This is a genomic window from Pseudarthrobacter sp. PH31-O2 (genome assembly GCF_030063265.1).
Lineage (GTDB): Bacteria > Actinomycetota > Actinomycetes > Actinomycetales > Micrococcaceae > Arthrobacter.
Genome location: NZ_JASIST010000004.1, coordinates 84,335 through 198,380, shown reverse-complemented (window position 1 = coordinate 198,380; position 114,046 = coordinate 84,335). Strand labels below are relative to the sequence as shown.

The following is a 114,046-nucleotide window of genomic DNA, read 5'->3' as shown; positions in this document are numbered from 1 at the left end:
CGGGGGCTGGGATCACTGGCGGCCTCCATCGCGGCTCATGAGGCACTCGCCTCAGGGCTGACGCTGCAATGGCGTGCCGAGGTCAGCAACAAGGGCGCACTGGCCATCGCCCGCAGCCTGGGCCTGGCCGCCGGCGGCATCCAGACCAGCGTGCTGCTGGGCTGATCCGGAAGCCGCCGGGGTTGGAGCGTTAGCGCTGCTTTGCCGGCGCCTGCTCATCTGACGAAGCCCCCGCCGGAGCGGTTGCGGGCCTGCCCCAGCCCTGAACCGGCTGGGGCTTCGCGAAGAACAGCGCCACCGCCGCGCCGAGCAGAATCACGGCAGCGGGAAGCATAATGGACTGGCCCATCGCCGTCGAGAATCCCTCGCGCAGGGCCTCAGGCAGGGTGCCGCCAAATGCCATCGGGCTGGCGCCGGCGGGAGCTGCCGGCAGCTCCGATGCCAGGCGGGACTGAATGAGCACTGCAATGGCAGCGCTGCCGAGGACGGCCCCAATCTGCCGGGTGGTGTTGTAGACCCCGGAACCGGCACCGGCCTGGCGGGGCTGCAGGTTTCGGGTGGCGGTCGAACTAAGGGGCGCCCAGATTCCGGCGTTAGCGAAGCCCAGCACAGCGCTCGGCAGCAGGAACAGCCAGATCGGCGTGTCCGGGTGCATCAGGGAGGAATTCCAGAACAGCGCCACGGACATCAGAACCAGGCTTGTGGCGGTGATGTACTTCGGATTGACCCTGTCGATAATCTTCCCGACGACGGGTGCCAGGCCACCAGCGATCACGGCCATCGGAACCATCATCAGGGCAGACTGGGTGGGCGTCAGCCCGCGGACAATCTGGTAGTAGAAGATCAGCGGCAGGGTGAAGGCCGTGACGGTAAAGCCGACGGTGGTGATGCTGATGTTCGCGAGCGAGAAGTTCCGGTCCTTGAAGAGGGACAGCGGCAGCAGCGGCTCGCCCTTGTTGATCTTTTGCCACCAAACGAAGACCACCAGGACGGCGATTCCCGAGATGATTAGGCCCCATACCGTAATCGGCCCGGTGATGGTCCCCCAGTCGTACGTCTCACCTTCCTGGATGCCGAATACCAGCAGGAACAATCCGACGGCGCTGAGCACTACACCGGGGATGTCGAACTTGTGCGGGTGGGTGCTCAGGGCCGGCACGTACCGCACGGCCAGGACAAACCCGACGATGCCAACCGGAACGTTAATAAAGAAGATCCATTCCCAGCCCAGGCCGTCGACGAGGACGCCGCCGAGGATCGGGCCGACGAGGGTCGCGATGCCTGCGGTGGCGCCCCAGACGCCCATCGCGGCACCCCGCCGGTCCGGTGCGAAGATCCGGGTGATCACCGCCATGGTCTGGGGTGTCATGAGTGCGGCGCCGAAGCCCTGGAACACCCGGGCCACGATCAGCATCTGGACGTCGCCGGAGAGACCGCACCAAAGGGAGGCCAGCGTGAAGACGACCAGGCCGGTCAGGTAGAGCTTCTTGGGGCCGAAGCGGTCGCCCAGCCGGCCGGTGATCAGCAGCGGCACCGCGTAGGCGAGCAGGTAGGCGCTGGTCACCCAGATTACCGAGTTGATGTCCGCGTTCAGGCCTTCCATAATGCGGGGGTTGGCCACCGAGACGATGGTGGTGTCGATCAGGATCATAAAGAACCCGATAACGAGGGACCAGAGTGCCGGCCACGGCCTGGCTACAGTTTCCATGTGGTTCCTTAGTGCTGGTGGTGATGCCTGGGGATGTCTGAAATTATTCGTCGAACGCGGAGCCGGGGGTGGCTACCAGGTCAGCTGGCCGGTTCCGAGCTCCTGCTGGAGGCTCCGGATCCAGCCGGTCTCTGCGCGCAGCATGACCTGCTGGTACTCCATGTCGATCCAGTACTTGCGGTCGACCTGCTGCGCCCGGACCCGTTCTTGCGCGGCGGAGAGGAAGTCGAGCTGCTCCCGGAGCCCGATAAGGCGCCGGTCGAGCAGTTCGATCACGACGCCGGCACGCAGGTTGTACGCCTCCGAGACGGCCATCGGGAAGGACGGATATTCATTGACGGGAGTAGCGAGCATGTCCTGCAGCCGCAGGGTCAAAGCCTCCCGGCCCGCCCCGGAAATCTCGTAGGTGGTGCGTTCCGGGCGGTTGCCTTCACGGTCGGTTCCGGTCGCGGCCACCAGCCCCTGCTCTTCAAGCCGCCCGACTGCGTGATAAAGCGTTCCCGGACGGACCTTGACCAAACGGTCCTCATGCCGGGCGACCAGGAGCTGGTACATCTCGTAGGGATGCATCGGTTCTTCTGCGAGCAGGGAGAGTGCGGCAACGCCCAATGGTGTCAGCGGCGTGGCTCGAGGCATGGTGCGGGGTCCTTTGGTAATGGCGGCCGGTGAGCCCGAAACACTATTCCAGCACGACTATTCCACATGGAGTATACGGGCGCAACAGTGTTGGGAATCCCGGGAACCGGATCAGCCCAGCAGCGCCAGGATGTCGTTGCGCTCGAACATTTGCGCGGCCGCCCGGGCCGATGGCGTCCCGGCGTCGGGGTCCGCCCCGGCGTCGACCAGCACCCGGGACACCTCCGTGTAGCCCTTGAACACGGCCCCTGCCAGCGGCGTCTGGCCTCGGTCGTTGGCGGTGTTCGCGTCTCCGCCGTGCGCCAGGATGAGCCGGACGGCGTCGGCGTGGCCGTGGTATGCCGCAAGCATCAGCAAGGAATCCCCCGCCGTGTTCGTTAAGCCCGCCGGGGCCCCGGCGGCGAGGTAGCTGCCAAGAGTGGCGGAGTCACCCTGCCGGGCAGCGTCAAAAAGTCTGTGTGCCAGCGCCAGGGTCTCTTCGTCAGGCACGGAGCTTCCCTCAGTCATCGAGTCCCCCGCAGGAAACCGGTCTGCCGTCCTACAACCTGTCCGGCGTCGGGAGCCACAATAAGTTCCTGCGCCGCGGTGTAGGGCTCTTCGCCGTCAAGTACTGTCAGCACGTCCTCCGGCGAGACCGAGCGTTTGACCACTGCCAGGGCCACCGGCCCCATTTCATAGTGCTGGGCTACGGAGGTGACGGTGCCCACCTTGCGCTCACCGGCGCGGACTTCGCTGCCGACGGCGGGCATGGTGTGCTGTGATCCGTCGAGCTGCAGGAACACCAGCCGGCGCGGCGGGTGGCCCAGGTTATGCACCCGGGCCACTGTTTCCTGGCCCTTGTAGCAGCCTTTGTTCAGGTGCACGGCGGTGCGGAGCAGGTCGAGTTCGTGCGGGATGGTCCGGTCGTCGGTTTCGGCGCCCCAGCGGGGCCGCCACGCCGCGATGCGCAGCGCTTCGGCCGCCCAGACCCCCGCGAGCGGGCGTGCCCCGACGGTGGCTTCAAGTTCCCCGGCCGGGACGAGGTACTCGAACCACGGCCGTTCGAGCCCCGGGTGGGAATCCTCCCCCACCACCGCGTACGAGTAGCCGCCGGCCCCGACATGGGGCCACGGGTCTTCCCAGACCAGCAGGCCGGAGAACTCAGGTACCCGGCGGGTGGTACCCAGCACGGCCCAGTCCGCGGATGCGTCGATGATCTCGACCCGGAGCATAAACTTCATTTTGTTCAGCCACTCGGCCAGCGGCGCGGCCTCGGCCGCCTCGACAACAAGCCAGGTCGTGGCACCGTCGTCCACGACCCGTGCGTCGAATTCGATCCGGCCCTGCACGCTGAGCAGCAGCAGTTCACTGGACTGCCCCGGCCCAAGGGTGGTCAGCTGCTGGGAGGAGAGCGTGTTAAGCCAGCTCAGCCGGTCCGGCCCGGCAACGGTGACGACGCCGCGGTGGGACAGATCCACAAGGGCGGTCCCGGCAGCCAGGGCCCGCTGTTCGCGCAGCGGTTCGCCGTAGTGGGAGGCGACGCCGGCATCAGCCCCGACGGCCTCGACGGCGCCGGGCCGCTCCAACAGGGGGTTTTTGGTAGTCATATGTAGTAGAAGTCCTCAACGCTTAGCGGTATTCCGGATTTTCGAAGTCAAACCTGGTGCCGGCCTTCCAGGCCTCGGGCAGGTTCCCGTAGGCAGGAATGCCGCCTGCATCCTTGAGGATCCGTGCCAGATGCAGCAGGTTCCAGGTCATGAAGGTGGTGTTGCGGTTGGTGAAGTCACTTTCCGGACCGCCGGAGCCTTCGTCAAGGTAGCTCGGACCCGGTCCCACGGCACCTATCCAGCCGGCGTCGGCCTGCGGCGGGATGGTGAAGCCGACGTGCTGGAGGCTGTAGAGGACGTTCATGGCGCAATGCTTGATCCCATCCTCGTTTCCGGTGATGAGGCAACCGCCGACCTTGGGGTAGAACGCCCACTGGCCCTGCTCGTTCAGCTCGCCCGAGTGCGCGTAGAGCCGCTCAATCAACTTCTTCGTCTGCGAGGAGTTGTCGCCGAGCCAGATGGGTCCGGCCAGCACCACAATGTCCGCGTCCCGGACGGCCGGATACAGTTCCGGCCACTCATCGGTCTGCCAGCCATGCTCGCGCATGTCCGGATAGACGCCGCTGGCGATGTCGTGGTCCACCGTCCGGATGACCCGGGTGCTGACGCCGTGTTTTTCCATGATGGCGCGGCTGACGTCAATCAGGCCCTGCGTGTTGGAGGTCTCGGGGGACCTCTTGAGGGTGCCGTTGAAATACACGGCCTTCAGGTCGCTGAAATCGGCAGTTGTTTTGGGTATGGCATTCACTGTGATGCTCCCTGCGGTCGTTCCGGACAACTGACTTTCAGTGAGAGATCAAAGCCGGGCTTTTCCGCCGGCAGGCACCGTGCGCCGCCGATCAGCTCGCTTTGTGCAGGATGGCGGATGCGTGCGCCGCCAGGCCGCTTCCCCCCGCAGATCCCTTGCCCGAGGCCACGTCCCAGCGCCACAGCAGGTTGCCTTCCACCAGGCCAAAGATCCGGGTCGCGGCGGTGTACTCCTTGGAGTGGCTGCCGCGCATCACCATGTCGGTGCTGAGCTGGATCTGCGGGCCCTTAATTTGGCCGTAATACAACTCGGAAATCCCGCCGGGATGGGAGATCGAGACCGAGATATCGAAGCCGCCGTCGTTGTTGCGCAGGGCCTCGACTTCGTCGGCGCTCTTGAGCACGGGAACGATGTCCGCCGGGATCAGCCCGGGGCCGCCATCCTCCTCGCGCTGTTTGCGTTCCAGGGCCCAAAACCCGGTTTCGACAGTGAGCGGACGCAAGGTGGTGCCGGCGTCGTCGGTCAGCCAGCTCTCGGCCCGGTACTGCAGGTACGGCAGGCCGTTGTGGGTGAAGGACACGTGTTGCCGGAAGTGCTCGGAATCCTCTTCCCCGGCGCCCAGCCTGCCCTCACCCTCCCACTCACCTATGAGCCAGGACAGCGGAACGATTTCGGGTGTCAGATCGGTCGGTATTTCAATCGGCACAGCAGCTACCCCTGGAAACGAAGACGGCTAGTGGTTCTGGTGTCTACTTCTGGCCCTTGAAGAGGCGGTACACAACAAAGCCGGCGAACCACGCCATGGCCACGCTGGCAACGCCGAGCAGTACAAGGAAGAAGATTTCAAATGCAAGTACGGACATGATGCCATCCTAGCGCGTTAGTAGATGAGTAGTTTGTCTATGAAGTAAGCCAGCGAACCGACGGCGGAGACCGGGCCCAGCCCCATTCCGAGGGCCGCCGCAAAGCTGAGAGATTCGCCGCGAAGGATCACCAGGCGGCGGAAACTCATCAGCACGGCGCCCACCACCACCCCAACGACCGCGGCCGGCAGCACCGCGATGTCGGAAAAGACGAGGCCCGCGAGCGGCCCGGCCAGCCCTGCACCGACGATGCCCAGCGGCGCCACAACCCTGTCCGGCCAGCGGATCAGGCCGGCCAGCAGGGCAATCGCAGCGCTGATTGCCGCGACCAGGAGCATTTCACGGACGCCGTTGAATCGGGAGCACGCGATCCAGCCTGCGCCCAGGCAGGAGAGCAAAACACCGGCGCTGGAACCGAGCGTGGACTCCAGGCGCTGCGCCTGGCCGGTCCCGCGGATCAGCTGCATCACAAAGACCGCCATCACCCCGGCCGCCATAAACGATGGCGTCCAGTCAAGGAAACCCGGGCCGGGAAGGTACGTCGCGGCAACGGCGGCGCCGGCGCCGGGCAACCCGATCAGGACGGCAAGGGTCTTTTTGGCCGGGATGCCCAGGAAATGCGGCCAGCCGACTCCGACGGCGGCGGCGGCGATCACTGCCACGGCCAGCAGCGCCGCCGCCGAGATGTACGATGCGCCGACTATCGCGGCGAGTCCGGCCAAGCCGATAACGCCGATGATCCAGGTTTTCACTGCTCACCCGACATCTTTATATCCGTCATCCGTCTTCCGATCGTCTTCCCGGTCGTGGTCGTACTTTCGCTCACCTGCGGACCCCCAATCGAGCTGATCAACGTCACCGGGCTGCGGGCCCGACGGATCAATCCTGCCTTATACGACCGTTTTGTGTCGCAAATGAACCGGACGAAGGTGACGAAAGCATGTCCGGAAAGGTGCGTTTGGGTATACTCGAACTCAGCTACAGACGCCCAACGATGCGCGGACACCCCTTGGAGGAAACATGTCGCACATCCTGCTACTGACGAACAGCACCGGCTCATCGGTGGACGTCCTGCCTGCGCTGGAATTACTGAACCACCGGGTCCACATTCTCCCCGCCGAGCCGACAGCCCTCCTGGAGACGGACCCTTGCGACATCGTCCTCCTCGACGCCCGCAAAGATCTCGTCGGCGCGCGCTCCCTGACCCAACTGCTCAAGGCCACCGGCCTGAGCGCCCCGCTGATGTTGATACTGACCGAGGGCGGCATGGCCGCCGTCTCCTCTGCCTGGGCCGTCGATGACATCGTTCTCGAGTCGGCCGGGCCCGCAGAAGTCGAAGCCCGCATCCGCCTCGGCATCGCCCGGGCCGTCCCTGACAAGGACGATGCCCCCGCCGAAATCCGGGCCGCCGGCGTCGTGATCGATGAGGCCAGCTACACGGCCCGCGTCAACGGCGCTCCGCTGAACCTGACATTCAAGGAATTTGAACTGCTCAAATACCTGGCCCAGCACCCCGGCCGGGTCTTCACCCGCCAGCAACTGCTGACCGAGGTCTGGGGCTACGACTACTACGGCGGTACCCGCACCGTGGACGTCCACGTCCGGCGGCTGCGGGCGAAGCTCGGCGCCGACCACGAGAACCTGATCAGCACGGTCCGCAACGTCGGCTACCGCCTGACCCTGGTCCGGCACCCGGAGGAAGAACTCACCGGGGCCTGACCCGGCAGCGCCGACAGCCAGCGCCTGCGGCAGCCCAAGGACGCACCAGCGCAGACGCAGAAAGCCCCGGACATCAGTCCGGGGCTTTCTGCTAACCAGTGGAGGACATACGGGTCGAACGTATCGAGGCCACCCCAGTGGTGGATCCCCCTCGCATCTGCGCTGACCGAACCGGGAATACTTCCCGACCAGGCACCGGATGACTTAACGACTATACGTAGAAGTTCCCGGATCGACAAAATCCGCCCTGCCCGGCGCCACCGTATAGCCTTGCACCATGAGTCCTGCGCATCCTGAAACCTGGCCCGTCCTCGCCGCCAAAGGAGCTGCGGATCCGCAGCTCCTGAAGGACGTCACGGCACTCGCGGCCGCCGCGGAGGAATCCGACGGCAATCCGCCGCTGTCCGAACAGACCCTCGTGACGCTGCGTGCCGCGGACACCGGTGGGAGCGTCGGCACCACAACGGCCCGGACACTCGCCCTGTACAGCCCCGATGACGGGTCCGACCCGGCGACGGCACAGGATCTCGCCGGGATCGCCGTCGTCATCGAGGAACCGGACGGCACCGGTGTGCTGGAAATCGCCGTCCACCCCAGCTACCGCAACCAAGGCGTGGCGGACCGGCTGGTCGGCGAACTCCGGAGCACCCGCGGCTTTGCTGGCCTGAAGGCCTGGTCCCATGGCAACCACGAAGCCGCTGCCGACCTCGCCGCACGCTACGGTTACGGACCGGTCCGGGAACTGTGGAAGATGCGCCTCACCAGCACGGCCGCGGAACTGCCCGCGATTCCCCTGCCGGACGGTGTAAGCCTTCGTGCCTTCGTCCCGGCGCGGGATGAGGACCGCTGGCTCGCCGCGAACCGGGCCGCTTTCGCGCACCATCCTGAGCAGGGAAACATGACGCGGGCAGATCTCGACGCGAGGATGGCAGAACAGTGGTTCGATCCGGCCGGTTTCCTGCTGGCCGTCGATTCCTCGGACCGGATTCTCGGCTTCCACTGGACCAAGGTGCACCCGCGGCACGGCGACCACCCCGCTATCGGCGAGGTCTACGTGGTGGGCGTGGCACCCGGTGCGCAGGGCACCGGGCTGGGCAAGGCACTGACAGTCGCCGGCATCGGATATCTGCAGCGTCAGGGCCTGCACGCAGTGATGCTCTACGTCGACGCGGACAACGTTCCTGCCGTCTCCTTGTACCGGCGCCTGGGCTTCACCCGCTGGGACGTCGACGTGATGTACGCGCCGCTTCAAGGGCGGTAATCCAATCGGCGGACATCACGCGTTCACCCCGTGGAAATCTGGGCTCCTCGAAAGCTGACCGCGCGGTGAATGCTTGTAAGGTTGAAGCAAATCGCGCCAGCAATAGGAGAGACCATGCAACGGGAATCTGCCCGGACGGCCACGTCCGAGGGCGCCACGTCGGAGAAAAAAGTGCGGCCGGCGCGTGCCCGGTTCGGTTCCTCCGAAGTGCCTGCCTCACGTGCCACCCAAGACCGGATCGACATTCCTGAATTTGCGCCAAATCTGGAGCCGGAGGGTGATTTCAGCCCCGACCGCTTCCTGGACCGCGAGCTGAGCTGGCTCTCTTTCAACGCCCGCGTCCTGGAACTCGCCGAAGACCCCAACCTCCACCTGCTGGAACGCGTCAGCTTCCTCTCCATCTTCGCGTCCAACCTGGATGAGTTCTTTATGGTCCGCGTCGCCGGGCTGAAGCGCAGGATCGCCACCGGGCTCGCCGTCCCGTCTCCCGCCGGCCTGAGCCCAATGCAGGTCCTCGAGCAGATCGGCGACGAGGCCCACAGGCTGCAGCAGCGCCACGCCAATGTCTATGCCGAGCAGATCCGCCCGGCCCTGGCCTACGAGCACATCCACCTGATGCACTGGGATGAGCTCGACTCCCAGGCCAAGGACCAGCTCAGCGCCATGTTCGCGGAGAAGGTCTTCCCGATCCTGACCCCGCTGGCCGTGGACCCGGCCCACCCCTTCCCCTACATTTCCGGACTTTCCCTGAACCTCGCCGTCGTGGTCCGCAACCCGGTCAGCGACAAGGAGCTCTTCGCCCGCCTCAAGGTCCCGGACCAGCTCCCCCGGCTGATCTCGATTGACGGACCGCGCGCCGGCTCGGTGCCGGGCCGGGTGGCACGCTTCATCGCTCTCGAGGAAGTCATCGCCGTCCATCTGGACCAGCTCTTTGCCGGCATGGAGGTGCTCGAACACCACACCTTCCGCGTCACCCGAAACGAAGACGTCGAGGTCGAAGAGGACGACGCCGAAAACCTGCTGCAGGCCCTCGAGAAAGAACTGCTGCGCCGCCGCTTCGGCCCGCCGGTCCGGCTCGAAGTCACCACCGACATCAACCCGAACATCCGTGCGTTGCTGATCCGCGAACTGGGCGTCGAGGAATCCGAGGTCTATTCGGTTCCGGCCCCCTTGGATCTCCGGGGCCTCTCGGTCATCGCCGGAATAGATCGGGCTGACCTGCACTATCCCAAGCATGTCCCGCACACCTCCCGGTACCTTAACGAATCGGAAACGTCCAAGGCGGCGAATGTCTTTGCGGCCATGCGGCGCCGTGACATCCTGCTGCACCACCCCTACGACTCGTTCTCCACCTCGGTGCAGGCGTTCCTGGAACAGGCGGCGTCGGACCCCAAGGTCCAGGCCATCAAACAGACCCTCTACCGCACCTCGGGCGACTCCCCGATCGTTGACGCCCTGATCGATGCCGCCGAGGCAGGCAAGCAGGTGCTGGCCCTGGTCGAGATCAAGGCCCGCTTCGACGAGCAGGCCAACATCTCGTGGGCCCGGAAGCTCGAGCAGGCCGGTGTCCACGTGGTTTACGGCATCGTGGGGCTCAAGACGCACTGCAAGCTGTCACTCGTGGTGCGCCAGGAAGTGGACGGACTCCGCCGGTATTGCCACATCGGCACCGGCAATTACCATCCCCGCACGGCCCGCTACTACGAGGACCTCGGTCTCCTCACCGCCAATGAGCAGGTAGGCGAGGACCTCTCCAAGCTCTTCAACCAGCTCTCCGGCTACGCTCCGAAATCGACGTTCAAGCGGCTTCTGGTGGCACCGCGCTCGGTCCGTTCAGGACTCATCGACCGGATCGAAACAGAGATCCGCAACGCCCGCGCGGGCCTCGCCGCCCGGGTCCAGATCAAGGTCAACTCGATCGTGGACGAAGCAATCATTGATTCCCTCTACCGGGCGTCCCAGGCCGGGGTCCCGGTGGACATCATCGTCCGCGGCATATGCTCGCTGCGGCCGGGGGTGCCCGGGCTGAGCGAGAACATCACTGTCCGGTCCGTGCTGGGCCGCTTCCTGGAGCACTCCCGCGTTTTCGCCTTCGCAAACGGCGGGGATCCGGTGGTCTACATCGGTTCAGCGGACATGATGCACCGGAACCTTGACCGCCGCGTCGAGGCCCTGGTTCAGCTAACCAGCGGGGACGACACAACATACGTGATGGATCTGCTGCGCCGCTACATGGATCCTGGCACCGCCAGCTGGCACCTCAACAACCAGGCGGAGTGGACCCGCCACCATCTCGCCGAAGACGGTCAGGACCTCGGCGACATTCAGTCCTGGCTGCTCAATTCCCGCTCGCGGCAGCGCACCTCCGGGCTGCGGTAGGGGCTCTGGCATTGAGTAGCGATGCACCGGTTGCCGACCAGAGCGACCATCCCGGCGAAGCAATTGCCGTGGTGGCGGCGGGCGCCCTGCCCTGGCGCGTCACCCCGGGTGACAAAGGCCAGCTTCAGGTCCTGCTGATCCACCGCCCGCGCTATGACGACTGGTCCTGGCCCAAAGGCAAGATCGACCCGGGCGAGACCGTACCCGAATGTGCAGCCCGGGAGGTCGAGGAGGAAATCGGGCTGACGGCGCCGCTGGGCATCCCCTTGCCCGCCATCCACTATCACGTCCCCGCCGGGCTGAAGGTGGTCCATTATTGGGCCGTCGACGTCGACGGCGCCCCGCTCCGGCCGGACGGCAAGGAAGTGGACAGCGTGATGTGGTGCTCGCCGGAGAAGGCAGCGACGCTGCTGAGCAACCCGAGCGACATCGCCCCGCTTGAGCACCTGGCGGGCGCCCATTCCCGGGGTGAGCTGAAGACCTGGCCGCTGCTGGTGGTGCGCCACGCCAAGGCCAAACCGCGCTCCTCATGGTCCAAAGCCGAAGGGGACAGGCCGCTGGCCGCCACCGGGATGCGGCAGGCGCAGGCGGTGGGCCGGCTCCTGCAGGCATGGAAACCACTGCGGATAGTTTCAAGTCCGTGGTTGAGGTGTGTGGCCACCATCGCCCCGTACGCCAAGGCTTCGGATGCGAAAGTAAAGCTTAATGAAGCCCTTACGGAACACCGTCACGGCCGCCATCCGCACAAGACTGCCGCCGCCGTCGAAGACCTCTTTGACAAACAGCGGGCCGTGGCGCTGTGCACCCACCGCCCGGCGCTGCCTACCGTGTTCGCCCAGCTCGGAAAGCACATGGGTTCCCGGTTGCGCGCCCAACTCCCGGAGGAGGAACCGTTCCTGGCCCCCGGCGAGATTGTGGTGTGCCATGTGGCGCACCACAGCGGGGACAAAGTGGTCGCCGTCGAGCGGTTCAGGCCCTTCGACGACTAAGCCGTGTGACCTGCCGCCGGTAATGCCGGCACGATGGATAAGGACCTGCGGCGACTTCTCAGTAGACTGGGAACGTGAGCATCCCAACACCCTATGAAGACTTGCTGCGCGATGTCATCGAACACGGCACGCACAAATCCGACCGGACCGGCACCGGCACCTTGAGTGTGTTCGGCCGCCAGATGCGCTTCGATCTGAGCAAAAGCTTCCCCCTGGTCACCACCAAACGAGTGCACTTCAAGTCCGTCGCGGTCGAGCTGCTGTGGTTCCTCCGCGGGGACACGAATGTGAAGTGGATGCAGGACCAGGGTGTCACCATCTGGAACGAATGGGCCGACGCCGACGGCGAACTCGGACCGGTCTACGGCGTCCAGTGGCGCTCCTGGCCGACTCCCGACGGCGGCCACATCGACCAGATCGCCGAACTAATCGCGAACCTCAAAACCGACCCGGACTCGCGCCGGCACATCGTCTCCGCCTGGAACGTCGCCGAGCTCAAAGACATGGCTCTCCCGCCGTGCCACGCGTTCTTCCAGTTCTATGTGGCCGACGGCAAACTCTCCTGCCAGCTCTACCAGCGTTCCGCGGACACCTTTTTGGGTGTGCCGTTTAACATCGCCTCGTATGCCCTGCTCACCTGCATGATCGCCCAGCAGACTGGCCTGGAACCGGGCGAATTTGTCTGGACCGGCGGCGACGTCCACGTTTACGACAACCACATGGACCAGGTTCTCAAGCAGCTCACCCGCACGCCCTATGACTACCCGCAGCTGGCGTTCGCCCGTAAGCCGGAGTCCATCTTCGACTACACCCTCGATGATTTCGAAGTGGTCGGATACCGGCACCACCCGACGATTAAGGCCCCGATAGCCGTATGAGCGACGACAATATACAGACCGCGCAGCCCGCGGATTTTTCCACCAGGCTGGCAGCCCTCACCGGGCTCGGCGTGGTGTGGGCCCAAACCAGTACCGGTGTCATCGGCCAGGACGGCGGAATGCCGTGGCGCCTGCCCGAGGACATGGCACACTTCACCCGGCTCACGACAGGCCACCCCGTCATCATGGGCCGGAAGACATGGGAATCCTTTCCGGACAAGTACCGCCCGCTGCCCGGGCGGACCAATATTGTTATCACCCGCCAGCGCGGCTGGGGCGAAACTCCGTCCGCGGCGGGCGCCACCGCCGCCGCCTCACTGGACGATGCACTCCTTGAGTCCCAGTTCGCACCGGGCAACAACATGGTCTGGATTGTCGGCGGCGGCAACATCTACGCCCAGTCCATGGACCTCGCCGATGTCGCCGTTATCACCACAATCGACGCCAGCACGGAGGGCGACACCTTCGCCCCCGAGCTTGGGTACGACTGGACCTTGGACGGAAGCCTGCCGGCCGACGGCTGGGAGACCGCCGGAAACGGCGCCCGCTACCGCATCAACGTGTGGCGCCGGACGGAGGCCTAAGCGATGCTGACGAAACCCGAACTCCTTTTTGTCCTCGGCTACATGCTGCTCCCGCTGCTCGCGCTGCTGTCCGCTGTCGTGGGGCTGACCATGATCCTGGGCGGGGACAAGATTGCCGGTGCGATCGTGCTCGTGGTGGTCACCCAGGCCTTTGCCTTCGGGGCATTTTTTGTCCTGCGCAGACGCAAGCAGAACCTGCTCACGGAGCGACAGGGCGACTAGCGGCCGGGCCCCCGACGCCGGCCGGGACCTGATGGGGAGAACACCCCATCGCCGCGCACGAGTGTTGCGGTTAGATTGGTGCCGGTTGAATACACACGCCGGAATACACCAGGTCCCGGTCGCAGCCGGTTAGGCTGATGCACGAAGAGGGGGAGCCGCTATGGCAGGAAACTTGTGGGGCGCCGACGTCGCCCAGTTGCGCACGCTTGCACAACAGTTCGGCAAGACGTCCGAAACGCTGCTCCGGCAGTCGAGCACGCTGACGTCGGCCATCAACGGCAACACGTCCTGGAAGGGAGCCGACGGCGCCCGCTTCACCTCCGAGTGGAACGGCAGCCACCGTGCCCTGATCCAAAGGACCGCCCAGGCCCTCAAGGAAGAGTCCAAGCGGCTGTTGACCCACGCCGACCAGCAGGAGAAAGCCAGTGTTACCGCCGCCGGGGCCGGCGGCGGGCCCGGTCCGCTCGGCGGCAGCCACGGCAGCAGCAACGGCGGTGGCATCGGGCCGCTGCTCGGCGGTGCAGTCGCCGGCGGCATTGGCGGCATCAGGGCCGGGATGCAGATCCAGAAATACCTCAAGGCACCGCTGACCCTCGCCAAGCATGCCGGCCAGTTCGGCTGGGTGCTGAAAAACCAGCGCGCGGATTTCGTCAAGTCCTTTGTGCAGGGCAAGCACCGGATCGGCGGTCCCGGCTTCGCCCCGCACCGCCTGATCAGCAACCCGGCCCTCGATAAGCTGCTGAAAAGTTCCGCAGCAACAAATCGGGGCCTCGCCGCCGTCGACAAAGCCTCAGACATCGTCTCGCTGCGGAACCTGGACAAGTATGTCGGGCCGCTGGGCAAATTCGAAAAGGTCTTCGCGGAGAAGCCGTGGCTTGGTGCCGGCACCAAGCTGGAGTGGCTGGGGAAGTCCGGCCTCGCGAGGGGCCTCGGCTGGGCCGGCGTCGGCTTCAGCGCCGTCGACTCGGTGCGGAGTTTCGCCGATGGCGACGTCAAGGGCGGGATGGCCAGCGCCGGCAAGGGACTCCTCGGGGTCGGCTGCTTTTTGCCGCCGCCCGCCGGGACCGTCTGCCAAGTTGCCAGCGTGGGAATAGCCATCTACGAAAACTGGGACACGATCAGCAGCGTCGGCAAGAACGTCGGCGAAGGAATTGTCAACGCGGTCCAGGATCCAGGCAAGTTCGTCAGCGATGCCGCGGATAACGTCAAAGACGCCGGAAAGTCCGTGGCCAAGTTCTTCGGCTTCGGGGATTAGGAGACTCACATGAGCGTTCAGGATCAGACACAGCAGGAGCCACGGCTCGGCATCGACGTCATCGGCTTCGGCGTGGGCGAGTTTGCCTATTTGCTCAACGTCTTCGAGGGGCCGGCGAGGGACCGTTCGGTAAGCGTTTTCCGCGCCCAGGACATGGTGGATGATCTCACCCTGTCCACGGCAGGCGCATCGTCCCTGATGGCGCGGGACATGGCCACCATTGATGATGACGGTGACCTCGGAGTCAACGGCGTCGCGTCCGCGGTGGCCACGGCCCTGGGGCAGGCAACCCGCTGGACCGAAGTTTCCCTGCTGACCGGGGACGCGATGGACAACGTGGTGCTGATCGAGGCCCCCGGAGTGGCCCTCATGCTGCAGCCGCGGCTGCTGGGCACCTGGTTCGTCTTCGCCCAGGACACCAGCATCAGCTCTGCCGAAGCGACCCTCCGCCTGGTGCGCCAGCACATCGAGCAGAATGCCGGAGGCTCTGCCTATCTCGTGTTCAAGACTCTCGATACCGAGCAGCACCTGCTGGTCCGGCGCGAGGAAGGTTCGTGGACGACCGGAGTCCCCGACTTCGCCCAGGACAAGGTCGCGGAAACCGAAGGCCTGGACGACGGCGGACTGCTCCGGGCCATTGAGGTGTCCCGTGGCCAGGCGTAGTTCGGACGTACCACCGGAACCTGGCTACACGGGAGCCCGGACCGGGGAAGACGGCCGGATCCACCGCCGGGGCGCGAACGGCGAACTGATCGCTTACACCCCGGACGAGTACGGAGTCCGCAAGGATGACGGCCATGGGCTGGTCAAACCCGTCAGCTCCTCCGGCGGCCTGCTCTTCCTCGCCGTCCTGGCCTCGCTCTTCGCCGGCGGTGTCGCCTACGGCCTGGCACGGATTGCGATTGACGGCACTTGGGAGATTCTCGGTGACATCTGGTGGACCATCCCGGTGGGAGTGCTGGTGCCGCTGGTCGCCTGGACGAGCTACGCCAAGGAGCGCCGGGCGGAGAAATTGCGCACGGTCCGCAACCTCCCCCGGCCCCTTGGGTGATCCCGGACCGGGACGCGATGACGTAACCGACTGCGCCCCGGCGCCGGCAAAGCCTAAACTGGGCTAATGACTACAGCAGCTACCCCGTCCGTTGGACTGGTCGGTTGGCGTGGCATGGTCGGCTCCGTCCTGATGCAGCGTATGCAGGACGAGGGCGACTTCGCCACCATCAACCCGGTCTTCTTCTCCACCTCGAACGCGGGAGGGGCGGCCCCATCCTTGGCCGGTCCCGCCGGGGGCGATGCCGGCACCCTCGAGGATGCGTTCGACGTCGAGACCCTGGCGAAGCTGCCCATCATCGTGACAGCCCAGGGCGGCGACTACACCAAACAGGTCCACGGTGCGCTGCGTGACCGCGGCTGGGACGGCCTGTGGATCGATGCCGCCTCCACCCTGCGGATGAACGACGACTCGATCATCGTGCTGGACCCGATCAACCGAGACGTGATCGACGCCGGCCTCTCCGGCGGCGTGAAGGACTACATCGGCGGCAACTGCACGGTCTCCTGCATGCTGATGGGCCTCGGCGGGCTGTTCAAAAACGGGCTCGTCGAGTGGGGCACCTCGATGACCTACCAGGCGGCGTCCGGCGGCGGCGCCCGGCACATGCGTGAGCTCCTGAGCCAGTTCGGCACACTCAACGCCGAGGTCAGCACGGAACTGGACGACCCGGCGTCGGCCATCCTGGAGATCGACCGCAAGGTCCTGGCGCACCAGCGCAGCAACATTGACGCGAGCCAGTTCGGGGTACCGCTGGCCGGCTCCCTGATCCCGTGGATCGACGCGGACCTCGGCAACGGCCAGTCCAAGGAAGAGTGGAAGGCCGGGGTGGAGACCAACAAGATCCTTGGTACTTCCGGCGATGAGCACATCATCATGGACGGGCTGTGCGTCCGGATCGGCGCAATGCGCTCGCACTCCCAGGCCTTGACGCTGAAGCTCCGCGAGGACCTCACCGTAGCGGAGATCGAGAATCTCCTCGCTGCTGACAACGAGTGGGCCACAGTGGTGCCCAACACCAAGGAGGCCTCGATGGCAGACCTCACCCCGGTGGCGGCATCCGGGACGCTGAACATTCCGGTGGGCCGGATCCGGAAGATGGAGATGGGCCCCCAGTACGTCAGCGCGTTCACCGTCGGTGACCAACTGCTGTGGGGCGCTGCCGAACCGCTGCGGCGTATGCTCAACATCGCCACCGGCAACCTCTAGGCGCACGCCGGTTCAGGTGCCGAGGAATCTGCGGTACTTCGCGGCCTGCAGCTCAAAGGACTTTTGCGCCGCAGGCCGCAGCCCATTTACATCGTCGAACGGCTCGGGTACGGCGGCCGGGGCCCTGCCACTGCCGGTCACACCCCAGGTGCCGACGATCCGTCCGCCGGCCACAATGGTCTTCTTGAACACGCCGTTGCCGCCCGGCACAATCTTGTTCGCGTGCTCCGGCGGCAGTACCAGCGACCGGTCGGTGTAACCGAGCAGGAACTCATCAAAGCCCGGCAGCGCGAGCACCGTGCGCGCACCGGGGACACCGTCGTCGAGCAGTGCCGCAGTCTCCGGGGAGAGCCAGTAGCTGGTCCCCTCGAAGTCCAGCTCCACCAGCTGGCCCTTGACGTCGGCCAGTGCTGCCCGGACCTCGGCGAGCGGGATGCCCGCCCACCAGGAGAAGTCACGCCCGGTGGCGGGCCCGTGGCTGCGCAGGTACCGCAGCAGCCACTCGGCGATGCCCTCGGCCCGGTCCAGGCTCCGCGACCCTGTGATCCAGTCGTCAAAAGCCACCAGCAGCTGCTGGTTGCCGGCCAGCGGTCCCTGCACCAGCACGGCCCGCTGGCAGAGGGCACCGAGCAGGTGAATGCCGCGCTGGCCGGCCGTGGACTGGCCAGCGAGTTCAAAGGCGTTAAAGAGTTCGCTCCGGCTCGCGGCTGCACCGCCGGAGACCAGCTGGAGAGCGGTTCCGGCTGCGGCGTCGACATCCGCAGCCGAGATGCGGAGCTCCCTGTGCCGCCCGGCCAGGCCGCGGATCAGCCGATCGGAGGTAATGGCCAACACCCACTTCAGGTCTTCGGGGGCCAGCACGTGCAAGGTGCCGCGCATCGGCCAGGAGCGGACGATCTCCCCCCGGTCCAGGGCGTTGCGGACATCGCCCACGAGGGAGCCCGGCACCCGCTGGCCAATCGCCCAGAGGACGGAGCGCATGTCCTGCGCCTGCATCGCCGGCATCGAGCGCACGGCCGCCGGAACGCTGCTGAATCCGGCCCCGGCCAGCCCCTGCGAGGCCAGTCGCAGCCGGCCCATGATCCCCCTGGTCAGCCGGTAACGCCGCGGTGCTCCCATACACCCCATGCTAGGACGACTGCCGGGACGTTCCCAGCCGCCTTCCAGCCGGATTCCCTACCCTTGATGGATGACCTTGAGTGAGATGTGGCCGCTGCTGCGGCCCCTGAGCCGGCGGCTGGCCCTGCTGGGCTGGGCTTCCAGCGCTGCCGGCATGACCGCCGGACTCACCGTTGCCATTGCCAGCGGGACCCGGCTCTCGCCGCTGATGAGCACCATGCAGCTGGTATCGGTGGTCGCCATGGCGGTAACCGTGGCCAGCTTCGTGACGGCAGCTTCTCTCCAGCCGCGTTATCCGGCGCATGGCGGCAGTGATTCCCGTGACGGCAGCGGCCCCGGTGAATTCCCCGATACCGTGCAGAGCTTCCTGCTCGGTTCGCTGGCCCTGCTGGCAGGGGCGGTCGTCTTCGCTTGCGCCGGTTTCCTGCTCCGCAGCGGTCCCAGCGACCAGTCCGTGGCGTTTTGCCAGGTCTTCTTCCAGGGTGCCGCCGCCTCAGGCTTCACGTTTATGTTGTTCAGCCGGGTCGTCGGGCGCCGCAGCCGGAACTGATCGGCGGCGCCGGACCCGATCCGCGCGGGAGCACTTGGGTCGAGGATTTTAGAGCTCCACGCCGATCAGCAGCGGTTCCGGATGCAGTTCAATCCCAAAGCGTTCGACGACGCCGCGGCGCACTTCGCGGGCGATCGCGAGCAGGTCCGCGGTGCTTGCCGTTCCCCTGTTGGTGATCGCCAGGGTGTGTTTGGTGGACAGCGAAGCCCGGCCGCCGGAAACGCTGTCCGGCTCCAGCCCGAAGCCCTTGCCGTAACCGGACCGGTCGATCAGCCAGGCTGCCGAGAGCTTGGTTAGCCCGTCGGCACCGGGGTAGCGCGGCGCGTCCCCCGGCAGCGCGGCGGCTACGGCTGCCGGCACGATCGGGTTTGTGAAGAAGGATCCGGTGGAGTACGTGTCCCGGTCCGCGGGGTCCCACACCATGCCCTTGGCCGCCCTGAGCCGGCGCACCTCACGGCGGACATCGTTGGAATAGGCCCGCTGGCCCACCTCAACGCCCAGTGCGCGGGCGAGCTCGGCGTAGCGGATAGGGGCGCTCATCCGGCCCAGCGGCAGTTGGAACTCGACCGTGAGCACCACATAGCGCGGGGAGCCGTTGACAGTGGTTTGTTTGAGGATCGAATCGCGGTAGCCGAACTTCAACTCCGAGTTGGTGAAGGTCTGCACGGCCTGACGTTGCCGGTCCCAGGTCCGGACGGCGGCGATGGTCTGGGAAACGTCCGCGCCGTAGGCACCGACGTTCTGGACCGGGGTGGCGCCCGTGGCGCCCGGTATCCCGGCGAGCGCTTCGATCCCGGACCAGGCGTGCAGCACGGCGTGTTCCACGAGGGCATCCCAGTTGTGGCCGGCCTGGACGACGACGGCGACGCCGCCGCAGGAGTCCTCCGCGTTGACCGTGAACCCTTCCGAGGCGATCTTCACTACGGTGCCGGGGAAGCCGTCGTCGGACACGAGCAGGTTGGAGCCGCCCCCGAGGATCAGCAATGGCTCACCGGCAGCATCCACTGAGCGGACGGCCTCGATGATTTCGGCCTCGGTGCGGGCCTCGATCAGGGTGCCGGCGGGGCCACCGACGGCGGCCGTGGTAAGGGCAGAGAGCAATGTCTGGGTCACCTGACCAGCCTAGCCGGGTATGGCCGGAGTCCCCTAAGCAGGTCGCTGGTCGATCTTCCGGGCCACCGGGGAGAGCAGGAAGCTGACCGCCAGCATCACCATCACGGCCAGCAGGGAGTGCAGGATGCCAACGTGTTCCGCGAGCAAACCCAGCAACGGGGGCCCGCAGAGGAATGCGCCGTAACCGATCGTGGAGACCACGGAAACCCGGGCGGCTGCCTTGAGGGGATCGTCGGCGGCGGCGGACATGCCCACCGGGAAGCCCAGTGAGGCGCCCAGTCCCCAGACCGCCAAGGCCACGTAGGCCACCCACGGCGCCGGCGCGAAGACGAACAAACCCAGGCCCAGCACCGCCAGGGCCGCGCACCAGCGCATCACCGGGACACGGCCAAAGCGGTCCAGGACCACTGTGCCGGCAAAGCGTCCCACCGTCATAAACGTAACGAAAAGCCCGTAGCCGGCGGCACCCGCGGCGTCGGACTGGCCGTGGCCATCGGCGAGCGCCAGGGCCACCCAGTCCCCGGCCGCGCCCTCCGCGAGAGCGAGCCCCAGCACAAGCACACCCAGCAGAAGGGTCCGCCGGTCCCGCCAGGCCTGGGCGATCTGGCGTTTGTTGTCCAGCGGAGCCTCCGGCCGGTCCGCCTCAAGCCTGATGAGGGGTATCGGCCCGGTGGAGGGGTCATCGAAGGTATCCGGTGTGGCCGGCGTGAAGCCCAGGCCGGGTTCGATCGGGGTACTGTCCGCGCGGAACCATAAAGCGGCGGTGGCCACGGAGCCGGCCACCAGCAGCCCCACACCGGCGAAGTGCCAGAACACGGGCACACCGGCCCCCGCCGCCCAGGCACCGGTGCCGGCGCCGGCGACGGTACCCAGACTGAAGGCACCATGCAGCCGGGGCATAATGTGCCTGCGGACGGCGCGTTCGACAGCAGCACCCTCGACGTTGGAGGCCGTGTTCCAGCTCGCTGTGCCGAGGCCGATGACGGCCAGCCCCGCGGCGACAACGAGCGGATTGACCAGGACGGAGGTTCCCAGGCCTGCGAGCACCAGACCGGATCCCACCGTGATGCTGCCAATCCGGATGGTCTGCTTCGACCCGAACCGCAGCACGATCAGCCCGGACGCGGAGACGGAGATAAAGGATCCCAGGGTCAGGCACAGCAGCAGGAGCCCCACATTTCCCGGGGTGAGGTCCAGTCCGTCGCGGATGGCCGGCAGCCGGGACACCCAGGTGGCGAACGCGATGCCGCTGACCGCATACGCAACAACAACGGCGTTGCGCCAGTGCGTGACCTCCGCAGTCTGGACTGTGCGCACGTTCACGGCGTCGTCATGCGCCTACGCCAGCCTGACGACGGCTTGGGCCTTCATCAGTACTTTCTGGCCGGCCGAAATAACGGTGAGGTCTACCCGGGCGGTGCCTGCGTCGGCGTCGATCGCCCCGATGGCACCGCTGATTTCGAGCACGGCGCCGGCCGCGGCCGTCCCTGTGGTGTCTGACACCGGGACCGGCTTGGTGAATCGGGTCTGAAAATCCACGACGGCGGCGGGGTCGCCGGCCCAGTCGGTGACGAGCTGGACGACAGAGCCCATGGTGAACATCCCGTGCGCAATGACACCAGGCAATCCCACGCCCGTAGCGAAGGCCTCGTTCCAGTGAATGGGGTTGAAGTCACCGGACGCGCCCGCGTACTTAACCAGGTCCGTGCGGGAGATCTCGATGTGGCGGCTGCCGATGTTGTGGCCGACCGCGAGCTCTGTGAGTATCGGTGTCATGTCTACTGTCCCTCTCCGCGGACCAGGATGGAGGAGGTGGCGGTGGCCACGGCTTCCCGCTCCGTTGCGGCGCCGGCCACCGGGGCAAGGGCGAAAATTTCCGACCGCGTAGTGATCATGGCTCCCCCGCCCATGGCACGAACGCCGTCGACGTGCAGTTCTGCCACGAGCCTGTCCCCGGCAAGGATTGGCCGGTGGTGGACGAACCGCTGGTCCGCGTGGACCACCCGGGAGAAGTCGATGCCGGAGTCCGGGTCTTCGACCAGCTGGGCGTCGGCCCGTTGGGCGACAATGATCGCGAAGGTAGGTGGCGCCACCAGGTCGCTGTGGCCCAGGGCTTTGGCCGCATCCACATCGAAGTGGGCGGGGTGGGTGGCCTTGACCGCGCGGGCGAACTCGCGGATTTTCTCGCGGCCGACGTCGTACACCTCTTGGGCAGGGTAGTTGCGTCCCTGCAGATCCGGATTGATAGTCATGGGTTCCAGCCTAGCGTCAGGCCACGGGTGGACTGCGTCGAAGACATGCAGATGCACAGAGACAGCAATTACGGTATGATGAAAACATCAAGTCATCAACTGATGTCCTCCGCCAAGTCCGCCCGCCGGATCCGCGCCGACAAGAAAGCACAGGCAGTAATGATTTCGCCGGCGCAAACCCCTCTCTACGAGATCAAGGCGAACCTGTTCAAGGCCCTCGCCCACCCGGCGCGGATCCGCGTGCTCGAACTGCTCTCGGCTGCACCGGATAACTCGGCTCCCGTCAGCTACCTGCTGGCCGAGACGGGGCTTGAGGCATCCCACCTGTCCCAGCACCTCGCTACGCTGCGCAGGCATGGGGTGGTGACTTCCACCCGAACCGCCAACGCCGTGACCTACCGGCTGGCCCATCCAACGATCGCCGAGCTCCTGGCCATTGCCCGGGCGTTCCTGCTCGACAGCCTGGCCGGTTCCAACGAACAGCTTAAACTCGCGCAGACACTTCCCAGCGAGCATCTGAAGAGTCCCACTTCATGAGCGCCGCACTGAATCAGCTCAGCAGGTTCCTGCCGTCCCGCCGGGACTATGCGGGGCTGCGTTCGTCCTGGAAGACGGATCTGTTGGCGGGAATCACCGTGGGCATCGTCGCCTTGCCGCTGGCCCTGGCCTTCGGAGTGAGCTCGGGCGTCGGCGCCGAGGCCGGACTCATCACCGCCGTTGTGGCCGGGCTGGTGGCCGCGGTCATGGGCGGCTCCCACGTCCAGGTCTCCGGCCCCACCGGCGCGATGGTTGTGGTGCTGGCCCCGGTTGTTGCCGCCAACGGCGCCGGCAGCATTGCCCTGGTCTCCCTGCTGGCCGGACTGCTGGTGGTGATCCTGGGCCTAAGCGGACTGGGCCGGGCCGTGGCCTTCATCCCGTGGCCGGTGGTCGAGGGGTTCACGCTCGGCATCGCTGCCATTATTTTCCTTCAGCAGGTGCCGCTCGCCACGGGCACGCAGGCAATACCAGGGCACAATACCGTGCTGGCTGCTTTCGAGAGCGCCTCACGGGCCACGGCGCCCACCGTCCTGCAGACGCTGGCCGTCGTCGCCGGCGTCGCCGCCGTGATGCTTCTTCTGCCGAAACTGAACAAGGCGCTGCCCGCAAGCCTGATCGCTGTACTCCTGGCCACCGTCGCCGCTGAAGTACTGCAACTGCAGATTCCGCGGATCGGCGCCCTGCCGCATTCCTTGCCCGCACCCTCGCTCCCGGCGCTGAACCCGGCCGCGCTGGGCTCGTTGCTGATGCCCGCAGTATCCATCGCGATGCTGGCCGCCATCGAATCCCTGCTCTCCGCCCGGGTAGCCGCCGGCATGGTGGGCCCCGACGGCCGGCCCTCCGGGGTATACAGCCCGGACCGAGAGCTGATGGGCCAGGGACTCGCCTCTATTGCGGCCGCGTTCTTCGGCGGCATGCCTGCCACGGGCGCCATCGCCCGGACCGCTGTCAACGTCCGCTCGGGAGCCAAAACGAGGCTCTCCGCGATCGTGCACGCCTTGGTGCTCCTGGCCATCATCTATGCGGCGGCAGCTTTGGTCGGGAAGATCCCGCTGGCGGTCCTGGCCGGGATCCTGATGGTGACGGCCAGCCGGATGGTGTCACGGCACACGGTCACCGCCATCCTGCGCTCCACCCGCGCCGACGCTTTTGTGTTCGTCCTGACAGCCGTTATTACAGTGGCCTTCGACCTCATTGTGGCCATCGAGATCGGCCTGGTCGCCGCCGCCCTCTTCACACTGCGGAAATTCGCCTCGCTCAGCGGGGTGAAGCGCGAGCAGATTCCGGCACCCCCAGAGGACGGGGACGAGCACATCGCCATCTTCAGGCTGGACGGGGCCATGTTCTTCGGCGCTGCGGAACGGGTCCTGCAGGAAATCAGCCAGGTCAAGGACATCCAGGTGGCCATCATCCGGCTGTCGCAGGTACGGATGCTCGACGCTACAGGGGCTCACACGCTGGTGGAGGTCATCTCCGCACTCGAACTTCGCGGCGTGACTGTCCTCTTGAAGGGCGTCCAGCCCCAACACCTGGAGCTCGTAACAAACGTCGGGGTCATTCGCTCGCTGCGCCACCACAAACACCTGTTCACGTCGCTGCCCGAGGCCGTGGCGCACGCCCGCAGCCACGTCCGACGGAATACCGCCGCTATCGTTTGAGGTTTTTCCGGATCGCCTGGCCGCGGACCACAATGCCGGCAAGATGCAGGATCAGGCCCAATCCGATCACGGCAAGGGAGGAGACCGCCAGCGGCTCGTTGCCGGTGCTGTTGCCGATCAGGTTCAGGACTATGCCCACGCCAAGCAGAGCCATGGCACTGAAAACCAGCACCTTGTACGTGGTTGGCGCGGACTCCCAGAATTCTTTCAGCACCGCGCCAGTCTACCGGGCCGGGCGCGGAACCGGGCTCCCGCGGTTGGTGTGCGGGCCGCCCCCGGTTCGGTTTCCCAAAAGACCCCGCGGACCACAGAACGGGGATTGGTCGCGGGGTCTGCTTGGTGCGATTGCCTAGACGGCCGGCTGCACCCCAAAGGCTACCGCGAGCTTCATGATCTTCTCGGCGCGGCCCAGGCGCGGGAGGTCCGAGCCGTCGCGGATGACGCGGCCGCTGGCCTCGAAGTCGGCCATGAAGTCGGTGGCCCAGGCGACATCCGACGGCGTTGGGCTGATGACCTCGTTGATGACGTTGGTCTGATCGACGGCGAGACAGAGCTTGCCAGTCATGCCCATCATCACCGTGATCCCGGTCTGTTCGCGCAGGATCGGGTGGTTGGTGCCGACAGTGGGGCCGTCGATGGGGCCAGGCAGGTTCCCGACCCGGCTTGCCACGACCAGCTTGGCCCGCGGGTAGGCCATCGCCTCAGGGGTGGCCGCCATACCCGTGTCGCGGCGGAAGTCGCCGGAGCCAAACGCGAGGCGGAACGCGCCCTGGGCCTTGGCGATGTTGTTGGCTTCCTCGATGCCCACGGCAGACTCGACGAGCGCGATGACCGGCGTCTTGCCGTCCATCCGGTGGAAGCTTTCGGTGACCTGGTCCGCGGACTCGGTCTTGGCCAGCATCACACCGAGTAGGCCCGGGGTACCCCGGAGACCGGCCAGATCGTCGGCCCAGAACGGGCTGGTAGCGTCGTTCACCCGGACCCAGGCACTGCCGCCGGCAGTCAGCCAGTCCACGACGTGGCCGCGGGCGGCATCCTTCTGGGACGGGTCCACCGCATCCTCGATGTCCAGGATGATGGCGTCCGCGCGGGAAACGGCCGACGGGTCGAAGAGTTCGGGTTTCATAGCGTTGACCAGCAGCCAGGAGCGGGCGATCTCAGCTGGAATGTTGCGTTGAGGCCGGACAGTCCCGGCGGTGGTGGTGGAAGTCATGGGTCTACGCTATCCGTTCGAGGCCGTCCCCAGCCAAGTATTCCGCCTTCGAGACGGACCAATACGAGCAAAGTCACAAGCTACGGGATGTTAATGTCGCCAGTTACGGGATGTTACTGCCGCGGGCCGTCACCCAAAGCCGGTACCACTCGGCCCGGGTCATGCCAGCGGCCACTGCTGCGGCATCAGCACAGGCCCGGATGCGTTCCGGCTTCGCAGTCCCGATCACCGGGGCAATCCCGGCCGGGTGCTTCATCAGCCAGCCCAGCACGATCGATTCCCCGGCGACGCCCTTCCGGGTGGCCAGCCCGGCCACCAGATGGCTGGTTGCTTCCTCCGCCGGCGACGGCGTTGTGGCCGGCGCTCCGGTGTAGAGCCCCCGGGCCAGGGAACCGTAGGCCTGCAGGGCGATGCCGTGCCGGCCGCAGTGTTCCACCGTGCCGTGCGGGAAGCTGTAGTCCGCTCCTTCGGCATGGTTGACCAGCACCGTACTCTCCAGCCAGGCGCGTTGGCGCAGGCTCATCTCCAACTGGTTGGCGATGACCGGGGTTTCGAGCCGGTCCTGCAGGACCTCGATCTGCGCCCCGGACATATTGGATACCGCCACGGCCCGGACCTTGCCTTCGGCCATCAACTGGCCGACGGCGGAGGCCACCTCGGCGGGGTCCATCAGCGGATCGGGGCGGTGCAGCATCAGCACGTCCACGTAGTCTGTCCGGAGCCGGGAGAGGCTTTCATTGACTCTCGTCAGGATCCCGTCCCGGCTCAGGTCGTAGTACGCCTCAAGACCCTGCTCGTTGAGCCGGATGCCGCACTTGGTCTGCAGCCGGATCCGGTTCCGCAGCTCCGGGGTCTGCGCCAGCACCTCGCCGAACACGGCTTCGGACTTGCCGCCACGGTAGATGTCGGCATGATCGAACAAGGTGATGCCAACCTCAAGGGCAGCGTCCACGGCCTGCGCCGCCTCGTCCACGTCGGCGGACGCGTACGGTTCCGGAGACCAACTGCCGCCCAGGCCCATGCAGCCGTAGATCAGCTCTTGGCCGCTACGATTTGCTGCCCCGCTTCCGTCCCGGGAGCTCACCGCAACCAGGCGGTAGTGCTGCCCGGCAGGAGATTCCCCTCGAGCGGCCCGCTGCTGAGCAGGACCGTCCCGGCCGGAAGTTCAACGGGCTCGTGGCCGAAGTTGGTGACGACCTGCCAGCCGCCGAGGCGGCGGAAGTGCAGGACACGGGCGTTGCCGGTTTCGAGCCATTCCAGTTCCTCCGAAGTCTGCAGTTCACGGCGCAGCTTCAAGGCCCGGCGGTAGAACTCAAGGGTGGAACCTTCCACACCGTCCTCGGCTGCGACGGCGTAACGGCTGAACCACGCCGGCTGCGGCAGGTGCGCGCCGCCGTCGCCGAAGCCGAAGGAGGTACCCTCGGCGGTCCAGGGCAGTGGCACGCGGCAGCCGTCGCGGCCGACCTCCACGCCCTTGTTCCGGAAGAAGGTGGGGTCCTGGCGTTCCGAATCGGGGATGTCCCCCACTTCCTGCAGTCCGAGCTCCTCGCCCTGGTACAGGTACGCGGAACCCGGCAGCGCCAGCATCAGCTGTGTGGCGGCGCGGGCGCGGCGCAGTCCCAGCTCGACGTCGAGTTCCCCGGCCGGGGCGCCGGCCAGCAGCCAGCCCTTGCCGTCCTGGCCCTTTGCGTGCTTACCGCCGCCCTGGGGCAGGCCGTAGCGGGTGGCGTGCCGGACGACGTCGTGGTTGGAGAACACCCACGTGGAGGAGGCACCGGATTCGGTGGCTTCGGCGAGGTTGCGGGTGATGATTTCATGGAACTCGTCAGCGTCGAAGTCGGCCTGGAGCAGGTCGAAATTGAACGCCTGGCCCAGGCCCTCGGGGCTGGCGTAGCGGCCGCGGCGGCTGGCATGGACCCAGGCTTCGGCCACGGCGGTGCGGGGAGGGTTGTATTCGTTGAAGACCTCGCGCCATTCGACGTAGATCTCGTGGACCTCGTCGCGGTCCCAGAACGGGTGCGATCCGTCGTCGAAGCCGTCAATTCCACTGTTGGCCTCGCTCAACTCGACCTTGGACAGCAACGGCTCGGTGAGGTCCTTGGTCAGGGCGTGGGCCACGTCGACGCGGAAGCCGTCCACACCGCGGTCGGACCAAAAACGCAGGGTCTTGAGGAAATCGTCGCGGATCTCGCGGTTGGCCCAGTTAAGGTCCGGCTGTTCCTTGGCGAAGATGTGCATGTACCACTGGCCGGGGGTGCCGTCCGGCTCGGTGATGCGTTCCCAGGCCGGCCCGCCGAAGACGGATTCCCAGTCCGACGGCGGGATCTCGCCGTTTTCGCCCGCACCGTCACGAAAGATGTAGCGCTCCCGGGCGTCGGAGCCGCGCGGAGCTGCCAGCGCCTCTTTGAACCATTCGTGCCGGTTGGAGGAATGGTTCGGGACAATGTCCGCGATCAACTTAATGCCGGCGGCGTGCAGCGCCGCAGACATTTCGTCGAAGTCCGCCAGCGTGCCGAGCTTGGGGTCGACGTCGCGGTAGTCGTCGACGTCGTAGCCGCCGTCGGCCAGTGCCGAGGGGTAGAACGGGGAGAGCCAGACGGCGTCGATCCCGAGTTCTTTCAGGTACGGAACCTTGGCCGTGATGCCCTTGATGTCACCCAGGCCGTCGCCGTTGGAGTCCGCAAAGCTGCGCGGGTAGATCTGGTACACGGATGCTTGGCGCCACCAGTTGGGGTCGGCGGCGAGTTCGGAACCGGACAGGGTTGCCAGCGTGGCGGTATTGGACAAGGTGGTTATCCTCCGGGGCTCGAGACGGGTTCTGGTAATTTAGATACAAGCTAAATATATTGCCTGAACAATTATGGGTCCGGATCCGGAAGAGGTCAACATTTGCAGCCGACTGCCGCCGCCACCCCCCAGCTGCTGCGCCGGGTTAACGCAAGGTCCGTGCTCGGCGTCATCCGCGCGACGGAGGTGGCCACGGGGACAGAGCTGATGGCCCGGACCGGGCTGACGCGGGCATCCGTCATTGCCGTCTGCGAAGACCTGATCCGGCGCGGCTGGATCAGCGAAGTGGACGCCCGCGGTGCGGAACAACCCGCAAACCCCCGCAAAGGACGCCCCGCCCGACGCTTCGAGCTCAATTCCCGGGCTGGTTTTGTCCTGGGCCTGGATATCGGCGCAGCCACCACCACCGCGGCCGTCGCGGACCTCCGCGGTACCGTGCTCGGACGTTCCAGCCAGAGTTTTCGGGCCGCCGACATCCCTGCTGAGGAACGGATCGGCATCGTCGACCATGCCTGCCGCCGCGCTCTGGCGGCCGCGGGGACGAGCCCGGAACGGGTACTGGCCGTAGGGGCTGGAATCGCCGCGCCGGTGGACCGCGACGGCAGGGTGCTGGCGAACCAGCAGTTCTGGAGCCTGTTCGACGTCGGTCTCCGCTCCGCGCTGCACGAGCTGCACGGCTGGACGGTTTTGCTGGAAAACGACGCGAACCTTGCCGCGCTCGGTGAACGCTGGCGGGGTTCAGGCGCCGGCGTCGATGACCTGGTGGTGCTGCTGGCCGGGGAACGGTTGGGAGCAGGGGTGCTGGAGTCCGGGCGGCTGCTCCATGGCCGCAGCGGAGCGGCCGGAGAAATGGGCTACCTGGACCTTGTGGAGGGCGTCGGCTCCAGCGACGGCATCGCCAGCCTGGCCCGGCAATGGTCCGCCGCCGAGGGCGGCTCCGGGTCCGGGGTCACGCCCGGGGTCACGGTGGGTGCGCGTCGTGTCTTTCAGGATGCCGCCGCCGGGGATGCTGCGGCGCTGGCCATCCTGGACCGGATTTGTGACCGGATGGCCCGGGTCATTGCCTCCGTGGCGAGCTTTATCAACCCCGAACAGGTGGTGATCGGGGGCGCGGTCGCTGAATCCGCCGGGGTGCTGCTGCCGCGGATCACCGAACTGCTCCCCCGGTTCACGGCCACTCCCCCGCGCGTTACCGTCTCACCCCTCGGCGGCTCGATTGTTAGTGTCGGCGCCGTCCGGCACGCCCTGGACTACGTCGAGGCGAACGCCCTGGAGCTTGAACTAGCGCAATAGCGACCCCGGGCCGAGGAGGGGATTCCCCAGTCCTGGCTCAGGATTAGGCAACGATTCGCTACTTTAGGCGAAATTTTGGTGCAAGTTGCCGTTTCCTGGTCCACGCCGTCCGTAGACTGACCTCGTCTCCCGGTCTCCCGGTCTCCCGGCCGTCTCGCTGAGCGTTCAGTGCGGCGGCAGTCTCATGAAAGTCTCCAATTGAATCTAATACGGAAGACGACTGCGCTGCTGGTGGCGCTAATCGTCACCCTTGCCACGCTGACCGCCGTGCCGCTCCCGACTGCCCTCGCAGAGCCCGCTCCCGTGGCGACGCCAACCGCGGCTGCTTCCCCGGGAGCGGCCACCACGGCCGAGCCGACTGCCGCCCCGAGTCCTGCGTCCAGCACCGCGCCCTCGACTGCGAGCTCCCCCTCGGCGACTGCCGCGCCGGCCCAGACGCCCCGTCCGGCCGCGACAACGACTTCCCCTCCGACGGTCGAGTCGCAGACCGTGACAACTCCGGAACCGTTGTTCACTGAAGTACTCGGCGGCAGCAACCCCACATCCAGCAAGCCGGTCGGGGTCGCTCCGACACCGGGCCTGAAGGGGGCAGCACCGGCAAAGGCAGCGACCGAGGCCTACTCCCTCGCCCGGAGCGGGGACATCAAGGTGAGGCTGGTTATGGTCCAGCTCGCGGACCGGAAAGCGGCGATCCCGGAGGCGGACGCCCGCGCCGCCATCGGCACCAGCAGCACCTACTGGCAGGCCATGTCGAACGGCAGGCTGTCCATGAGCGTCGCCTCGGTCGAAAACAGGTCGAGCCGGGCAACCTCCACGCAGAGCTATTCATCAATGATGAACACGATTGTCGGTGAAATCGGGTGGGCCCCCAGTGACTACACGGCGCTCGTCGTCTTCGTTTCCACCCCCACCCTCTCCGACGGAGCCTATGGCGCGGGCTGGAGCTACAGCGGGACGAGCGGACGCGTCATCATGCCGGTCCCCGCCGCCCTGACCAGAAGCGTGCTGACCCACGAATTCGGCCACGTACTGGGGCTGATGCATGCCAACCGGCTTCGGTGCGCGGACGGGGCAGTGGACACTGCCAGCAACGCCGATGGTTCGTTCGCCAACGGCACATGCAGCATTGAGGAGTACAAGGACAACCTTGACCTGATGGGTGTGTCCCAGACCAGCCAGCCGGTGGTGAGCTCCCCCATCTACGAATATGGCGGATTCGGCTCCGGCAACGAGGTCAGAAACCTCGGGAAGGTGGAGGGCAAAAATTCCTACACATTGAGGGCCTGGGGAAGTGCGGACGACCAGCGCTCCCTCAAGTTCACCGACCCCGTCAGCGGCGAGACCTACTTTCTGGAACTTCGTCTTCCGATTGGGAACGACTCGGCAACTGCAGTCAGCGGCAACCGCGGGGTCAAGGTTGTGCAGAGCTACGGTGCAGGCTCCATCGCCCTGCAACCCAATACCACGACGTTCAGCGGCTATTACAGCTATAACCAGGCCTGGCAGGCGGGCCAGACTTTCACCACCCATGCTGGGACTAAGGTAACTTTCGACTGGGTCTCCGACTCCGCCGCCGGAGTCACGATCGATGCGCTCCCGCCGGCAAAGGCTGTCCTTGTTACGCCGGGCGATTTCAACGGCGACGGGGTGGCGGACCTCATCCAGCGCAAGACCAACGGGGAGCTGTGGTTCTACCAAGGCGACGGCACAGGAAAATTCCCCGCCGGCCGGAGGATCGGTACGGGTTGGGACATCTACGACACCGTGCTTGGCACCGGAGACTTCAACGCTGACGGCAAGAATGACCTGGTGGCCAGGAAATACGACGGATCCCTGTGGTTCTACCCGGGGACCGGAGTGGTTTCCGGCAGCAGCGAGGGATATTCAGCCAGCGTCAAGATCGGCAACTTCGGCTGGGACGCCTTTGACGCGCTACTGGGCGTCCGGGACTTCGACGGGGACGGTAAAGCAGATATTCTGGCACGCCGGCCCGACGGAGTTCTGGTTCTCTATCCAGGCACTGGCACCGGTCGGCCCGGGGCGGCCCGGGAGATCGACTTTGGTTGGCAGATCTTTGATCGGCTCATCGCGATCCAGGATTTCAACGGCGACGGAACAAACGATCTGGCTGCACGCCGCCCGGACGGTACCCTGTGGCTGTACTCCAATACGGGGCAGGCAAAGCTCGTCAACGCCAAGAAGATCGGGACCGGGTGGGGCATATATGACAGCATCGCAGGTCCCGGCGATGCAAACATGGACGGCATGGCGGACATCGTGGCAAGCCAGGCAGACCGCAGCGTCTTCTTCTACGCAGGAACAGCAGGACGGGACCAGGGCTACTCCGGTGCCCGCAGGATAGGTGACTTCGGCTGGGACGCTTTCAACTACCTTGCCGCCACGAAGGACCTCAACGGCGATGGCATTGCAGACCTGCTGGCGCGCATGCCCGACGGCAGCCTTTGGTTTTATCCGGGGTCAGGCAGCGGTGACTACCGGGCGCCCACAAAAATCGGCAAGTTCGGCTGGGAAGTCTTTGATTCACTCGTGAGCGTCGGGGACTTCAACGGCGACGGAAAAAACGACCTCGTCGCCCGCATGCCGAACGGTACCCTGTGGCTGTATGCGGGCTCCGGGCGGGTAGACGGCACAAGCTCAGCGTTCTCCGGCGTCCAGAAAATTGGTGAGTTCGGCTGGGATTCCTTTACCTCATTGACCGGCACCGGCGACCTCACCGGCGACGGGAAAAGCGACATTCTGGCCCGCAAAGCCGACGGCTCACTGTGGCTCTACGCAGGCTCCGGCAGGGTGAATTCCACCAATAACGGCTACCTTAGCGGCCGGAAGATCGGCAACTTCGGCTGGGAGGTATTTGACCAATTGCTTGGCGTCGGTGACTTCAACGCCGACGGCAAGAACGACGTCGTTGCCCGGACTGCCGACGGAGGCTTGTGGCTCTACGCCGGGGATGGTACTGGCAGATTGCCGACGTCCCGGCGGATCGGAACCGGGTGGGATGTCTTCGACACAGTGCTCGGTGCGGGTAACCTGAACCGGGACAATTTCGCTGACCTCGTCGCCCGGCGCCCCGACGGTTCGCTGTGGGCCTACTCCGGAACGGGTATGCAGCCCAACGAGGGATATCTTGGCCGGGCATTTGCGGCAGCGTTCTAGGCCGCCAGGCTATTCGCTGCAGGCGGTGAAAAGCCAGTAGCTCAAGAAGGGCCCGACCCTTTGAACTGCTCCCCGAAAGTTGGACTGAAAATTCAGTCCTGACATACGGGGAGCAGTTTTATGTTTAAGGGCAGTTCGTTGCCTGAGGGACAGCGCGGGGCCCGCCGGCTCAGCTCAAAGTCGCCAGCGCGGACGCGATCGGTACGGCCCCGTCGCGGAACTCAATCGTGCGGTGGATGGTCGCCGGCAGAGCCAGCACCGCGGCAGCAACAAGGGCCACGTTGTCCCGCGCAGTGGAGTTGCCGTCGGAAGTGTCGGACGGGTTGACCTCGATCTTCCCGTCGGCCCCGCCGTCCGTGAGGGACCCCGGTCCCAGGATGGTCCAGTCCAAGCTGGTGCCGCGCAGGTACGAATCCGCGGCGGCCTTGGATTCGGCGTAGGCGTAGAAGCTATTGTCTTCGGGGACGCCGTGGTCTTCACCCGCCCCCATGTAGGAGACCATAACGTAGCGGCTGACACCTGCCTGGGCTGCCGCGTCCATCGACCGGATGGCGGCGTCCCTGTCGACGGCGTACGTGCGGGCCGCTGCGCCGCCACCGGCTCCGGCGGACCACACGACGGCGTCATGGCCGCGCAGTGCCTCCGCCATCAGATCGGTCGGGGCGCTCTCCACGTCCAGCACGGCCGGCGTGGCGCCGGTGCCGGCGACTTCCTCCTTCTGCCCTTCCTTCCGGATCACAGAAGTGACCTCATGCCCTTGCCCCGTCAGGATGCGGGACAGTTCCAGAGCCACTTTTCCGTGGCCGCCAATGATTGCGATTCGCGTCATAAGATCATTCTCTCCTACAGACCGTGGCCCTGGCCATGTTGTGGAATCACCCCTGGCTGGCTAGACCCACGATGATCATCCCTGGCGGGCTAGACCCACGATGGGAGCCGGCAGCGCAGGGGCGACGGGGTTTAAAACAAAAAGACCCTGCGGCCTTGGCCTGCAGGGTCATTCTGTAGCGGCGGGGAGGCTCGATCTCCCGACCTCACGATTATGAGTCGTGCGCTCTAACCAACTGAGCTACGCCGCCGGAAATGAGGAAAACCTGTGCTCAGCCGGCCAAAAACCGCCTTGACACAGGCCCTCATTCAGAGCCCCCCACCGGAATCGATCCGGTGACCTCGTTCTTACCAAGAACGCGCTCTACCACTGAGCTAGGGGGGCAACGAGTAAATACTCTACCGGAAGATTCCGTTCCCAACAAATCGGTACCAAAGCGCTCCGGGAAGCGTCAAAAACAGCGCAAATCAGGTGCTTTGGGGTCCCGTTTGCCGGGGTCAGCGGTATCGAACACACCAACGCCGGCCAAGACCCGCCAGCACACGGGCCGTGATTCAGGCCCCGTACTTGACCGATAACGACCACCACCAACTGCAAGGGGATTCTCAATGACAAAGTCAAGCGCCTTGAGTGACCGGTATCGTCCGGTGCTCGAAGCGTTTGCGGTCTCTGAGGAGCGCCCAGATGACGTTTATGCGGCGTCGGGCCAGGGCGAGGATGGCTTGCTTGTGGTTCTTCCCTTCAGCGCGTTTCCGGGTGTAGTAGGCCCGCGAGGTCGGACAGTGAACGGACGCGGTATGGGCGGAGAGGTGGCAGGCGCGCAGCAGTCGTCGGTCGTAGCGTCTGGGTCGGTGGTGGTTGCCGCTGACCCGGCCGGAGTCACGCGGGACCGGGGCTACCCCAGCGACGCCGGCGAGTCGGTTGGGGTTCTCGTATTGGTCCATGCTTCCGCCGGTCGCGGCGAGGAATTCGGCGGCGAGCTGCACACCAAACCCAGGGACGCTCAGCAGGATTTCGGCGTATTCATGCTCTCGCAACCGGACCTCTATCTGGGCCTCGACCTCCTCCATCTCTTCGCGCAGGCGCAGGATCTGAGCCGCGATCTTAGCCACCAGCATCGCGGCCGCTGTCTGCCCGGTCACGGCGGTGTGTTGGCGGCATGGAGGGCCCCGGCCGCGAGATCGAGCCCGTCACCGGTAACGACAGCAGCCGGCTCAAAGACCAGGGCCTGAAAGCAAAGAAGACATCGGCCCCTGACTACGGCACAGCGGAACGCCAAGAAGCCTTCGCGGCATCCCTGGCAAGCGCCATGGCCAACCAAACGCAAGTAGGAGGAGGCGCCGCAGAACGCAACGAGGGCACCCACCCCAGCGCGTCCCTCGCCATGGGCAAAGGCGCAGCCAAAGCCAAGAAAGTCCGCACAGACGGCGCAGTGGGATCCGAGCGAAACTAAAGCGGCCCAGCTCCGTAAAACAAAAGGGTGATTGTGTCAACCTTGTCGGACCCCACCAGGACGGTGTGGATTTTAACGATCGACAATCTCCATATGAAGCTACCGAGGTGAGCCGGACGGGTACCGGCCACCCAGCCATGGGCGGACAAGTCGATCGAAGGGCCTGCGCTCCGTAGCCTCCGGGCTGGAAGGGCACCGTTGACGCTCAGCCTCGAACTGCTCCGGGACAGAAACCCGGCGGGAAAATACCGCCCGCACTGCGCACAGAAGCAGGCCCGGTCCCGGCCTCAGCGAACACGCCCTGGCGCTGGCCGTATCTGAACCATTTCACCGGTGCCCACTTTGTGCGTGGGCTATTCGGCGATGTCCTCAGCCCATAGTTCAGGGTGCTCGTCCTGGAAGGTGCGCATCATCTCGACGCATCGGGAATCATTCAATAGCACCACGTCGACGCCACGTGAGCGCAGAAGTTCGAATTCGCCGGGGAAAGTCATGGCCTCGCCCACCACTACGCGCGGAATCTTGAACTGGATGATGGTCCCGGTACACATCGCACACGGTGCCAAAGTGGTGTAGAGGGTCGTGTCACGGTAGCTTTTCTGGCGTCCGGCAGCCCGCAGCGCCGACATCTCGCCGTGGGCGATTGGATCACCATGCTGGACGCGCTCGTTGTGGCCGGTGGCAATCACTTCGCCGCCGCGGGCCAAGGCAGCGCCGATCGGGATGCCGCCCTCTCGGAGACTCTTTTGGGCGGCCTCGTAGGCAGCTTCGAAGACCGGGCCAGTGACGGTTCGTTCATTTTCGGACATGAGTGCAGTCTAAATCGCCCACGACGAAAAATTGTTGGCGCCGCTGAAACGGTTTGGCCAGTCGTTCCGTAAGGCTCACATAGGAACGAGTGCCGCGACGAGCACCAGGGCCACACCAAGCGCACTTGCGACTCCTGCAAATACGAGTCTCCCCCGGCGACCGGTTAGGTCACCTCTTGGGCCATTTCGTAGTTCCAGCGTGAGCATGAGGGCTGAAGCAGGGACAAGCACCAGGCCTGTAACCATAAACGTTGCCTGGATCGTAGTCATTGGCTATCTGCCTTCAGCACCTAAGCGGATGTTAGCTGCGACTCTATATCTGGGACGGGTCGTTTGTGTTAACAAAGGACTTCAAGGATCCACCGCAGGAAGCTGACCACACAGCCGATTGACCGAATAGGACCTAGATCTCCGCTCCGGTTCGCCTATGGAAAGTTTTTCCTCTGGACGCAGTGTGGCCGGGGTATACCCAAGGCCGGTGTCGGGTAATTCGGGAACAGCCCTGCAGCGGCGTGGATGCAGCATCGTCGCTGCCTGGTCGAAACCTGGCCGGCTGTTTAACGCCCCCCTGACTCCCCGTCGGTGTACAGGTCATCCCGGCGGAATTTGGCGGCCAGCAGATCCTCGACGTGCCTGCCTCTATCCTGGCATTTTGGTCAACACCCTCGCTTAGCCGATGTGCGCAGAACCCTGACCCGAAGGCGCCGCGGGAAAGTCTCCCCGCGGCGCCTTCGTTGAACCGTGTTGGCCTGTGGAATCGCTGCCCACTAGGCCGGAACAACCGCAGGCGCGGGTTCATGGAGCAGTTCACTTCCCAGATCGACGGCCAGATCCCGGACAACCTGTCCGTACAGCAGGCCGCCCTTGGCTGCGCTGGAGCCAGCAGCGGAGGAGAGGCAGCCGGTGGCGGGTGTCCGTTCCGGAACCACCGGGAGCCTGTCGAAGCGCGGGAGGACCGCAGCGGGACCGTCGACCAGGCGGTCCATGGCTACCCGAGCCGGTTCGAGGTGGAGCATGAGCGAGGTTTCCAGGACCCCGCCGTGCTCGATGTCCCAGCCCGGGAAGCCATCGGGGTAGACCTGCCCGAGTGTGTCATCGCTGACGAAGTCCCAGTACGACAGAAGCAGCGCGCTTTGCTCTGCCCCGGGCTTGATCCTCAGCTCGTCCAAGGCGAGGTCGATGCCCTCGTACAGGAACTGATAATTCTCGAAGTGGCCGTTGATGAAGACCACGTGCCGGACGCCTTGGTTGAGGAAGGACTTGACCAGGTTGCGCGCCACGCCGATAAGGGTTGCGCCATCCAGGCTCGTTGTACCGGCGAGGTGGTTGCCGCCGCCGGACTTCTGCTGCGACTTGTACCCGTAAGCGATGGGCTGGGCAACCAGTCCACCCAGCCGCCTGGCTGCACCCTCCGCGAAGTGGGAGGCGAGGATGGTGTCCGTTCCCAGCGGAAGGTGGGGGCCGTGCTGTTCCAGGGACCCGACGGGAATGAGGACGATCGCGTCCCCGGATGCCAAAGCTTCGCGATAGGCAAAGGCATCCAGGTCTTCCAGTAATACTGACTTGTCCATGCTGGTGGTGCTCCTCGTTTGGTGCCGTGTGCGAGTGGCGGCTGACGCTCTCACCGGGTGTTCGGCGCTGATGATCTTGTGGGCCGCCGGTCCCAAGGGCAATCTTGTGACGTTTTCGGCGCCATCGGGGTGAGCTTTGGTCAGAGACCGGCGGAGGGAGCGGACACAGCGGGAAGGTTGGCCGTCCCGGTGGCGGATGCCTCTGGGGCGGATTTAGTGTTACTGCGGAGGTGCAGGTAGCGCCGGTGGAATCGCGGGCCCATTATGGCGTAGGTTGCGGCGCTGGTCAGGCCGCCGGCGAGCCAGGACAGGTCCCATCCACCGAGGGCGACGGCGATGGGTCCCTGCATGGCCGGCACCAGCCCGTACATGAACAGCCACGTGGCGAAGATGCCGACGATTAGGGCGGCAATGCCGGCCGGGTTCACAGCCGGGAGGCGCTTGGTGCCGACGGCGTCGAACAGCCGTGAGGGGTCGCCGGGCCAGCGCTTGTCAAGCCAGAAATAGTGGACAAGCATGACGCCGCCCCAGGCAGCCACCCAGGCCACGAGACCGATCAGCCAGGCGTCCAGGACAGAGGCGAAGTCCTCCTGGAAGATGAAGAAGACGACTGCGGCAAGGGAGAACACGCCGACGAACAGGTTCAGCTTGCGCCTACTGATGGAGATGTCGAGAGCCTGCGTGGCGACCGAGAAGGTATAGATGTTCAAGATGTTGGTCGCGATCGGGCCGTGCAGCACCATGAGCAGCACCGGCAGGGCCAGCGCGCCGAAGTTGAGCACGATTAGTTTGCCCGGATCTATTTCCCCTGTGTTTGTGGCCAAACTGGCCCCTAGGATTCCGAGCCAGACGACGGGTATAAACTGGCCCAGCACGGAGGCGAGGTAGACCTTGCGCTTAGGCACCGTGGAGCTGACGAAGCGGGAGTAGTCCGCGGCGTAGGTGAACCAAGTGATGCCCCAGCCAATGCCGATGGCCGTCATGACCGCGCTCATCGCGGCGATGCGTTCCGAGCCTTCCAGGATATGGCCGGCAGGTCCGGCGTAGGTCCAGTTGATCTTCATGCCGAACCAGGCGACTGCCGACATCACCGTCAGGATGATGATGGTTGGCGGGACGGTCCATTTCTCGAACGCGGCGATCGCCTTGTAACCGAACCAGGCGATAGCCACCTGTACGGCCATGATGAAGGTGGCGATGCCGATCTTCCAGAGGTAGTTCTTGGCCTCCGGATCCACCCAGCCGAGCGTTCCGAACAGCGCCATGACCAGATCCAGGATGATCCAGGTGTTGACGGCGCACCAGCCGATGACCAAGAGGGCCTGGATAGCCGCGGGCAGGTAGTTCCCCTGCCGGCCGAAGGCGGCCCGGGCCAACACCATACCGGTGGCGCCGGTCTTTTGGCCGAGGAGCACAAAGCATCCGAAGAGCAGCATGCCTATCAGGTTCCCCAGTACAAGGACTGTCACGGTGTCCGCGAAACCCAGCCCCAGCTGGATGCCGAGCGCACCCAGGACCCAGTTGATCGGGGCGAGGTTGGCGCCGGCCCAGATCCAGAACTGACCGGAGACTTTTCGGGTGCGCTGGGATTCGGGAATGGGCTGGAGCCAGGCCTCGTGGTCCACGTGGTCTTCGTTGACCACTGGACTGGCGGGTATCGCTTGGGATTTTTCAGGCATTGGAGCCTCCGTTTGAGTTTTGGGGTTCCTCCAAGAATATGTGGCATACACCACACCTGCCTATATATAATGTGTCAAGTCAATATCTAATTTTAGCGACGGAGTGTCATGCCCATTCGCCTGAGGGAAGTCCTGGACCATCCGATGCTTTCGATCGCTGATCCCATCGTCCGGGCAGCGGCTGGCCCGGCGGAGCGGACCCAGCTCCGTTGGATCCACTCCAGCGAGATCCTGGACATCGCTCCCCTACTTGACGGCGGGGAGCTGCTGCTGACAGGAGGTGAAGCCCTCGCCCAGGCCTCAGAGGATCGGCAAATCATGTACGTCCGCCAATTGGCCGAGCGGGGCGTGGCGGCGCTGGCCATCGAAACCGGCGTCGCCCTTCCCGCGCTGCCCTCCGCCATGGTTGCGGCCGCCGAGGCAGCCGGATTTCCGTTGATCGAGCTCCGCAAAGTGGTGCCGTTTGTCGCTGTCATGCAAGCGATCAACTCGATGCTGGTCAGTGAATCGGTTTCGCAGTTGCGGCGGGCCGACGAGGCCAGCCACGCGATGGCCGTTGAGCTGGCGCACGGCGGCAGTCTGGACCGGATCCTGGCCGTCCTCGCAGGCATCACCCACTCCGAGGTGACCCTGGCGTCCCTGACAGGGGCGCTCCTGGCCAGTGCAACGCCCGTGAACGCTGAGTCCGACGACGTTGCCACCGACTCTTTCCACGCAACGCAGGACCATGCACGGCTGATCCATATCGACGTTCCGGTACGGGGGATCCTAGCCGCGCAGCTGTTGCTCCGGGTGCCGGTAGACGAGGACGAAAATCTTGCGCGCACGGCCGGGAAGCGGTCGGTGGACATCCTCGCCTTGGCGATGCTGCAGCGGAGGTCCCCCGGACTGCGGGAGGTCGCAGGAGCTGCCTTGATCCGCGCAATTGATTCAGGCAGCCAGCCGTGGCGGCTTCAGCAGTTGGCATCGGCAGCAGGAATTCCGGTCTCCGCCCCGCTGGTGGCCCTGGTGGTCCGGTCAGATTCCTCCCAACAGCTGCGTACCTCTGTCGAGCAGCTGCTGGACCGGGCGGCGCACTCCCACGCCACCTACGTCGACAACGCCGAACTTCTCGCAGTGGCCGGCCTGGGCGGCGACGCGCCGGAGCAGAGCCGGCAACGGCTCATTGCCGGGCTCCTGGAGCTTCCGGCCGTAGCCAAGACGCTCGCGGCAGTGGGCCCCCTGGCGGCTGGCATTTCGGCGGCCCCCTGGTCGTTGTCCGAAGCCAAGCTCACGCTGGAACTTGCCGTCTCCCCGGAAAAATCAGGTTCCGAAATCGGTGGCGAGCACCAATCCGTGCTCGACGCGGAGGCATTCGCAGTGGAACGCCTCGCCGTTCAATCCCTGGACCCCTATCAACGACGGAACTTCGTCCGCCACCAGCTGGGTGCGCTCGTGGACTACGATGCGCAACGCAATTCGCGGCTGCTCGACACTCTGGCAACGTGGCTGGATTCCGGGTGCAACACCGCCCAAGCCGCCAGGGAGCTACATCTGGAACGGCAGTCGTTGCACCAGCGGCTGCGGCGGATCTTCGAGCTGTGCGGCGGTGACCCGCGGGCAACGCGTCGGTTGGCGGCATTGCATTTGGCCACCCGGCTGGCGCGGCTTGCCTGACTCCATTCCAACTGGCCCGACGTCCTAGCTTTGCCCGTGCTCCTGGGCCCGGGCCGGCCGTCCGCCGAGCCGGATGGTGACCTGCCGGGCGGCGGCCGCGCAAGCCTCGCCAAGACTTTGCAGCCGCTCGCGGGAAACCCGAAACCGGGGGGCAGGAATGAGGACGGCGGCCACGATGTCTCCACGATGATCATAGACAGGCGCGGCCACGCCGACTTCGTCGATGGAGGATTCCCCGTAGTTGATGGCCCAGCCGCGGGCCTTCACATCTTTAAGTTTGATCTGGTATCCATCGAGGCCGACGTCGTCGAGTCCCGGATACGTTATTGTCCCGCTGCGGAGCAGTGCAGGGACACGCTCGACCGGTTCGGCGGACAGGAAGACCTGCACGGAGGCGCTCATGGCGTCCTGGTACCTGGCGCCCAGCGGTGTGGTGTGCTTGATCTGCTGGTGGCTGGCGATCTGTTCCACACACATCGACTCCGTGCCGTTCCACAGCATCAGCGCACTGGTTTCGCCGGTCTGTTCGGTGAGTTCCTGCAGGACCGGGTAGGCCACGCGCCGTTCTTCCAGCTCGGCCAGAAGCGGCCCGGCGACGGCGATCAGTCCCAGGCCAAGTCGGAAGCGCCGGGTTTCCGGATCCCGTTCCACGAGGTGTTCCTGTTCGAAGGTGGACAGGATCCGGGAAACCGTGCTCTTGTGCAGGCCAACGCGGTTGGCGATCTCAGTGACGCCGAGCAGCGGTTCGTCGGCGGTGAACGTTCGCAGCACGGCGATGGCGTTGACGATGACCGAGGCGCCCTTGGCGTCGCCGTTTCCGTTGGTATCAGGAGATTCTTCTGGACTCATGGTGACTCTCATCATTCCTTACGGAAGCCAAAAGCGGCGCCACTTGGAAAGTGGCGCCGCCTCATTGCGGATCAGGGACGCTCAGGCGCCTACGATGTTGTATTCCGGCCCGAACGGGAACTTGGTGATGTTCTCGGCCCCGTCCTCGCCGACCACCAGGATGTCGTGCTCACGGTAGCCGCCGGCGCCGGGCTGGCCGTCAAGGACCGTGATCATTGGTTCCATGGAGACCACCATGCCCGGTTCCAGGACGGTGTCGATGTCCTCGCGGAGTTCGAGTCCGGCTTCCCGGCCGTAGTAGTGGCTCAGGACCCCGAAGGAGTGCCCATAGCCGAACGTGCGGTTGGCCAGCAGTCCGTGGCCTACGTAGATCTCGTTCAGTTCGGCGGCGATGTCCTTGCAGACGGCTCCTGGCTTGATCAGTTCCAGGCCGCGCTTGTGGACTTCCACGTTGATGGTCCACAGCTCCAGCGACCGGGCGTCTGGTTCACCATAAAACAAGGTGCGCTCCAGGGCGGTGTAGTAGCCGGAGGTCATGGGGAAGCAGTTCAGGGACAGGATGTCGTGTTCCTGGATCTTGCGGGTGGTGGCCCAGTTGTGGGCGCCGTCGGTGTTGATGCCGGACTGGAACCAGACCCAGGTGTCCCGGATTTCCGAGTCCGGGAAGGTCCGGGCGATTTCGTGGACCATGGCTTCGGTGCCGATCAGGGCGACCTCGTATTCGGTAATCCCGGCGGTGATGGCGTTGCGGATGGCTTCTCCGCCCAGGTCGCCGATGCGGGCTCCGTGCTTGATGACCTCGATCTCTTCGGCTGATTTGATCATCCGCTGGCGCATGGCGGCCTGGGCGACGTCCACGAGGGTGGCAGAGTCGAAGGCTGCCTGGATTTTGTTGCGGTTGTCCAGCGGGAGTGAATCATCTTCGACGCCGATCCGGCGCGGATTAATGCCGCGGGTGCGGAGCGCCTCCTGGATGGCGAAGATGTAGTTGTCGCGGCGCCAGTCCGTGTAGACCACGTTGTCGCCATAGCTGCGGCGCCACGGCATGCCGGCGTCGATGTTGGCCGTGACGGTCACGGTGTCGTCCTTGGTGACCACCATGGCATAGGAGCGGCCGAAGTAGGTGAACAGGAAGTCGGAGTAGTACTTGATGGAGTGGTAGCTCGTCAGGACGACGGCGTCCAGATTCTTCTCCTCCATGATGCGGCGCAGCCCGGACAGCCGGCGCTCAAACTCAGCGTTTGAAAAGGTCAGTTTTTCCTTCTGTCCGTTGTGCAGGACCTTCAGCCGTTCCAGTTCGGAAATCGACGAGGCGTTTGCGGAGATGGTGCTGGTCATGGTGGTGGTGCCTTTCTTCGGTGCTGTTCTTTGAAGCGGAAAATTGGGGCGTCAGCCTGGGCTATTTATGGCTCAGCGGTTCCTTGCTGGTTTCACGGGAGAGCACCACGGCGATCAGGGAGATGATCGCGGCGCCCACCAGGTACCAGGCCGGGGCCAGTTCATTGGCCGTCGCGGCGATCAGGAGCGTCGCCATAAAGGGTGCGGTGCCGCCAAAGAGGGCGTTGGAGAGGTTGAAGCTGACCGCGAATCCGCTGTAGCGGACACGGGTCGGGAACATTTCCGCCAGGAAGCTCGGAAGCGTGCCGTCGTTGAGGGTGAGCATCGCGCCGAGCAGGACCTGGACGAGGACGATCACCAGGAAGTTTCCGGTGCCGAGCAGGGCGAAGGCTGGAACGGTCAGCACGATGAAGCTGAGGGATGCTGCGATGAGAACCTTCTTGCGGCCGTAGCGGTCAGAGAGCATTCCGGTCAGGAAGATGAACCCGATGTATGTCACCAGGGCGATGGTCGTGGCCAGGAAGGACTCGGTTTTGCCGAGGCCGAGTTCCGAGGAAAGGTAGGTCGGCATGTAGCTGAGAATTACGTAGAAGCCGACGGCGTTGAGCAGCACCGCTCCGACTGCCCTCAGCAGCAGCCGCCAATGGTCGCGGAAGAGGCCAAAGACCGGGGCCTTGATGGTCTGGTCCTCTGCTGCGAGTTCGCGGAACACCGGGGTGTCTTCGAGCTTGGTGCGGATGTAGCGTCCGATCAGGCCCATCGGGGCGGCGAGCAGGAATGGCAGACGCCACCCCCAGCTCTGCATGGCCTCGGAGCTAAGCAGAGCGGTCAGCAGCCCCGCGAGCAGAGAGCCGAGCAACAGGCCGGCAGCCGTACTGGCGGGAACGACGGCGGCGTAGAGGCCGCGTTTGTTGGCCGGGGCGTACTCCACCAGGAATGCGGAGGCGCCGGCGTATTCCCCCGAGGCGGAGAAGCCCTGCGCAACCCGGATAATCAGCAGCAGGATGGGAGCCCCGATGCCGATCGTGGCGTAGCCAGGAATTAGGGCGATGCAGAATGTCGCTCCGGACATGATCAGGATGGACAGCGAAAGTGCTGTCCGGCGCCCAACGCGGTCGCCGATGTGGCCCCAGACGAAGCCGCCCAACGGCCGAACCAGGAACGAGATGGCGAACAGGGCGAACGTGAGCAGGAGCCCGGTCTGGGGGTTGGATTCGGGAAAGAAGACTGCGGCGATGGTGACTGCCAGGTAGCCGTAGACCGCGTAGTCAAACCACTCCACGAAGTTGCCGATGAAGCTCGCGGCGATCACCCGGCGTCGGGTCTCCTTGCTGACTGCGTGAACAGGTCCAATGGCCGTCGGAGGCAGTGAATCTGCGGAATCCGGAGCCCGCCGTGAGCTGGAGTCCGGGATGGTTGCCGCTTGATTTGGTTCGTTACTCATATGTCCACCAATGAAAATTTGGAGTTGCATTGAACGCAACGCTGTTGCATCAGATTATGCGTGAGCTGAAACACAGTCAAGGGTTTTTTTCCGCGGATATAGAAATCTGGCCACCTTACGATTCGGAAGAAAAGTGATTGACGCAACACCGGCGGCCAACTAGAGTTGCATTCAACGCAACACTGTTGCATTCGTCTTTAAGTTTCCTTGAACCGAAAGAGGCCGCCATGACGGGCACCCTGAATGAAACCCTGGCCAGCGTCGACGCCGACGTCGCCCGGGCCATTGACCATGAGCTGGAGCGCCAGCAGTCCACCCTCGAGATGATCGCGTCCGAGAATTTCGCCCCCGCCTCGGTCATGGAGGCGCAGGGCTCGGTGCTGACGAACAAATACGCCGAGGGCTACCCGGGCAAGCGCTACTACGGCGGCTGCGAACACGTTGACGTGATCGAGCAGCTCGCCATCGACCGGGTCAAGGCCCTGTTCGGCGCGGAAGCGGCGAACGTGCAGCCGCACTCGGGTGCGCAGGCCAACGCCGCCGCCATGTTTGCCCTGCTGGAGCCGGGCGACACGATCATGGGACTCTCGCTGGCGCACGGCGGACACCTCACCCACGGGATGCGCATCAACTTTTCCGGCAAGCTTTACAACGTCGTCCCTTACCATGTGCGCGAATCCGACATGATCGTGGATATGGCCGAGGTCGAGGCTCTTGCCCTGGAGCACCGCCCGAAGATGATCGTGGCCGGCTGGTCCGCGTATACGCGCCAGCTCGACTTCGCGGAGTTCCGCCGCATCGCCGACGCCGTGGGCGCCTATCTCATGGTGGACATGGCTCACTTCGCCGGCCTGGTGGCCGCGGGGCTGCACCCGAACCCGGTGCCGTATGCCGACGTCGTCACCACCACCACGCACAAGACCTTGGGTGGCCCGCGCGGAGGCGTGATCCTCAGCCGTGAGTCCCTGGCGCGCAAGATCAACAGCGCCGTCTTCCCCGGCCAGCAGGGCGGCCCACTGGAACACGTGATCGCGGCCAAGGCCGTGTCCTTTAAGATCGCAGCAAGCGATGAGTTCAAGGACAGGCAGCAACGCACTCTGGAAGGGGCCAAGATCCTGGCCGAGCGCCTGCTCGCACCGGACGTCGCCGAATACGGTATCTCCGTAGTGGGCGGCGGCACCGACGTGCACCTGGTCCTGGTGGACCTGCGCAACTCGGCCCTGGACGGGCAGCAGGGCGAGGATCGCCTGCACCGAATCGGCATCACCGTGAACCGCAACGCCGTCCCGTTCGACCCCCGCCCGCCGATGGTCTCCTCCGGGCTCCGGATCGGCACCCCCGCCTTGGCCACCCGCGGCTTCGGCCCGGCCGAATTCACCGAGGTTGCCGACATCATCGCCGAGGCCATCAAGGGCAAGCTCAGCGACGAGTCGGCCGTCCTGCTCCGCGACCGGGTCACGGTCCTCGCCGAGAAATTTCCGCTTTACCCGAATCTTTCCGGAACTGCCGGAACCACCCCGAACGGAGTTGCACTATGAGCACGGAACAGCTTCCGGAGCACCCGGAATTTCTCTGGCGCAACCCGGAGCCCAAGTCCTCCTACGACGCAGTGATTGTCGGCGGCGGCGGGCACGGCCTCGCCACCGCCTACTACTTGGCCAAGAACCACGGCATGACGAACATCGCGGTGCTGGAAAAGGGCTGGCTTGCCGGCGGGAACATGGCCCGGAACACCACCATCATCCGCTCCAACTACCTCTGGGACGAGAGCGCGGCGATCTACGAGCACGCCCTGAAGCTGTGGGAGATCCTGCCGGAGGAGCTCGAGTATGACTTCCTGTTCAGCCAGCGCGGCGTGATGAACCTCGCCCACACCCTGGGCGATGTCCGCGAAAGTATCCGACGGGTGGGGGCCAACAAGCTCAACGGAGTGGATGCGGAGTGGCTGGATCCGCAGCAGGTCAAGGAACTCTGCCCCATCCTGAACATCAACGACAACATCCGCTACCCCGTTATGGGCGCCACGTACCAGCCGCGCGCCGGCATCGCCAAGCACGACCACGTCGCGTGGGCCTTTGCCCGCAAATGCGATGAGCTCGGCGTGGACATCATTCAGAACTGCGAAGTCACCGGCTTCGTCAAGGACGGCAACAAGGTGGTCGGGGTCAAGACCAACCAGGGCACCATCCACACCGAAAAGGTGGGTCTCTGCGCGGCCGGCCACAGCTCGGTGCTGGCCGAGATGGCCGGTTTCCGGCTGCCGATCCAGTCCCACCCGCTCCAGGCCCTCGTGTCCGAACTCCACGAACCGGTCCACCCCACCGTCGTCATGTCCAACCATGTCCACGTCTACGTCTCCCAGGCACACAAGGGCGAACTCGTTATGGGCGCCGGCGTTGATTCCTACAACGGCTACGGGCAGCGCGGATCCTTCCACGTGATCGAGCACCAGATGGCCGCCGCCGTCGAGCTCTTCCCGATTTTCGCCCGGGCCCACGTGCTCCGGACCTGGGGCGGGATCGTTGACACCACACTGGATGCCTCCCCCATCGTCGGCACCACCCCGGTGGAGAACATGTTCGTCAACTGCGGCTGGGGAACCGGCGGATTCAAGGGCACCCCGGCCGCCGGGCTGACCTTCGCGCACACCATCGCCACTGGAACGCCGCACAAGCTCAACAAACCTTTTGCCCTCGAGCGCTTCGAAACCGGCGCCCTGATCGATGAACACGGCGCCGCCGCCGTGGCCCACTAGCCGCCGTCCCTTAGAAAGAAGACGCACATGCTGCTTATCTCATGCCCCAACTGCGGCTCGCGCGACGAGACCGAGTTCCACTACGGCGGCCAGGCCCACGTCCCGTACCCGGAGAACCCGAACGACCTGAATGACAAGGAATGGGCCGAGTTCCTGTTCTACCGCGAAAACACCAAGGGCATTTTCGCCGAACGCTGGCTGCACAGCACCGGATGCCGCCAGTGGTTCAACATGCTCCGCGACACCGTGACCTACGGCATCCAGGCCGTGTACCCGATGGGAACGCCCCGGCCCGATGTATCGGTCCCGGCCGCTGCCGAATCCGGCACTGCCAGCACCACTGCCGAGAGCACCACCACCGGGGACTCCGCCCCAAGCATCGCAGCTTCCAGCATCGCCCCGGCCGCAACACCGGCCAGCACCACTGCCCCGAAGGGAGCAACCAAGTGACTTCCCAGAACGCCCGCCTTGCCGCCGGCGGACGCATCGACCGCACCATCGCCTGGCGTTTCACCGTGGACGGCGAGGAATTCACCGGCCACCCGGGCGACACACTCGCCTCGGCCCTGATCGCGAACGGCCGCATCGCCGCCGGCAACTCGCTCTACGAGGACCGGACCCGTGGCATCATGTCCGCCGGCGTGGAGGAATCCAACGCCATGGTCAAAATTGCTGCGCGCTTCCCCGGCGACGTTGCCGAATCCATGCTCCCGGCCACCACTGTCACCCTGGTGGACGGCCTGAAAGCAGAACTCCTCAACGGCCTGGGCAAGCTGGACCCGGAGGAGGACCGAGCCGAGTATGACAAGAAATACGTCCATACCGACGTCCTGGTGATCGGCGGCGGCCCCGCCGGCCTCGCCGCGGCCCGCGAGGCCGTCCGCACCGGCGCCCGCGTGATCCTGATGGACGACCAGCCCGAGCTGGGCGGATCCCTCCTTTCCGGCTCAACCGCGCCCGGGCTGACCGAGACCATCGAAGGCAAGCCCGCGCTGGAATGGGTCGGAGACGTCGAAGCCGAACTGGTTTCTGCCGCCGAGTCCACCGTCCTGAACCGGACATCCGCCTTCGGCGCCTACGACGCAAACTACGTCATCGCCGTCCAGAGCCGCACCGACCACCTGCCCAGCCCTGCCGCTCCCGGTGTGTCCCGGCAGCGGATCTGGCACGTCCGCGCCAACCAGGTGGTGGTCGCCCCCGGCGCCCACGAACGCCCACTGGTTTTCGAGAACAACGACCGCCCCGGCATCATGCTCGCCTCGGCCGTCCGCAGTTATCTCAACCGCTACGCCGTTGCCGCGGGCCAGCGCGTCGTTATCAGCACCACTAATGACAGCGCCTACGCCCTGGCTGCAGACCTGCAGGCCGCCGGCGTCAAGGTCGCCGCCGTCGTCGACGCCCGGGCCAAGCTCACGGACGTTGCTGCGGCCGCCGTCGAAACCGGCACCCGGGTGCTGATCGGCAGCGCCGTTGCCAACACCTCTTCCTCTGGAGATGGCACGGACTCCGGCGACGGCCGGCTCAATGCCGTCACCGTCCGCAGCATCAACGACGACGGCGAACTCACCTCCGGGGTCGAGGAGGTCGCCTGCGATCTCCTGGCCGTGTCAGGTGGCTGGAGCCCGCTGGTCCACCTCCACTCCCAGCGCCAGGGCAAGCTGCGCTGGGACGACGGGCTCGCCGCTTTCGTGCCGAGCACCGTGGTCCCGAACCAGCAGACCATCGGCTCCGGCCGCGGCAGCTTCGAACTTGAGGATTGCCTGGCCGAGGGCATCTCCGCCGGAGCCTCAGCCGCCATCGCCGCAGGCTTCGCATCCTCCGTCGAACCCGCCCCCATCGGCGAACCGAAGGCGACCGGCCCGACCCGCCAGCTCTGGCTGGTCCCCGGGCAGGAAGGCGGCCCGGATGACTGGCACCACCACTTCGTGGACTTCCAGCGCGACCAGTCCGTGGCCGACGTGCTGCGTTCCACCGGCGCCGGCATGCGGTCCGTGGAACACATCAAGCGCTACACCTCCATCAGCACCGCCAACGACCAGGGCAAGACCTCCGGCGTCAACGCGATCGGCGTCATCGCCGCCGCGCTCCGGCAGGCCGGCGAGGCCTCGCGCGGGATCGGCGACATCGGCACCACCACCTACCGGGCACCGTTCACGCCGGTGGCGTTCGCAGCACTCGCGGGACGCCAGCGCGGTGAGCTGTTCGACCCCGCCCGGCTCACCTCGATCCACCCGTGGCACGTCGCCAAAGGTGCCCTGTTCGAGGACGTCGGGCAGTGGAAGCGCCCCTGGTACTACCCGCAGGGCGGCGAGGACATGGACACCGCAGTACTGCGCGAATGCGCCGCCGTCCGCGAGTCCGTGGGCTTTATGGATGCCACCACCCTGGGCAAGATCGAAATCCGCGGCAAGGATGCCGGCGAGTTCCTGAACCGTATCTACACCAACGCTTTCAAGAAGCTCGCTCCGGGTTCGGCCCGCTACGGCGTGATGTGCATGGCGGACGGGATGATTTTCGACGACGGCGTGACCCTGCGCCTCGACGAAGACCGGTACTTCATGACCACCACCACCGGCGGCGCCGCGAAGGTGCTCGACTGGCTGGAGGAATGGCTCCAGACCGAATGGCCTGAACTGGACGTGCACTGCACCTCGGTGACCGAACAGTGGTCCACCATTGCCGTAGTCGGGCCCAACTCCCGCGCTGTACTCGCAAAGGTGGCCCCGGAGCTTGCCGCGGACGGCGGGCTGAAAGCGGAAGCCTTCCCCTTTATGACCTTCCGCGAAACAACCCTCGCCTCCGGCGTGCAGGCCCGGATCTGCCGGATCTCCTTCTCCGGCGAACTGGCCTACGAAATCAACATCCCGTCCTGGTACGGGCTGAACACCTGGGAAGCCGTGGCCGCCGCCGGGGCCGAATTCAACATCACCGCCTATGGCACCGAAACCATGCACGTGCTCCGCGCAGAAAAGGGGTACCCGATCGTCGGTCAGGACACCGACGGGACCGTCACCCCGCAGGACGCCGGCATGGAATGGGTTGTATCGAAGGTCAAGGACTTCATCGGCAAGCGCTCCTACGCCCGGGCCGACGCTGGCCGCACAGACCGGAAGCACCTGGTCAGCGTCCTTCCAGTGGATGGCACGATCCGGCTCCCGGAAGGCACTCAGCTCGTCGAGCAGGGCATCACCACGAACCCCGCCTACGGCCCCGTCCCCATGCAGGGGTTCGTGACCTCGAGCTACCACAGCGCCGCGTTGGGCAAATCGTTTGCCTTGGCCCTGATCAAGAACGGCCGCAACCGTATCGGCGAAACCCTTGTGGCCGCCGCCGGGGACCAGCTGATTGACGTCGTTATAGCAGAAACCGTACTTTTTGACCCCGAAGGGACCCGCAAAGATGGCTAATACAGCAGCACTGACAGGCATCAATGGACTCCGGGACATCCGCCGCAGCCCCGCCTACCACCTGACCGAAGCGCTGGCGGCCGGATCCGTCCCGGGCAAGGTGGTCCTCAACGAAGGTCCGTTCCAGACCATGGCCGGAGTCCGCGTGGACCCCCATTCCGAGGCAGGATCACGGATCGCAGCCGCGACCGGCGGACTGCCGGCACGCTGCGGTGACGTGGCCGGCACGGACAGCATCAGCGTCCTCTGGCTCGGACCGTCCGAGTTCATGGCAGTCGCACCGGAAGCTGCCCACGATTCCTTGGGCGGCAACCTCCTCGGCTCCCTCCTGGAAGCACTGGGCGACGCCCCAGGCCAGGTGGTGGATCTCTCCGCCAACCGCACCACGTTCGAGCTCTCAGGCCCGCGCGCCCGGGCCGTCCTGGAAAAGGGCTGCGCCCTTGATCTGCACCCCCGCAGCTTCACCCCGGGAACGGCGCTGACCACCGAAGTCGGCAACATCCCCCTGGTACTGCAGAAGACCGCAGAGAACAGCTTCCGGCTCTTCCCCCGGGCCTCGTTCGCGGAGTTCCTGGGCCGCTGGCTCCTGGACGCCATGCGCGAATACGCATCCCCTGAGGTCCCCTGATGGCGCTCAGCGTCCTGGATCTGTTCTCTGTTGGCATCGGGCCGTCCTCCTCCCACACGGTCGGCCCGATGCGGGCGGCCAAGCGGTTCGCAGACGGACTGAAGAGCGAGGGGCAGCTGAGCGCCACAACGAGGGTGCAGGCCGAACTGTTCGGCTCCCTCGGCGCCACTGGCCGGGGCCACGGCTCGGACAAGGCCGTGGTCCTGGGCCTCCAGGGCCAGGACCCGGACACGGTGGACACCTCCACCGCCGACGACCAGGTCGCGGCCGCCGCCCTCGACGCCGAGCTCCGGATCGGCGGGGACCACCGGGTGGACTTCAACTGGGACGAGGACGTGGTGCTGCACCGCCGCAAGTCCCTACCGGCCCACCCCAACGGCATGACCTTCCGGGCACTGGACCACACCGGGGCAGTGCTCAAGGAGCGCAGCTACTACTCGATCGGGGGCGGCTTTGTTGTTGACGGCACCGCCCAGGGCGCTGACCAAGTGGTGGCGGATGACACCGTGCTGCCCTACCCCTTCACCACTGGCGACGAGCTCCTGGAAATCTGTGCCCGCGAGAACATGTCCATCGCCGACGTTATGCTCGCCAACGAACTTCTCTGGCGCAGCGAAGCCGAACTCCGGGACAAGCTCCTGGCCCTGTGGGCCGTCATGCGCCAATGCGTGGAGAACGGCTGCGCGGCCGAGGGCATCCTGCCCGGCGGGCTGAACGTCAAACGACGCGCCCCTGCCCTGTTCCGGACGCTGGCAGCATTCGCCGTGAACGCCGAAACCGAAGCGAGGAACCCGTCCCCAGTCCAGGTGCCCGCGGACCCGCTGCTCGCGATGGAATGGGTGAACCTGTTCGCCCTGGCCGTCAACGAGGAAAACGCCGCCGGCGGACGGATCGTCACCGCCCCCACCAACGGCGCGGCCGGCATCGTGCCCGCGGTCCTGCATTACTACGTCAAGTTCGTCCCCGGAGCCAACGACGACGGCGTCATCCGCTTCCTCCTGACGGCCGCCGCCGTCGGAATCCTGTTCAAGATCAACGCCTCCATCTCCGGCGCCGAGGTCGGCTGCCAGGGCGAAGTCGGATCAGCCTGCTCCATGGCCGCAGCCGGGCTGGCCGAAGTCCTGGGCGGCACGCCCGCGCAGGTAGAAAACGCCGCGGAGGTCGGGATCGAACACAACCTCGGGCTGACCTGCGACCCCGTCGGCGGGCTCGTGCAGATCCCCTGCATCGAACGCAACGCCATCGCCAGCGTCAAGGCCATCAACGCCGCCCGCCTCTGCCTCCACGGCGACGGCAGCCACAAAGTGTCCCTGGACAAAGCCATCAAAACCATGCGCGAAACAGGAGCGGACATGAAAACCAAGTACAAGGAAACCTCCCGTGGAGGCCTCGCCGTCAACGTCATCGAGTGCTGAGCCATGGATACCTTAAATAGCACCGCGAACAGCACCGTCGATGAATACGTTCTGGCCCTCGACTGCCCGGAAACACGGGGCCTCGTCCACGCCGTGTCCGGATTCCTGCTCGAACAGGGCTGCGACATCCTGGAAAGCAAGCAATTCGACTCCCAGGACGACGGCCATTTCTTCATGCGGATCCACTTCGCCGTGGCCGACAACTCCCCCGGCGGACCGGCCGCCCTTGGTTCGCTTGAGGAGGCCTTCGCGCCCGTGGCCGAAAAATTCGGCATGCAGTGGCAACTGCGCGCCCACGGGGCGAAACGCCGGGTCCTGATCATGGTCTCGAAATTCGAGCACTGCCTCAACGATCTGCTGTTCCGCGCCCGCATCGGCGAGCTGCCCATCGACATTGTCGGGGTCGTCTCGAACCATCCGGACCACCGGGGAATCGTAGAATGGCACGGCATCCCCTTCTTCCACGTGCCCGTCACGGCCGCCACCAAGCCAGCAGCCGAAGAGCGCCTAATGGAGCTCGTCGACCGGCTCGATGTCGAACTCGTGGTTCTGGCGCGTTACATGCAGGTCCTCAGCGACGAGCTCACCCGACGCCTGGATGGCCGTGCCATCAACATCCACCACTCCTTCCTGCCCAGCTTCAAGGGCGCCAAACCCTATCACCAGGCGCACGCCCGCGGCGTGAAGACGGTAGGGGCCACGGCGCACTACGTCAACGCGGAGCTCGATGAAGGGCCCATCATCTCCCAGCAGGTGGTCGAGGTAGACCACACCTTCGGCGCCGAGGATCTCGTGGCCGCCGGACGCGACACCGAGCGCAAGGCACTATCGAACGCCGTCCGCTGGCACTGCGAGGGACGCGTTTTCCTTCAAGACAACCGGACGGTCGTCCTGCGCTAGCTCCTGGACCCACCCAGGAGTCCGGCGCTAGCCGTGTCACCACGGCGCGCCCGGTACATCCACAAACAACGAAAGAGACATCCATTGAATCAGCCACTTCCCCGGGCTACGGGCAGCAGCCGCGTCAAGCGCGGTATGGCGGAGATGCTCAAGGGCGGCGTCATTATGGACGTCGTTAACGTCGAGCAGGCTCTCATTGCCGAGGATGCCGGAGCCGTGGCAGTGATGGCGCTGGAACGCGTTCCGGCCGACATCCGCGCCCAGGGCGGTGTGTCCCGCATGTCCGATCCGGACATGATCGAGGCGATCATCGCCGCCGTGTCCATTCCGGTCATGGCGAAGGTCCGGATCGGCCACTTCGTCGAAGCCCAGGTCATCCAGACCCTGGGCGTGGATTACATCGACGAGTCCGAGGTCCTGACCCCGGCGGACTACGCGAACCACATCGACAAGTGGAATTTCACGATTCCCTTCGTCTGCGGTGCCACGAACCTTGGTGAGGCGCTGCGCCGGATCAACGAGGGCGCGGCGATGATCCGGTCCAAGGGTGAGGCCGGCACCGGGGATGTCTCCAACGCCACCACGCACATGCGCTCGATCCGTGCGGAGATCAAGCGGCTCGCCGGGATGGCCGAGGACGAGCTCTACGTCGCGGCCAAGGAACTGCAGGCCCCGTATGAACTGGTGAAGGAAGTGGCCGCCACCGGCAAGCTCCCCGTGGTGCTGTTCACCGCCGGCGGCATCGCCACCCCGGCGGATGCGGCGATGATGATGCAGCTCGGCGCCGACGGTGTCTTCGTTGGCTCCGGTATCTTCAAGTCCGGCAACCCGGCCCAGCGTGCCGCCGCCGTCGTGAAGGCCACTACCTTCTTTGATGACCCGGACGAGATCGCCAAGGCCTCCCGCGGCCTGGGCGAGGCCATGGTCGGAATCAACGTCGACGAAATCCCGGCCCCGCACCGCCTCGCCGAGCGCGGCTGGTAGCCCAACCACTCTGAAAAGGAACGAACTTCATGATCCTTCATGACGACTGGGCACACCTGATCGGCGCAACAGTGGAAATCCGGCGCCAGGGAAAAACAGTCCGCACAGGCCGCGTCGACCACGCCACAAAGGATTCCAATATCCTGTGGCTTGCCCAGGACGGCAACAATCCGCGGAAAATGATCGACAAAGCGCAAGGCTACGAAGCTTGGAAGGTCTCTGCGTTTCGCCACTGATCTCGGGGAATCTCGGCACATCGGCCATCCCTCCCCGAATGAACGCCACGGCCCCAACCTTCCTTATGTCCGTCGCCCGCCATGTCGAGGTGAGAGCCAGATGTCGCACGCGTTGTCCGGCCAGCGAGTGCCCGAAACCCAGAATCGGAACGGGCACAGTTTTCGGCGGTAGGCCTTGGAAAGCCCCACTTTTCGTGGTGGAGCCTCACGTCAGGGAACCAGCCAGCTGGTGTCATCTTTGGTTCCAGATGGTCGCGGTCGCGGTGTTCTCTCATATCGCAGTTGTAGAAGGGCCCTTGTGGGTCCAGCAGAACTCGCATGTGGTGGTCTGCGGGGTCCCGCCACCATAGTGTTCAAGCCGGCTGGGCTTACCCCGCCAACCGCCCAGCTCTTTGCGCAGACCATGCTGGATGCTGGCCTGCCCGCCGGAGTACTCAACGTCGTGGCCTCCGCCAGCGCCGCGGGCAGCTCCGGGCCGCTGCTGGCCGGCGGGCAACGACTCATGGCCGACACCGCCACCAACGTACTGAGCATCTGCATGGAGCTCGGCCGGAACGCGCCGTTCATCGTCTTCGAGGACGCACCTGGACAAGGCCGTCGACGGCGCCTTTGCCGCCAAGATGCGGAACATGGGGTCGGTATGTGACCAAAGGAACTTAAACCGAAACGGGCCGGCAATAGAGCCGGCCCGTTCTCAGGGTGATTCAGTGCTCAGCAGCGAGTGGCTACCACTTGGTGCGGGGCTTGAAGCCGCCCTCGGTGCGCGGCTTGCGCGCGGCGTCGGTGCCGACGCCGCGCTCGTTGCGGTCGCTGAAGGAACGTCCGCCACGGTCCGCGGAGGACCGCTCGCCGTCGGTCTTGCGGAATTCGCGCTTGAAGCCGCCGTTACCCTTGAAGTTGCCCCCGCGGTCGCCGCCGCCGGAGTAACCGCCGCGGTCGCCACTACGGCTGCTGCTGCCCTGGTAGCCGCCACGCTCGCCGGAGGGCTTGCGTCCGTTGTCCAGTTCGAGGTGGATCAGTTCGCCGCCGATCCGGGTGCGGGACAGCGCCTTGAGCTGGTCGGCGCTGAGGTCCGCCGGGAGCTCCACGAGGGAGTGGTCCGCACGGATGTCGATGCCGCCGATCTGGGCCGAGGAGATGCCGCCTTCGTTGGCAATGGCGCCAACAATGGAACCCGGCATCACGCGCTGGCGGCGTCCGACGGCGATCCGGTAGGTGGCGTTGCCCTCGGTCAGGGTGCGGGTCGGGCCACGGGAGCCGAAGCCATCCTTGGCGCGTTCACGCTTCTGGAATTCCGGGGCTGCCGGCAGTTCCTTGACCAGGAGAGGCTGGCCGCCCTGAGCCATCACGGCCAGTGCGGCAGCGATCTCCGACGCCGGAACGTTGTGCTCTTCCTCATAGGAGGCGATGAGGTCGCGGAACGCCGCAACATCCTCGGAGGCGAGGGTTTCGGTGATCTTCTCCGCGAACTTGCCAAGGCGCAGGGTGTTGACCGATTCGGCGGTGGGCAGGTGCATCTGCTCCACCGGCTGGCGGGTCGCCTTCTCAATGGACCGGAGCAAGTACTTCTCCCGCGGCGTCATAAAGAGGATCGCGTCGCCGGAACGCCCTGCACGGCCGGTACGGCCGATGCGGTGCACATAGGACTCGGTGTCGTGCGGGATGTCGTAGTTGACCACGTGGCTGACGCGCTCAACGTCAAGGCCGCGGGCCGCGACGTCGGTGGCGACGAGGATGTCGATCTTGCCGTCACGCAGGGCCTCGACAGTTCGCTCACGCTGCTGCTGCGGGATGTCACCATTGATGGCAGCAGCCTGGAAACCACGCGAGCGCAGCTTGTCGGCGAGGTCCTCGGTGGCCATCTTGGTCCGGACGAAGGCGATGACGCCCTCGAACTCTTCGACCTCGAGGATGCGGGTCAGCGCATCGAGCTTGTGCGGGCCCATGACCTGCAGGTAACGCTGGCGGGTGTTGGCGCCGGTGGTGGTCTTGGACTTGACCTGTACCTCGGCGGGGTTGTTCAGGTACTGCTTGGAGAGCCGACGGATCTGGCTCGGCATCGTAGCGGAGAACAGCGCCACCTGGCGGCCCGCGGGGGTCTGCTGGAAGATCTGCTCCACGTCTTCGGCGAAGCCCATGCGGAGCATCTCGTCGGCCTCATCCAGCACGAGGTACTGGAGCTCGGACAGATCCAGGGACCCCTTGGTGATGTGGTCGATCACGCGGCCGGGGGTACCGACAACAACCTGGGCGCCGCGGCGCAGGCCGTTGAGCTGGGGGCCGTAGGCGGAGCCGCCGTACACCGGAAGGACGGTGAAATCGTCGATGTGCTTGGCGTAGGAGGTGAACGCTTCGGCAACCTGGAGCGCGAGCTCACGGGTCGGTGCGAGCACCAGGGCCTGGGTCTTGCGGGACGGGCCGTTGAGGTCGTGGAGCTCGGCCAGGCGGGACAGCGCCGGTACTGCGAATGCTGCAGTCTTACCGGTACCGGTCTGGGCCAGGCCCACGACGTCGCGGCCTTCGAGCAGCAACGGAATGGTTGCTGCCTGGATCGGCGAAGGCTTCTCGTAGCCCACATCCTGCAGGGCGGCCAGGACACGGCCGTCAATGCCGAGGTCTACGAACTTGACGCCTTCGTCTTCGGCGTCGTCTTCCTTCGCCGGAGCTGATGCGGCTTCGGGCTTAGATTCGGTCTGCGGTGCGGCTTCGGCGGCGGCCGGAGCTTCGTGGTCCGCAGGCGCCTCGGTGAATTCCGGGGCGGAGCCAGCTGCGGGGGCAGCCGTTTCAGAAGTCTCGACGTCGACCTGGCTATTCTCGGTGGTGATTTCGGTGTCGACGGAGTTGTTCTGATTTTCGGGCATAGGTGAAATATCCTCATCCATAGGGGCCAAGCGGCACAACCCGAGGTGAGCGGAGCCGCAGTACGCGTGACCTGAATCGCCGGACGTACTTGACCGGCCGGTCACATAGAAGCCCGGCGCTTTCGCAATCCCGTGGCAGGACTTCCCGCTGCATCTCTTGGCTGCTATCACAGCAGTCTGTACAGCGTTTTCTTTAGCCGGCTCTCCCTATGAAAATGCCCGCATCTCAATTGCGCGGGCCCCAACACTTACCAGTCTTGCCTCAAGAATTGGGCAGGAAATAAGGGATTTCCGGAGTGGGGGATACTTCAATCATAAAGCATGAATCCTCGCATGGGTAACCAGAGGGCCCGGAACAGCGGTGAGCTTGCGCACACGGGGCCCGCTGCCCTACGCCCGGAGACGGCGCTGCAGCTTCTCGAATTCCCCGTGGTACTCAGGCTGGAGGCGGATCTCACCGTCGGCGTCGGCGTCACGCAGGGCCTCCATATCCTCGAATGCCGGCTCGCTGAACCATTTACCGATCGTCACCCCGTGGCTGGGAACGAAGATCCGGTGGATGTGGTCCCCTGCCTGGATGCTGCCGACGCGCACTACCCGCAGATACGTTCCCACCCGCCCGGCATCGCCGAACCGCTTGGCCCAGTGCGGCTCTTGCATGCGGCGCTGGAACGTGGCGCAGGGCGTGCGCGGAGAAGTTACTTCAACTTCGACGTCGAGTCCGATCTTCCAGCGTTCCCCAATGACGGCGTTGGTTGCGCTGACGCCGGCGACGCGCAGGTTCTCACCAAAGGTCCCGGGCGGCAGTTCGCGGCCGAGCTCCGCTGCCCAGTAGTCGGCGTCGTCCTGGGAGTAGGCATAGAGCGCCTGGTCTTCGCCGCCGTGATGGATCCGGCTGGCCTGGATGTCACCGCGCAGTCCAAGCCTGTGCACCTTGACCGGCCCGGCCACCGGCCGTTTGTCGATGGCTGTCACGCCCACGCTTCCGGTGTCGTTCAGCAACTGGTGCACGCGGCAGACGGCGAAAACAGAGGCGGTGTCCATTTCACCAGTGTAGGCCCGGGCCGCACCGGCGTCGGAGACCGCCCGGGTTGTCATTTCGCGGCAGTGTTTGGCGCAATCATCGCCATCAAGTGCCGACTCGGCGGTAGTCCGCTTCATCGACCTGCGGGGTCTGGATCGCCGGCGTCAGGGAAGCGCGGCGCAGGACCAGAAGCCGGCACACCATGATGGCCAGGGCACAGAACACGCCGGCACTGGAGGCCATAATCCACGGGTAAGGCGCCTGGACATTGAGGTTTTCGGCGCCGAGGGCCACACCGATGGTCTTCGGCGACCAGAAGAAGACGGGTGCGGACAGGCCCAGCGCGGCTCCGGCGAGTGGGCAGCTCGCGGCGCTACGCCCCCGGGGCAGCCTGCGGGTGCAGCACCGTCCGGGAAGGCCGGTACGCCAGCGCCCAGTAGATCAGAATGGCGACGCCGCAGAGCACCCCGAGGCTGGCCACGATCAGCTGCCACTGGGTCTGCGGGTCCTTACCCCACTCCGCTGCGCCCGCCAAGACCGAGAGGTACTTAGGCGTCAGGTAAAAAGAAAGCGCGGAGAACGCAACGATGATCCAGCCCGCACGGCGCATCCGCCCGTTCCTGGACGGTACCCGCCGGATCGCGAAGCCCATGCCGGGCAGGGCGACAGCCATCCATACCCAGTGGTGGGACCAGGAAACCGGGCTGACCAGGAGCATCAGCACGGCGGTTGCCGAGACGGCGACCAGGTTTTCGTCCGCGGCCACGGCCCGCGTGATCACAAGTGCTGTGATCGCAGCCAGCGCCAGGGCCAGCACCAGCCACAACACGCTGGTCACGCCGGAATCCGGCAGCCCCAGGTGCAGCAGCAAGCCCTTGACCGAAAGATTGTCCACGTATGCGGGCCCACCGATTCGACCGGTGTCAGGCAGGATCTTGGTCCAAAAGGTGAGCGAGGCCGTCGGCAGCACGGCCCAGGCGAGGCCGATGGAACCGAAGAAGCCGGCCGCCATCCAGGCGAGGGCTTTGAAATCGCGGCGGACCAGGAAGTAGAGCCCGAACGCGAGCGGAGTCAGCTTGATGCCCGCAGCCATGCCGATCAGCAAACCGGCGGGCCAGCGGATATGCCCGGCACGGGCTTTGCCGTAGAGCGCGAAGTCGGCCAGGATCAGACCCATCAGAATGATGTTGATCTGGCCAAAGTCGAAAGTGTCCCGCCAGGGCCCCAACAGCAGGATCGCTGCCGTGCCGGCCAGGGCCATTGTCCGGAAACGCCAGTCCGCGAATGCGTTCCGCCAGTTGCCGGGGCGGAAGTAGTGCCGCGCCAGCCAGGCGGCCAAGACAGCGGCGCCCAGCAGTGCCGTGCAGGTGAACAAGAGACTCCCGCCGCCCTGGCCCAGTGTCGCCATGGCCGCGAACAGCAGCGCCGCGAATGGCGGGTACGTGAACGGCAGCCCGTCCCGCGCCGCGTACAGCTCGTTGACGCCGATTTCCCCGGTCTGCAGCACCCGGCTGCCGCCGTAGAAGTAAACCTCAAAGTCATTCATCAGCGGAATATACGCCGAATACAGCACCACCAGCGCGAGGCCGACGGCGAGCGCGCCGGCCGCCGTCGCGAGCCAGCCGCGGGTGGTTGAGGACGTGGCAGTGGTGGTGGTCACGGGTGGTTAGCTGCCTGACCCGCCGGTCTGGGACGCAATCTGTGAGAAAGCCTGCTCCAGGTCAGCGATCAGGTCCTCGACATCCTCGATGCCGCAGGAGAGCCGAATCAGGTTGACGGGGACGGCCAATTCGGTGCCCTTGACCGAGGCATGGGTCATTTCCGACGGGTAATTCACCAGCGATTCGATGCCGCCGAGGGACTCCGCGAGGGTGAACACGGAAGTCGACTCGGCCACCTTGCGCGCCGCCGCCTCGCCGCCCTTGAACTGCACGGAGATCATGCCGCCGAACTTCTTCATCTGCCTCCGGGCGAGCTCGTGGCCGGGGTGTGAGGGCAGTCCCGGGTAGAGTACGGCTTCCACTTCGGGGCGCTGCAGCAGCCACTCGGCCACGGCCTGGGCGTTGTCGCTGTGCCGGTCCATCCGGACGCCGAGGGTCTTGAGCCCGCGGGTGGTGAGGAAAGCATCCATCGGGCCGGAGACGGCGCCGACGGCAAACTGCACAAAGCCGATCTTCTCGGCCAGGTCCGCGTCGTTGACGATGATGGCACCGCCGACAACGTCCGAGTGCCCGCCGATGTACTTGGTAGTGGAATGCACCACAATGTCGGCGCCGAGGCCCAGCGGGTTCTGCAGGTACGGGGAGGCGAAGGTGTTGTCCACTACCAGGAGGGCTCCGGCGTCGTGCGCCACCTTGGCGAGCGCCGCGATGTCGGTGATCTTCATCATCGGGTTCGACGGCGTCTCCACCCACACGAGCCGGGTTTTGTGGGCCGCCACGGCCGTCGCCACGGCGTCAAGACTGGACATGTCCACCGGAGTGTTGCCAATTCCCCACTCCCCCAGAACCCGGCTGATCAGCCGGTAGGTGCCGCCGTAAGCGTCGTTGCCCAGCACAATGTGGTCGCCGGGGCGGGTCAGCGCACGGATCATGGAGTCCTCGGCGGCCAGACCGGAGCTGAAGGAGAAGGCAGCGGAGCCGCCTTCCAGCGCGGCGAGCTGTTCCTGCAGTGAATCCCGGGTGGGGTTGGTTCCGCGCCCGTACTCGTAGCCGGACCGTAGACCGCCGATCCCGTCCTGGGCGTAGGTGGAGGAGAAGTGCACGGGCGGCACAACGGCGCCGGTCCGCGGCTCGAACGCCTGGCCGGCGTGCACGGCGCGGGTGTTGAAGCCTGGGTTCTTTGAGGAGGAGTTGGCTGGCAAAGACATGTGCGTTCCTTTCGGCCGGCGGGCGGGGCATGCTGCAACGGCATGCCCCGCCACCGGGTCAGTTGCTGAGGTAGGCGAGCAGGTCGTGGCGGGTCAGGATCCCCACCGGAGCGCCGACGAACGTCACCATCAGGGTGTCGGCGCCGGAGAGGAGATCGCGGGCGGTCGAGATGGATTCCAGCGAGCCGATGACCGGCAGCCGGGCCTCCATGTGTTCGGAAATCTTGTCGGAGAGCTTGGCTTCGCCCCGGAAGAGCTTCGCGGTCAAGGTGCGTTCGTCAACCGCCCCCAGCACCTCGCCCATCACGACCGGCGGCTCCTGGGAGAGCACCGGGATGTGCGAGACGCCGTACTCATTCATGATGTTGATAACGTCGCGGACGCTTTCGGTGGGGTGGATATGCACAAGGTCCGGCAGCTCGCCGGTCTTGGACTTGAGGACCTCGCCCACCGATGCTTCGTCCCCGCCGGCGAGGAAGCCGTACGAGCGCATCCACTGGTCGTTGAAGATCTTGGCCAGGTAACCGCGGCCGGAGTCCGGCAGGACCACCACAACGACGGCGTCATCGGGCAGGTCCCTGGCGACCTGCAGCGCGGCCACGACTGCCATGCCGGAGGACCCGCCCACCAGCAGGCCTTCTTCCCGGGCCAGCCGGCGGGTCATCTCAAATGAGTCGGCATCGCTCACGGCGATGACGGCGTCGGCGACGGTTTTGTCATAGTTGGCGGGCCACATGTCCTCACCGACACCCTCGACGAAGTACGGCCGTCCGGTGCCGCCGGAGTAGACCGAACCTGCCGGATCAGCGCCGATGATCTTGACCACCCCGCCGTCGGCCGCCGCCCGGCCGGCCGAGACGTCCTTGAGGTACCGGCCGGTACCGGTGATGGTGCCGCCGGTACCGGCACCAATCACACAGTGCGTGATCCGGCCGTCCGTGTCGGCCCAGATTTCCGGGCCGGTCGATTCGTAGTGGCTGGCCGGGGCGGCCGGGTTGGAAAACTGATCGGGCTTATAGGCGCCGGGGATTTCGGTCACCAGCCGGTCCGAGACGCCGTAGTAGCTGTGCGGGCTGTCAGGGGCGACGGCGGTGGGAGTCACCACAACCTCGGCGCCGTAGGCCCGGAGGACGGCGCGCTTGTCCTCGCCGACCTTGTCCGGCACGACAAAAATGCACCGGTAGCCCTTCTGCTGGGCTACGAGGGCCAGTCCCACACCGGTGTTGCCGGAGGTGGGTTCCACGATGGTGCCGCCGGGCAGGAGCTTGCCGGTGCGTTCGGCCTCCTCGATCATCTTCACCGCGATGCGGTCCTTGATGGAACCGCCGGGGTTCAGGTATTCCAGCTTCACCAGGACCGTGGCCCCGATGCCGTCGGTAACGTGGTGCAGCTTGACGAGCGGCGTATTGCCGATGAGGTCCAGAACGGACTGGGCGTACTTCATAGATACAAAGTTACCGTCTCCGCGGACCGCGGGACGTCGGGGCAGTCATCCGGCGCATCCGGGTGCGAAGATTATCCGGTGACGAGCATGCGCTGGCCCAGGGAATTGAACGACCATCTGCTCCCCGCCGGCATGCTGGCCGCGGGCACCGCCGTGCTACTCACCGGATTGTTGCCCTGGCCCGCGTTCGAGGCCCTGGCCGCCCGCACCGTCCCGGTGCTGGCCTTTGTGGTAGCCATGTCCCTCGTGACCGAAATGGTTGACGACGCCGGCCTGTTCCGGGTCGTGACGGAGCGGCTTGCGGTGCTGGGCCGGGGGCGGGTCTTCCTGCTGTGGCTGCTGGTGATCGGCCTGGCCACCGTCTCCACAGTGTTCCTGTCCCTGGATACAACTGCCGTGCTCGTGACCCCGGTCGTTGTGCTGCTGGCCATCCACGCCCGGATCCCGCCGCTGCCGTTTGCGCTGACAACGGTCTGGTTGGCCAACACCGCATCGCTGTTGCTGCCGGTGTCGAACCTGACGAATCTGCTGGCCCAGGACCGGCTGAAGCTCAGCCCGGCCGCCTTTGCCGGCCTCGTCTGGGCGCCGGCGCTGGTGGGGATCCTGGTCCCGATCGGGTTGCTGTGGCTGGCGTTCCGGAAGGACCTGGCCGGCCGCTACATTCCACAGCCAGCCGGCAAGGCACGGGACAGGCTTTTGCTGTACTTGGCGTCGGGGGTGATGGTGCTGCTGCTGCCCGCCCTCGTCTCCGGCGTTCCCGTGCAGCTCCCGGCGATCACGGCGGCGGCGGTCCTGCTGGGCCTCTTTCTCTGGCGCCGTCGCGCGGCGCTGCGCTGGTCCATGATCCCCTGGCGGCCGCTTAGCCTCACCGTCGGGCTGTTTATGGTGGTCGAAGCCCTGCACGCCCAAGGCCTCACGCGGTTCCTGTCCGGAATCGCCGGGTCAGGCGAGGGTCTTCCGGCGCTGCTGCAGCTCGCGGGAATCGGCGCTGGGTTGGCGAACGCGGCGAACAACCTGCCGGCCTACCTGGCGCTGGAACCGGCAGGCGACTCGCCGGTGCGGCTCGCGGCCCTGCTCCTCGGGGTGAACCTCGGCCCGCTGGTAACCCCGTGGGCGTCCCTGGCCACTCTCCTCTGGCACGAACGGCTGCGCACCCTCAACGTCAAGATCCGCTGGGGCGGGTTCGCGGTCGCAGGCCTCGCCGCCGTCGTCCTCACCGTGCCGCTAGCGGTTGTGGCACTCTGGCTGACCACGGGAATGCACTGATCACAGCGGCCGGGGAGCCGGCGCTTCCGCGCGCCGAGGCGTTTTGCCACAGTCCTGGAACGTTGCCCTCGGTGTCCTTGAAGTACGCGTTCCATCCATCTCCGGCAGTACCTGAAACTCCCAGCCGAAAATCGACCTGTAGAACTCCCGTGCGCGGTGCTCGTCGTCAGCGGGGATCTCAAAATGTACTACTCCACCAGCCATTACGTTCTCCTAGGAACAAGGATTCGGGCCAGGGGCGGGCGTACGCGGCCAGCCCCACAGCCGGAATCTAACCCCGCCGGCCCGGGACGTTAAGGGCCCTGCGGGGCGGGCCGCCGACGGCCAAGATGCGGTCGCCGCTGGCCGTGCGTGGAATCATTGTCGGATGACCATTGCAGACGTCCCGGCAAGCGTTGCCGCCGCGGCCGACGCCTCGCTGCGCTGGCACCCGGGCGGCCCCTTCGACCTGTCCCAGACGCTCGGGCCGCTCCTGCGCGGGCAGGGAGATCCGTCCATCCGCACCGCGGCTGACGGACTGTGGCTGGGCTTCACGACGGCGTCGGGTCCGGCGTCGCTGCGCCTGACCGCCGCCGGACCGAGCTCGGTCCGGCGTCGCTGCGCCTGACCGCCGCCGGACCGAGCTCGGAACCGGCCGTCAACGTCCAGGCTTGGGGTCCGGGAGCTGCCGCGGCCGTGGACTCCGTTCCGCGGCTGCTGGGCCGCGATGATGACTGGTCCGGCTTTGACGAGGCCGGCTTCCACGCCACGCTCCCCCGGATGGTGGTTGAGGCCCGGCGCCGAAACCCGGCTGTGCGGTTGCCCGCCACCGGCCGGATGATCGATTCCCTCGTGCCGACGGTGCTGGAGCAGAAGGTCACAGTCATTGAGGCGAGGCGCGGCTACCGGTATTTGATGTACCGCTTTGGCACGCCGGCACCCGGAGCAGGCACCGTCGCTCCCGCCAACCTGATGGTCCAGCCCACCGCCGAGCAGTGGCTGCGCATCCCGTCCTGGGAATGGCACCAGGCCGGGGTGGGGCCGCAACGATCGGCAACCGTCATGCGCGCGCTGCGCTCCGCCGTCGCGCTGGAGCGGCTCGCCGCGCTTCCGGCGTCGGAGGCCTCAGCGAAGCTGCAGACCCTTCCCGGGATCGGCGCGTGGACCGCGGCGGAGGTGGTGCAGCGCACCCACGGCTGTCCGGACTCCATTGCCGTGGGCGACTACCACCTTGCGGCGTATGTGGGCGCGGCGCTCACCGGCCGCCGGACGGACGACGCCGGCATGCTCCGGCTGCTGGCACCGTGGGCCGGGCAGCGGCAGCGTGTGGTCCGGATGATCGGGTTCAGCGGCTTCCGCAAACCCACCTTCGGGCCGCGGATGACCATCCAGGACCACCGCAGCCACTAGCCCGCCGCCGCCGCGGCAGGGCGGGGTCAGAGCCCCAGACGGGCCACGGCTTCCTGCCGCATGTCCATTTTGCGGATCTTGCCGGAGACCGTCATCGGGAAATTATCCCGCACGTCCACATAGCGCGGGATCTTGTAGTGCGCCAGCTTCCCGCGGCAGTACTCGGCCAGGCTCTCGGCGTCCAGCCGGGCGGCGCCGGCCCTGAGGATAATGCAGGCCATCAATTCCTCGCCGTACCGGGCGTCCGGCACCCCGATCACCTGGACGTCCTGGATGTCCGGGTGTGTGTACAGGAACTCTTCGATCTCGCGGGGATAGACGTTTTCACCACCACGGATCACCATGTCCTTGATCCGTCCCTCGATCACGATGTAGCCGTCCGCATCCATCCGGGCGAGGTCGCCGGTGTGCATCCAGCCCTCGGCGTCGATCGCCTCCGTGGTCTTTTCCGGCTGGTTCCAGTACCCCTTCATAACGGAGTATCCGCGGGTGCACAGTTCTCCGATCTCCCCGCGCTGCAGCACCCCGCCGGTCATTGGATCCACAACAGTGCTCTCCAGGTGCGGCATCGTCCGGCCCACGCTTTGGGTGCGCTGGGCCATTGTGTCGACACTGCGGGTCATGGTGGACACCGGCGAAGTTTCCGTCATCCCGTAGCAAATAGCGACGTCGCGCATGTTCATCTCCGCTATGACCCGGTTCATCACCTCGATGGGGCACAACGATCCTGCCATCACCCCGGTGCGGAGCGTGGAAAGGTCGTAGGAGGCAAAGTCGGGCAGCGCCAGTTCGGCGATAAACATCGTGGGCACGCCGTACAACGAGGTGCCGCCAAAGTCCTGCACCGCTTCCAGCGCGGCTGCGGGGGCGAAGCCCCGGCCGGGAATGATGGTGGCGCAGCCGTGGCTTAGTGCGGCGAGGTTTCCAATGACCATACCGAAGCAGTGGTAAAACGGCACCGGAAGCACCACCCTGTCCCGTTCGGTGTATTCGAGCAACTCACCGATCGAGTAGCCGTTGTTCAGGATGTTGTGGTGCGAGAGCGTGGCCCCCTTGGGGAAGCCGGTGGTGCCCGAGGTGTACTGCAGGTTGATCGGATCGTGGGGGTCCAGCTCGGCCATCCGCGCCTTCAAGGCAGCGTGCCCGACGTCGTCGGCACGTTTCAGGAGTTCCGCGTAGCTGCGCTCGCCGCCAGCTTCGGGGACGCCGGCCGTAAGGCCCGGCAGGCCGGAATCGGGAAGGAAAACAAGTTCGACCAGTTCCTGGCATTCGGCCAGCGCCTGACGAGCCATGGCGGTGTAGTCGCTGTTACGGTCCGAGGGGGCCACGACCAGCATCCGCATGCCGTTCTGTTGCACCACAAATTCCAGCTCGTGGCTGCGGTACGCGGGATTGACGTTGACCAGGATCGCCCCGGCCTTGGCCGTCGCGTACTGCAGGATGGTCCATTCGGCGCAGTTCGGGCTCCAGATCCCGATGCGATCGCCTGCTGCCACGCCCAGGGCCAGCAGGGCACGGGCGACCCGGTCGACGTCGTCGTTCAGTTTGGTATAACTCCAGCGGCGCGCTTCCTCCCCCGGAACCGCCGCAGCCTCGATCAAGGCGTCCTGATAAGGGAACCGGGCCACGATTCGTTCGAAATTATCGCCGATCGTTTCCTCAAGCAGCGGGACGTCAGTGTCCCCGGCTGTGTATGCAAGCATGCTGTGACGCTACCAACACTCGGCCGGCAAAAGAAGACCAAAGCTTGGATGTCCTACGAAATCTTCGGACACAAGGACGCGACCCGGTATGGTGAAAACCATGAGCGAACCCATAGACCTTCAGGCCACCTTCATCCCCAACGACGGCGAATTCTTTCGTGTGAAGCTCGCGCTGGAGATTGCGATTGAGCAAGTAGTCAACGAACCCGGCTGCATCCGGTACGAGTTGACGGAGGCCACCGAGGCCAAGCTGGTGCTGACCGAACAGTGGGCCTCGCAGGAAGACCTGGACACGCATTCAAAAGGAACAGCGGTCCAGGACCTCAACGAATCCCTCAGCGCACTGCTGGCGGAGCCGGTCAAGCTCGTGAAACTCTAAGCCCCCAGTCCCAAAACAACGCGGGGCCGCTGCCCACCCATTGGTCTTACGACCATGGGTGCGCAGCGGCCCCGCGTTTTTCTCTGTGGGTCCGTGCGGGGTAGCTAGGACTCCGGGATCTGGCTGCCGTCCTGGGCGGTGGCTGCCGTGGCGGCTTCCGCCTGGGACCGCGCGACGTGCGCGTGGACTTCTTCCATATCGAGGGCCTTGACGGCGTCGATGACCTGCTCCAGCTGCTGGGCGTTCAGCGCACCCGGCTGGGAAAACACCAGCACCTTTTCACGGAACGCCATCAGGGTGGGGATGGAGGTAATGCCGGCCTCGGCAGCGAGCTGCTGCTCGGCCTCCGTGTCCACCTTCGAGAACACAACGTCCTGGTGCTTCTCGGAAACTGCGGCGTAGGTGGGTCCGAACTGCTTGCACGGGCCGCACCACTCGGCCCAAAAATCAACAAGGACAATGTTGTTGTCCTCGACGGTCGATGCGAACTGTTCACCTGTAATGTCTACGGTAGCCATGGTTCAACGGTACGCGAGCAGCCCCGCCTTGTCCCGCGCATTTCGCTGTTGGCACATCCATGTGACGACACACCGGCGGGCCCGGATTTCCGCCCCGGGGCCTTAGGTGTACCCAGCCGGCCCGGCGGCTTGGGCCTGTCGCCGGCGCCATGTGGGGACTTAGGCCCAGACGTTCGGGGCGGCGCGGCGCGCCCCGGGAAGGGCATTGGTTTCGCGCCACTCGTGAATCCAGGCGGGCAGTTCCAAATCCGCCGGAGGCGCCCCGAACTCACGGATGATTTCAGCCTGGCTAACCGGCTTGCCCTTGCTGACCAGACGGGTTGCGATGAAGGCACGGGCGTAGATTTCCCCGTCCACCACCATCCGTTGCTCGAAGTAGATGGCTTTCTCGTCCAGGCCGATGATCCTCGTTTCAATGGTGTACCGCTGCCACAACTGCAGCGAACGGCGGAAAGCGATTGTCTCCCCCGCCGCCACGGGACTCCATCCCCTGCGGCGCATGGCCTTCCAGGTTCCGCTGCGGGCCATCAGGTCAAACCGGCCCAGGTCCATCAGGGAGAAATACATTCCGTTGTTGACATGCATCGCAATATCAATATCGGTCGGCAGTACCTTCAACGGCAGCGACGCGGTGTCCCAGATGCTTAGCGGAGAGCGGCGGGACGAGGTAAAAAGCAGGACGAGCGTGCGCAGGAGCAGATGCATGGTGAACATGTTACCCGCGAGTAACAAAGCTGCCAAGACCCGTACCCGCGGCGTGCGCCCCGTCCGGCGGTAGGTTGAGTGTCCGCCGGCCGGCCGCTTCTCCGGGGTATTACGCTGTTCGGATGACAAGGGACCTGACTGTACGGGCCGTTTCGCCGGCGGACGCTGGCGGTATTGCCCGCGTGCACCTCCAGGCCTGGCGCGAAAGCTACGCCCACCTCCTGCCGGCAGCTGCCCTGGCCGGACTGCAGCAGGGCCCGCGGGAGAGGAGCTGGCGTTCCATCATCGCCGCCGGCACCTCAAGTGTCTGGGTGGCCTGCGCCGGCGCCGAGATCGTCGGCTGGGCCAGCGCCGGGGCCGGACGCGATGAGGACGGACCCCGAGACCGGGAGCTGATGGGACTCTACGTACTCGCCAGCCAGTATGGCTCGGGGGCGGGCCAACTGCTGCTGGATTCAGCCGTGGCCGACAGCGGTGCCTATCTTTGGGTTGCCGAACAAAATCCCCGGGCGCTCGCCTTTTACCGCCGCAACGGCTTCTCCCCCGACGGCTCCGCAGCCGACCACGAACTGCTCGGCACCCCGGTCCGGATCCTGCGGATGGTCCGCTGATCCCCGGTCCCTGGCCGCGCGACGTTTCAGACGGTCGCGATCAATTCTGCTTCGAAGCCGTCCGAATTCACCAAATATGCGGCGTAGTGGTCCGGGCCGCCGGCGTGCGGGTACTTCTCGGGGAACAGTTCCCGCCAGCCATGCGCGACGGCGTCCACCGCCACGGCATCGACCTGACGCCGGGTACCCGCTCGAAAGGCAAGGTGGTTGAGTCCGGGCGCGGTGCGCTCGTAGGCGCGGCTGCTCAGCGCCGGAGACTCCTCGACGACGATGTACGTCGGACCCCGCCGCCAACTGCACCCGTGCGGCCAGTCCTGGTGGTCGCGATAGCCCAGCCGGGTCAGGAGCCAGCCCCATTCGGACTGCGCACGGCCAAGGTGCGGGACCCACAGTTCCACGTGGTCCAGGGCTCCGGGCGTTTCATCAGTCACCTGAAGAGTCTCGCACGCCTTGAGGCAGAACTTGCCGCCGCCGTGCTCCCGCGGCTTACGCCAGAATGCGCTGGAAGAGGAGGTGGTCCTGCCAGGCGCCGGCAATGTTGAGATAGTCCGGTGCCATGCCGATCTGCATAAACCCGGAGCGCTTAAGGACCTTCTGCGAGGCTGCGTTGTGCCGGAGGGTGGCCGCCTGCAGCCGGTGCAGGCCCAGTGCCTCCCGCGCTGACTCGACGGCGCAGGCGACCGCAGCCGAGCCGATCCCGCGCCCGCCGTAGCCTTCGTCCACCCAGTACCCGAGGTTGGCGCTGAGAAACGGGCCCCGGACGATGCCACTGAGGGTCATCAACCCCACAATCACGTCACCGTCGGTGAGAACCCAGGGAACAGCCGATCCCGCATCGAACAAGTCCAGCTTGGATTGAATGCTTGCCCGTTGACCGTGGACGGTGAAGAACTCCTCTGCCCGCAGCGGCTCCCAAGGCGCCAGGTGCTCGCGGTTCCGCCGGTATGCAGCGCTCAGAGCCGCCGCGTCGGATGCTCGCAGCACCCGGACCTGGACGCTGCCGGCCAGGGTCTGATCGTTGGCACGCAAAAGCTCAGGCCGCATCGTCGTCGTCCTCGCTGGAATCGGCGCCACGGACGCTGACGCTTGCAACGCCTTGCAGGTCCATAAGCGGCAGGACGAGGTTGCGCAGCGGATGGCGTCCGAAGAACCGCACGTCCATGGAGACCATTGGCTTCTGCTCATCCCCGCTGCGACGGGTGCGCTGGATCGAGGAACTGAACCCCAAGGTGGTGGCGATCTCGAGGATCTGCCGCAGAACGCCCTGGCCATCCGCATAGTCGATGTGCATCACGCGGTTCCTGTCCACGGAAGGGATCCTGCCGGCGCCACAGGCGCCCCGGGGTCCATCACAAACGCGAAACCGTAGGCGGACACCAGGGTGAACGCGCAGGAGCCGAGTCCCACCAGCACATGGGTCCGGTAGCCGGCGCTCTTCTGCCGGACCTGGCGCTCAATGCCGATCAGCGAACAGAGCACAAACGTCGCAAGCAGCAGGCCGGCTTCCACCAGGCTTGTTTCGGTGAAGAATGCAAACATTCGGCCCACCTTACTTGGCCCGTGAATCAATGGCCGGGCTGGCCGGGAGCACTGCTGCACGAACCCCCTCTTTCCTCGGACGCTTCCGCCACCATAGGATCGAAGAACCGCGCCGCTGTGGCAGCGTGCGGCCGGCCTCGGTCGCCGGCTGTCCGGACGTCACGGCCCGCTGGGGCGCAGACGCGGGCCGGGCCAGGGAGGACACTGTGGAGGACCCCTACCAGCTGGAACGTTTCGTCACAGCCCAGGATTCAGACGAAAGCTACCGGCGTGCCCTCGATGAGCTTCGCGGGGGATCTAAGCGCAGCCACTGGATGTGGTTTGTGTTCCCGCAGCTCGCCGGACTCGGGAGGAGCGCGACTGCACAGCGGTACGCAGTGACATCGCTGGATGAAGCGAAGGCCTATCTGCTGCATCCGGTCTTGGGTCCCCGGCTGGTCGAATGCACACAGGCGGTGGCCGGCCTGGCAGGGCGCTCCGCCGTGCAGATCTTCGGCGGGATCGATGAGCGGAAGCTGCGCTCCTCAATGACCCTGTTCCTGCGGGCGGACCCCCGTGCGGGCATCTTCCGGGAGGTGCTTGCCGCATACTTCGACGGGGTGCCCGATCCGGCCACCGACCAGATCCTCGGCCTCAAGCGTCGACCCGAAGCAGGACCCGGTTAGGCTTCCGGCGTTGCCAGCGCCGTGATCATCCGTTCCAAGCGGGCGACACCGGCGTAGCGGCCGGCGTTGTCAGTTACCAACAGGGGCTCGAACCGGCTGGAGGCGGACCGCGTCATGGACCGGGCCAGGGCCTCGCTCAGCGGGGTATCCAGGTTCACGCGCATGCCGGGGTTGACCACGCCCAGCCCCGCTGCGGCCGGGGTCAGCACAGAAACCGGCCGCAGGTGCTCACCGATCAAAACCACCGACTCAAGTCCGGGGTTTCCGGCGAAGGCCTCCGCGGCGAGCACGACAGTACTTGCCGTCGTCGCAGATTCTAGGACATCGCGAACGACTGCCTTGCCGGATGCCGCTGGCTTCGAAGCGAGCCGGTGGGCCAGATCCAGATCGATGCCGGCCCAGGCCGGTGCCGGCCTGGCCAGGTAATAGCCCTGAACCAGGGGCACACCAAGAGAGACCAGAGCGTCGAGTTCCTCCACCCGTTCAACACCCTCGGCCAGGATCCATGCGTCGACACGGCTGGCAAAGGTGCCCAGCATCTCGATCAGGGCTCGCTTTGCTTCATCGCGGTCGACGTCCTGGATGAGGTCACGGTCGATCTTGATCAGGGAGGGCCGCAGCGACAACAGGTGCCGCAGTCCCGCGTAGCCGGCACCGGCGTCGTCCACGGCGATCAGGGCGCCGGCGGCACGCAGCTGGTTCAGGTCAGGTTCCAGCCCCACGTAGGAATCGATGGGGGTCTGTTCGGTCAGTTCAACGATGAGTCCACCCAGATTTCCTTCCTCCCGCCAGATGCTCCGGATCTCCTCGGTGCCCAGCAGCTCGGGAGAAACGTTGAGAGTCAGGAAGCAGTTGGTCGGCAGCGTGGAACGGGCCGCGAGTGCTGTCCGCAGGGCGGCCGATTCGAGTTCTGCAGACTTCCCATGGTCGCGGGCAGCGGAAAACCACACTTCGGGATTTTGCTCGGTGAAGCCGGGAAACCGGGCGAGCGCTTCATAGCCCACCACCGAACCGCGGGCTGTGTCGACAATCGGCTGGAACGCCGCTGCGAGGCCGTCTCCACGGCAGGCGACCGCCAAGAGCTCCTCCCAGTGCGGTCCCGCGGGGGCGCGGGCAGCGGGAGACGGCCGGCCCGCCGCGGGGCTGCTCAACTAACCGGAACGATTGCTCGGTGGACCGACCGGACGACTTCGTCGGGCAGTTCCACCAAGCCATGCGCGGCCGCTGCGTGCGCGGCGACGGTGACCAGGATTTCGTCTTCCGTGCTGCATACCCATCGGGCTTCGCAACCAGGTACTACGTCTCCACAGGCAAAAGATTTCACGTAGGCTCCTTGATATTTGACGGCGATAATGAATATTTGGCGTCAAAACTGTTTGACGGCGAACGGCACTACAGTACTGCCCTGAGCGGCAATACACGGTGATATGCGCCTGGCGGCTGCCTTTTATCCTGGCTGCTGCTCCGGTGCAATTGCTGCTTGATGTTCAGCTTTTGGCCCCGGTGTCATCCTCGCCGATGATCTCCCGAACCCAATGGGCTCCCGGCGGGCCGCGCCGGACTGCTTACCGCCTTGGCCTACCGAAGAGCTATTCGTGGCCCGTCATCGCACGGATGGGACTGAATATTAACATTTGCGCTCCAGCGTCCCGTCCCTTCCCCGGAGCAGCCTCAGCACCGTCATTTCCAGCACTTTCAACGTCGGCTGCCCGACGGAATTTTCCGGGCCGCCGCGCAGCACCGTTTAGGACGAGGCACTCGCCGCCCACCGGATGTTGAACCAGTTGGACGCCGGGGTGCTCCCGGGCCCCGAAAAGGACTGTCCAGCCGGGGAACAAAATTGAGCTCATCGCGGTGCACCCCGGCATGGCCCAAGGGCCGACCGGGCAGCGTTGACACCGCCGGTCAACCGGACTATTCTACAACCAAATGGTTGTAGATAAGCTAAGGGATGCCGAATTTGACCGCCTGTTTCAGGCGCTTGCGGATGCTACCCGCCGCGATATCGTCACTCGGGTGACGGCTGGAGAGTCGTCCGTGTCGGGGCTGGCGGACCACTACGCCATGAGTTTTGCCGCCGTACAGAAACACGTGGCGGTCCTGGAGCGCGCTGACCTGGTGACGAAGGAAAAGCGCGGACGGGAGCAGATCGTGCGCGCACGCCACGATGCCCTGCAAAGGGCCCGGCGGCTGCTCGATGAATACGAGGTGATCTGGCGGGACCGGGCCACCAGGATCGCAGAAATTCTCACCGAGGGATAGGAAGAGTTCCGCCATGGCCGTTATCAGTTCACACCAGAATGCCGCAGCCCTCAGTTTCACCGTCATCGCCGAGTTCGACGCCGGCATCGAGCGCGTCTGGCAGCTCTGGGAGGACCCGCGCCAGCTGGAGCGCTGGTGGGGCCCGCCCACGTGGCCTGCGACCTTCGAGAGCCACGACTTTGTGCCCGGCGGGAAGGCCAGTTACTACATGACCGGACCCGACGGCGAAAAAGCCCGCGGCTGGTGGCGGTTCACCGCCATCGAGGCTCCGCACCGCCTGGAGTTCGACGACGGTTTTGCTGATGACAACGGCGACCCGAACCCCGACCTGGGCACGAGCCATGCAGTGATGAGGCTGGCGGCAGTCGAAAACCGCACCCGGATGACAGTGGTGTCGACCTTTGACTCGGCCGCCGCACTGGAACAGGTCCTCGCCATGGGCATGGAAGAGGGCATGAAGCAGGCCCTCGGCCAGATCGACGGCATCCTCGCCGGCTCGGGCCCCGCCTGACCACCACCGTCCGCCCCGCAGCTCCGGAGCGGAACGAGGGGCCCCGGCAAAGAAAAAGTCTCCGGAACCTATTGGTTCCGGAGACTTTTTCAAGGGTGGCAGATGAGGGATTCGAACCCCCGTAGGCGTTGCCAGCTGATTTACAGTCAGCCCCCTTTGGCCGCTCGGGTAATCTGCCGAACTTCAAAAGAAGATCACTCCCGGCCGCTATCTACAAAACGCCTGTTTCCAGTCCGTTCCGCTTCCAGTAACCGCGGGCAAGACAACTTTACAGAACTTCCGCCGAAGAATCGAATCGGCGGTCTGCCACCTCAAAAAGCCTGGAAACTCAGGCCTCGCCTAGGATGCGGCCGGCGAGTTTCGCCTCGAACCTTGCGGCCTGTTCCTCGGTGACCTGGTTCAGCTGGATGGCCCGCGCCAAGTCCGCATGAACACCATCCAGCCTCGCCGAGGCATCGGCGGCGGGGCTGAAAATGATCGAAGCCGCCAGTGTTGCGGCAGCCACCGAGGTCGCGGCGGCGGCAATTCCGCCAACTGCCGCCGCGGTGGAGCTAATGACGTACCGGACGGCCTGGTTTTGCATAAGGTCTACCTTTCGGGGAACTCTTCCAACTCCCGCAACTCTGCGCGCCGAAACTTCGTTCCCGCCCTGACTCAGCTTTGAGCGGACTGTGAAAGCGGCGGATCGCGGCGCCTTCAGATCGGGGCATCCGTACTAGGCTGGATTACAGACCCCAGAGCCCCTCGACGGGCACCCCAACGATCAGGAGGACAGTCATGGCAGGCGAATCCACATTCGACGTCGTCAGCAAGGTAGACAAGCAGGAAGTCGCCAATGCGATGAACCAGGCGCAGAAGGAACTGGTCCAGCGCTACGACTTCAAGGGAGTCGGCGCCGAGGTTGATTTCAGCGGCGAGAAGATCCTGATGAAGGCCAACTCCGAAGAGCGTGTGCTGGCCGTCCTGGACGTGCTGCAGTCCAAGCTGATCCGACGCGGCATCTCCTTGAAGTCGCTGGACACGGGTGAGCCGTATCCCTCCGGCAAGGAGTTCCGGCTCGAGGCCACCATCAAGGAAGGCATCGAGCAGGATCTCGCCAAGAAGATCAACAAGCTGATCCGCGACGAGGGTCCCAAGTCCGTCAAGTCGCAGATCCAGGGCGACGAGCTGCGCGTGACTTCCAAGTCCCGCGACGACCTCCAGGAAACCATGAACCTGCTCAAGGGATTCGACGAGGCAGACCTGCAGTTTGTGAACTTCCGCAGCTAAGAGCCTGCCGCGGCACAAAGTTGCCGACGACGCGCGAAAGGGCTGTCGATGCCGTAATACCGGCATCGACGGCCCTTTCGCGCAGCACGGGCACTTCTCGGCGTCAGGGAGGGTCGCCGCCCGCCGGTGCCGGGCCAGCGCCTAGCCCGATTGCCGGCCGGCCATCCGCTCAAGCCGGCCGATCCTCTCGCTCATCGGCGGATGCGTCGAGAACATCTTCGCTACGCCGCCGGCGCGGAACGGATTCGCGATCATCAGGTGCGAGGCGTTAACCAGCCGCTGGTCCTGCGGCAGCGGCGCCAGTTGCACGCCCTGCTCAATCTTGCGCAGGGCGGAGGCGAGCGCCAGCGGATCACCCGTGAGCTTGGACCCGTCCTCGTCGGCGTCGAACTCCCGGGTCCGGGAAATGGCCATCTGGATCAGCGAGGCGGCAAAGGGTGCGAGCAGCGCCATCGCGATCGCGGCGATGGGGTTGGCATTGCGCCGGTCCCCGCCGCCGAACAACAGGAACATCTGGGCCACGGAGGTAATAACCCCGGCGACGGCCGCAGCCACGGACGAAGTCAGGATGTCCCGGTTATAAACGTGCATCAGCTCGTGGCCCAGCACACCGCGCAGTTCGCGGTCGTCCAGCAGCCGGAGGATGCCTTCCGTGCAGCACACCGCCGCGTTCTGCGGGTTCCGTCCGGTAGCGAAGGCATTTGGCGCCATTGTCGGCGAGAGGTAGATCCGCGGCATGGGCTGCTGTGCCGTGGCCGAGAGCTCTTGGACAATCCGGTGCAGTTGCGGCGCCTCGGCCGCCGTCACGGGATAGGCCTGCATGGACCGGATGGCGATTTTGTCACTGTTCCAGTATCCGTAGGCAGTGGTGCCAACGCCGATCAGGGCCATGATCCACAATGGCGCGGCGCTGCGCAGGCTGGCGGCCATCAGTGCGCCGATACCCAGCAATACCGCCCACAGCACGCCAAAAAGAGCGGCGGTCTTCAGTCCGTTGTGATGCTGGTGCAATGTTCCTCCCGCAAGTTGTCCTGCCCTGGACCCGGACCCGGACAACGTTTCGTTACGGCACCGGGTTCCGCGCGTCGTACCTCAGGAAGCCCGACTGCCAGCGCGCCACGGTCCAAGCCACCGCGACGCACAACAAGCCGCCCAGAAGCAGGACCCAGCCTTCACTAAGAATTTTAGTCCCGCCGCCCGCCAGCATGTCCCCCACCCTCGGACCGCCTGCCACCACCACTATGAACACTCCCTGCAAGCGGCCGCGCAGGTGGTCCGGGGCCGAGGCCTGCAGGATGGTGGTGCGGAAGACGGCACTGACAGAGTCCGCGATGCCGGCCAGCCCGCAGCACAGGGCCGCCGGAAGCAGCCACCACGTTACGCCGCCGGCGCCGGAGTTCCCGGCAAGCACCACGACGAGGCCGAAACCGGCAATCGAGGCGCCCCAACCCATCACGGACCAGACGACGGCCGTTCCCTGCCGACGCACCGCTCCCAGCGGCCCGGAGAAGAGGCCGGCCAGGAACGCCCCAACCGCGGTGGAGGCAAGCAGGATGCCCACGGTGGTTTCGCCGCCGCCGATCATTACGGCGCCGATCGCGGGAAGAAGCGCCCGGGGCTGGGCAAGGATCATCGCGACGAGGTCAATCACAAAGGTCATCCGCAAGTTGGGGCGCGTGCCCAGGAACCGGAAGCCTTCGACGACGGAGCGCAGGCCCGCCGGCCGCGCATGCTCACCCGGCGGCATGGCGGGCAGACGCAGGAGGGCCCACAGGGCGAAGGCGAAGGTGCCGACGTCGACTGTATACGTCCAGGCGAAGCCGACGGAGGCCACGAGAAGCCCGGCCAGCAGGGGCCCGGCCGTTAGGGTGAGGCCGAAACTGATCATGCTCAGCGCGTTCGCCGCCGGCAGGAGCTCCTTGCGGATCAACACCGGAATAATGGCGCTGCGAGCCGGCTGGTTGATGGCCTGGGCGCCGCTCTGCACAGCGACCAGAACGTACAGCAGCCAGATATTTCCCAGTTGCAGCCAGGCTTGCAGTGCAAGGCAGGCGGTGGTCAGCCACAGCACAGACGAAGCCAGCAGTGCTACCCTGCGTCGGTCGTGGGCGTCGGCGATCGAACCGCCCAGCAGGCCACCGATCACCAACGGGACCAGGGCGAAGATGCTCAGCAGTCCAACGTACAGGCTGTCCTGGGTGAGCCGGTAGACCTCCAGGCTCACGGCGACCAGGGTCAGTTGGCTGCCCAGCGCGGCGACGGCGGACCCGAGCCACAGGCGGCGGAACGCCGGACTCTCGCGCAAGGGCGTAATGTCCGCCAGATATTTCCCCACCCGGATACTCTAGCGGCGGCGGAAGGGCCGGCCGGTGTTCCGGACGTCCGGCGCGGTCTGGGGGTCGCCCTTGGGACGGGGTCGCTAAGGGGGTGCGTAGTTAGCCGAGCCTTATTGCGATCGAATCATAATAAGTGCTTGAATGGTGCCATGACGGTTTCGACAGGCAGCCAGGCAGCATGGGCTGCTGCCCTGCGCGCCCATGGCCGCCGCGTGACCAAACAGCGGCTGGCCGTCCTTACCGCCGTCGAGCATCTCCCGCATTCACCGGCCGAGCACATCCTGGCCGCCGCACGCCGGGAACTTCCCGAGTTGACCGCACAGTCCGTCTATGTTGTCCTCGGCGACCTGACCGAGTTGCAAATGCTGCGCCGCTTCGAGCCGCCGCACTCTCCCGCCCTGTACGAGACGAGGGTGGGCGATAACCACCACCATGCTGTCTGCATCGGTTGCGGCCGGGTGGAGGACGTCGATTGCGCCGTCGGCCATGCCCCGTGCCTGACACCCAACTGGGATACCAACGCCCGGCCGATGAGCATCCAGATCGCCGATGTGCTCTACCAGGGCGTCTGCCAGGACTGCCAGGAAACCCAACAACTTCCCGCCACCTCTGAAAACAAGTAATCCACCAAGGAGAATGATGACTGCGAACCTTTCCGCGCCCATCCCGCACACCGCGACCACTACCCAGACCGGAGCCCCCGTCGCCTCCGACGAGCACTCGCTGACCTCCGGTGCCGACGGTGCCACCGCGCTGCACGACCGTTACCTGGTCGAGAAGCTGGCACAGTTCAACCGCGAGCGGATTCCGGAGCGCATCGTCCACGCCAAGGGTGGCGGCGCCTTCGGCACCTTCACGGTGACCGGCGACGTTTCCCGGTACACCCGCGTAGCTGCGTTCCAGCCGGGCGCCCAGGTTGGCACGGCCATCCGCTTCTCCTCCGTCGCCGGCGAGCAGGGCTCCCCCGACACCTGGCGCGATGTCCGCGGTTTCGCGACCCGCTTCTACACCCCCGAGGGAAACCTGGACATCGTGGGCAACAACACCCCCGTGTTCTTTATCAAGGACGGCATTAAGTTCCCGGACTTCATTCACTCGCAGAAGCGCCTGCCGGGTTCCGGTCTGCGCGATGCCGACATGCAGTGGGACTTCTGGACGCTCTCCCCCGAGTCCGCCCACCAGGTCACCTACTTGATGGGTGACCGCGGACTGCCCCGCTCCTGGCGCGAGATGCACGGTTTCTCCTCCCACACCTACCTGTGGACGAACGCCGCGGGCGAACGCTTCTGGGTCAAATACCACTTCCGCTCCAACCAGGGCGAGCACAACATCACCAACGAACAGGCCGGGGAGCTTGCCGGCGCCGACGCCGACTACTACCGCCGCGACCTGTATGAGGCCATCAACGAGGGCAACTTCCCCAGCTGGGACCTGCACGTCCAGGTCATGCCTTACGAGGACGCCAAGACGTACCGCTTCAACCCGTTCGACCTGACCAAGGTCTGGCCGCACGCCGACTACCCGCTGGTCGAGGTCGGCCGTTTCGAGCTGAACCGCAACCCGGAGAACTTCTTCGCCGAGATCGAGCAGATCGCACTGTCTCCGGCGAACGTCGTCCCGGGCCACGACATCTCGCCGGACAAGATGCTCACGGCACGTGTGTTCTCCTACCCGGATGCGCACCGCTACCGCGTGGGCACCAACTTCAACGAACTGCCGGTCAACCGACCGGTCTCGCCTGTGAACAACTACTCGCAGGACGGCTCGCTGCGCCACGGCTACAAGCCGGCAACGGCCCCCGTCTACGCGCCGAACTCCTTCGGCGGTCCCGTGGCCGACCCGGCCCGCGCCGCTGAGGGTTCCTGGGAATTCGACGGCGCCCTGATCCGCACCGCAGCGACCCTGCACTCCGAGGACAGCGACTTCGGCCAGGCCGGCACGCTGTACCGCGACGTCTTCGACGAAGCAGCCAAGGCCCGCTTCCTGGACACCATCACCGGTGCCGTCGGCGGGGTGCAGAACGCTGCGATCAAGGAACGCGCCATCCAGTACTGGACCAACGTCGACGCCGGACTCGGCGCGAAGCTGCGCGCCAACCTGGGTGCCGGCGCTGCCAGCTCCGAGGCTGAGGCAGCCAACAAGATCTGATCCTCTTGTTGGCGGCTGCCGCGTAACGCCGAAGTCGCCGGAGCCGTGCCAGTTCGTCGGAAGTTTCCGGCGAACTCGCACGGTTCCGGCGACTTCGCTGTGTCGGGACCGGCCACTCCCTGATCAGGAGCGGGTGAGGGCAGCGTTCCTGTCGCCGGGGCCGTTAACCGAAGCCTTGGCCTCGGCGAATTTCTCGTTCAACCGGGAGTGACGCTGGCCGTAGGAGAAGTAAATAATCACACCGATCACGAGCCAGCCGGCGAAGAAGATCCACGTCTCCACGGCCAGGTTGGTCATCAGATACAGGCACAGCACTGCAGAGACAATCGGCAGGACCTTCCCCAGCGGCACGCGGAACGCCGGTTTCAGGTCCGGCCGCTTCTTACGGAGCACCAGCACTCCGATGCTCACCGTCACAAATGCCGAGAGCGTGCCGATGTTGATCATTTCCTCCAGCAGGTCCACGTTGGTGAGTCCGGCGACGACGGCAACGGCGGCTCCGCAGATGATCTGCAGCCGGACCGGCGTCGCGCGGATGGTGCTGGTCTTGGACAGCGAGCGGGGAAGCAGGCCATCGCGGCTCATGGCCAGCACCACCCGGGAGAGGCCCATCAGCAGCACCATGATCACAGTTGTCAGGCCCACCAGGGAGCCGAAGGCGATGACCTTGGCCGCGTCGTTATTGCCAACAGCCTCGAACGCCGTGGTGAGGGTCGGGTTCTTGGCCACGGCCAGTTCGGTGTACGAGACCATGCCGGTCAGCGCCAGTGAGACCAGGATGTACAGCACTGTGACGACGGCGAGGCCGCCGAAGATGCCGCGGGGCAGGGTCTTCTGCGGGTTCTTAACCTCCTCGGCCGAGGTGGCAACAACGTCAAAGCCGATGAAGGCGAAGAAGACCAGGGCGGCGCCGGCGAAGATGCCCAGCGTGCCGTACTGCGCCGGGGCAGCCCCAGTAAGGAAGCCGAAGAAGGACTGCTTCATGACGTCGGCGGCGCCGGTGCCCCCGGTCGGCTCGGACGCCGGAACGAAGGGCGCGTAGTTCTCGAACTTCACGTAGCTGAAGCCCACCACGATGACAAAGAGCACAACTGCGATCTTGATCAGGGTAAAGACGTTGCCGACGCGGGCGGACAGCTTCGTTCCCAGCACCAGCAGCACCGTAAACACGGCGACGATCAGGAAGGCGCCCCAGTACAGGTCCACGCCCGCCAGGGAGATCGACGGCGGGATGTCAGCGCCCATAAGCGCGAAGACTTTGCTGAGGTAGATGCCCCAGTACTTGGCGATCACCGCACCGGCGGTGAACAGTTCGAGGATGAGGTTCCAGCCGATGATCCACGCCAGCAACTCGCCCATGGTGGCGTAGGTGAAGACGTAGGCGGAGCCGGCGACCGGAATAGCCGTGGCGAACTCGGCGTAGCACATGATGGCCAGGGCACACGTGACGGCGGCAATGGCGAAGGACAGGGTCACGGCGGGGCCGGCGAAGTTTGCGGCCGCCTTGGCGCCCACCGAGAAGATACCGGCGCCGACAGCGACGGCGACACCCATAATCATCAGGTCCCAGGAGCTGAGCGAGCGCTTCAACTTGCGTCCGGGTTCCTCGGCGTCCGACATGGACTGCTCAATCGATTTGGTCCGGAATAGATTCATGGCAAAGTCCACATTCTTGGTAGCTGGGTGGAAACAACCTGTCCATAGTAGTGTCCATCCACTGGACGGCCATTTTCATCCCGCATAGTGAGACCAGAAAGCGGGCCGCGCAGGGTAGCTGCACGGCCCGCTCGCGGATCATCCGCCCGGTTCCAGGCCCGCCTAAACCGGCCAGTCCATCAGCTTTGACCGGATCAGGAACCGTTTGCCCTCAGGTGCTTCCACCGAGAAACCACTCCCCCGGCCGGGAACGACGTCCACGGTCAGGTGCGTGTGGCTCCAGTAGTTGAACTGTTCCTTCGACATCCAGAACTCAATGGGCTGCGGCTGCAGGCCGTCCGAGATGTCGAACAGGCCAAGTTGCACGTCGGAGTCACCGGTGATGAATTCCCCTGCGGGGTAGCACATCGGGGAGGAGCCGTCACAGCAGCCGCCGGACTGATGGAACATCAGCGGCCCGTGTTGGAGCCACATCTTGCGCAGCAGCTCCACCGCGGCCGGAGTGAGCGCCACCCGGGAGAAGTCTTCCCCGGGAAGGGTCACTGCGGCGTCGAGTTTTGTCCCGGACATTAGCATTCTTCCTTCGTCAGTATTTGATGACCACACGGCCGTCGATCTTGGCGTGCTTCATTTCGTCGAGGACGGCATTCACTTCCGAGAGTTCCCGGGTGGAGACCGTGGGCCGGATCTTGCCCTGGGCGTAGAAGTCCAGCGCCTCCTCCAGGTCCTGCCGGGTACCCACAATGGAGCCGCGGACGGTCAGGCCCTTGAGCACAATCTCAAAGATCGGCGCCGGGAAGTCGCCCGGCGGCAGGCCGTTGAACACAATCGTCCCGCCGCGCCGGGCCATGCCGATCGCCTGGCCGAATGCCGACGGGTGCACCGCTGTGACCAGGACTCCATGGCAACCTCCTGTTTCGCGCTGGATAACTTCGGCCGGATCCTCGTGCAGGGCATTGACGGTCAGTTCGGCCCCGTGCTTCTTGGCGAGGGCGAGCTTGTCGTCGGCAATGTCAACCGCGGCGACACGCAGGCCCATCGCCACCGCATATTGGACGGCGATGTGGCCGAGTCCGCCGATGCCCGAGATCGTGACCCACTGGCCCGGCCTGGCCTCGGTCATCTTCAGGCCCTTGTACACCGTCACGCCGGCGCACAGCACGGGAGCCACCTCCACGGGGTCCGAGCCGGCCGGGATCCTGGCGGCGAAGCGGGTGTCCACCAGCATGTACTCGCCAAATGAACCATCCACGCTGTAGCCGGCGTTCTGCTGCGCTTCACACAGGGTCTCCCAACCGGTCCGGCAGTACTGGCAGTCGCCGCAGGCGGACCAAAGCCAGGCATTGCCGACGAGGTCGCCGACGGCCAGGTCCGTCACGCCGGCGCCGAGGGCAACGACTTCACCGACGCCTTCATGTCCGGGGATAAACGGCGGGCTCGGCTTCACCGGCCAATCGCCTTCCGCGGCGTGCAGGTCCGTGTGGCAGACTCCGGTGGTCAGGAGCTTTACCAGCGCTTCACCCCGGCCCGGCACGGGGACGGGCAGGGTCTGGATCTGCAGGTCCTTGCCGAATTCGGTCACTACTGCGGCCTGCATTGTCGTCGTCGTCGTTGTCGTCGTCATAGCGAAATCCTTGCGTCATAAAGCGTGTGTGTAACCAAAGGCATGTGCAGTGGGCCGGCATCCTTCCGCTGAGGTGCACAACTGGTGCGGCTTAGAAGAAGCCGAGCTTGTTCTCGTTGTAGCTGACCAGGAGGTTCTTGGTCTGCTGGTAGTGGTCCAGCATCATCGAGTGGTTTTCGCGGCCGATGCCGGATGACTTGTAGCCGCCGAACGCAGCACCCGCCGGGTAGGCGTGGTAGTTGTTTACCCACACCCGGCCGGCCTGGATCTCACGCCCGGCGCGGTAGGCTACGTTGCCGTTGCGGGACCAGACGCCGGCGCCGAGGCCGTAGAGGGTGTCGTTGGCGATGCCCATGGCGTCGTTGTAGTCGCTGAAGCGGGTCACGGAGACCACAGGGCCAAAGATTTCCTCCTGGAAGATCCGCATCTTGTTGTGACCTTCGAAAATGGTCGGCTGGACGTAGTAGCCGCCGGCCAGGTCGCCGGGCATTTCGGCCCGGGCACCGCCGGTGAGGATCTTGGCACCCTCCTGCTTTCCGATGTCGATGTAGGAGAGGATCTTTTCCAGCTGGTCGTTGGACGCCTGGGCGCCGAGCTGGGTTTCGGTGTCCAGCGGGTTGCCTTGGATGATCTTCTCGACCCGGGCCACGGCGTCGGCCATAAAGGAATCGTAGATGTCCTCCTGGACCAGGGCGCGGGAGGGGCAGGTGCAGACTTCGCCTTGGTTGAAGGCAAAGAGCGTAAAGCCTTCCTGGGCCTTGTCGTAGAACGCGTCGTTGGTGTCGGCCACGTCGTTGAAGAAGATGTTGGGGCTCTTGCCGCCCAGTTCCAGCGTGACCGGGATGAGGTTCTGGCTGGCGTACTGGCTGATCAGCCGGCCGGTGGAGGTTTCGCCGGTGAAGGCGATCTTGCGAATCCGCGGGCTGGAGGCCAGCGGCTTGCCGGCCTCGACGCCAAAACCGTTGACCACGTTCAGGACGCCGGCCGGGAGCAGGTCGCCGATGAGTTCCATCAAGACCAGGATCGAGGACGGTGTCTGCTCGGCCGGCTTCAGGACCACTGCGTTGCCTGCGGCGAGGGCCGGGGCGAGTTTCCAGACGGCCATCAGGATCGGGAAGTTCCAGGGGATGATCTGGCCGACGACGCCGAGGGGCTCGTGGAAGTGGTACGCGGTGGTGTCCTCGTCGAGCTGGGACAGCCGGCCTTCCTGGGCCCGGACGGCGGAGGCGAAGTAGCGGAAGTGGTCGGCGGCGAGCGGGATGTCCGCGTTGAGGGTTTCGCGGATCGGTTTGCCATTGTCCCAGGATTCGGCGACGGCGAGCATCTCGAGGTTCTCATCGATGCGGTCGGCGATCTTGTTCAGGATGGCGGCCCGCTCGGCCACGGAGGTTTTGCCCCAGGACGGGGCAATCTTGTGTGCGGCGTCCAAGGCAAGCTCGATGTCCTCAGCGGTGCCGCGGGCAACCTCACAGAACGCCTTCCCGGTGACGGGGGTGATGTTCTCGAAGTACTGGCCTTTGACCGGGGCAACCCACTCGCCGCCGATCCAGTTCTCGTAGCGGTCCTTGAAAGTAACCTTCGAGCCCTCGGTACCGGGCTGTGCGTAAACAGTCATTGCTAGCTCCTTTGCTGTGCAAGATTGATGGCGGCCAGTTGCCGGCGCCACCGTTGCACTCAGCCTAGGAGCCAGGAGGTTGCAGTCAGGTTGCAGTGGGCGTGACCCGGGTCACGCTGCTCCGAAAGCGCACTTCAGGCGGTAAGTTCCGCCTCGAGCCGTTCCAGGTCAGCGACGATCGCGGCCCGTTTGGGCGAGCGCGGCGGCAGCAGCTTCAACGCCGCGATCCGGACCTCGACGTCGTCCCTGGCCTCGGGAAGCTCGGCGTAGCGCAGCAGCGACTCGGCGCTGCCATCCGTGAGGACCGCTTCGCGGAGCAGTGAACCGACCCGGTTCCGCAGCTCGGCGATGCCGGGGGCCTCGGAGCGCGGCAGGACGGCGCCGCGGTAGATCTCCAAGGCGATCCGGTGGGCGCCGCGCTGCAGGCAATTGAGGACCTGGACTGAGTCCGGCACCAGATCCAGCGGCAGCCGGTAGGGGCGCGACTCGGGAACGGCGTCCGGATTGAGCTGCTGGAGGACCTTTCGCAGGCGGACCATCTCGGCCCGCAGAGTCATGGTGGAGGCGTTTCCGGGGTACAGCAGTGCGCAGAGCTCCTCGGCGTTCAGGCCGTCCGGGTGGGTGCTGAGCAGCGCCAGGATTTCACTATGCCGGGCCGACAGCGCCACAGTGCGGCCGTCGATACTAAGCAGCGCCTGGTCCCTGCCGAGCAGCTGGAGGCTGTTGCGGTAGAGGCTGCCGGAAGCCACGGCCGGCCCCCCGCCCGAAGCGGCGGAAGCGGCGCCCCGCCGTCGTGCCGGCGAGGACTGGCGCGCAGCGGCCAGCTGCAGCCGTTCCACCCGCAGGTGCGCCTGGGCAGCGGCGACCGTCGCTTCGACCAGCGACAGTGTGTGCGGGGCGACGGCAGATTCCGTCCCGGTAATGTCGACGACACCCAGCAGGGCCCCGGAATCCGGATCATGGAAGGGAACTGCCGTGCAGCTCCACGGGTGCACGGAGCGTTTGTAGTGTTCGGCGCCCGCGATCTGGATGCCGCGGCCCAGGGCCAGGGCAGTGCCGGGGGCGCTGGTTCCCACCGTCGCCTCGGACCAGTCGGCCCCGGGTACGAACATCATGCCTTCGGCCCGGCGCCGCATCTCGGCATCGCCTTCGACCCAGAGCAGACGACCCACTTCGTCCCCCACGGCGACAAGCATTCCACTCTCGTGGCTGGGCAGAACCAGGAGTTTGTGGATCACGGGCATAATGGCGGCGAGCGGATGCTGGCGGCGGTACTCTTCGAGTTCCTCTAGGTCCATGGCCAAGGGGGCCTCGGGGTTGTCCGGGTTCGCCTGCAGCTCCGCTGAGCGGCGCCAAGATTCCTGGATCAGGCTGCTGAGACCCGGGAGCTGCAGGTCCGCCGGCAGCACACGTCCCCGGGAGTCCAGTTGCTCATGGCCGGCGCTTGCATACTGCTGGCGCAACGCAGCGGGCAACCTACCCGCTGGCGGGAACGGAGCCGCCGGATGGATCACTTTCGTCATTGAACTCCCACTGGAGAGGCGCGACCACGCCGAAGGCAGCCACGTCCAGCTCAGTGTAGTGCGCGTTGTCAGTGCCCGCCATAGCTCGCCGGTCCCGGGCACTGTCGGAGCGTGGCCTGTGCCAACTGCGTGGACCAGGCGCCACCTCCGGCGGGGCGCCAAAGCGCCTTCGACGCCGCAACACCCGGTGCCCCAGCGTTCTTGCGCGTCGCGGGGTGAGCTGCGCCGCGTGGAGCAGGATTAGTCGCGGGAGATCTGCACCATGTCCTCGCGCGGAACCACCTTAACGCGCTCCCGGACGATTCCGTTGGCCTCGCCGGACGCCGACCACTGCGCGCCAAGGGCCAATTCGTGGGCGTCGAGCTTGTTCCAGCCTTCCCAGGTGGTGTATTCGACCCCGCGGGCTTCAAGGAGCTCGATGATCGCCTGCGGGTCCGGGTTTTGCGCCGGCGGCAAGCCCAGCCGGTCCTCGAGCAGGCAGCCGATGGTCTCCAGGGCGTCGCCCTTGGTGTGGCCGATCAGGCCCACGGGGCCTCGCTTGATCCAGCCCGTCGCGTAGATGCCCGGCACCGGATTGCCGTCGGAGTCCAGCACACGGCCGCCCTCGTTGGGGATGACGCCGCGGCGGGCGTCGAACTCCAGTTCGTCCAACGGCGAGCCGTGGTACCCGATCGCGCGGTAGACGGCCTGGACCGGGTAGTCCAGGAACTCCCCCGTGCCCTTGACGTTTCCGGTGCCGTCCAGCTCCATCCGTTCGAACGTGATGCCGGTAACCTCGCCGGGCCGTGCTGCGTCATCATGGACCTCCACCGGGCTGTGCAGGAAATGCAGGTGCAGGCGGCGGGAAGATGGCTCCTGCGCTGCGGTGTGTTCCTCGACGAGCCAGTTCGTGAGGGTGTTCACCATGGTGCGGATCTGGTTGTTGCCGCGGATCGCCTCGTCCGAGGCGTCGTCGAACTCGAAGTCCTCCGGGTAAAGGACAATATCGACGTCCCGGGCGTGCGAGAGCTCGCGCAGTTCCAGCGGCGTGAACTTCACCTGGGCCGGTCCGCGGCGGCCAAAGACGTGCACATCCGTGACCGGGGAGTTCTTGAGCGCCTGGTAGACGTTGTCCGGGATTTCCGTCACAAGCAGCTCGTCGGAGTGTTTGACCAGCATCCGGGCGACGTCGAGGGCCACATTGCCGTTGCCGATCACGGCGATCTCCTTGGCCTCCAGCGGCCAGTCGCGCGGTACATCCGGGTGGCCGTCGTACCAGGAAACGAAGTCCGCCCCGCCGAAGGATCCCGCAAGGCCCACACCGGGGATATCCAGTTCCGCGTCCTTGACGGCTCCGGTGGAGAAAATCACCGCGTCGTAGAAGGCCCTGAAGTCGTGCAGGGTCAGGTCGCGGCCATAGCTGACGTTCCCGAGGAAACGGATGTCGCCGCGGTCCAGGACCTTGTGCAGGGCGTTGACGATCCCCTTGATCCGGGGATGGTCCGGGGCGACGCCGTAGCGGATCAGGCCATAGGGGGCCGGGTAGGCTTCGAAAAGATCGATGCTGACCTCGAAGTCGCCGTCCTTGACCTCGTTGGACTTGGTGAGAATGTCAGCAGCATAGACGCCGGCCGGGCCGGCGCCGACAATCGCAACGCGGAGCGGACGTTTGGACGTGGTTTCGGCCGAGTTGGACACCGGAAGCCCTTCTGAGTCTTAGCGACGGCGCCAGCTCATGCAGCGCACAGTCTTCCATTCTAAATGTCCTCGGCCGCCTCCGGGTGCCCCGGTGACCAACGTCCCAGGAATCCCGGGCCCGGCGCTGCAGGCATCGGAGCCGAAAGCAGGAATACCGGCCCTGGAGGTGGTGTTATTGATCTTGTGCCTACCCCCGATGGATCCCCCGCCCCCACGTCTCTGACGACCAGGGGCGCTGCTGCCCCCGGCGGGGGTGCCCCGCAGCATGCCCCGGCAGCTCTCAAGGCAGTAGACACGGACACCACGGCGGGAATTGTCTTTGGGATCGGCGCGTACGGCCTGTGGGGGCTGATGCCGCTCTACTTCTTCCTGCTGCAGCCCGCCGGTGCGGTGGAGATCGTGGCGAACCGGGTGCTCTGGTCGCTTATTTTCTGCGTCCTGCTGATCACTGTCACCCGTTCCTGGCGGGTCCTGGCGGCCGCCTTCCGGAACCGCACCATCATCTTCCCGCTCGTCATGGCCGCTGTGCTGATCGCCGTCAATTGGCTGACCTATGTCTACGGCGTAACCACCGGACAGGCCGTTGAAGCCTCATTGGGGTACTTCATCAACCCGCTCGTCTCGGTGCTGTTGGGTGTGGTGGTGCTCAAAGAGAAGCTGCGGCCGCTGCAGTGGTCCGCCGTCGGAATCGGTTTCATCGCCGTGGGCGTCCTCACGGTCTCCTACGGCAAACTGCCGTGGATCGCGTTGACTCTTGCGCTGAGCTTTGGCCTGTATGGTTTCGTCAAAAAGCGCGTCGGTCCACGCGTTGATGCGATTACCAGCCTCTCGATCGAGACGATTGTGCTGGCGCCGGTGGCCGCGGCCGCCTTGATCGTCCTGGCGCTGACCGGCGCTGCGACGCTGACAACCAACGGGTCCGGGCACTTCTGGCTCCTCGCCGCCTCGGGCATCATTACCGCCGTGCCGTTGCTGTTCTTCGGAGCCTCCGCCAGGCGCCTGCCGATGACGACCATCGGCCTGCTGCAGTACTTCGCCCCCGTGCTGCAGTTCATCGTGGCACTCGCCGTGTTCCACGAACCCATGACCACAGACCGCTGGATCGGTTTCGGCGTGGTGTGGCTGGCGCTGCTGGTACTGACGGTGGACATGCTGCTGACCGCACGGAAGAACTCCGTACTGCGCAAACGGGCGCGCGCGGCTGCCTGATCCCGGAACCTGGGGACCCGCCACGGGCCGGCGGGGGCCGGGCCGATGCTCGCGATGGGTGTTCCGGTGCGTTATTGTCATGGCATTGGACGCATTAAGTTGGAAGCTGAGGTATGCCCGTGCCTGACCGGGATTTTGAAACCCCAGGCGGGTCGTTGATCGAATCCCTTGAGTTCGACCACGGCGGCATTCTGCGGCTCGTCTGGCGGCGGGGGGTCAGCATCGACGGCGCCGGCGCCCAGTTGGCCATGGACCGTGTTAACGAACTGTGCCGGGGGCTGCCGCGTCCGCTCCTGATCGATATGGCCACCACAAATTCTGTGAGCAGGCCGGCGAGGGCCGTGTTTTCGCGACCCTGCGACGCGTCGGCCATCGCCCTGCTTGGTTCCTCCCCCGTTGACCGTGTCCTTGCCAATTTTTTCCTCGGCGTCCACGCGGCACCGGTTCCGACGAAGTTCTTCACCAGCCAGGATGAGGCTGTCAACTGGTTGATGACGCGGGCCGATGCTCGCGAGTAACGACGACTGGCGGCTCGAACAACTGGTAGCAGGCATCGTCGTCCTCTCCTCCGGGGATCTGTCGAACCGGCTGGAGACTTCCCCTGCCCGGGACGGCATTGATGCCGTCACTACCGGCATCAATTTGCTCGCCGAAGAGCTCCAAAGCATGTATGACAGCCTGGAAGTCCGGGTCGCCGAACGCACGGCGCTGCTGGAAGACGCCAAGGCGGACCTGCGCCGGGTCTTCAACACCGATGAACTGACAGGCTTGGCGAGCCGGTCGCTGCTGCGGGAGACAATCTCCCGCTCCGCCCTTGCGGCCGGGGAATCCTGCCGCCCGCCCGCGCTGATCCTGGTGGACCTGGATGCCTTCAGATTGGTCAACGACAGCCTGGGAAATGCTGCGGGGGACAGCGTCCTGGTGGAAATCGCCCGGCGCCTGAGGTCCGCCGCCGACGGGCAGCATCTTGTGGCCCGGCTCAGCGGAGACGAATTCGCCGTGCTGGTCAGGGACTGCGACCCCGAGTCCGTGCTGCAGCTCGCCGCCCGCCTCGTGACGGCCACCGAGGCAGCCATCCCGGCGGGCGGAATCACCGTAAACGTCACGACAGGAACAGGCGTAAGGTTCGGCGAGTCCGGGCTCCGAGCCGACGAACTCATCCGGGACGCCAACATTGCCTTGCACGAGGCGAAAAAACTGGGCCGCAACAAGTTGCAGGTTTTTTCCCCGGCCATGCACGAGACCGCGAAGGCGCGGGTCCATCTCGTCACGGAAGTACGGACCGCGATCGCCGCCGGCGAGTTTGAGCTGCACTACCAGCCAATCGTCGACCTGCGCACGGGCGGTGTCGCCGGAGCCGAGGCCCTGATCCGCTGGCGGCATCCGAGCCGGGGGCTGCTGGCGCCCGCTTCGTTCCTCGCCTCGGCGGAAGAAAGCGGCCTGACCGTGGAAATAGGCCGCTGGGTATTGGACCAGGCCATCGCACAGGCCGGCCGCTGGCGGACCGCACCGGGCCTTCCCGAAGATTTCCGCATCCATGTCAACCTGTCAGCTGTGGAACTCCACCACAGCGACCTGGCCGGGTACGTCCAAGGCCTGCTCGCGAAGTACGGGGTGGTGCCGGAACATCTCGCGATCGAAATAACCGAAACGGCGATCATGAGCGGCGGACCGGAAGTCTCCCGAACCATGGAAGCGCTCACCGGGCTCGGCATTCCCCTGGAGATTGACGACTTCGGCACTGGCTATTCGTCCATCAGCTACCTGCGGACCCTGCCGGCCCTGCACGCGAAAATCGACAAGTCACTCATCGATGGCCTGGTGCAGGACAGCCAACAGGAAGAATTCGTCGCTGCAATCCTGCAGTTGATCCACTCGGCGGGCCTTGGCGCCGTAGCCGAGGGAATCGAGCACCGGGAACAGGCAGAGAAGCTCAAGGAAATGAAGTGCGAATTCGGGCAGGGCTATTTCTTCAGCCGGCCTCTTGCGGTGGCTGATATGACGGCACTTCTTGCCGCCGGTGATCTGCACTGCTTCGCGTCCCCGGCCGGCAGCCGGGAGGGCCAGGGACGTCGCCGAGCGGACGCACCAACGTAATGGTCCGGCTGCCGGATGCACTGGCCAAATCCACCGACACCCTTCGGCTTGTGGTCCGGGTGGCCGCCCTGTCCCTCAGGTTCCCCCGGCACCCTAATAGCCTCTGGGACGAATTTTGGCGCGGTGTTGCGGCAGGTTCGCTGCGTGAGGCCGTCATCTGGGAAGCCAACGCGGAGGGAGAAATGGGCCAGCACCTTGCTCGTCTGGCCGGTCTGCTGGATACCGGGCTCCCAATCGTCGACCTCGGCTGTGGCACCGGGGCCCCGTCCCGGCGGCTCGCCGAGCTGTTTCCCGCAGTCGTCGGAGCCGACGTTTCGCCCGGAGCCGTGGCCGCCGCCACCTCGGCCAGCGCTGGGGTGCCGCACCTCAGATTCGTTGTCCTGGACGCTACGGACCCGGAAGCCGTCACTGGCCTTGCAGTCAATCTGGGCGAAGCAAACGTCTTTGTGCGCGGTGTGTTCCATGTCCTGAGCCCACGCCGCCAGGCTGCGTTGGCGCGGGCCATCGAACCGCTGCTGGGAACCCACGGCCGGATCTACCTGGTCGAGTCGAACGTCCCCGGCGGGGCCCTCGACTATCTGCGCGGGCTGGGTGCCACCGGACGTGCCATCCCCGCGCCCCTGAGGCAGGCCATCGCGACCCTTCCTAAACCGGGCCATTTTGGTGCACAGCAACGGGGCCGGGCGTTCCCTGCCGGGCACTGGACGGTGTTTGCGGACGGCGCGACAACCCTGGAGACAGCACCCATGCAGGACGGCGGTTCCGGCGTCACGATCCCGGCCTACTGGGCGGTTCTGGGCAAACGGCACAGCTAGCGGCCGGCCCCGGCCCGCGACGGCTCTGGCTGCGGCGGGCCGGGCCAGGTGTTAGTCCGTAGGGCTGGTGTTGACCCGTACGTAGTCGCGCGGGACCACCACCATGGGAACCGGCAGGGCCAACAGTACTTTGTGTGCCGTGCTGCCAATGAACAGTTTATTCTTCTCCGCCAAGCGGGAGGAGCCCACGATCAGGATCTCGCCCTCGTCCCATTCGAGGTCGTCGATCGCCTCCTCAATGGAGCGCCCGTGGGCAACTTCAACGCTTACCTGGTGCCCCGCCGGCAGCCGGCCGGCGGCCGCGGTGAGAACGGTATTGGCATGCACGTGCGCCGCATTGATGTTTTCGCCGCCGATCCCTTCGGCGTCGAGTTCCACGAGGGAAACCAGCCGCAGCGGGACGCCGCGGCGTTCAGCGGATTCGATCGACACCTCGATCGCCGCATCCGCCCCGCTGCGCTGGCCCACCGCGAGGGTCAGCCGCGTGATCGCTTCGGTCCGGCGGTAACCGCGCGGGGCCAGCGCCACCGGAACCGGAGAGGCATGGAGCAGGGCGTTGGCAGCACTGCCGATGGTGTAACGCTTAAACAGCCCGGCGCTGGCGGCACCAACAACGATCAGGCCGGCCCTGTATTCCAGGGCCGCGTCGATGAGGCCTGCGGCGTGCGAATCGGCTTGGCGGACATGGAACCGGGCCTCGATGTCCTTGGGTACAAGGGACAGGCCCTCCCGTTCGGCCCGGAGTACTTCCTGCTCGGCTGCGCTGATACGGCTGCCCTCAGGGTTCATCGCGACATAGGGCGTTCGCCGGTCCACCACGTAGACCAGGTCAAGGTGCGCGCCCTGGGCGCGGGCCATGGCGGAGGCCAGGGCCACGGCGTCAGCGCCGCGTTCGCTGGGAGTGTAGCCGACTACGTATCGCATGTATGAACCCCTTATGGGTCTGTGGCAGAAGCCAGCCTTGCTCCGGGGGTCCCGGGCGACGTCGGCCGGTCTGCGTTCCTGCAGTGGTAGGAACGACTCTAGCCCAGCAGGACCCGAATTGGCCGGGATGGTCAGCGGGATTTGGCGCCGCGCCCGGCAACGCTCCGATCCGACGCCGGGCGCGGCCCGGATTAACCCAGCAGGGCCCCGGACCGTGGTCCGGGGCCCTGCTGTTGTCCGGCCGGGGTTGTTGTCCGGCGGGCCGGATCCGTTAAGCGTTCGCCTTGACGGCGGCGGCCAGCACCTGGAGTCCGTCCAGCAGGAGCTCGTCGCTGATGACCAGCGGCGGCAGCAGGCGGATAACGTTCCCGTACGTGCCACAGGTCAGGATGATGACGCCCTCCTTCAGGCAGGCTGCGGCGACGGCCTTGGTCAGCTCCGGGTTCGGCTCCTTGGAGCCGGCCTGGACAAGTTCTATCGCCAGCATCGCACCGCGTCCGCGGACCTCACCGATCACTGGCTGTTCAGCGGCGAGTTCGCGCAGTTTGCCGAGCGCGATCCCCTCGATGTGCTTGGCCCGGGCGTTCAGGCCGTACTGTTCCATCGAGCCGATCGACGCCAGCGCCGCAGCGCAGGCCACCGGGTTGCCGCCGTAGGTGCCGCCGAGGCCGCCGGGGTGGACGGCGTCCAGCAGCTCCGCCCGGCCGGTGATCGCGGAGAGCGGCATGCCGCCGGCAATGCCCTTGGCCATGGTGATGATGTCCGGGATAACGCCTTCGTGGTTGACGGCAAACCATTCACCCGTGCGGCAGAAGCCGGACTGGACTTCGTCGGCGATGAAGACGATGCCCTTGTCCTTGGCCCAGGCGGCAAGAGCCGGCAGGAAACCCTCGGCCGGGACGATAAAGCCGCCCTCGCCCTGGATCGGTTCGATGATGATCGCGGCGACCTGGTCCCCGCCGATCTGCTTTTCGATCATCGTGATGGCGCGCTTGGCGGCCTCGGCACCGGTGATCCCCGGGTTTTCCTCGCGGAAGGGGTAGCTCATAGGCATCCGGTAGACCTCGGGCGCGAACGGGCCGAAGTTGGTCTTGTACGGCATGGCCTTGGCGGTCAGTGCCATCGTCAGGTTGGTCCGGCCGTGATAGGCGTGGTCGAACGCGACGACCGCGTCACGGCCGGTGGCCAGGCGTGCCACCTTGACGGCGTTTTCCACGGCTTCGGCACCTGAGTTGAACAGCACGGTGCGCTTCTCGTGGTCGCCCGGGGTGAGTCGGTTCAGCTGCTCCGCGACGGCGACGTAACCTTCGTAGGGGGTGACCATAAAGCAGGTGTGGGTGAAGTGCTCCACGGCTTCCTTGACCGCGCCGACGACGGCCGGGTCAGAGGCGCCGACGGAAGTTACGGCGATGCCGGAGCCGAGGTCGATGAAGGAGTTGCCGTCGACGTCGTGGATGATCCCGCCGTCGGCATCGGCAACGAAGACCGGGACGCTGGAGGCGACGCCGGCAGCGACGACGGCCTTGCGGCGCTCGGTCAGGGCGAGGGACTTGGGTCCCGGAAAGTCGGCCTGGACGCGGCGCTTTTGCTCCAGACGGTACGTGATGTCATGTGCGGTGATGGTCATGGGAAAGCCTTTCTAAGCGTGAAGTGGGGGCTAAGCCGGGCGGGCGGGTGAGTTAGGCGTCGAGCGCGCTCATCACGTGCTTGATGCGGGTGTAGTCTTCGACGCCGTACATGGAGAGGTCCTTGCCGTAGCCGGAGTGCTTGAAGCCGCCGTGCGGCATCTCGGCGGTGAGCATGATGTGCGTGTTGATCCAGACGGCGCCAAAATCAAGGTCCCGGCTGACGCGCATGGCCGTGCCGTGGTCGGTTGTCCAAACGCTGGAGGCGAGGGCGTAGTCGACGTCGTTGGCCAGCTCCACGGCCTCGTCCTCGGTGCTGAACTTCTGCACCGTGATGACCGGGCCGAACGTTTCCTTCTGCACAATGTCATCGCTCTGCCTGGCGCCCGTGACGATCGTGGGCTCGAAGAAGAATCCCTTCTCACCCGCCCGGTGGCCGCCGGTCTCGATCCGGCAGTTCGCCGGCAGGTGGTCCACAACTGCGGTGACGGCGTTGAAATGGTTGACGTTGTTGAGCGGGCCGAAGTAGTTCTCTTCATCGTTCTGAGAACCTGTGCGCAGGGTCTTGGTGTGTTCGACCATGGCTGCAACAACGTCGTCGTGGACGTCTTCCTGGACCAGGACGCGGGTGATCGCGGTGCAGTCCTGGCCGGCGTTGAAGAACGCAAATTCGGCGATGGCCGCGGCGCTCTTCTTCAGGTCGGCGTCTTTGAACACGATGGCCGGGGCCTTGCCGCCAAGTTCCAGGTGGGCGCGCTTGAGGCCCTTCGCGGCACCGGACGCGACCGCGATGCCGGCGCGGACGGAGCCGGTGATCGAGACCAGGCCGGGGACCTTGTGCTCGACCATCAGGGCGCCGGTCTCGCCGGTGCCCAGCACAACATTAAGCACGCCCGCCGGGAAGATGCCGCCGGCGAGGCGGGCCAGCACGAGGGTGGATTCCGGCGTGGTGTCCGAAGGCTTGAGTACCACGGTGTTGCCCGCGGCCAGGGCCGGCCCGATTTTCCAGATCGCCATCAGGAACGGGTAGTTCCAGGGTGCAACCTGCGCGACTACGCCGATAGGTTCGCGCCGCACGTAGGACGTGTGGCCCTCGAAGTATTCTCCGGCGGACTTGCCCTCCATAATGCGGGCGGCACCGGCGAAGAACCGCAACTGGTCCGCCCCGGCGGCAACTTCCTCGGCGGCGATCAGGGACCGGACCTGTCCGGTGTTCCGGTGCTGTGCTTCGACGAGTTCGTCGCTGTTGGCCTCGACGGCATCAGCGAGCTTAAGCAGCATCAGCTGGCGCTGGCCCGGCGTCACATGCTTCCAGGTCTTGAAGGCATCATTCGCGGCGGTCATCGCGGCGTCGACGTCGGCCTGGACCGAAATCGGGGAGATGGCAACGACGTCCCCGTTCGTGGGGTTGACGATGTCCAGTACCCCGGTTCCGGCCGGGGTAACAAACTCGCCGTTGATGAAGTTCTGCAAGGTTTGAACCACGGTGTACAACCTCTTTCACGCTGAAAGGACCCAATGAGACTGCTCCGAGCCTATGCCAGCGGTGCACACCAGGGAATAGTCACCTGCACACCATTCCAGCGTGATTTTAGTGCGCTTGCCCAGCCCCCGGTTATCCTGAAGTTATGGCCATTTCACTCGCTGCTCTGTTGGGGGTTCCGTCCCTCAAACTCGCCAAGGCCGGCCTCGCCGAGACCACCTGGCACCAGGACATTGCCTGGGTGGCCGTTACCGAACAGGAAGATCCGCAGCGGTTCCTCAACGGCGGCGAGCTGGTCCTCACCACCGGCATGCGCCTCAAAAGCGCCCCGGAACAGCGCCGCTTCGTCCGTCAGGTCCAGCGCGCCGGGGCGGTAGGCATCGGCTTTGGGATCGGCCTGACGCACGAGGCCGTGCCGCAGGCACTGATCGCCGAAGCCAACCGGTGGGGCCTGCCGGTGGTGGCGGTCCCGTATGAGACGCCGTTTATTGCGATCGGCAAGCTGGTCGCCGATGCCCAGTCCGCCGACCATTTCACCAAGCTGGAACGGCTCATTGCCGGGCACCAGATCCTGGCCCGCGCCCTGCTTACCGGCGGCGGCCTCGCCGAACTGCTCAAGCACCTCGGATCCATGCTGCGGACAGAGATCGTGCTGACCCAGTTCACCGCGCAGCTTTACAGCAGCGAGCCCGGTCACGCGGCGCCCAGCGCCGAAGGCTGGGCATCCTTCCCGATTCCCACCGGCCGCCGCGACGCCTGCACCCTGTGGGTGCGGCAGCCGTTTGAGGACTCCGGGATTGTGGGCTATGCCCAGAACCTGATCAGCGTCGAGCTCAACAACATGGTCAAACAGCGGCAGTCCCAGCGCGCGCTGGCGGGCCAGGTCCTCGAGGATGTAATCCACGGGACCCTGGAGGCCAATGAGGCCACCCGGCGGCTGGCCGGAATCGGCATCAACAGCACCCGCAGGAACGTTGTGCTGCTGGCAGAATCGGCCGCCCACCCCAAACAACTGGTCACCTCCTCCCTGCCGCAGCCGCTGGAAGGGTCGATCAGCGCCGTCGTCGGCAAGGATCTGGTGGCCGTGGTCCCCGACGACGGTTCCGGCGCCGGGGCCCTGGCCCGCAGCCTCAGCGATCATCTGGCCGAAGCCGGAATCCACGCGACGATCGGGATCGGCGGAGCCTACACAAAACCCAACGGGCTGCGCTGGAGCTATTTCGAGGCCCGTGACGCGGCAAGCCACGGCCTGCCCGTGAACGAACCTGAGCGGCTGAGCCTAACCTCGCTGCTGCTGGCCAGCGAGGATGTGCCGCTGGCGGACATGGCGAACGAGTCCCTCAACCCGCTCCGGAGCTTTGATGCCGCCCACGGCGCCGAGCTGTTGCCCACGCTCGAGAGCTACCTGAACAACAACGGCTCGGTGGCGGCCGTGGCCGAGGAGCTCACGCTGCACCGGAACACGGTCCGCTACCGGCTTGCCCAGATCACCGAACTCACCGGCTACGACCCGGCTCAGACCTCGGACCGTGTGCAGCTGTGGCTTGCGCTGGCCGTGCAGCGTCTGGGCGCCCGCCACTCGGGCTAAGCACGGCCCCCGGCCGGTGCCGACCCATCCGCGTTCCCGACGGGTCCGAATAGCCCTATGGCACCTTTTTGGTGCGTTGAAACCGTACGGCTACCTAACTGGAGATGAACGTGAATAAGACCCTCAAGACCGCTACCCGGATCGCCGCAGGATCAGCACTGGCATTCTCCGCCTTCGCCGTCACGTCAATGCCGGCCCAGGCCGCCACCGCCCCTGACACCACGGCCGTGAGCAGCAGCCCGGCATCGAACAACCACTTCACCTTCGGTCCGTTGTTTGAAGGCGGGCTTATCAACGGCCCCCTGGTGGACGGCCCCCTGGTGGACACCGGTGTGATCGGACCTTTCCAGTTCGGCCAGTTCCAGTAAACCTCCCCTGACCCCGTCAGTCCGGCCGTCCGGCCGCCCTGGCGGGGTCATCCCGTCTGAGCCCGCGGCGCGGGCCGCTTCGCTGTGCCCTGAACGCGCCCACCTCGAAAGATACCGAGAAGGAACATGTCCCCGAATCCTCTGAACGCCCAGCCCAACACCTCCGGCGGCCGGCTGGATCTGAGTCCCGCGCAGCGGGGCATCTGGTACGCGCAGCGGCTGGCGCCGGAGAATCCGATGTACCAGATCGGGCAGTTCGTCGAGATTGAGGGAACGCTTGAGGTGCCGGTGCTGGCCGAGGCGCTGGCCCGGGCCGTGGCGGAAACCGATGCCCTCAATGTGGCCTTCGGCGAGGACCATGCAGGTCCGTTCCAGCTGCCGCGGTCCAACCCGGCCGGACTGGACGTCACGGATCTTAGCGGCGCCAACGACCCCGAGGCCCAAGCCCGGATGCTGATGGACTCGGACCTGGGCTTCCCCCGCGATGTCATCACCGATGAGCTGCTGCACACCGAACTGATCAGGATTTCCGACCAGCGGCACTTCTTCTACCAGCGCGTGCACCACCTGATGCTGGACGGCTACTCGGCCGTGCTGGTGCTCAAGCGCGTGGCAGAGCTTTATCAGGGCCTGCTGGGGGGCTCCGACGGCAATGGCGCCGGGCGTGACCGGCCGCGGGCCTTCGGCGCCTTGCCCGAGCTGCTGGCCGCCGAGAGCGACTACGCAGAATCAGCGACCGCCGACGCTGACCGCAGCTTTTGGAAAGACCAGCTGCAGGGCGCTTCGGCCGCAACAGGACTCGCCGGCCGGCCGACGGGTACGGCCAGTTCGCTGGTCCGCGCCACCAGGACGCTGCCGCCCACGGCCGTCGCCGCGCTGGCCTCAGCCACCGGATCCGCACCTGCCCAGATCCTCACAACGGCAGCCCTTTACCTGCACCGGATCACCGGCGAACGCGAGGTCTCCGTGGCACTGCCGGTGACCGCGCGCCGCGGCCAACTGGCGAAATCCACGCCGTCCATGCTCTCCAACATCCTGCCGATCCGGATCGGCGTCGAACCCGGCGCGACAGTGCGGGATACCGTCAGCGCCATGGGCGCCACCCTGCGCGGCGCCCTCATCCACCAGCGCGCCCGCTTCGAGGACCTGAATGCCCAGAGCGGCTACCGCGGCCCCTCGGTGAATATCCTGCCCGTCCTGGAAAACATCAGTTTTGGCCCGGCCCGCGGCACCATGAACATTCTCTCCACCGGCCCCATCGATGACCTCTCCATCATCATCCACGGCCTGGCCGGCGGTTCGGCGCCCGAGGGCGGTTCCCGCGGCAAAGCGGCGCCCACCGTCCAGTTCGAAGCCAACGCGGCGCTCTACAGCACATCGGAACTGCAGGAGCATCTGGAGCGCTTCGTCCGGCTCCTCGACGCCGTAGCTACCGAGCCCGAGTCGCTTCTGGCCTCACTGTCGGTGACCACCGCAGCCGAAGAACTTTCGCTGCTGGCGGCCGGGGAGGCCGGGGACGCGGACCTTCCCGGGCACACCATAGTGGAGGAGTTCCGGCTCAACGCCCGCGAGTCCGGCCCCCGGACCGCCGTCGTGGCGCCCGACGGCGAACTGACCTTCGGCGAGCTCGAATCGCGGTCGAACCAGCTGGCCAGGTTCCTCAGCAGCCACGGGGCGGGCCCCGGGCAGACCGTTGCCGTCCGGCTGGGCCGCAGCGTCCTGCTGCCCGTCGCAATCCTGGCGATCCTGAAATCCGGCGCCGCATACCTGCCGCTGGACCCGGACTACCCGGCGGGCCGGGTCGAGGGCATGCTCGAAGATGCCGCGCCGGTCCGGCTGCTGACGTCCGGAGCCTTCACCGGCGACGCGTCCGAGCATGCCGACCTCGCCACGGATGTACCCGTCACTGTGCTCGATGCCGCCCTGATGGTGTCCTGCCTGGACGGCAAGGACGCATCACCGCTTCCGTGCCCGGCCGGCCAGCAGGATCTCGCGTACGTCATCTTTACCTCCGGTTCCACCGGCCGGCCCAAAGGCGTCGGCGTCGAGCATCTGGCCCTGCTGAACCTTTACACCTCGCACCGGGAGAGCATCTTCGCCCCCGCAGAAGAGCGGCTGGGGCGGAAGTTGCGGGTCGCGCACACCGCAGGGTTGTCCTTTGACGCCTCCTGGGACCCCATCCTCTGGCTCATCGCCGGACATGAACTGCATCTGGTGGACAACCAGACCCGCCGGGACCCGGAAGCCCTCAGCAGCTACCTGGCCGGCACCGGCATCGACTCGATCGAAACCACCCCGTCCTTCGCCAAGGTGCTGCTGGCCGGGGGCTTGTTCGACCAGGCCGCCCACCCATCCGTGGTGGCCCTGGGCGGCGAAGCCGTCGACCCGCCGCTGTGGAGCGCCCTCGCCGAGAAGGAAGGGCTCGTGGCCTACAACTTCTACGGCCCCACGGAGACGACTGTCGATTCCCTCACCGCCGTGATGTCCCCCGGCACGGAACCGACCCTCGGTGACTCCGTAGCCAACAGCCGGCACTACATCCTGGACTCCGGCCTGAACCCGGTTCCCGTCAACGCCATCGGTGAGCTCTACGTCGCCGGCATCAACCTGGCCCGCGGCTACCTTGACCAGCCCGGGCTCAGCGCCGAACGCTTCGTCGCCGACCCGTTCGTTCCGGACGGCTCCCGGATGTACCGGACCGGCGACGTCGTCCGGCGCCTGCCGGACGGCACCCTGGAATTCCGCGGCCGGATGGACGCCCAGGTCAAGATCCGCGGTTTCCGGATCGAGCTCGCCGAAATCGAGGAAGCGCTCCGCGGCCTCGACGGGGTGGAACACGCCGCCGTCGCCGTCACGAAGAACCGCGCCGGCTACGACCAGCTGCTCGGCTATGTCACCGCGGCCGGACCGGACGGAACCACACTGGACACGGCCGGACTCCGGCACGCAGTCCGCCGGCAGCTGCCGGATTATATGGTGCCCACCGCCGTGCAGCAGATCCCCGACATCCCGCTGACCGCCAACGGCAAACTGGACTCCCGGGCCCTTCCTGCTCCGCAGCAGGAAACCGCCGTCTCGACGCCACGCAATGAGCGGGAACGGATCGTAGCCGATGCCTTTAAGGAGGTCCTGGGCCTCGACGCCGTCGGCGTGGACGACGACTTTTTTGAACTCGGCGGCCACTCGCTGCTGGCGACCCGGCTCGTGGCACTGCTGCGGGACCGGACCGGGGTCGCACCGGCGCTGCGCACGGTTTTTGAACAGGCCACCGTGGCTGCCCTCGCCGGCACCCTTGAGTTGGGAGCCAACAACGCCCACCCGCTCAAGCCCGCCGACCGCCCGGCCGTTGTGCCGCTGTCCTTCGCCCAGCGCAGGCTGTGGTTCCTGAACCGCTTCGATCCGGAGTCCGGCGCCTACAACATCCCTGTGGTGCTGGACCTCAAAGGCACCCTGGACGTCCCGGCGCTTTATGCTGCGATCAACAGGCTGGCCGGACGCCACGAAACACTGCGGACGGTTTTTCCGCTGATCGACGGTGAACCCGCCCAGCAGATCCTGCCCGACGGCGAGCGGCCGGTGGAACTGCTGGCTGTCCAGTGCAGCGCCGAAGGACTGCCGGGCGCCCTCGCAGCGGAAACCCGCCGCGGCTTCGACGTCACACGCGAACTGCCGCTGCGCGCCGTGCTGTTCCAGCTGGCGCCGGAGCACCACGTATTGGCCATCACACTGCATCACATTGCCGCAGACGGCTGGTCCCTGGCACCGCTCGCGCAGGATCTCTCGCTCGCCTACAACGCCCTCGCCTCGGGCGCGGACACCGCACTGGCGCCGCTGCCGGTGCAATACGCCGACTACACGCTGTGGCAGCGCGGCGAACTGGGCAGCGAAGCTGACCCGACGAGTGCCATCTCCCGCCAGCTGGAGTTCTGGACCCGCGAACTGCGCGGCGCTCCGGAGGAACTCCGGCTGCCGTTCGACTTCATCCGGGGCGCGCACAGCGCCGCCGGACCGGCGTCGTCAGTTCCCCTGACCATCCGTCCGGAAACCAGCGCCCGGCTAAACGCGCTGGCACGCGAACACAACGCCAGCCTCTTTATGGTGCTGCAGGCCGCGCTCGCGGCCCTGCTCACCAAGTCCGGCGCGGGAGAGGACATCCCGCTCGGCACCCCCGTGGCCGGCCGCACGGACACCCAGCTCAACGAGCTGGTGGGCTTCTTCGTCAACACCCTGGTGCTGCGGACCAACACCTCCGGAAATCCCACCGCGGCGGAGCTCGTGGAAAGTGTCAGGTACACAAACCTGCACGCCTACGCCAACCAGGACGCGCCCTTTGAGCGTGTGGTCGAGGAGCTCAACCCGGCCCGGTCCCAGCACCGCCACCCCCTGTTCCAGGTGATGCTCACGCTGCAGAACACTGCGGCTGCCGGGCTGAACATGAACGGGCTCGATGCCACCGCGGACCTGAGCCAGGAACCGGGCGGGGCTAAATTCGACCTGCTGCTGGACCTGGTGGAAGCTGCCACCGATGAGGACGGGCCCGCGGCCACCGGCATCCGCGGCTCACTCGCCTACAACCCCGCGTTGTTCGCCCGGTCCACCGTCGAGCAGCTCGTGGCAGGGTACGTAGCAGTGATCGAGCAGTTCGCCGCAGATCCCGGGATCACGCTGGACCGGCTGCGGATCCAGTCCCCCGAGCAGCACCAGCTCGCCCTGGCACACAGCCTGAGTGCAGGGGCACCCGGGTCCGGCGACTTCGGCCCGGAAACCGTCGTGGATGCCCTCCGCGCCACGATGGCACGGACTCCGAACGCGCCGGCACTCGTGGACGCCACCGGGGCCATGAGTTTCGCCCGGCTCGATGCCCGGGTCCGGGCCCTCGCCGCCGGACTGATGGCCTCCGGTGTGGGCCCTGGCGACCGGGTCGCCGTTGCCCTGCCGCGCACTGCCGACGTTGTGACTGCGGCCCTCGCGGTACTGGCCGCCGGCGCCGTCTACATCCCCGTGGACCTTTCCTACCCGCAGGAGCGGATCCGGGTGATCCTTGAAGACGGCGCTCCCGCCGTCGTCATCTCCGCCGCACCGTCCGCGGCGGACCGCGGCACCGACGGCCCGCGGCACCTCGACGTCGGCACGCTGCTGGCGGCGGGTGCCGAGGTCACCGACGCGGACCTGGCACAGCGCCGCCCGGCCGCCGGCGACCTCGCCTACGTGCTCTACACCTCCGGTTCCACCGGGCGACCCAAGGGCGTCGCCGTGCCGCACGGCGCACTGGCCAACCTGTACCGGCACCACCACCGCACACTGTACGTACCGCGCTTCCAGGCCGCCGGTCCGGACGGTACCGTGTCCGTGGCCCATATCGCCGGGCTTGGCTTCGACGCCGCCTGGGACCCGATGCTGTGGCTGATCGCCGGCGCGGAGCTCCACATCGTGGCTGACGAGGTCCGCAGCGACGCCGAATCACTCGCTGGCTACTGCCGCAGCCACGGCATCGACGTGCTGGAAACGACGCCGTCCTACGCCGGCCAGCTTCTGCACAGCGGCCTGCTCGACCCGGCCCGGGACCAGCCGCTGCTCCTCGCCCTTGGCGGCGAGGCTGTGACGGCCGAGCTGTGGACGCAGCTGGCCTCGACTCCCGAGGTCGCGGCCCATAACTTCTACGGTCCCACTGAGTTCACTGTGGACTCGGTGACCGCTGAGATCAGCGGCGGCTCACCGTCCATCGGCCGTGGCATCGCCAATACGGACACCTTTGTCCTGGACCCGTACCTGGCGCTGGCTCCGGCAGGCGTGCCGGGCGAGCTGTACCTTGCCGGTCCCGGCATGGCACGCGGCTACGACCGGCGCCCCGCCGAGACGGCCTGCCGTTTTGTGGCCAACCCCTTCGCCGCCGACGGCAGCCGGATGTACCGCACCGGCGACCTGGTCCGCCGGGCACCGGATGGCTCCCTGGAGTTCCTCTCCCGCACGGACGAACAGGTCAAGGTCCGCGGTTTCCGGATCGAACTCGGCGAAATTGAGGCCGCGCTGGCCTCCCACCCGCAGCTTGACCGCGCGGTAGCCGTGGCCGACGGCGAGCCGGCCCACCGTGTGGTGGCCTACTACACGGGGAGCGCCGGAGCCGAGGATCTGCGCGAGCTGGCCGCCGGCAAGCTGCCCGACTACATGGTGCCGTCCGTCTTTATGCAGTTGTCCGCGATTCCCCTGACGCCGCACGGCAAGCTGGACCGCAAAGCCCTGCCGGCTCCCTCCGCGGGCACCGGCGCGGGCTCCGGGGCCGCTCCCGAGACCGCTGACGAACGCACCATGTGCGGGATCTTCGCCGATGTCTTGGGCGTTGCTGAGGTCTCGATGGGCGATGACTTCTTCGTCCTGGGCGGACACTCCCTGCTCGCCGTCTCGATGATGGGCGGAATCCGCGACGCCTTTGGCACCGAACTTCCGCTGCGTATGCTCTTCAACGAGCCCACACCGGCCGGGCTGCTCTCGGCAGTGCACCGGCAGACCGGTACCCCGGGGACCGAAGCTTCCGCGGCGGCGCCGGCAACGGCGCCGGGCTCCGGGCAGCGGGAGCCGGCCGCTGAGCCGGTCTCCCTCACGGAATGGCTGGCAAACAACGATTCTGCCCGCAATGCCCGGCCGGAGCTCTCGTACGCCCAGTCCCGGATGTGGTTCCTCAACCAGCTGGATCCGGGCTCGGCCGACTACAACATCTCCCTGGCGGTGCGTCTGACCGGTGAACTCGACGAACAGGCACTGGCCGCCGCCGTCGGCGCGCTGTTCCGGCGCCACGACGTCCTCCGGACCATCTACCCGGAGACCGGCGGAGTTCCGGAGCAGCTGGTCCTGGACCCCTCTGACGCCACCCACGGCGCGGGCATGCACCTGACCGTCAATCCGCCCGCGGCGCGCGACGCAGTCCCTGCCCTGCTGCGGGACGACGCAGAGCACGGCTTTGATGTCCGCTCCGAGCTGCCGCTGCGGGCGAGGTTGATCCCCGTCCGCTCAGCCGGCTCACCGGAGTGGGTCCTGCACCTTGTGATGCACCACATCGCAAGCGACGGGGCGTCCCTGGCCCCGCTGGCGCGGGACCTCTCTGCCGCCTACACGGCCGCCCGCGGCCAGGGCCCGGCCGCCGCTCCGGCACCCCTGCCCCTGCAGTACGCCGACTACGCCCACTGGCAGCGGCAACAGCTCGACGGGAGCGCCCTTACGGCCAAACTGGACCACTGGCGCCGCACCCTGGCCGGGATCCCCGCAGAGCTGATGCTGCCGGCGGACCACCGCAGGCCCCGCGAGTCACGCCAGCCCGGCCGGCAGCTGGGCTTCCTGCTCGGTGCGGACAGCGTCACTGCACTGAACGCCCTGGCCTCGGCATCGAACGCCAGCCTGTTTATGGCGCTCCACGCCGCCTTGGCCGCTTTCCTGCACCGCAGCGGCGCCGGCGAGGATCTGGTGATTGGTTCCCCCACCGCCGGACGGACGGACCCCGCCCTGCGCGAGCTGGTCGGCTTCTTCGTCAACACCCTGCCGCTGCGCGTGGAGGCCGCCGGAGACCCCAGCCTGCGGACCATGCTCGGCCGCTCGCGGGAAGGCATCCTGGATGCCTTCGACCATAACGACGTACCGTTCGAACGGCTCGTCGAGGCCGTCAACCCGGACCGTGAACTGGGACGCCACCCGCTGTTCCAGACCATGCTCACCGTGGACACCGGGGCTCCTGCCGTTCCGCAACTGCCCGGAGTCCGGGTGGAAGCCGAACCCGAAACAGGGTCGGGCGAGGCGAAATTCGACCTCTCCTTTACGTTCCGGCCCGACGGCGGAAACGGCGGACTGGCCGGCACGCTGGACTACAACGCTGCGATGTTTGAGGACGCCACGGCCCGGCGCCTGGCCGCCAGTTTCGGCCGGTTCCTGGAGCTCGCCGCAGCTTCCCCGGACACCCCGGTTTCGCTGCTGGGCCTGATCGGGACTGCGGAAGCTGGCGCCCTGATGAAGGTCACCGCCGGATCCCGCTCGGATCCGTCTGCGGAAGACCCCGAACCCGGAATCCTGGCGGCGTTCGCCGCCACGGTCCGGGCGACGCCGGACGCCGCAGCGGTGGTCGCGGCCGATGGCACCCTGAGCTTTGCCGGACTTGCCGCCTCGGCATCCCGGATCGCGGCCGCACTCACCGGGACAGGTGTCAGCCGCGGCGACGTTGTATCCGTGCTGCTCCCCCGCTCACGGGCAACGCTTGAGGGCATGTTCGGTGTACTGGCCGCCGGCGCCGTCTACAACCCGATCGACACCGAATACCCGGACGAGCGCGCCTCGGCAATCATCGCGGACGCTGCCCCGCCGGTCATCCTGACCAGCCGCAGCGTGGCCGCCCGGGTGGAGCAAATCCTCGCCGGGCTGACGGTCCGGCCCCGGGTGCTGGTCCTGGAAGACCTGGCGGCAGTGACGGAACCGGAGAAGGAACCCGGCCGGGACACCGTCGCCGCCGCGCTGGCAGCGTTTGCCGTTCCGGAGCCGCGCGAGCTGGCCTATGTGATCTTCACATCCGGTTCCACCGGCCGGCCGAAAGGCGTCGAGATCAGCCATGGCGCCCTGGCTGCCCTGCTCGGATCGCACCGCGAGACCCTGCTGTCCGGCCTCGGACACCGCCGGGCCGCGCACACCACGGGCGTTGGCTTCGACGCCTCCTGGGACCCGATCCTGTGGATGGTGGCGGGCCACGAGCTGCACCTGATCGACGACGAGACCCGCCGCGACGCGCAGCAGCTGGCCGCCTACTTCGCAGCGCATGGCATCAACGCGTGGGAGACCACCCCCGGCTATCTCCGGCAGCTCCTGGCCGAGCCGGAATTCACCCGGCTGCTCGAGGCGCACACCCCCGGCGGCGACGAGGCGGAACGTTTTAGCCTGGCCCTCGGCGGGGAGGCCTTCGACGCAGGACTGTGGAACACAGTTGCCGCACACCGCGGCGTCCAAGCCTGGAACCTCTACGGACCTACCGAAGCCACCGTGGATACCGTGCTGGCCCGGGTTGGCGGGACCGGCGAGCCGGTGCTGGGCAGCCCCACCGCGGGCACCCGGCTTTACGTCCTGGACGACCGGTTGCAGCACACCCTTCCCGGCGCGGCCGGCGAGCTCTACATCGCCGGCCGCCAACTGGCCCGCGGCTACCGCGGCCGTCCGGAGCTGACGGCCGAGCGTTTTATTGCGGATCCCTTCACCGGCGGCGGCGAACGTATGTACCGCACCGGCGACCTGGTCTTCCGGCACGCCGACGGCCGGCTGGTATTTGCCGGCCGCAACGATGACCAGCTGAAGATCCGCGGCTTCAGGGTCGAACCCGGCGAAGTGGAGCAGGCCCTGCGCAGCGCCGCCGGCGTCAGCGCCGCCGTCGTCCGTGCCGTCGGCACCGACGGCGGCACGCGCCTGATCGGGTACGTCGTTCCGGCGGCACCCGGCCACGCGGCGGACTCCGCCGACGGCCCCGATGCCGGAACCCTGTCCGGGGAGGTCCGCGACCACGTACGGGGCCTGCTGCCGGACTACATGGTTCCCGCCGCCGTTGTGGTGATCGATGAGGTGCCGCTGACCCCGCACGGCAAGGTGGACACGGCCGCGCTGCCGGATCCCGGCAGCACGGCCCGCACTGCCGGGCGGGGTCCGCGGACGCCGCGGGAAAAAACCGTCGCGGCGATCTTCGCCGACGTGCTGTCCCTGGACCGGGCCGGCGTGGACGAATCGTTCTTCGAGCTCGGCGGCCACTCGTTCCTGGCCCGGCCGCTCATCGCCAAGGTCAACGCTGCACTGGGGACGGAGTTGACGGTCCAGTCGCTGTTCCGGGCGCCCACCGTCGAGGGCCTGCTCCGCGAGGCGTCCAAAGGTGCGCAGGAGAGCGCCGCGGACAGCCTGCGCCAACTGCTTCCGCTGCGGACCACCGGAACCAAGCTGCCGCTGTTTGCTGTGCACCCGGCATCCGGGATCAGCTGGGGCTATGCCTCCATGCTGGGCAAACTGGATCCGGAGCGGCCGTTGTTCGGACTCCAGATGCCCGGCATGGAACCGGGCCGCACCCACCCGATCGAGGCAGCAAACCTGACCGAACTGGCCGATGACTACATCGCCAAGCTCCGCTCCGTGCAGCCGGCGGGCCCCTACCATCTGATGGGGTGGTCCTTCGGCGGCCACCTCGTCCACCGGCTGGCCACCCGGCTGCAGGAACTCGGCGAGGAGGTGGCTTTCCTGGCCATCCTCGATGCCTTCCCCGGCAACCAGGAGGATAACACCAAGGTGGGTACAGGCCAAGCGCTCTGGGCCAGCTACCTCGAAGCGCAAGGCTATGAGCTGGGGGAACAGGACAAGGCCGGGCTCGACGGGCAACGCGCCCAGGAAATCCTGCGCGAACACCACAACCCGCTGGGCAGCGTCCCGTTGGACTCTGTCAACGCCATGGTGGGCAACTTCCCGCCGCTGGCGCGGCTGATCCGCCAGGAGCAGCCGCAGGTTTTCGACGGCGACCTGCTGTTCCTCCGGGCCACCCGCGAGGTGCCTGAAGGCACCCCCGGCACCGGTGCCTGGCAGCCGTTCATCAGCGGGACCATTACCGATGTTGCCGTGGACGAGCGTCACTCCCAGCTGCTCAGTGACCGGGCTCTCAGCGCAATTATGCCGGCACTGGCCATCCAACTGGGCAGCGGACCCGAATAACCAGTGATGCCTCAGCTCCAGTAGGGGGCTGTCCGAACGCCAGAACTGACAGGAAAGGTCAACGTGACGAATCCATTCGATGACAAGTCCGCAACGTTCTCCGTACTCGTGAACGAGTACCAGCAGCACTCCCTCTGGCCGGCTTTCGCGGCAGTGCCGCAGGGCTGGGTCACCATGTTTGGCCCGGACAGCCGGGAGGCCTGCCTCGACTACGTATCCCGGACCTGGACGGATATGGCGCCGCGCAAGGTCGCAGAACTCGCTACTGCGCAGTGATCCGGGTCGAGAACGTCAGCAAGAGTTTCGGCAGCTTCAAGGCCCTTGACGGGCTCACGCTGCGGGCCGGCGAAGGAACGGTGCTGGGACTGCTGGGACCAAACGGTTCCGGCAAGACCACCACCGTCAAGGTGCTCACCACCTTGTTGTCCCCTGACAGCGGCGACGCCCGGGTCGCCGGCCACTCGGTGCTCAGCCATCCGGAGCTGGTGCGGCGGAACCTGGGCCTGTCCGGCCAGTATGCCGCCGTGGACGAGAAACTAACGGCCTTCGAAAACCTGCACATGGTGGGCCGGCTCTACGGGATGAACCGACGGACCGCCACGGCCAGGGCACACGAACTCCTCGAGAGCTTCCGGCTCACCGACGTCGCAGGCAAACGCTCCGGGACGTTTTCCGGCGGCATGCGGCGCCGGCTGGACCTCGCCGGAGCCATAGTCGCCCGGCCCAAGGTCGTTGTACTGGACGAGCCCACCACCGGACTTGACCCGCGGGGCCGCCTCGATACCTGGGACGTTGTGTCCGGTCTTGTGGCGGACGGCACCACCGTGCTGCTCACCACCCAGTACCTCGAGGAGGCCGATCGGCTCGCAGACCACATCGCCGTCATTAACCACGGCCGCGTCATCGCGGAGGGGACCGCGACGGAACTGAAACAAAGCGCCGGATCCGAACGGATCGACGTCGTGATGCGCAACGCCGCCGACCTCGCCGCGGCGGCCGGGGTGCTGGAGCAGGCAGCGGGCCCGGGCTCACGGCCCGAGCTGGACCCGCAAAACCTGCGGATTTCCGTCGCCGCTCCCGAAGGCCACCGGTTGCTGGTCCGGGTGCTTTCAGAACTTGATGCCCGCGCCCTGCCGGTAGAGGAAGCATCGCTGCGCCGCCCCACCCTGGACGACGTCTTCCTGCAGCTGACCGGCCACGCCGCGGCGCCGGCCCCGCAAGACCGGATGCCGGACGTGCAGACGCCGGAGAAAGTCGAGGTGCCAGCATGAGCGCCATCGCCGCAGCCGCCCGCGACAGCTCCGTCATTGCCCGGCGCAACCTCATCAACGTAGTGCGCACGCCCGGAGCGCTGGTCACGGGAATCGTGCAGCCGGTGATGTTCGTCCTGCTGCTGGGCTTCGTCTTCGGCGGCACCCTCGGCGGGGACCAATACCGCAGCTACCTGATCGGCGGCATCCTGGCGCAGACCCTGACGTTTAACGCCTCCTTCACCGCGGTCTACCTGGCCAAGGATCTCCAGCTCGGGCTGATCGACCGCTTCCGCTCCCTGCCGATGTCCCGCGTGGCCGTAATCCTGGGCCGCACCTCCTCGGATCTGTCCACGAGCGTACTGTCCGTCGCCGTCACCCTGCTCTGCGGTCTCGCCATCGGCTGGCGGATCTCCACGGGGCCGGCATCCGCCCTGGCCGCCCTGGCCCTGTTGCTGCTGTTTGCCTTTGCCGTCTCCTGGATCGGGGCAGTCATTGCCCTGACCGCCCGCAGCGTTGAAGTCGCCCAAAGCCTCGGGCTTGTCTGGCTGTTCCCGGTCACCTTTGTGTCAGGCGCCTTTGTGTCCGTGACCTCCCTTCCGGGCCCGCTGCGGGTGATTGCCGAATGGAATCCTGTCACCGCCGTCGCCACTGCCGCCCGGGAGCTCTTCGGCAACACGGCACCGGCTGGATTCCTCACGCCGACCGGCTGGCCAGCGGAGAACGCGGTCCTGTACTCCGTGCTCTGCAGCATCGGGATCATCGCCGTTTTTGCCCCGCTGGCGATCGCCCAGTACCGCCGGATCAGCAAGCGATGATCGCGTCCGGGCACGGGCCCGCCGAGATCGGCTACCTCGTGGTCCCGTCACCCGCCGTCAGGGATGCCGCGGTAGAGGCCGGCCAGGGACTGTTCGCGGGCTTGTTCGGCGGCCTGGGCGCGTTCCTCTCGGCACCGGAACGTGAGGCCTCGCTCCGTTTCAGCCGCGCCGAGGACCGGCTGGACTACCCGGCGTCCCACGCCCTGTTCCGGCTGCTCGCAGCGTGGCGGCTGGGGCTCGAACCCGAAGACGCTGCCGGGCTGACCGTCCGGCGGACGTGCGCCGGCTGCGGCAGCACCACCCACGGCAAACCCTCGATCGAGGGCGTCGAATTGAGCATGTCGCGCAGCCACGGAACGGTGATGGCTGCTGCCGGTCCGGCTGGCGCCAGCCTCGGAGCGGACCTCGAAAGGGTGCCCGCCCGCGTGTTCGCCGGCTTCGACGAGTTCGCCGTCGCGCCGGAGGAACATCCCGGTCCGGATGGCCCAGAGCTGACCGACGCCGGGCGCATCCGGCTATGGGTGGCGAAGGAAGCCGCGCTGAAAGCGGCGGGCCTTGGCTTGGCCGTGGACCCCGCGGGCCTGCGGCTGGCCCCGGCCGGCCCCCGCGGGCACCTGAATGCGCAGAGCCCCACGAATCCAGCGGTCGATGGCCTCCTGGTCCGGCCCGTGCCGGCTCCCGACGGATACTCCGCCGCCATTGCGTCCGCCGCGGACCTGCCCGTCCGGGCCGTGCCGCTGGCCGAGATATTCGCCACTAAAAAGCTAGGTCCAAACGTCAAACGTCTAACCTTTAGGTATGGCTAGCAGCACGGCGTCTTCCGCCCTTCCCGAGACAGCACCTCCCGCCGTCGTGCGCTCACCGCGCGGCGTGGCGATCGCCGGAGTCATCGCGATTGTGCTGATCGGGCTGAACCTGCGCGCCGGCATCACCGGAGCCGCCGCCCTGCTGCATGACTTGCAGGAGGTCCTCGGCTACGGGCCGCTGACCGCCGCCATTATTCCCTCGATCCCCACGCTCTGTTTCGCCGTTGCCGGCGCCGCCACGTCCTGGCTGACCCGGCGGCTGGGACTCGAGAAAGCCATCCTGCTCTCCCTCGTGCTGCTCGCTGCCGGCCTGCTGGTCCGGGGCATCCCCTCCACCGGCATGCTGCTGGCAGGCACCGTCGTCGGGATGTCCGGACTGGCGATCTGCAACGTGGCGATGCCCTCCTTCATCCGGGTCCACTTCGCGCACCGGACATCGCTGATGACGGCGCTCTATACGGTGACCATGACCACTGGCGCCACCGCGGTTGCCGTGCTGATCGTTCCCGTGGCGCACCAGCTCGGCTCGCCCTCCGCCGGGGTCGGCGCGATCGGCTTCCTGGCCCTGGGCGCCTGCCTGGGTTTCCTGCCGATCGCCCTGCACGCGCACCGCAACGCACCCGGCATCAAGGCCGCCCCGGTGTCCCCCTGGCCGCTGTTACGGACCCGTACCGGCAGGCTCATTACCCTTGGGTTCACTGTCCAGGCCCTGCTGGCCTATTCGGTGCTGAGTTGGTTCCCCTACATGCTGGTCACGCTGGGCCTCTCCGCATCCGAGGGCGGGCTGATGTTCGGCCTGATGCAGCTCGTCTCGGTGCCCGCCGGCATGGTGCTCGTCGCGATCGGATCACGCCCGCGGATGCAACGGACCGCTTTCTACCTGGCCACTGTGACAATGGCCGCGGGTGTCCTGGCTATGCTCGTCCTGCCGCTGAGCTGGGCACCCGTCACCGCGGTACTGCTTGGCTTCGGGCTCGGCATCTTCCCGCTGGTGATGGTGATGATCAGCCGCAGCGGCCGCACCACTGCCGAAACCACCGCCTTGTCCACGGTTGCGCAGTCGGCCGGCTACCTGCTGGCGACGCTCGGCCCCTTCGGCATGGGCTTGCTGCACAGCGCCACGGGCGCCTGGACGCTCCCGTTGATCCTGCTGCTGGCCGTTGCCTTGGGCCAGATCGCCGTCGGGCATCTGCTGACCACCCTGCCGAAGGTTCCGCAGCGGAAGGAACTTCAGGACACTGAACTGCGGGCCGCCGGCACACCGGCCCGGCCTGATGCCGGCGAGGGACGGTCATGAGCCATACACCGTCCCATCGGCCGCCGCTAGTGGAGGAGGTCACCGCCAAGCTGCGCGGCCTGATCCACTCCGGCGAATGGCCGCTGCAACAGCGGATCCCGGCCGAACCCGAACTGATGGCCATGCTCGGAGTCTCGCGGGGAACCCTGCGGGAGGCCGTCAAGGCCCTGGCCCACGGCGGCATGCTCGATGTCCGGCGCGGGGACGGCACCTACGTCCGCGCCACCAGCGAGATCTCCGGCGCGGCCCAGCGCATGTACCTGGACCACTCGCAGGCTCACATCCTGGAGGTCCGGGTGGGGCTGGACACCCAGGCGGCCCGGCTTGCGGCCCGCCATGCAGCTGGCAGCGACGTCGTGGCGATGCGTGAAATGCTGACGGCGCGCCGTGAGTCCTGGCTGGCCGGCGACTACGCAGGCTGGGCCCGGGCGGACTGGGATTTCCATCTGCTGGTTGCGCAGGCATCGGGCAATCCGCTGCTGTACGAGCTGTACGCCAGCTTCGGCGCTGTTTTCCACGCCGGCCTGCTCCGCCAGCAGCAGCGCGGCGGCTTCAGCGGCCTCCCGCACGAAGGGCATGACGAACTTGTGGACGCAATCGCCGCACACGACGAAACTTCCGCCGTCGAGAGTGTGCACCGGAACCTGAACTCCTGCGCGGAGTGGATCCGGCAGTAACCGCACTGCAGCGCACAGGCCGCGGCCCCGGCACGGGCTTCCGGAGCCCCCGCC

The 114,046-nt window shown here is 66.1% G+C and carries 101 protein-coding genes, 3 tRNA genes and 4 pseudogenes (1 of these 108 only partly in view); 52 read left to right on the top strand and 56 right to left on the bottom strand.

Features of this window, described 5'->3' with window-relative positions:
• Positions 1–165, top strand: partial view of a GNAT family N-acetyltransferase gene (locus QMG72_RS08570; protein WP_226774776.1) — the final stretch only. 546 nt of this gene lie to the left of the window's left edge; the window shows 165 of its 711 coding nt (coding positions 547–711); the start codon falls outside the window, past its left edge; the stop codon is at positions 163–165.
• 25 nt (positions 166–190) lie between these two features.
• Here the strand turns inward: QMG72_RS08570 and QMG72_RS08565 are convergent, their stop codons facing one another.
• The 7 genes from QMG72_RS08565 to QMG72_RS08535 all read right to left on the bottom strand — a co-directional run bounded on the left by QMG72_RS08565 (position 191) and on the right by QMG72_RS08535 (position 6,293).
• Positions 191–1,708: a DHA2 family efflux MFS transporter permease subunit gene (locus QMG72_RS08565; protein ID WP_226774777.1), complete on the bottom strand. Its 1,518-nt coding sequence runs from the start codon at positions 1,706–1,708 to the stop codon at positions 191–193.
• Positions 1,709–1,780: 72 nt separating this feature from the next.
• Entirely contained in the window at positions 1,781–2,344 is a 564-nt protein-coding gene (locus QMG72_RS08560) for a PadR family transcriptional regulator (protein ID WP_226774778.1), read from the bottom strand.
• A gap of 111 nt (positions 2,345–2,455) precedes the next feature.
• The gene (locus QMG72_RS08555) at positions 2,456–2,851 is read right to left on the bottom strand and encodes an ankyrin repeat domain-containing protein (RefSeq protein ID WP_226774779.1); all 396 of its coding nucleotides are present in this window, start codon (positions 2,849–2,851) and stop codon (positions 2,456–2,458) included.
• The gene (gene ygfZ, locus QMG72_RS08550) at positions 2,848–3,930 is read right to left on the bottom strand and encodes a CAF17-like 4Fe-4S cluster assembly/insertion protein YgfZ (protein ID WP_226774780.1); all 1,083 of its coding nucleotides are present in this window, start codon (positions 3,928–3,930) and stop codon (positions 2,848–2,850) included. The genes QMG72_RS08555 and ygfZ overlap by 4 nt, the downstream gene beginning before the upstream one ends.
• 22 nt (positions 3,931–3,952) lie before the next feature.
• A complete protein-coding gene (locus tag QMG72_RS08545) occupies positions 3,953–4,678 on the bottom strand; it encodes a flavodoxin family protein (protein ID WP_226774781.1) in 726 nt (241 codons plus the stop codon).
• 91 nt (positions 4,679–4,769) lie between these two features.
• Positions 4,770–5,384: a nitrobindin family protein gene (locus tag QMG72_RS08540; RefSeq protein ID WP_226774782.1), complete on the bottom strand. Its 615-nt coding sequence runs from the start codon at positions 5,382–5,384 to the stop codon at positions 4,770–4,772.
• A gap of 174 nt (positions 5,385–5,558) precedes the next feature.
• Positions 5,559–6,293, bottom strand: coding sequence for a permease (locus QMG72_RS08535; RefSeq protein WP_282359765.1), 735 nt, complete (start codon positions 6,291–6,293; stop codon positions 5,559–5,561).
• Positions 6,294–6,561: 268 nt separating this feature from the next.
• Here QMG72_RS08535 and QMG72_RS08530 point away from each other — a divergent pair, with 268 nt between their 5' ends.
• The 11 genes from QMG72_RS08530 to asd all read left to right on the top strand — a co-directional run bounded on the left by QMG72_RS08530 (position 6,562) and on the right by asd (position 17,088).
• A complete protein-coding gene (locus QMG72_RS08530) occupies positions 6,562–7,260 on the top strand; it encodes a winged helix-turn-helix transcriptional regulator (protein WP_282359766.1) in 699 nt (232 codons plus the stop codon).
• A gap of 277 nt (positions 7,261–7,537) precedes the next feature.
• Entirely contained in the window at positions 7,538–8,521 is a 984-nt protein-coding gene (mshD, locus tag QMG72_RS08525; protein ID WP_226774785.1) for a mycothiol synthase, read from the top strand.
• Between the two features lie 114 nt (positions 8,522–8,635).
• The gene (locus tag QMG72_RS08520; protein ID WP_226774786.1) at positions 8,636–10,900 is read left to right on the top strand and encodes an RNA degradosome polyphosphate kinase; all 2,265 of its coding nucleotides are present in this window, start codon (positions 8,636–8,638) and stop codon (positions 10,898–10,900) included.
• Between the two features lie 11 nt (positions 10,901–10,911).
• Positions 10,912–11,889, top strand: a complete 978-nt coding sequence (locus QMG72_RS08515) for an NUDIX hydrolase (protein WP_226774787.1) — start codon at positions 10,912–10,914, stop codon at positions 11,887–11,889.
• 74 nt (positions 11,890–11,963) lie between these two features.
• A complete protein-coding gene (locus QMG72_RS08510; protein ID WP_226774788.1) occupies positions 11,964–12,767 on the top strand; it encodes a thymidylate synthase in 804 nt (267 codons plus the stop codon).
• Positions 12,764–13,351 carry a dihydrofolate reductase gene (locus QMG72_RS08505; RefSeq protein WP_283480255.1) on the top strand — a complete coding sequence of 196 codons (588 nt, stop codon included), beginning with the start codon at positions 12,764–12,766 and terminating at the stop codon, positions 13,349–13,351. The genes QMG72_RS08510 and QMG72_RS08505 overlap by 4 nt, the downstream gene beginning before the upstream one ends.
• A 3-nt stretch (positions 13,352–13,354) precedes the next feature.
• Positions 13,355–13,573: an NF038396 family protein gene (locus tag QMG72_RS08500; RefSeq protein WP_226774790.1), complete on the top strand. Its 219-nt coding sequence runs from the start codon at positions 13,355–13,357 to the stop codon at positions 13,571–13,573.
• Positions 13,574–13,733: 160 nt separating this feature from the next.
• Complete coding sequence (locus tag QMG72_RS08495) at positions 13,734–14,828, top strand: WXG100 family type VII secretion target (RefSeq protein ID WP_226774791.1); 1,095 nt, start codon at positions 13,734–13,736, stop codon at positions 14,826–14,828.
• Between the two features lie 9 nt (positions 14,829–14,837).
• Positions 14,838–15,491 (top strand): hypothetical protein, encoded by a 654-nt coding sequence (locus QMG72_RS08490; protein WP_226774792.1) that lies wholly within the window; start codon positions 14,838–14,840, stop codon positions 15,489–15,491.
• Entirely contained in the window at positions 15,478–15,879 is a 402-nt protein-coding gene (locus QMG72_RS08485; protein ID WP_226774793.1) for a hypothetical protein, read from the top strand. Before QMG72_RS08490 ends, QMG72_RS08485 begins: the two co-directional genes overlap by 14 nt.
• A gap of 66 nt (positions 15,880–15,945) precedes the next feature.
• Entirely contained in the window at positions 15,946–17,088 is a 1,143-nt protein-coding gene (asd, locus tag QMG72_RS08480) for an aspartate-semialdehyde dehydrogenase (protein WP_226774794.1), read from the top strand.
• Positions 17,089–17,100: 12 nt separating this feature from the next.
• On the opposite strand, the gene QMG72_RS08475 is transcribed toward asd, so the two are convergent.
• Positions 17,101–18,207: a winged helix DNA-binding domain-containing protein gene (locus QMG72_RS08475; RefSeq protein WP_226774795.1), complete on the bottom strand. Its 1,107-nt coding sequence runs from the start codon at positions 18,205–18,207 to the stop codon at positions 17,101–17,103.
• A 70-nt stretch (positions 18,208–18,277) separates the two neighbouring features.
• Here QMG72_RS08475 and QMG72_RS08470 point away from each other — a divergent pair, with 70 nt between their 5' ends.
• Positions 18,278–18,757: a hypothetical protein gene (locus QMG72_RS08470; RefSeq protein WP_226774796.1), complete on the top strand. Its 480-nt coding sequence runs from the start codon at positions 18,278–18,280 to the stop codon at positions 18,755–18,757.
• A gap of 48 nt (positions 18,758–18,805) precedes the next feature.
• Here the strand turns inward: QMG72_RS08470 and QMG72_RS08465 are convergent, their stop codons facing one another.
• Genes QMG72_RS08465 through QMG72_RS08450 form a run of 4 tightly spaced genes read right to left on the bottom strand, consistent with a single transcriptional unit; the run spans position 18,806 to position 22,122 of the window.
• Positions 18,806–19,870 carry a UDP-N-acetylmuramate dehydrogenase gene (locus tag QMG72_RS08465; RefSeq protein ID WP_226774797.1) on the bottom strand — a complete coding sequence of 355 codons (1,065 nt, stop codon included), beginning with the start codon at positions 19,868–19,870 and terminating at the stop codon, positions 18,806–18,808.
• Positions 19,871–19,903: 33 nt separating this feature from the next.
• Positions 19,904–21,193: an MFS transporter gene (locus QMG72_RS08460; protein ID WP_226774798.1), complete on the bottom strand. Its 1,290-nt coding sequence runs from the start codon at positions 21,191–21,193 to the stop codon at positions 19,904–19,906.
• A gap of 15 nt (positions 21,194–21,208) precedes the next feature.
• Positions 21,209–21,646 carry a MaoC family dehydratase gene (locus QMG72_RS08455; protein ID WP_226774799.1) on the bottom strand — a complete coding sequence of 146 codons (438 nt, stop codon included), beginning with the start codon at positions 21,644–21,646 and terminating at the stop codon, positions 21,209–21,211.
• Positions 21,647–21,648: 2 nt separating this feature from the next.
• Positions 21,649–22,122, bottom strand: coding sequence for an FAS1-like dehydratase domain-containing protein (locus tag QMG72_RS08450; protein WP_226774800.1), 474 nt, complete (start codon positions 22,120–22,122; stop codon positions 21,649–21,651).
• A 159-nt stretch (positions 22,123–22,281) separates the two neighbouring features.
• On the opposite strand from QMG72_RS08450, the gene QMG72_RS08445 reads away from it, so the two are divergent.
• Together QMG72_RS08445 and QMG72_RS08440 are read left to right on the top strand one after the other, a co-directional pair.
• On the top strand, positions 22,282–22,659 hold the full coding sequence (locus tag QMG72_RS08445) for an ArsR/SmtB family transcription factor (protein WP_283480311.1): 378 nt from the start codon (positions 22,282–22,284) through the stop codon (positions 22,657–22,659).
• Positions 22,656–24,317, top strand: a complete 1,662-nt coding sequence (locus tag QMG72_RS08440; RefSeq protein WP_226774801.1) for a SulP family inorganic anion transporter — start codon at positions 22,656–22,658, stop codon at positions 24,315–24,317. Before QMG72_RS08445 ends, QMG72_RS08440 begins: the two co-directional genes overlap by 4 nt.
• Here QMG72_RS08440 and QMG72_RS08435 read toward each other — a convergent pair.
• From QMG72_RS08435 to QMG72_RS08420, 4 genes are all read right to left on the bottom strand, one after another.
• Complete coding sequence (locus QMG72_RS08435) at positions 24,307–24,531, bottom strand: DUF3188 domain-containing protein (protein ID WP_226774802.1); 225 nt, start codon at positions 24,529–24,531, stop codon at positions 24,307–24,309. The two genes, QMG72_RS08440 and QMG72_RS08435, sit on opposite strands and share 11 nt — an antisense overlap.
• A gap of 135 nt (positions 24,532–24,666) precedes the next feature.
• Positions 24,667–25,530: an HpcH/HpaI aldolase/citrate lyase family protein gene (locus QMG72_RS08430; protein ID WP_226774803.1), complete on the bottom strand. Its 864-nt coding sequence runs from the start codon at positions 25,528–25,530 to the stop codon at positions 24,667–24,669.
• A 103-nt stretch (positions 25,531–25,633) separates the two neighbouring features.
• Complete coding sequence (locus QMG72_RS08425; protein ID WP_226774804.1) at positions 25,634–26,614, bottom strand: aldo/keto reductase; 981 nt, start codon at positions 26,612–26,614, stop codon at positions 25,634–25,636.
• Positions 26,611–28,317, bottom strand: coding sequence for a glycoside hydrolase family 13 protein (locus QMG72_RS08420; RefSeq protein ID WP_226774805.1), 1,707 nt, complete (start codon positions 28,315–28,317; stop codon positions 26,611–26,613). The genes QMG72_RS08425 and QMG72_RS08420 overlap by 4 nt, the downstream gene beginning before the upstream one ends.
• 102 nt (positions 28,318–28,419) lie before the next feature.
• Between QMG72_RS08420 and QMG72_RS08415 the strand changes: the two genes are divergently transcribed.
• Both QMG72_RS08415 and QMG72_RS08410 read left to right on the top strand, forming a co-directional pair.
• Complete coding sequence (locus QMG72_RS08415) at positions 28,420–29,610, top strand: ROK family protein (RefSeq protein WP_283480254.1); 1,191 nt, start codon at positions 28,420–28,422, stop codon at positions 29,608–29,610.
• 198 nt (positions 29,611–29,808) lie between these two features.
• A complete protein-coding gene (locus QMG72_RS08410; protein WP_283480253.1) occupies positions 29,809–32,784 on the top strand; it encodes an FG-GAP-like repeat-containing protein in 2,976 nt (991 codons plus the stop codon).
• Between the two features lie 169 nt (positions 32,785–32,953).
• Here the strand turns inward: QMG72_RS08410 and QMG72_RS08405 are convergent, their stop codons facing one another.
• The 4 genes and pseudogenes from QMG72_RS08405 to QMG72_RS08390 all read right to left on the bottom strand — a co-directional run.
• Complete coding sequence (locus tag QMG72_RS08405; protein ID WP_282359783.1) at positions 32,954–33,613, bottom strand: SDR family oxidoreductase; 660 nt, start codon at positions 33,611–33,613, stop codon at positions 32,954–32,956.
• A gap of 176 nt (positions 33,614–33,789) precedes the next feature.
• Positions 33,790–33,863 (bottom strand) — tRNA-Met (locus QMG72_RS08400).
• 62 nt (positions 33,864–33,925) lie between these two features.
• Positions 33,926–33,997, bottom strand: a tRNA-Thr gene (locus tag QMG72_RS08395).
• A 233-nt stretch (positions 33,998–34,230) separates the two neighbouring features.
• Positions 34,231–34,767, bottom strand: a pseudogene (locus QMG72_RS08390) (transposase); the annotation flags it as partial.
• A gap of 5 nt (positions 34,768–34,772) precedes the next feature.
• Between QMG72_RS08390 and QMG72_RS08385 the strand changes: the two are divergent.
• Positions 34,773–35,066 carry a hypothetical protein gene (locus tag QMG72_RS08385; protein ID WP_283480252.1) on the top strand — a complete coding sequence of 98 codons (294 nt, stop codon included), beginning with the start codon at positions 34,773–34,775 and terminating at the stop codon, positions 35,064–35,066.
• Between the two features lie 353 nt (positions 35,067–35,419).
• On the opposite strand, the gene QMG72_RS08380 is transcribed toward QMG72_RS08385, so the two are convergent.
• From QMG72_RS08380 to QMG72_RS08370, 3 genes are all read right to left on the bottom strand, one after another.
• Positions 35,420–35,875, bottom strand: coding sequence for a nucleoside deaminase (locus tag QMG72_RS08380; RefSeq protein ID WP_226773937.1), 456 nt, complete (start codon positions 35,873–35,875; stop codon positions 35,420–35,422).
• Positions 35,876–36,642: 767 nt separating this feature from the next.
• Positions 36,643–37,446, bottom strand: coding sequence for a creatininase (locus tag QMG72_RS08375; protein ID WP_226773938.1), 804 nt, complete (start codon positions 37,444–37,446; stop codon positions 36,643–36,645).
• A 140-nt stretch (positions 37,447–37,586) separates the two neighbouring features.
• Entirely contained in the window at positions 37,587–39,125 is a 1,539-nt protein-coding gene (locus QMG72_RS08370; protein WP_226773939.1) for a purine-cytosine permease family protein, read from the bottom strand.
• 108 nt (positions 39,126–39,233) lie between these two features.
• On the opposite strand from QMG72_RS08370, the gene QMG72_RS08365 reads away from it, so the two are divergent.
• Positions 39,234–40,781: a PucR family transcriptional regulator gene (locus tag QMG72_RS08365; protein ID WP_226773940.1), complete on the top strand. Its 1,548-nt coding sequence runs from the start codon at positions 39,234–39,236 to the stop codon at positions 40,779–40,781.
• Positions 40,782–40,805: 24 nt separating this feature from the next.
• Here the strand turns inward: QMG72_RS08365 and QMG72_RS08360 are convergent, their stop codons facing one another.
• The 3 genes from QMG72_RS08360 to QMG72_RS08350 all read right to left on the bottom strand — a co-directional run bounded on the left by QMG72_RS08360 (position 40,806) and on the right by QMG72_RS08350 (position 44,412).
• A complete protein-coding gene (locus tag QMG72_RS08360) occupies positions 40,806–41,630 on the bottom strand; it encodes an IclR family transcriptional regulator (protein ID WP_226773941.1) in 825 nt (274 codons plus the stop codon).
• Positions 41,631–41,711: 81 nt separating this feature from the next.
• Positions 41,712–42,968 (bottom strand): aminopeptidase P family protein, encoded by a 1,257-nt coding sequence (locus tag QMG72_RS08355; protein ID WP_283480251.1) that lies wholly within the window; start codon positions 42,966–42,968, stop codon positions 41,712–41,714.
• A gap of 61 nt (positions 42,969–43,029) precedes the next feature.
• Complete coding sequence (locus QMG72_RS08350; protein WP_226773943.1) at positions 43,030–44,412, bottom strand: MFS transporter; 1,383 nt, start codon at positions 44,410–44,412, stop codon at positions 43,030–43,032.
• A 227-nt stretch (positions 44,413–44,639) separates the two neighbouring features.
• Between QMG72_RS08350 and glyA the strand changes: the two genes are divergently transcribed.
• The 9 genes from glyA to QMG72_RS08305 all read left to right on the top strand — a co-directional run bounded on the left by glyA (position 44,640) and on the right by QMG72_RS08305 (position 54,737).
• Complete coding sequence (gene glyA / locus QMG72_RS08345; protein WP_226773944.1) at positions 44,640–45,950, top strand: serine hydroxymethyltransferase; 1,311 nt, start codon at positions 44,640–44,642, stop codon at positions 45,948–45,950.
• Entirely contained in the window at positions 45,947–47,167 is a 1,221-nt protein-coding gene (locus QMG72_RS08340) for a sarcosine oxidase subunit beta family protein (protein WP_226773945.1), read from the top strand. The genes glyA and QMG72_RS08340 overlap by 4 nt, the downstream gene beginning before the upstream one ends.
• 27 nt (positions 47,168–47,194) lie before the next feature.
• Positions 47,195–47,617 carry a sarcosine oxidase subunit delta gene (locus QMG72_RS08335; protein ID WP_226773946.1) on the top strand — a complete coding sequence of 141 codons (423 nt, stop codon included), beginning with the start codon at positions 47,195–47,197 and terminating at the stop codon, positions 47,615–47,617.
• On the top strand, positions 47,614–50,574 hold the full coding sequence (locus QMG72_RS08330) for a 2Fe-2S iron-sulfur cluster-binding protein (protein ID WP_226773947.1): 2,961 nt from the start codon (positions 47,614–47,616) through the stop codon (positions 50,572–50,574). The genes QMG72_RS08335 and QMG72_RS08330 overlap by 4 nt, the downstream gene beginning before the upstream one ends.
• On the top strand, positions 50,567–51,202 hold the full coding sequence (locus tag QMG72_RS08325) for a sarcosine oxidase subunit gamma (protein WP_226773948.1): 636 nt from the start codon (positions 50,567–50,569) through the stop codon (positions 51,200–51,202). The genes QMG72_RS08330 and QMG72_RS08325 overlap by 8 nt, the downstream gene beginning before the upstream one ends.
• Complete coding sequence (locus QMG72_RS08320) at positions 51,202–52,617, top strand: L-serine ammonia-lyase (RefSeq protein ID WP_282359789.1); 1,416 nt, start codon at positions 51,202–51,204, stop codon at positions 52,615–52,617. The genes QMG72_RS08325 and QMG72_RS08320 overlap by 1 nt, the downstream gene beginning before the upstream one ends.
• A 3-nt stretch (positions 52,618–52,620) precedes the next feature.
• On the top strand, positions 52,621–53,517 hold the full coding sequence (purU, locus tag QMG72_RS08315; protein WP_226773950.1) for a formyltetrahydrofolate deformylase: 897 nt from the start codon (positions 52,621–52,623) through the stop codon (positions 53,515–53,517).
• 84 nt (positions 53,518–53,601) lie between these two features.
• A complete protein-coding gene (gene pdxS / locus QMG72_RS08310; RefSeq protein WP_226773951.1) occupies positions 53,602–54,501 on the top strand; it encodes a pyridoxal 5'-phosphate synthase lyase subunit PdxS in 900 nt (299 codons plus the stop codon).
• A 29-nt stretch (positions 54,502–54,530) separates the two neighbouring features.
• Positions 54,531–54,737 (top strand): hypothetical protein, encoded by a 207-nt coding sequence (locus QMG72_RS08305; RefSeq protein ID WP_282358497.1) that lies wholly within the window; start codon positions 54,531–54,533, stop codon positions 54,735–54,737.
• Positions 54,738–54,940: 203 nt separating this feature from the next.
• Here QMG72_RS08305 and QMG72_RS17835 read toward each other — a convergent pair.
• A pseudogene (locus tag QMG72_RS17835) lies at positions 54,941–55,090 on the bottom strand (DUF4913 domain-containing protein); the annotation flags it as partial.
• Here QMG72_RS17835 and QMG72_RS08295 point away from each other — a divergent pair.
• Positions 55,081–55,393 (top strand): annotated as a pseudogene (locus QMG72_RS08295) (aldehyde dehydrogenase family protein); the annotation flags it as partial. The pseudogenes QMG72_RS17835 and QMG72_RS08295 overlap by 10 nt on opposite strands.
• Before the next feature lie 69 nt (positions 55,394–55,462).
• Here QMG72_RS08295 and QMG72_RS08290 read toward each other — a convergent pair.
• The 6 genes from QMG72_RS08290 to QMG72_RS08265 form a co-directional block, all read right to left on the bottom strand.
• Entirely contained in the window at positions 55,463–57,598 is a 2,136-nt protein-coding gene (locus QMG72_RS08290; protein ID WP_282358498.1) for a DEAD/DEAH box helicase, read from the bottom strand.
• A 390-nt stretch (positions 57,599–57,988) separates the two neighbouring features.
• Positions 57,989–58,642 (bottom strand): MOSC domain-containing protein, encoded by a 654-nt coding sequence (locus QMG72_RS08285; protein WP_282358499.1) that lies wholly within the window; start codon positions 58,640–58,642, stop codon positions 57,989–57,991.
• Between the two features lie 85 nt (positions 58,643–58,727).
• A complete protein-coding gene (locus tag QMG72_RS08280; RefSeq protein ID WP_282358500.1) occupies positions 58,728–58,916 on the bottom strand; it encodes a hypothetical protein in 189 nt (62 codons plus the stop codon).
• A 79-nt stretch (positions 58,917–58,995) separates the two neighbouring features.
• Positions 58,996–60,282 (bottom strand): glycosyltransferase 87 family protein, encoded by a 1,287-nt coding sequence (locus QMG72_RS08275; protein ID WP_282358501.1) that lies wholly within the window; start codon positions 60,280–60,282, stop codon positions 58,996–58,998.
• Between the two features lie 6 nt (positions 60,283–60,288).
• Positions 60,289–61,491, bottom strand: coding sequence for a cystathionine gamma-synthase (locus QMG72_RS08270; protein ID WP_226773955.1), 1,203 nt, complete (start codon positions 61,489–61,491; stop codon positions 60,289–60,291).
• 58 nt (positions 61,492–61,549) lie between these two features.
• Entirely contained in the window at positions 61,550–62,935 is a 1,386-nt protein-coding gene (locus tag QMG72_RS08265; RefSeq protein ID WP_226773956.1) for a cystathionine beta-synthase, read from the bottom strand.
• 87 nt (positions 62,936–63,022) lie between these two features.
• Here QMG72_RS08265 and QMG72_RS08260 point away from each other — a divergent pair, with 87 nt between their 5' ends.
• Complete coding sequence (locus tag QMG72_RS08260) at positions 63,023–64,201, top strand: SLC13 family permease (protein WP_283480310.1); 1,179 nt, start codon at positions 63,023–63,025, stop codon at positions 64,199–64,201.
• On the opposite strand, the gene QMG72_RS17830 is transcribed toward QMG72_RS08260, so the two are convergent.
• Positions 64,202–64,405 carry a VOC family protein gene (locus QMG72_RS17830; RefSeq protein WP_396021236.1) on the bottom strand — a complete coding sequence of 68 codons (204 nt, stop codon included), beginning with the start codon at positions 64,403–64,405 and terminating at the stop codon, positions 64,202–64,204.
• Positions 64,406–64,568: 163 nt separating this feature from the next.
• Here QMG72_RS17830 and QMG72_RS08250 point away from each other — a divergent pair.
• Positions 64,569–65,590: pseudogene (locus tag QMG72_RS08250) on the top strand (DNA-3-methyladenine glycosylase family protein).
• A gap of 26 nt (positions 65,591–65,616) precedes the next feature.
• On the opposite strand, the gene QMG72_RS08245 reads toward QMG72_RS08250, so the two are convergent.
• Entirely contained in the window at positions 65,617–67,293 is a 1,677-nt protein-coding gene (locus QMG72_RS08245) for an AMP-binding protein (protein WP_282358504.1), read from the bottom strand.
• Positions 67,294–67,393: 100 nt separating this feature from the next.
• On the opposite strand from QMG72_RS08245, the gene QMG72_RS08240 reads away from it, so the two are divergent.
• Complete coding sequence (locus QMG72_RS08240) at positions 67,394–67,672, top strand: putative quinol monooxygenase (protein WP_226773959.1); 279 nt, start codon at positions 67,394–67,396, stop codon at positions 67,670–67,672.
• Positions 67,673–67,776: 104 nt separating this feature from the next.
• On the opposite strand, the gene trxA is transcribed toward QMG72_RS08240, so the two are convergent.
• Together trxA and QMG72_RS08230 are read right to left on the bottom strand one after the other, a co-directional pair.
• Entirely contained in the window at positions 67,777–68,190 is a 414-nt protein-coding gene (gene trxA, locus QMG72_RS08235) for a thioredoxin (protein WP_226773960.1), read from the bottom strand.
• A 159-nt stretch (positions 68,191–68,349) separates the two neighbouring features.
• Complete coding sequence (locus QMG72_RS08230; RefSeq protein WP_226773961.1) at positions 68,350–68,895, bottom strand: acyl-CoA thioesterase; 546 nt, start codon at positions 68,893–68,895, stop codon at positions 68,350–68,352.
• Between the two features lie 122 nt (positions 68,896–69,017).
• On the opposite strand from QMG72_RS08230, the gene QMG72_RS08225 reads away from it, so the two are divergent.
• A complete protein-coding gene (locus QMG72_RS08225; RefSeq protein ID WP_226773962.1) occupies positions 69,018–69,506 on the top strand; it encodes a GNAT family N-acetyltransferase in 489 nt (162 codons plus the stop codon).
• Between the two features lie 26 nt (positions 69,507–69,532).
• On the opposite strand, the gene QMG72_RS08220 is transcribed toward QMG72_RS08225, so the two are convergent.
• Genes QMG72_RS08220 through QMG72_RS17755 form a run of 4 tightly spaced genes read right to left on the bottom strand, consistent with a single transcriptional unit; the run spans position 69,533 to position 71,045 of the window.
• Complete coding sequence (locus QMG72_RS08220; protein WP_226773963.1) at positions 69,533–69,937, bottom strand: VOC family protein; 405 nt, start codon at positions 69,935–69,937, stop codon at positions 69,533–69,535.
• A gap of 55 nt (positions 69,938–69,992) precedes the next feature.
• Positions 69,993–70,550: a GNAT family N-acetyltransferase gene (locus QMG72_RS08215; RefSeq protein WP_226773964.1), complete on the bottom strand. Its 558-nt coding sequence runs from the start codon at positions 70,548–70,550 to the stop codon at positions 69,993–69,995.
• A complete protein-coding gene (locus QMG72_RS17760) occupies positions 70,540–70,815 on the bottom strand; it encodes a hypothetical protein (RefSeq protein ID WP_348774680.1) in 276 nt (91 codons plus the stop codon). Before QMG72_RS17760 ends, QMG72_RS08215 begins: the two co-directional genes overlap by 11 nt.
• Positions 70,797–71,045, bottom strand: a complete 249-nt coding sequence (locus QMG72_RS17755; RefSeq protein WP_309485679.1) for an MgtC/SapB family protein — start codon at positions 71,043–71,045, stop codon at positions 70,797–70,799. Before QMG72_RS17755 ends, QMG72_RS17760 begins: the two co-directional genes overlap by 19 nt.
• A gap of 206 nt (positions 71,046–71,251) precedes the next feature.
• On the opposite strand from QMG72_RS17755, the gene QMG72_RS08205 reads away from it, so the two are divergent.
• Entirely contained in the window at positions 71,252–71,710 is a 459-nt protein-coding gene (locus QMG72_RS08205) for a DUF1810 domain-containing protein (RefSeq protein WP_226773965.1), read from the top strand.
• Here the strand turns inward: QMG72_RS08205 and QMG72_RS08200 are convergent.
• Entirely contained in the window at positions 71,707–72,861 is a 1,155-nt protein-coding gene (locus tag QMG72_RS08200; RefSeq protein WP_226773966.1) for an EAL domain-containing protein, read from the bottom strand. The genes QMG72_RS08205 and QMG72_RS08200 overlap by 4 nt on opposite strands.
• Positions 72,858–73,034, bottom strand: coding sequence for a DUF1059 domain-containing protein (locus QMG72_RS08195; protein WP_226773967.1), 177 nt, complete (start codon positions 73,032–73,034; stop codon positions 72,858–72,860). The genes QMG72_RS08200 and QMG72_RS08195 overlap by 4 nt, the downstream gene beginning before the upstream one ends.
• Before the next feature lie 605 nt (positions 73,035–73,639).
• Here QMG72_RS08195 and QMG72_RS08190 point away from each other — a divergent pair.
• Together QMG72_RS08190 and QMG72_RS08185 are read left to right on the top strand one after the other, a co-directional pair.
• Positions 73,640–73,972 (top strand): ArsR/SmtB family transcription factor, encoded by a 333-nt coding sequence (locus QMG72_RS08190; RefSeq protein ID WP_226773968.1) that lies wholly within the window; start codon positions 73,640–73,642, stop codon positions 73,970–73,972.
• A 13-nt stretch (positions 73,973–73,985) separates the two neighbouring features.
• On the top strand, positions 73,986–74,483 hold the full coding sequence (locus QMG72_RS08185) for an SRPBCC family protein (protein WP_226773969.1): 498 nt from the start codon (positions 73,986–73,988) through the stop codon (positions 74,481–74,483).
• A gap of 96 nt (positions 74,484–74,579) precedes the next feature.
• Here the strand turns inward: QMG72_RS08185 and QMG72_RS08180 are convergent.
• Together QMG72_RS08180 and QMG72_RS08175 are read right to left on the bottom strand one after the other, a co-directional pair.
• Positions 74,580–74,661 (bottom strand) — tRNA-Tyr (locus tag QMG72_RS08180).
• Positions 74,662–74,811: 150 nt separating this feature from the next.
• Positions 74,812–75,066, bottom strand: a complete 255-nt coding sequence (locus QMG72_RS08175; protein ID WP_226773970.1) for a hypothetical protein — start codon at positions 75,064–75,066, stop codon at positions 74,812–74,814.
• Positions 75,067–75,260: 194 nt separating this feature from the next.
• Between QMG72_RS08175 and QMG72_RS08170 the strand changes: the two genes are divergently transcribed.
• Positions 75,261–75,752, top strand: coding sequence for a YajQ family cyclic di-GMP-binding protein (locus tag QMG72_RS08170; RefSeq protein WP_226773971.1), 492 nt, complete (start codon positions 75,261–75,263; stop codon positions 75,750–75,752).
• 141 nt (positions 75,753–75,893) lie between these two features.
• Here QMG72_RS08170 and htpX read toward each other — a convergent pair whose 3' ends face one another.
• Positions 75,894–76,763 (bottom strand): zinc metalloprotease HtpX, encoded by an 870-nt coding sequence (gene htpX / locus QMG72_RS08165; RefSeq protein WP_283480245.1) that lies wholly within the window; start codon positions 76,761–76,763, stop codon positions 75,894–75,896.
• A 52-nt stretch (positions 76,764–76,815) separates the two neighbouring features.
• Entirely contained in the window at positions 76,816–78,087 is a 1,272-nt protein-coding gene (locus QMG72_RS08160; protein ID WP_282358519.1) for an MFS transporter, read from the bottom strand.
• A gap of 150 nt (positions 78,088–78,237) precedes the next feature.
• On the opposite strand from QMG72_RS08160, the gene QMG72_RS08155 reads away from it, so the two are divergent.
• On the top strand, positions 78,238–78,711 hold the full coding sequence (locus QMG72_RS08155) for a Fur family transcriptional regulator (protein ID WP_226774180.1): 474 nt from the start codon (positions 78,238–78,240) through the stop codon (positions 78,709–78,711).
• A gap of 16 nt (positions 78,712–78,727) precedes the next feature.
• Complete coding sequence (locus QMG72_RS08150) at positions 78,728–80,236, top strand: catalase (protein ID WP_226774179.1); 1,509 nt, start codon at positions 78,728–78,730, stop codon at positions 80,234–80,236.
• Between the two features lie 123 nt (positions 80,237–80,359).
• Here QMG72_RS08150 and QMG72_RS08145 read toward each other — a convergent pair whose 3' ends face one another.
• From QMG72_RS08145 to QMG72_RS08120, 6 genes are all read right to left on the bottom strand, one after another.
• Positions 80,360–81,892, bottom strand: a complete 1,533-nt coding sequence (locus QMG72_RS08145; protein ID WP_283480243.1) for an APC family permease — start codon at positions 81,890–81,892, stop codon at positions 80,360–80,362.
• Positions 81,893–82,054: 162 nt separating this feature from the next.
• On the bottom strand, positions 82,055–82,462 hold the full coding sequence (locus tag QMG72_RS08140; protein WP_226774177.1) for a DUF779 domain-containing protein: 408 nt from the start codon (positions 82,460–82,462) through the stop codon (positions 82,055–82,057).
• Between the two features lie 16 nt (positions 82,463–82,478).
• On the bottom strand, positions 82,479–83,489 hold the full coding sequence (gene adhP / locus QMG72_RS08135; RefSeq protein ID WP_226774182.1) for an alcohol dehydrogenase AdhP: 1,011 nt from the start codon (positions 83,487–83,489) through the stop codon (positions 82,479–82,481).
• A 118-nt stretch (positions 83,490–83,607) separates the two neighbouring features.
• Complete coding sequence (exaC, locus tag QMG72_RS08130) at positions 83,608–85,131, bottom strand: acetaldehyde dehydrogenase ExaC (protein WP_226774176.1); 1,524 nt, start codon at positions 85,129–85,131, stop codon at positions 83,608–83,610.
• Positions 85,132–85,265: 134 nt separating this feature from the next.
• Entirely contained in the window at positions 85,266–86,654 is a 1,389-nt protein-coding gene (locus QMG72_RS08125) for a helix-turn-helix domain-containing protein (RefSeq protein ID WP_226774175.1), read from the bottom strand.
• Between the two features lie 240 nt (positions 86,655–86,894).
• Complete coding sequence (locus tag QMG72_RS08120) at positions 86,895–88,331, bottom strand: FAD-dependent oxidoreductase (RefSeq protein WP_226774174.1); 1,437 nt, start codon at positions 88,329–88,331, stop codon at positions 86,895–86,897.
• Positions 88,332–88,514: 183 nt separating this feature from the next.
• Between QMG72_RS08120 and rarD the strand changes: the two genes are divergently transcribed.
• From rarD to QMG72_RS08100, 4 genes are all read left to right on the top strand, one after another.
• Complete coding sequence (rarD, locus tag QMG72_RS08115; RefSeq protein WP_282358532.1) at positions 88,515–89,540, top strand: EamA family transporter RarD; 1,026 nt, start codon at positions 88,515–88,517, stop codon at positions 89,538–89,540.
• Positions 89,541–89,653: 113 nt separating this feature from the next.
• Positions 89,654–90,058: a DUF7793 family protein gene (locus QMG72_RS08110; protein WP_226776176.1), complete on the top strand. Its 405-nt coding sequence runs from the start codon at positions 89,654–89,656 to the stop codon at positions 90,056–90,058.
• Positions 90,045–91,637: a putative bifunctional diguanylate cyclase/phosphodiesterase gene (locus tag QMG72_RS08105; protein ID WP_283480242.1), complete on the top strand. Its 1,593-nt coding sequence runs from the start codon at positions 90,045–90,047 to the stop codon at positions 91,635–91,637. The genes QMG72_RS08110 and QMG72_RS08105 overlap by 14 nt, the downstream gene beginning before the upstream one ends.
• Positions 91,637–92,452 (top strand): class I SAM-dependent methyltransferase, encoded by an 816-nt coding sequence (locus QMG72_RS08100; protein WP_283480241.1) that lies wholly within the window; start codon positions 91,637–91,639, stop codon positions 92,450–92,452. Before QMG72_RS08105 ends, QMG72_RS08100 begins: the two co-directional genes overlap by 1 nt.
• A 51-nt stretch (positions 92,453–92,503) precedes the next feature.
• Here the strand turns inward: QMG72_RS08100 and QMG72_RS08095 are convergent, their stop codons facing one another.
• The 3 genes from QMG72_RS08095 to QMG72_RS08085 all read right to left on the bottom strand — a co-directional run bounded on the left by QMG72_RS08095 (position 92,504) and on the right by QMG72_RS08085 (position 96,486).
• The gene (locus tag QMG72_RS08095; protein WP_226776173.1) at positions 92,504–93,376 is read right to left on the bottom strand and encodes a universal stress protein; all 873 of its coding nucleotides are present in this window, start codon (positions 93,374–93,376) and stop codon (positions 92,504–92,506) included.
• 271 nt (positions 93,377–93,647) lie between these two features.
• Positions 93,648–95,003, bottom strand: a complete 1,356-nt coding sequence (gene gabT, locus QMG72_RS08090; RefSeq protein WP_282358540.1) for a 4-aminobutyrate--2-oxoglutarate transaminase — start codon at positions 95,001–95,003, stop codon at positions 93,648–93,650.
• A gap of 52 nt (positions 95,004–95,055) precedes the next feature.
• A complete protein-coding gene (locus QMG72_RS08085) occupies positions 95,056–96,486 on the bottom strand; it encodes a gamma-aminobutyraldehyde dehydrogenase (RefSeq protein WP_282358541.1) in 1,431 nt (476 codons plus the stop codon).
• Between the two features lie 143 nt (positions 96,487–96,629).
• Here QMG72_RS08085 and QMG72_RS08080 point away from each other — a divergent pair, with 143 nt between their 5' ends.
• The 9 genes from QMG72_RS08080 (at position 96,630) to QMG72_RS08040 (ending at position 113,992) form a co-directional block, all read left to right on the top strand.
• The gene (locus tag QMG72_RS08080; RefSeq protein ID WP_226775682.1) at positions 96,630–98,072 is read left to right on the top strand and encodes a PucR family transcriptional regulator; all 1,443 of its coding nucleotides are present in this window, start codon (positions 96,630–96,632) and stop codon (positions 98,070–98,072) included.
• A 110-nt stretch (positions 98,073–98,182) separates the two neighbouring features.
• Entirely contained in the window at positions 98,183–98,440 is a 258-nt protein-coding gene (locus QMG72_RS08075) for a hypothetical protein (protein WP_226775683.1), read from the top strand.
• A 126-nt stretch (positions 98,441–98,566) separates the two neighbouring features.
• Positions 98,567–109,144, top strand: coding sequence for a non-ribosomal peptide synthetase (locus QMG72_RS08070; RefSeq protein WP_283480239.1), 10,578 nt, complete (start codon positions 98,567–98,569; stop codon positions 109,142–109,144).
• A 63-nt stretch (positions 109,145–109,207) separates the two neighbouring features.
• The gene (locus QMG72_RS08065; protein WP_226759692.1) at positions 109,208–109,420 is read left to right on the top strand and encodes an MbtH family protein; all 213 of its coding nucleotides are present in this window, start codon (positions 109,208–109,210) and stop codon (positions 109,418–109,420) included.
• The gene (locus tag QMG72_RS08060; RefSeq protein WP_283480238.1) at positions 109,417–110,415 is read left to right on the top strand and encodes an ATP-binding cassette domain-containing protein; all 999 of its coding nucleotides are present in this window, start codon (positions 109,417–109,419) and stop codon (positions 110,413–110,415) included. The genes QMG72_RS08065 and QMG72_RS08060 overlap by 4 nt, the downstream gene beginning before the upstream one ends.
• Positions 110,412–111,212, top strand: a complete 801-nt coding sequence (locus tag QMG72_RS08055; protein ID WP_226775686.1) for an ABC transporter permease — start codon at positions 110,412–110,414, stop codon at positions 111,210–111,212. Before QMG72_RS08060 ends, QMG72_RS08055 begins: the two co-directional genes overlap by 4 nt.
• Entirely contained in the window at positions 111,209–112,018 is an 810-nt protein-coding gene (locus QMG72_RS08050; RefSeq protein ID WP_282358557.1) for a 4'-phosphopantetheinyl transferase family protein, read from the top strand. The genes QMG72_RS08055 and QMG72_RS08050 overlap by 4 nt, the downstream gene beginning before the upstream one ends.
• Positions 112,011–113,315, top strand: coding sequence for an MFS transporter (locus QMG72_RS08045; protein WP_226775688.1), 1,305 nt, complete (start codon positions 112,011–112,013; stop codon positions 113,313–113,315). The genes QMG72_RS08050 and QMG72_RS08045 overlap by 8 nt, the downstream gene beginning before the upstream one ends.
• Positions 113,312–113,992 carry a FadR/GntR family transcriptional regulator gene (locus QMG72_RS08040; RefSeq protein ID WP_283480237.1) on the top strand — a complete coding sequence of 227 codons (681 nt, stop codon included), beginning with the start codon at positions 113,312–113,314 and terminating at the stop codon, positions 113,990–113,992. Before QMG72_RS08045 ends, QMG72_RS08040 begins: the two co-directional genes overlap by 4 nt.
• Positions 113,993–114,046: the final 54 nt, after the last annotated feature.

What these genes read in the sequence shown, in the direction of transcription:
- QMG72_RS08265 (WP_226773956.1), bottom strand. Translation starts at nt 62,935, where the DNA reads ATGAAGTACGCCCAGTCCGTTCTGGACCTCATCGGCAATACGCCGCTC.
- QMG72_RS08455 (WP_226774799.1), bottom strand. Translation starts at nt 21,646, where the DNA reads ATGACACCGATACTCACAGAGCTCGCGGTCGGCCACAACATCGGCAGC.
- ygfZ (WP_226774780.1), bottom strand. Translation starts at nt 3,930, where the DNA reads ATGACTACCAAAAACCCCCTGTTGGAGCGGCCCGGCGCCGTCGAGGCC.
- QMG72_RS08110 (WP_226776176.1), top strand. Translation starts at nt 89,654, where the DNA reads ATGCCCGTGCCTGACCGGGATTTTGAAACCCCAGGCGGGTCGTTGATC.
- QMG72_RS08150 (WP_226774179.1), top strand. Translation starts at nt 78,728, where the DNA reads ATGACTGCGAACCTTTCCGCGCCCATCCCGCACACCGCGACCACTACC.
- exaC (WP_226774176.1), bottom strand. Translation starts at nt 85,131, where the DNA reads ATGACTGTTTACGCACAGCCCGGTACCGAGGGCTCGAAGGTTACTTTC.
- QMG72_RS17755 (WP_309485679.1), bottom strand. Translation starts at nt 71,045, where the DNA reads ATGTTTGCATTCTTCACCGAAACAAGCCTGGTGGAAGCCGGCCTGCTG.
- QMG72_RS08470 (WP_226774796.1), top strand. Translation starts at nt 18,278, where the DNA reads ATGACCTTGAGTGAGATGTGGCCGCTGCTGCGGCCCCTGAGCCGGCGG.
- QMG72_RS08080 (WP_226775682.1), top strand. Translation starts at nt 96,630, where the DNA reads ATGGCCATTTCACTCGCTGCTCTGTTGGGGGTTCCGTCCCTCAAACTC.
- QMG72_RS08475 (WP_226774795.1), bottom strand. Translation starts at nt 18,207, where the DNA reads ATGGGAGCACCGCGGCGTTACCGGCTGACCAGGGGGATCATGGGCCGG.
- QMG72_RS08305 (WP_282358497.1), top strand. Translation starts at nt 54,531, where the DNA reads ATGATCCTTCATGACGACTGGGCACACCTGATCGGCGCAACAGTGGAA.
- adhP (WP_226774182.1), bottom strand. Translation starts at nt 83,489, where the DNA reads ATGCAGGCCGCAGTAGTGACCGAATTCGGCAAGGACCTGCAGATCCAG.
- QMG72_RS08360 (WP_226773941.1), bottom strand. Translation starts at nt 41,630, where the DNA reads ATGAGTCCAGAAGAATCTCCTGATACCAACGGAAACGGCGACGCCAAG.
- QMG72_RS08340 (WP_226773945.1), top strand. Translation starts at nt 45,947, where the DNA reads ATGAGCACGGAACAGCTTCCGGAGCACCCGGAATTTCTCTGGCGCAAC.
- trxA (WP_226773960.1), bottom strand. Translation starts at nt 68,190, where the DNA reads ATGGCTACCGTAGACATTACAGGTGAACAGTTCGCATCGACCGTCGAG.
- QMG72_RS08440 (WP_226774801.1), top strand. Translation starts at nt 22,656, where the DNA reads ATGAGCGCCGCACTGAATCAGCTCAGCAGGTTCCTGCCGTCCCGCCGG.
- QMG72_RS08055 (WP_226775686.1), top strand. Translation starts at nt 110,412, where the DNA reads ATGAGCGCCATCGCCGCAGCCGCCCGCGACAGCTCCGTCATTGCCCGG.
- QMG72_RS08495 (WP_226774791.1), top strand. Translation starts at nt 13,734, where the DNA reads ATGGCAGGAAACTTGTGGGGCGCCGACGTCGCCCAGTTGCGCACGCTT.
- QMG72_RS08070 (WP_283480239.1), top strand. Translation starts at nt 98,567, where the DNA reads ATGTCCCCGAATCCTCTGAACGCCCAGCCCAACACCTCCGGCGGCCGG.
- QMG72_RS08140 (WP_226774177.1), bottom strand. Translation starts at nt 82,462, where the DNA reads ATGTCCGGGACAAAACTCGACGCCGCAGTGACCCTTCCCGGGGAAGAC.
- QMG72_RS08270 (WP_226773955.1), bottom strand. Translation starts at nt 61,491, where the DNA reads ATGTCTTTGCCAGCCAACTCCTCCTCAAAGAACCCAGGCTTCAACACC.
- QMG72_RS08230 (WP_226773961.1), bottom strand. Translation starts at nt 68,895, where the DNA reads ATGCATCTGCTCCTGCGCACGCTCGTCCTGCTTTTTACCTCGTCCCGC.
- QMG72_RS08240 (WP_226773959.1), top strand. Translation starts at nt 67,394, where the DNA reads ATGAGCGAACCCATAGACCTTCAGGCCACCTTCATCCCCAACGACGGC.
- QMG72_RS08320 (WP_282359789.1), top strand. Translation starts at nt 51,202, where the DNA reads ATGGCGCTCAGCGTCCTGGATCTGTTCTCTGTTGGCATCGGGCCGTCC.
- mshD (WP_226774785.1), top strand. Translation starts at nt 7,538, where the DNA reads ATGAGTCCTGCGCATCCTGAAACCTGGCCCGTCCTCGCCGCCAAAGGA.
- QMG72_RS08350 (WP_226773943.1), bottom strand. Translation starts at nt 44,412, where the DNA reads ATGAGTAACGAACCAAATCAAGCGGCAACCATCCCGGACTCCAGCTCA.
- QMG72_RS08370 (WP_226773939.1), bottom strand. Translation starts at nt 39,125, where the DNA reads ATGCCTGAAAAATCCCAAGCGATACCCGCCAGTCCAGTGGTCAACGAA.
- QMG72_RS08445 (WP_283480311.1), top strand. Translation starts at nt 22,282, where the DNA reads ATGATTTCGCCGGCGCAAACCCCTCTCTACGAGATCAAGGCGAACCTG.
- QMG72_RS08105 (WP_283480242.1), top strand. Translation starts at nt 90,045, where the DNA reads ATGCTCGCGAGTAACGACGACTGGCGGCTCGAACAACTGGTAGCAGGC.
- QMG72_RS08190 (WP_226773968.1), top strand. Translation starts at nt 73,640, where the DNA reads ATGGTTGTAGATAAGCTAAGGGATGCCGAATTTGACCGCCTGTTTCAG.
- QMG72_RS08040 (WP_283480237.1), top strand. Translation starts at nt 113,312, where the DNA reads ATGAGCCATACACCGTCCCATCGGCCGCCGCTAGTGGAGGAGGTCACC.
- QMG72_RS08225 (WP_226773962.1), top strand. Translation starts at nt 69,018, where the DNA reads ATGACAAGGGACCTGACTGTACGGGCCGTTTCGCCGGCGGACGCTGGC.
- QMG72_RS08245 (WP_282358504.1), bottom strand. Translation starts at nt 67,293, where the DNA reads ATGCTTGCATACACAGCCGGGGACACTGACGTCCCGCTGCTTGAGGAA.
- QMG72_RS08095 (WP_226776173.1), bottom strand. Translation starts at nt 93,376, where the DNA reads ATGCGATACGTAGTCGGCTACACTCCCAGCGAACGCGGCGCTGACGCC.
- QMG72_RS08260 (WP_283480310.1), top strand. Translation starts at nt 63,023, where the DNA reads ATGCGCTGGCCCAGGGAATTGAACGACCATCTGCTCCCCGCCGGCATG.
- QMG72_RS08290 (WP_282358498.1), bottom strand. Translation starts at nt 57,598, where the DNA reads ATGCCCGAAAATCAGAACAACTCCGTCGACACCGAAATCACCACCGAG.
- QMG72_RS08560 (WP_226774778.1), bottom strand. Translation starts at nt 2,344, where the DNA reads ATGCCTCGAGCCACGCCGCTGACACCATTGGGCGTTGCCGCACTCTCC.
- QMG72_RS08185 (WP_226773969.1), top strand. Translation starts at nt 73,986, where the DNA reads ATGGCCGTTATCAGTTCACACCAGAATGCCGCAGCCCTCAGTTTCACC.
- QMG72_RS08555 (WP_226774779.1), bottom strand. Translation starts at nt 2,851, where the DNA reads ATGACTGAGGGAAGCTCCGTGCCTGACGAAGAGACCCTGGCGCTGGCA.
- QMG72_RS08520 (WP_226774786.1), top strand. Translation starts at nt 8,636, where the DNA reads ATGCAACGGGAATCTGCCCGGACGGCCACGTCCGAGGGCGCCACGTCG.
- QMG72_RS08505 (WP_283480255.1), top strand. Translation starts at nt 12,764, where the DNA reads ATGAGCGACGACAATATACAGACCGCGCAGCCCGCGGATTTTTCCACC.
- QMG72_RS08450 (WP_226774800.1), bottom strand. Translation starts at nt 22,122, where the DNA reads ATGACTATCAATCCGGATCTGCAGGGACGCAACTACCCTGCCCAAGAG.
- QMG72_RS08405 (WP_282359783.1), bottom strand. Translation starts at nt 33,613, where the DNA reads ATGACGCGAATCGCAATCATTGGCGGCCACGGAAAAGTGGCTCTGGAA.
- QMG72_RS08565 (WP_226774777.1), bottom strand. Translation starts at nt 1,708, where the DNA reads ATGGAAACTGTAGCCAGGCCGTGGCCGGCACTCTGGTCCCTCGTTATC.
- QMG72_RS17830 (WP_396021236.1), bottom strand. Translation starts at nt 64,405, where the DNA reads ATGGCTGGTGGAGTAGTACATTTTGAGATCCCCGCTGACGACGAGCAC.
- QMG72_RS08335 (WP_226773946.1), top strand. Translation starts at nt 47,195, where the DNA reads ATGCTGCTTATCTCATGCCCCAACTGCGGCTCGCGCGACGAGACCGAG.
- QMG72_RS08050 (WP_282358557.1), top strand. Translation starts at nt 111,209, where the DNA reads ATGATCGCGTCCGGGCACGGGCCCGCCGAGATCGGCTACCTCGTGGTC.
- QMG72_RS08430 (WP_226774803.1), bottom strand. Translation starts at nt 25,530, where the DNA reads ATGACTTCCACCACCACCGCCGGGACTGTCCGGCCTCAACGCAACATT.
- QMG72_RS08375 (WP_226773938.1), bottom strand. Translation starts at nt 37,446, where the DNA reads ATGGACAAGTCAGTATTACTGGAAGACCTGGATGCCTTTGCCTATCGC.
- asd (WP_226774794.1), top strand. Translation starts at nt 15,946, where the DNA reads ATGACTACAGCAGCTACCCCGTCCGTTGGACTGGTCGGTTGGCGTGGC.
- QMG72_RS08355 (WP_283480251.1), bottom strand. Translation starts at nt 42,968, where the DNA reads ATGACCAGCACCATCTCCGCAAACGCCTCGTCGATTTCCGAACTGGAA.
- QMG72_RS08285 (WP_282358499.1), bottom strand. Translation starts at nt 58,642, where the DNA reads ATGGACACCGCCTCTGTTTTCGCCGTCTGCCGCGTGCACCAGTTGCTG.
- QMG72_RS08325 (WP_226773948.1), top strand. Translation starts at nt 50,567, where the DNA reads ATGGCTAATACAGCAGCACTGACAGGCATCAATGGACTCCGGGACATC.
- QMG72_RS08170 (WP_226773971.1), top strand. Translation starts at nt 75,261, where the DNA reads ATGGCAGGCGAATCCACATTCGACGTCGTCAGCAAGGTAGACAAGCAG.
- QMG72_RS08500 (WP_226774790.1), top strand. Translation starts at nt 13,355, where the DNA reads ATGCTGACGAAACCCGAACTCCTTTTTGTCCTCGGCTACATGCTGCTC.
- QMG72_RS08045 (WP_226775688.1), top strand. Translation starts at nt 112,011, where the DNA reads ATGGCTAGCAGCACGGCGTCTTCCGCCCTTCCCGAGACAGCACCTCCC.
- gabT (WP_282358540.1), bottom strand. Translation starts at nt 95,003, where the DNA reads ATGACCATCACCGCACATGACATCACGTACCGTCTGGAGCAAAAGCGC.
- QMG72_RS08380 (WP_226773937.1), bottom strand. Translation starts at nt 35,875, where the DNA reads ATGTCCGAAAATGAACGAACCGTCACTGGCCCGGTCTTCGAAGCTGCC.
- QMG72_RS08215 (WP_226773964.1), bottom strand. Translation starts at nt 70,550, where the DNA reads ATGCGGCCTGAGCTTTTGCGTGCCAACGATCAGACCCTGGCCGGCAGC.
- QMG72_RS08145 (WP_283480243.1), bottom strand. Translation starts at nt 81,892, where the DNA reads ATGAATCTATTCCGGACCAAATCGATTGAGCAGTCCATGTCGGACGCC.
- QMG72_RS08175 (WP_226773970.1), bottom strand. Translation starts at nt 75,066, where the DNA reads ATGCAAAACCAGGCCGTCCGGTACGTCATTAGCTCCACCGCGGCGGCA.
- QMG72_RS08125 (WP_226774175.1), bottom strand. Translation starts at nt 86,654, where the DNA reads ATGACGAAAGTGATCCATCCGGCGGCTCCGTTCCCGCCAGCGGGTAGG.
- purU (WP_226773950.1), top strand. Translation starts at nt 52,621, where the DNA reads ATGGATACCTTAAATAGCACCGCGAACAGCACCGTCGATGAATACGTT.
- glyA (WP_226773944.1), top strand. Translation starts at nt 44,640, where the DNA reads ATGACGGGCACCCTGAATGAAACCCTGGCCAGCGTCGACGCCGACGTC.
- QMG72_RS08530 (WP_282359766.1), top strand. Translation starts at nt 6,562, where the DNA reads ATGTCGCACATCCTGCTACTGACGAACAGCACCGGCTCATCGGTGGAC.
- QMG72_RS08365 (WP_226773940.1), top strand. Translation starts at nt 39,234, where the DNA reads ATGCCCATTCGCCTGAGGGAAGTCCTGGACCATCCGATGCTTTCGATC.
- QMG72_RS08490 (WP_226774792.1), top strand. Translation starts at nt 14,838, where the DNA reads ATGAGCGTTCAGGATCAGACACAGCAGGAGCCACGGCTCGGCATCGAC.
- QMG72_RS08385 (WP_283480252.1), top strand. Translation starts at nt 34,773, where the DNA reads ATGGAGGGCCCCGGCCGCGAGATCGAGCCCGTCACCGGTAACGACAGC.
- QMG72_RS08155 (WP_226774180.1), top strand. Translation starts at nt 78,238, where the DNA reads ATGACGGTTTCGACAGGCAGCCAGGCAGCATGGGCTGCTGCCCTGCGC.
- QMG72_RS08100 (WP_283480241.1), top strand. Translation starts at nt 91,637, where the DNA reads ATGGTCCGGCTGCCGGATGCACTGGCCAAATCCACCGACACCCTTCGG.